Raw genomic sequence first — 115,343 nt, 5'->3', positions numbered from 1 at the left:
GCGGTGGAGGCTCGGCTCTCTTAATCCTTCTATTCAAACAAGCACGAATAGGAAGGTGGTTCACATGACATTACAAGTTCCAACAATTTTAATTGGCTTAGGTGGAATCGGTAGTACTGTCACACACCAAATATATGAAAAGTTACCTGAGGAGCGTCGTAAAAAGGTAGCGATGCATGTATTTGATACAGATGTGAATACATTGAGTAAATTTGATCATATTCGGAAGTTTAAGACGCAAACGAGTTCGAGTAAAACACCGAGAGAGTATATTGCGGGAGATCCAACGATTCCGGAATGGTTCCCGATGGACCCGACTATACTTGATAAACCGTTAACAGAAGGAGCAGGACAGTTACGGGTTATCTCTCGGTTAGCGCTACGTGCAGCGATGAAAGAAGATAAGCTGACATCTTTTTGGCAAGAAATTGAGAAGATTTTTCCGGTTACAAGCGATCAGACGGAATATGGTGTGCGAGTTATTATTGTAACGTCACTAGCTGGTGGAACAGGTTCAGGGATGTTTTTACAAATCGCATTATATTTACGTGAAATGCTTCGGAAAAAATTGCAGCATCATAACATTTTAATACGTGGTGCATTTTTAATGCCAGATGTTTTAGTTAAGACGAGAACGGTTAGTGCGAAAGAATTTGAAACTGTGCAAGCGAACGGCTATGCATCTTTAAAAGAGCTGCACGCTATTACGCTCGGGTCTACTGGGGAATTATCAAAACGCGGCGGTGTAACGATTGAATTAGAATATCGTCCTGATCAAGTGGATGAAGATGGGAGAACGAATCATACGATTAAGCAGCATCATTTACCGTATAATTATTGTTTCTTATATGATTATGAAAATTTACATGGGCACCATTTGCACAATTTATCGGATTATATGGAGCAAATGGCAAACACGATTTATTTACAGTTATTTAGTCCGATGTCCACAAATCATTTTGCACAAGAAGATAATCAAATCCAGCAATTAGCAGAATCAAGTGGGAAAGGTAGATATTGCGGAGCAGGAACGGCAAAACTTATTTATCCGTATGAGCATGTTTTGAAATATTGTGCATTAAAATGGGCGGTGCAAGGTTTAGATGAATCGTGGCTTCATTTAGATCAACTGTTTCAAGAGAAGAAGCAAAGATACGATCAAGATGTAAAACGTGGTATGCAGCGCGAAAAGCCGGAGCGTGGTAAAAGTTATTTAGAAGATTTAGAACATCTTGCTACTCGTCCAGAACAAGCTCATATTTTTTATAGACAAATGTACAATGAAACGCGTGAAGGGGCAGAGGGCGGAAAGCTCGGTGTTGCAAAATCAAAATTGTTTTTAGATGCTGTAGAGAGTTATGTACACCGTACAGTGCAAAAAGATGAGGAATTAAACCGCCTGCAGCATGAGTGCAAAATATCGGCTGCGAAGCTTAAAATGATGGAACAAATGAAGGGTGAAGTAGCGAGAGTTGATCATGCGGTTCGTTTATATGCTTATGCGATTCCGAGCCGTGTACATGAGCATGTTACTACCCTTTTATATGACATGATCGAATCAGACCGCTTTACACCAAGTGGCTCAGAGGGACAGTCTTACCAATTAAATACATGGTTTTTAAAGAAAACGGATCCTGTTCATCCAGTAGCAGCACGTTTCATGCTGTATGAAATTCGTAAGCAGTTAGTAGAGAAGATGAATCGACTACATGAAAATAATGAACAAAAGCGTAATTTAATTCAAAACTACGATAAGAAATTTAATGTGAGTAATATTGATGGAACTGTAACGGCTGTTCGCCGCGTTGAAATTGCCCAGCAACAAGGTTGGTTTGGGAAAACGTTTTATAATCAGCAGCGTTTGTTCAAAAAAGAATTTGAAGATATCGTAACGCAATATGTACACAAATTAAGTGAGTATCGCAAAGAAATGTTGTTAGAACTCGTGTACCAATCGCTATATCAGGCGGTTGATAAAATGATTCAATATTGGGAAAGATTCTTTGATAATTTACAAGAAACACGTGAAAATTTATTGTTTGAAATTCAAAAGCGAAGTAAAGAATTTGAAGGGAAAACGAATCCGACGAATGTATATGTGTTAGCTGAAGAGAAATTGCAAGAAAAGATTTGGCAAGATATGCAGCAACATTTAAATTTAGGTGTATTACCGAAAGATATATCAGCAGAAATTTATATGAGTTTGTACGGGGAATATTGTCGTGATGCAAAAACTGAAGAAATTCAGTCGAAAAAGGTTGAAGACTTCTATCGTGAACATATATTGAGTTATTGTTATGACGAACTTCAAGTGCGCTATCGTGACAAATTAGAGCTTAATATCGTTGAAGCATTGCGAAAAGAAGCAGATTTCAAGAAACGTGATCGTGATGAATACGTTCGTGAAAAAATTGAAGATCTTTTCCATTTAGCAAGTCCGTTCGTTCCGAAAGTTTCTCATCATAGAGAGTTACAATATTGGGGCGTACACCCTTCTTTAAAACAAGAATTGCAAGAAGAGTTATTGCAAGAAATGTTTAAAGAAAAAGATACGGTAAACGAGGCATTTTCACCATTTGAAGTGATTTGTTATCGTGCCCATTACGGATTATCGTTACAAGATTTTCCTAAGCTTTCATCTGGGCATATTGCAAATGGTTTTATGAATGATAAAGGTGACTACTTTCAATCGTATTATCGCCGTGTGAACAAATTAAATAGTAAAAAGTCTAGTTTGACGCCGCATTTAGATAAGTATTGGCACTTACCAGCATTTATGCCAGACTTGAATGCAACACAAACGAAGTTAGACTACGATAAGTGTAATCGTGCTCTTCTATACGCGTATATGTATCGTTGGATTAGTTTAGTTGCTGTTGATGGACAGTTCGTGTATCAATATAACGGTGTCGGGCGTAGCTTTTTAATCCAGTCGATGGGGAAAAATATATCAAGCGAAAGTTATAAATTGCACAGAGCATTGCTCCATAATCCGTTTATTTATGAAAACATCTTGTCACGATTTGAAGAAGAACAAGAAAAAGCTATGATACAAGGTGGACATTTATATACACATGCATTTGTATTAGGCGCCCAAGATATAAGATGGCTTCGTAAAGAGCACGTCCATAATATTTTAGATATGATTTTAATGTATGACCGTGAGGCAAAATATGACCCGACGCTAGAAGAAACATCCGACGAGTTGTTAAGGCTATTCCTTGATGAACTTGAGCTGTATTTCCAAAATTATTACGGAACGGGTGCAGATATGGTTGCGAAGAAAGAGAAAGAGATGTTTATTAAACAATTGTGGGATCGTTCGTATGCGAAAGGGTATGTGGATCCAAATAGTGCACCTTATAAAAAATGGCAAAATTTATTACACCTTCACGATGAAGAAGTGCCAAAAACGAATGTATAATGAATGAAAAGGGAATCCTTAAGAATGGCAATACAACTTTAGAAAAGAGGGATTCCGATGCCGTTTTTAGGAAGTGTATATCAAATATTTGGATTATATCCAGAAATTTATTATGGAATGATTTCAGCAGAGATGCAAGAAGAAGCTCAAAAGGAACACATCGAAAATAATAATGCAGAAAATAAAGTGGAAGAATGAAAAGTGCAGATGAAAATCTGCGCTTTTTTATTTTTTTTAGTGAAAATACTGTGTGTAATGCGTGGGAAAGTTGATCAGTCTATAAATCCAGGTGATTATTTCAATATAACGAATTATCTGGTTTAATTGTAGTTGTATGCAATATCTACATTAAATTTGATGTATAAAAATCAATTCTCAAATAATATAAAGTGTGTAAAAATGGAAAATAACAATGTTTATAAATTGTATTTTATATTTCGAGATATCATTACATTTATAATTATTCAATTTAAGTGAATTAATTATATTGTTGACAATATAATTAATCGTGTGATAAATTCAATCAATCTTCTAAAAACATGCCTGTTAACAAGCGCGTTTTTAGAAGATTGATTTTTCTGATTTTAAAGCGTGTAATTTGTGGAGTTTATATAGGGAGTGATAGTAAAGCATGAATATTATTAATGTGTAATAGCAACAGTAATAAAGAGTGTAATGAGTAAGGGATAATTTTGAAAAAGAGGTTTCTACGAATGAGTTTATTAATAAAGAAAGCAATGGATGAAGAAAAGAAAAAAGTATTGAATCAAACTTTAGGAGCAATTGACCTAACTCTTTTAGGAATTGGAGCAATTATCGGTACAGGAATTTTCGTTTTAACAGGTATTGTAGCAGCGAAACATGCTGGTCCAGCAATTGTATTATCTTTTATGTTAGCTGCAATTGTATGTGTATGTGTAGCCTTTTGTTATGCTGAATTTGCATCTACAGTCCCGGTCTCAGGAAGTGTGTATTCGTATACGTATATGACATTAGGTGAGATTTTTGCTTTTATAGTTGGCTGGTGTGTAATGCTAGAGTACTTATTAGCTACTTCTGCAGTGGCGGCGGGATGGTCAGCCTATTTCCAATCATTGCTACTAGGGTTTAATATTCATATTCCGGCAATCGTTGCTTCAGCACCAGGGATGGGGAATGGCGGAATTATTGACTTACCAGCGGTTATTATTATTTTAGTTGTTACATTTTTGTTAAGTCGTGGTGTGAAAGAAAGTGCACGTATAAATAATATAATGGTTATTATTAAACTGGCTGTTATTTTAGTATTTATTATTGTAGGAGCGAAATATGTAAAGCCAGAGAATTGGCAGCCGTTTCTTCCTTTTGGATATCATGGTGTTATTGGAGGGGCCGCTACTGTATTTTTTGCCTTTTTAGGTTTCGATGCAGTTGCAACAGCAGCAGAGGAAGTGAAACGCCCACAACGTAACGTTCCAATTGGATTACTTGTCTCTTTATGTATTTGTACGATTCTTTATGTTGGTGTTTCATTCGTGTTAACTGGAATGGTTCCGTTTACGGATCTGAATGTAGCTGATCCAGTTGCATATGCTTTGCGTATTGTGGGAGAGGATAGAATTGCTGGTCTATTATCAGTTGGAGCGATAGCTGGTTTAACGACAGTACTGTTAGTTGCTATGTTTGCATTTGTTCGAGTATCTTACTCGATGAGCCGAGATGGCTTGCTACCAAAAAGATTTTCAAGCGTTCATAAACGTTTTCAAACACCATTTTTTAATACATGGATTACGGGTATTCTTGCGGCTTTATTAGCAGGTTTATTGGACTTGAATTTGTTGGCAAATTTAGTGAATGTGGGAACGATAACAGCGTTTATATTTGTATCTATAGCTGTAATTGTATTAAGGAAGACACATCCTAATCTGAAAAGACCGTTCCGTGCTCCTTTCGTTCCATTCTTACCTATACTTGCGATAGTAAGTTGTTTATATTTAGCATTAAATCTCTCTAAAACCACTTTAATCAGTTTTGCAATTTGGGTTATTGTAGGTATTTTTATCTATTTTATATACGCAAAAAAACATAGTCATATTAGAAATAAAGTGTAAGCATTAAAATTATGGTTGTAGGTTAAAAAAGGTTTATTTTTAACCTATAGCCATTTTTTAATTGTGTGCACCTTATTTTCGTGTTAACATAAAGCGAATTTTTTTAGGGAGAGAAAGAAATGAAATGGATTTATTTTATTATTATCAACGTTATAGCATTTAGTATGATGGGGCTTGATAAGCGAAAAGCAAAGAAGAAACAGTGGAGAACGCCAGAAAGTACGTTGTTTTTATCAGCTGCAGCTGGAGGAGCGGTTGGAGCTTGGATTGGTATGTATATGTTTCATCATAAGACACATAAAAGTAAATTTGTCTTCGGTATTCCAGTGCTCGTTATTGTAACAGTTGGCATGTTTTTATACATATAAGGGATTGGCAAGAGGAATGTCGAAAGAAATGCAGATTGGATATTGGTAAAGTAAGCATGTAAGACCTTATAATGAAGAAAAAAAGAGAAGAGGAGAACAAGGAAGATGGGGAGTCAAACAGCACAACAAAAGCAGGGGATTATATATGCGGCGGGTGCGTATACGATGTGGGGAGTCCTTCCGATTTATTGGAAATGGGTGGAGGAAGTTCCGGCAGACGAAATTTTAGCGCACCGCATTGTTTGGGCATTTGTTTTTATGTTGTTAGTTTTAGGAGTAACGAAGAGGTTTCGTCAGTTTGGTGGGGAGTTAGTGACCCTTTTTAAACGACCTAAATTATTAATGTCATTAATAATTGCTTCGGTACTCATTAGTGGAAACTGGTTTGTATACATATGGGCCGTAAATCATAACCATGTAATAGAAGCAAGTCTTGGTTATTATATTAATCCACTTATAAGTATTTTACTTGGTACAGTTGTTTTAAAAGAGAAGCTTAATTTTTGGCAATATGTTGCGGTTGGTTTAGCCGGAGTAGGCGTTGTTATTTTAACAGTACGTTTCGGAGCTATTCCATGGGTTTCTCTTTCACTTGCTTTTTCATTTGGATTATATGGATTAACAAAAAAATTATTAAATTACGACGCGACAATTGGGCTTACGATGGAAACGATGATAGTGACGCCATTTGCGCTTATCTATTTGTTTATGACAGGAGTGCATGGCTTTGGTTCGTTCGGTTCCATTTCGGCTACATCAACGTTTCTTTTAATAGGAGCAGGTATTGTCACAGCATTACCACTCTTTTATTTCGCTAAAGGGGCACAGCTTATTCCGCTCTATATGATAGGGTTTTTACAATATATTGCACCGACTATTAGTTTAATTTTAGGTGTATTCGTTTTTGGTGAACATTTCACATCTACTCATATGATTGCATTTTTCTGTATATGGGTTGCTTTATTTGTCTTTTCGATAGCGAAAACAAAGTTTTTACTACAGAAACAACCGAAATTTGTTAAAAATAAATCAGCAAAAGTATCATAATGCGTAGTATTTTCTACGCATTTTTCTTTATACTTATAATTATATAGAAGTTCCATTATAGTCAGTGAGGAGCTGAAAAACATGGAAACAATTTTACATAATGATCCGCTTATGGCAGCTATAATTTCTTGGTTTTTAGCGCAGTTAACGAAAGTTGTTTTTAAATTAGTAAAAACTGGTGAGTTTGATTTTGCAAAGTTTTTCGCTTCAGGTGGAATGCCGAGTTCACATGCCTCGACTGTTACGGCACTTGCTACAGGTGTCGGAGTTGTAGAAGGAGTGGAAAGTTCGGTGTTTGCGGTTGCCGCTATTTTTGCCATTATTGTTATGTATGATGCTTCAGGAGTAAGACTTGCGGTAAGTAAGCAAGCGAAAATATTGAATGATTTCTTTCACGGTAGGCAAACAGATTATAAAAAGTTAAATGAGCTCGTTGGACATACACCGTATCAAGTTGTTGTCGGGGCGCTATTAGGAATTGTTGTCGGGGTTGGATATTGTTTGTAAGCAGAATGTGTACTACACACATTCTGCTTTTCTTTATTTTCATACATATTTAGCTGGCTTTTCGAATATCGTATACGGACTTAGAAAGGGTGGGTGAATAGAGTGCTACTATATGACAAAGTGCGTGACGAAATTGAGCGGAGAACGACTGCACTTCAAACGATGCAAAGGCAAGATGGAACGTGGAGATTTTGTTTTGAAGGGGCTCCGTTAACGGATTGTCATATGATTTTTTTACTTAAATTGTTAGGGCGAGATGATGAAATAGAACCATTCGTGAAAAGGTTAGCATCTCTCCAAACAAATGAAGGAACATGGAAATTATATGAAGATGAGCCTGGAGGGAATTTATCCGCAACGATTCAAGCATATGTTGCTTTACTTGCTTCAAGAAAGTATTCAAAAGAAGATGTGAATATGAGGCGAGCTGAAATGTTTATAAAGGAACGCGGTGGAGTTTCTCGTGCTCATTTTATGACGAAATTTTTATTAGCGATTCACGGGGAATATGATTATCCTGCTCTTTTTCACTTCCCAACGCCGATCTTATTTTTACAAGATGACTCCCCCCTCAGTATATTTGAGCTAAGCGGCTCAGCACGGATACATTTAATTCCGATGATGATTTGTATGAATAAGAGATTTCGTATAGAGAAAAAGTTATTGCCAAATTTAAATCATATTGCTGGCGGGGGTGGACAATGGTTTCGCGAGGAGCGGTCTCCGCTGTTTCAATCGTTTTTAGGTGATGTGAAAAAGGTAATATCATATCCGCTTTCTTTACACCATAAAGGATATGAAGAAGTAGAGCGCTTTATGAAAGAACGTATTGATGAAAATGGAACTTTGTATAGTTACGCGAGTGCTACGTTTTATATGATTTATGCTTTGCTTGCATTAGGACACTCTATTCAGTCTCCTGTTATTGAGAAGGCTGTAACAGGATTGAAGTCTTATGCATGTAAGATGGAAAGGGGGAGTCACTTGCAAAATTCTCCTTCTACCGTATGGGATACCGCTTTACTCAGCTATTCATTACAAGAGGCCAATGTTACAAATGAAAATAAGATGATTCAAAGGGCGACAGGGTATTTATTGCAAAGACAGCATAGTAAAAAAGTAGATTGGAGCGTACATGCACCTTCACTCGTAGCTGGCGGTTGGGGATTTTCAGATGTTAATACGACGATTCCTGATGTAGACGATACAACAGCTGCTCTTAGAGCATTAGCACGAAGTAGAGGGAATGGTAAAGTAGATAGTGCGTGGGGAAGAGGTGTAGAATGGGTAAAAGGATTACAAAACAGTGATGGAGGCTGGGGAGCTTTTGAACGAGGGGTAACGAGCCGTATATTAGCAAATTTGCCGATTGAAAACGCGAGTGATATGATAACAGATCCGTCTACACCAGATATTACAGGTAGGGTGTTAGAATTTTTCGGCACATACGCGCCGAATGAATTGCCAGAGGAGCAAAAAAAGAAAGCTGTAAAATGGCTAATGGATGTACAGGAACAGAATGGATCCTGGTATGGGAAATGGGGAATATGCTATATATATGGTACATGGGCAGCGATGACAGGCTTACGTGCATTAGGAATTTCTTCGACTCATGCGTCATTAAAAAAAGCAGCATCATGGCTCGAGCATGTACAGCATGCAGACGGAGGTTGGGGAGAATCATGTCAAAGTAGTGTAGATAAAAGATTTATTTCTTTGCCCTTTAGTACGTCGTCACAAACGGCCTGGGCACTTGATGCGCTCATTTCTTACAATGATAAAGAAACACTGATTATTCGAAAAGGAATTTCATATTTGCTCACGAAGCCTACTATGAATGAAAAATATCCTACTGGTACAGGGTTACCGGGGGGATTTTATATTCGTTATCATAGTTACGGACACATATACCCGTTGCTTGCTTTGGCACATTATATAAAAAAATATAAAAAATAAACCGAGAGTAGCCCTCGGTTTATTTTTTGGGTAGTAGGTCCCTGTTGAAAAGAATAAGGAACATTGTAATGCCTTATTTTTCAGTTGACTGGCGTTTTTGACGTGCATCAGCGGCATCTGCACGTGCGTTTGCTTCTAAGTCATTGTGGTCAGCGAGTTCTCGTGAGAACTCAACATCAATGCCGTCAGCAGCTTTGTTTTGATCTACATTCTTTTTTTTCATTTGACACAATCTCCTTGTGTTTTATGCGGCGTTGCAAAGTTAGTTTGACACAAATAGACTTTTTTATACAAAGAGGATTTGGAAAGCAAAGAGCCGAAATATACAGTATAACGAATAGAAATGGGGGATAGGGATGGACTTTTTAAATGGGAAAACAGCCGTTGTAACAGGTGCTGCGCAGGGGATTGGAAAAGAAATCGCAAGAGTTTATGCGAAGCTAGGAGCTAAAGTATTAATTAGTGATGTAAATGAAGAGAAGCTACAAGAAACGACACGTGAGTTATCGGATGAAGGATATGAAGTGAGCTTATATCGATGTGATGTGAGTAATCAAAGTGAAGCGAAATCATTAATTGAGTATGCGGTTCAAAAATTTGGTGCATTACATATTTTAGTGAATAACGCCGGAATTACAAAAGATGCAATGTTACATAAGATGGAGAAGTCTGCTTGGGAACAAGTATTACAAGTTAATTTAACTGGCGTTTTTTATTGTATGCAGCCAGCGCTTCTTTATATGAGACAACAACAGTATGGACGGGTTATTAATATTTCTTCTATTAGTAGGGAAGGAAATATTGGACAAGCAAATTATGCGGCTACAAAAGCAGGGGTCGTAGGTTTAACAAAAACAGCAGCGAAAGAGGTTGGAAGTTTTGGTATTACGTGTAATGCGATTTGTCCAGGATTTATGGATACAAATATGACCAAAACAATACCGGATAAAGTAAAAGAGAAAATGGTTGGAGCGATTCCGGTTGGAAGAATCGGAACACCGGAGGATATTGCAAACGCAGCTGCCTTTTTAGCATCGGAGTATGCGTCGTACATTACAGGAGAGGTATTACATGTTAGCGGAGGATTGCAAGTTTAAATGAAATACATAACGAGAAAGAACCTGACTTATCCAGTCAGGTTCTTTCTCGTTAGTTTAAGTTGATCCAAACGCTCTTCACTTCTGTATAGTTGTTTAGCGCATAAGATCCCATTTCACGGCCAAGTCCAGATTGTTTAAAGCCACCAAACGGAGATGCTGCATCAAAGACGTTATAACAGTTTACCCATACTGTACCTGCACGAACTTTACTTGCGATATAATGTGCAGTTTTTACGTTTTCTGTCCATACGCCAGCCGCTAAACCGAATTGTGATTTGTTCGCACGTTCAATTACTTCGTCAATATCATTGAATGGTAATGCAGAAATAACTGGACCGAAAATTTCTTCTTTAGCGATTGTCATCTCATCATTTACGTCAGCAAATACTGTTGGAGAAACGAAATATCCTTGATCGAATGGCTTGTTTCCTCCGCAAAGTACTTCGGCACCTTCTTCAATTCCTTTTTCAATATAGCCCATTACGCGTTTTTGCTGTTCTTCAGAAACGAGAGGACCGATTGTAGTTTCTGGATTTAATCCAGCGCCTTGATTTAATTTTTTAGAATATAGAACGAGATCAGCCATAACATTATCGTACATTTTCTTCGGAATAAATAAGCGTGATCCAGCACAACACACTTGTCCTTGGTTAAACATAACACCAGAAAGTGCAGCTGGAATTGCTCGAGATAAGTCAGCGTCTGGTAAAATAATGTTTGGTGATTTACCACCAAGCTCTAATGTAACGCGTTTCAATGATTCAGATGCTTGTCTCATAATTTGTTTTCCGACTGGAGTGGAGCCTGTAAATGCGATTTTATCAACAAGTGGATGATTAACGAGAGCTTGTCCAGCTGTTTCCCCGAATCCAGGAACGATATTGACAACGCCTTTCGGGAATCCAGCTTCTTCAAATAATTCAGCTAAGTATAGAGCGGATAGTGGAGTTTGTTCAGCAGGTTTTAGGACGATTGTACATCCTGTTGCAAGAGCGGCTCCCATTTTCCACATTGCCATAAGAAGTGGGAAGTTCCATGGGATAATTTGGCCGACAACACCAACTGCTTCATGGCGTGTATAGTTAAAGTACTCACCGGAAACAGGGATTGTTTGCCCAACGATTTTTGTAGCCCAGCCAGCGTAATAACGCATATGTTCAATTGCAAGCGGGACGTCTGCTGTCATTGTTTCACGGATTGGTTTTCCGTTATCTAACGTTTCGAGCTGTGCAAGCTCTTCTTTATGTTCTTCCATTAAATCAGCAAGCTTGTACATAAGGCGACTTCGTTCAGAGGTGCTCATACGTGACCAAGGACCTTCATCGAAAGCCATTCGAGCTGCTACGACAGCTTTATGAATATCTTCGCGACCAGCTTCAGAAACGACAGCTAGAGTTTCACCGGTTGCTGGGTTAGGAGTTTTAAATGTTTTTCTGGAAGCGCTTTCGATAAACGCTCCGTTCACATATAGTTTCTTTGTACCTTGAAGAAATTTCTCTACCTTTTCATGAAGATTTACAGCTAGTTGACTCATTGTATAACCCCCTTGAAAATATAATGTAAACGCAGTACGAGACGGCGTTTATTCCGAAATCAAGGATGTGGGAACTAGATGAAAAGCCTCTACTTAAAATCATAAATAACAAATACAGAAAATTCAAATTTCATTTGTGTTACAAATGTAAAAAATATGTAATGAAACATTGTATTCTATATAATTACAAAAAATCCTGCGCGTTTTTGTTTTCTAGTAGGAAAAACTAGAAGAACAGTGGTACAATTATACATCGTGAGAGGAGGGAGAAAATGAAGGATTATCATGATGATCCACGCTTTCGAATTGCCCATAGAGAAGCGTTAATTGGTCTTGGACTAGCTATTATTAATTTTATAATATGGTATGGATTTGCTTATGGGCTTGGCAGTAAGGATCCGAGTGAATATACATATGTATTAGGCTTTCCGGCATGGTTTTTTTATAGTTGTATCGTTGGATTTATCGTAATAGTTATTTTGCTTATTTTAGTTGTTCGTTTTTTATTTCAAGATATTTCACTCGATGAGGAAGAAAAAAGTGAGGAATGATAGATGAATTGGTATGTAATAATTCCAATGATAATTTCTTTTATCGTTGTGTTTTTAATTGGTGTATTTGCATCAAGACGTGTACAAGCAACTGCTAATAATAAATTTTTGCAAGAATATTTTCTTGGTGGGCGTGAGCTTGGCGGCTTATTATTAGCTATGACGATGATAGCTACGTACGGTAGTGCAAGTAGCTTTATTGGTGGGCCTGGTATTGCTTACAATATGGGGCTTGGATGGGTGTTGTTATCGGCGATTCAAGTTGTAACAGGATATATCGTTTTAACGGTTATTGGTAAAAAGTTTGCTATTATCGCTAGGAAGATGGAGGCAATTACGCTTATTGATTATTTAAAGGGAAGATACAATAATAAGGCGGTAGTTGTTCTTTCAGCATTATGTATTATAATCTTTTTGTTTTCAGCAACAGTAGCTCAGTGGGTTGGTGGCGGACGATTAATTGAGTCACTAACAGGACTTTCCTATACAACGGCACTATTTTTATTTACATTTTCTGTACTTGTGTACGTGTTAATTGGTGGATTTCGTGCAGTCGCTTTATCAGATACATTATTAGGAATCATCATGTTAGTCGGAACAACAATCATTTTAATTGCTACTGTCATTGCTGGTGGCGGGGTTGAAAAGATAATGCATGAACTCGTTCAAATTAATCCAAAGCTAATAACACCATTCGGTGCGGACGGTAGTTTAACAAAAGCATATGTCACATCATTTTGGATTTTAATTGGAATTGGTGTCGTTGGATTACCACAAATTAGTGTGCGTGCTATGTCTTATAAAAATTCAAAAGCTATGCACCAGGCGCTAATCATTGGAACGGTTGTGGTTGGTACAATTATGATTGGTATGCATTTAACGGGTGTATTTGCACGAGTAGTACTTCCAGGTATAACGGTACCAGATAAAGTAATGCCGCTATTAGCGATGGAAGTGTTGCCACCTTGGTTAGCTGGAGTTTTCTTAGCTGCACCAATGGCAGCAATAATGTCTACTGTAAACTCATTATTATTACTTGTAAGTTCGTCAATTATTAAGGATATATATGTGAATTACATAAATAAAGAGGCAGCGGATAGTACGATAAAGAAAGGTAGTCTATGGATTACTGGTATCGTAGGATTACTCGTATACGCTGCAGCTATTAAGCCACCAGATTTTTTAATTTGGTTAAATTTATTTTCCTTCGGTGGTTTAGAAGCGGCGTTCATTTGGCCGATTGTGTTAGGTTTATATTGGAGAAAGGGAAATGCAACTGGAGCTCTCGCTTCTATTTTAGTTGGAGTAGGTTCCTATATGTTTATTCATCTTTGTTTCCCTAATCCATTTGGTATACATACAGTTGTTTTCCCGATTTGCTTTGCTTTTATTGCTTATATAATTGGTAGTATGGTTACGATGAAAAAAGTAGCGGGATAAAATTGAAAAAACGTAGGGACTTCTACTATGAAGCTTCTACGTTTTTTGTATATAACAAAATTTTTCTTTTTCATTCTGTATGCTGTCATGTATTCATAAAGTAATAACAATTGATGGGATGGAGTTGAGGTCTGTGAAAAAAATATTATTTTTAGGAGACCCGGGAATTGATGACTCTTTAGCAATTATGTATGGATTGTTGCATCCTAATATTGATATTGTTGGAGTAGTAACGGGATATGGGAATGTAACGCAGGAAAAGGCGACGAGTAATGCGGCGTATTTATTGCAAATAGCGGGCCGGGAAGATATACCTGTTATTAGTGGGGCTAAAATACCTTTGTCTGGGGAGTTTGTAACGTATTACCCAGAAATTCATGGAGCAGACGGCTTAGGTCCGATTCGTCCCCCTAAAGCCTTTTCTCCAAATATAAAACCTTTTTGTGAGTTTTTTGATATCATTGAAAAATATAAGGGTGAACTAATTATTGTTGATGCCGGCCGGTCAACAACGTTGGCGACGGCATTTATTTTGGAGAAACCGATGATGAAGTATGTGAAGGAATATTATATAATGGGCGGTGCTTTTTTAATGCCCGGAAATGTTACACCAGTCGCGGAGGCGAATTTTCATGGGGACCCAATTGCATCACAATTAGTTATGCAAAATGCAAAAAATGTGACATTAATACCGCTTAACGTTACATCAGAAGCGATTATTACACCGGAAATGGTGAAATACATTACGAAACATTCTAAAACGAATTTTAAGAAATTAATAGAACCGATTTTCACGTATTATTATAAAGCTTATAAAAACCTCAATCCTAAAATAACAGGGAGCCCAGTGCACGATGTAGTAACGATGATGGCAGCAACAAATCCATCTCTTTTAGATTACGTTTATCGCCGTGTTGATGTAGATACGATTGGAGTTGCAAAAGGAGAAAGTATCGCTGATTTTCGTCCTCAGCCTGATTCAAAAGCATTGAAAAATTGGGTGAAAATTGGTTGGTCTTTACATTATAAAAAGTTTCTTGAGGATTTTGTGAAAATTATGACGTAGACATAATAGTAAAATACAAGTTAAAATAATGGAGATGATTATTTAAATAATTATCTTCATTATTTTGTTATTAAGAGATAAATAGAGAAGAGCTACACAATAGGAGAGGAATTTTACTTGAAAAAAACTATAGTATGCGCAGTGATTGTGGGTATTTTTGTTTTGCTAATATCAGGTAACTTTTTGGTGAAAAAAGTTTGGAGTTCAAATAATGATGATGCGCAATATATAGCATCCTTTATTGAAGAACATAAAGATGAAAAAAATAGTGCACTTCTAATAAAAAGAAATGATAAAGTTGTTTATTCTGTAAATCCAAATGTTGTATTGCCAGTTGCTAGTACGATGAAGTTAATTGTGGCGCTTGAATATACGAAACAAGTTACAGAGGGGAAAATTGATCCGTCTAGTTTCGTCTCAATTAATGATGTGAATCGTTATTATGTACCAAATACAGATGGTGGTGCACAAGACAGGTGGCAAAATTATTTGCAGAAAACGGGGAAGATAACTGAAGGAGCGGTTTCTTTAGAAGAAGTTGCAAAAGGAATGGTTAAGTTCAGTTCAAATGCAAATACTGAATATTTAATGGAAGTGTTAGGGTTAGATAATATTAATCGAAATTTACAAAGCTTATCGCTCCCTGCACACCAACCACTGTTTCCGATTGTTTCATCTTTATATATTCCAGGATATTTGCATAAAGAATTACATGTTCCGAAATATAAAATAGAGAAGAAGTTAAAAGAAATGTCTCAAGAGCAATATCGAGAGTATGCCATGATTATTCATGAACGCTTAAAAAAGAAGGGGCCATTATTATTACAGCAGGAAATTCCTCTGTATTTAGAGGAACGATATGATAAAATTTGGTCGGATAGATTACCTGCCGCATCGGCAAATGATTATATGGTATTGCTTCAAAAGGCAAATCATAAAGGTGGCTTTACAGAAGCTGAAGAAAAAGTGTGGGCGAATATCGTTGAAACAGATATGAGTGCAAAGAAATATCGTAAAACATTCAGGCATGCTGGACAAAAGAATGGCTATACACCATGGACGGTAACTAAAGCAGTTTATGCAATGGATAAACGCGGAAACTGTACAGAAATTGTTTTCTTAGCAAATAATTTAAATGAAGATGACAGCGCTGAAATACGTAAACACTTGGCAAATTTACATTTCCAAGTGTTGCAAAGTGATAAGTATGATGCGACTGTTATTAAATAAACTCGGTGCTATAAGCGCCGAGTTTATTTTTGTGTACAAGCACTTTTTCGCTATCGCTGGGTATGATGGGTAGTAATACTTAGGCGAAAGGGGAAAAGGTGATGAAACAGAGTAAAGAAGAGTTTATAAAGAGTGAAGGCGCTGATTTCCCTGGGAAATCATATGTGGATTGTGTATTACAGCATGTATTTGATTTTCAACGCAATTATTTATTGAAAGATATGTTTCAAGTGCATAGGGCACATATTACTATGTTAACTGAAGAAAAGTTAATGAAAAGAGAAGAAGCTAAAGTTATACTAACAGCACTAAAAAAGGTAGAGGCAATTCCGAAGGATCAATTGCGATATATGGAGCAGCATGAAGATCTTTTTTTCTTAGTTGAACATTTAATTGTTCAAGAAGCGAAGTGTGAATTTGTAAGTAATATGCATATCGGTAGAAGCAGAAATGATATGGGTGTAACGATGTATCGTATGAGTTTGCGGCAATATGTATTGCGGTTAATAGAGCACCATTTATTACTGCAAGAAAGCATGCTCCAACTTGCAGAGGAACATATGGAAACAATTATGCCTGCGTATACACATACACAACCAGCGCAACCGACCGCATTTGGTCATTATTCTTTAGCAATTTACGATACGATGCAAAGAGACCTAGAACGAATGAAAAGAACGTACCATCTTTTAAATCAGTCTCCAATGGGAGCTGCGGCCCTTTCTACAACAAGTTTTCCGATTAAGAGAGAACGAGTGGCGCAGTTGCTTGGATTTACAAATGTAATTGAAAACTCATATGACGCCGTTGCTGGAGCGGATTATTTATTAGAAGTTAGTTCGTTACTTATGGTAATTATGACGAATACGAGTAGGTGGATTCATGACTTCTTATTATTGGCAACGAAAGAGTATGACGGTATTACTGTTGCAAAGTCATATGTGCAAATTAGTAGTATTATGCCGCAAAAACGAAATCCAGTTTCAATTGAACATGCCCGTGCTATTACGAGTAGCGCTTTAGGTGAAGCATTTACTGTATTTCAAATGATTCATAATACACCATTTGGTGATATTGTTGATACGGAGGATGACTTGCAGCCGTATTTATATAAAGGAATCGAAAATGCGATTCGTGTTTTTTGTATTATGAATGCAGTTATTCGAACGATGAAAGTAGAAGAGGAAACGTTAAAAAGTCGTTCCTATAAACATGCAATAACGATAACAGATTTCGCAGATACTTTAACAAAAAACTATGAAATTCCATTTCGGCATGCTCATCATGCAGCAAGTACTATAGCGAATATGTCATTAGAGCAAAAAAAGGAGTTGCATGAATTAAATTTCAAGGACGTAAATGTATACTTACAAGAAAATTTGAAAGTGAATTTATTAGAGGAAGAGTGGAAAGAAATTATATCGCCAGAAGCTTTTATTCAAAAAAGAAATGTATACGGTGGACCGAGTAAAAAAGAAATGGAGCGTATGATTAAAAGTCGTAAAGAGTCATTTCGGAGTGAAGAAGAGATATTTGAAAAGGAAAAATGGAGAATTTTACGAGCTGAAAATGATTTAAACACATTAGTTTCCAATATTATCGAATCGTAAAAGAAGGATTTAATGAATTAATCGCCAATATTTAATTAAAATAAAAATTGAGGGAAGAGATTGTCGATGATTCAATTGCACGTATATGAAGAGGTTATTCGTTTTAAAGAAGATGTTATACCATTTTTAGAAAAGAATGAGCAGGAAAATAATTTAATATTAGGTGTATTACAAGTTGTTCAAGAACCGATATTTATGGCGGCAGCGAAACAAGGAGAAGAAGTGGCGATTGTATTTCTTCAAACAGTGGAGAAACAAATGATCGTTGCTACGTCTGAAATTTCGGAAGAGGATATAGTGGAACTTGCAAAGGAGTTAACGAAAGTATATCCAAATATTCCTGGATTGATCGGTAATAAAAAAATCGTACAGAAATTAGCTGAAGAGATTGCGATATTAGAACAGAAAAAAACTACTGTTGTGATGGAGCAAGGTGTGTATGAACTAAAACGAGTAAAGAAGAAGTGGAACGGGAATGCGATTTTTCGAGAAATAAATAGCGATGAACTTCCATTAATAGAAAAATGGGTATATCAATTTTGTGAAGACGTGAAGCTCCCTACTACGAAAGAAGAAGCAAAACAAACTGCACATACGTTAATAACCACCAATCGTCTATTCGGTCTGGAAGTGGGAGGTAAACTAATCTCTATAGCTGCAAAAACGAGACCAACTACAAATAATATAACAGTCAATTTCGTTTATACGCCGAAAGAAGAACGGAAAAAAGGGTACGCGTCTAATTGTGTAGCCGCACTTAGTCAACGTATGTTAGATGAAGGTTACAAAACGACTACATTATATACCGATCTAGCGAATCCAACATCTAATAAAATTTATCAAGAAATTGGTTATGAGCAAATTATGGAGTCTGTACTTATATTTATTGAAAAATAAAAAGGCGCGCTATGAGCGTGCCTTTTTACTATTCATCAATTCGAATAACCTCGCCTTGCGGGAAGTCTTCAGTTTCTAGTAAATTACGAATAGCTTTCGCAACATATTCAGGTGGCAGTAGCTTTCCTTCTGCTTTTAATGCGGTGAATCGATCTAAGTTTGTGAAATCCTCTTTGTTAGCCCCGCGAATTTGTTTTTGCATATTTGTATCAACAACACCTGGTGCAAAAGCGACGATTTTTACAGGGAATTCTCTTTCCGCTTCTTCAGTAGCTACGCACTGTGTAAACATATTGACACCGGCTTTCGTTGTGCAATAAGCTCCCCATCCGAAATAAGGATTTTTTCCTGCGCCAGATGAAATATTTATAACACGTTTTTCTACTTTCCAATTTTTCGTATGTTTCATGAAAGTGGAAGTAAGGATCATCGGTGCAAGTAAATTAATGTGTACGTTCGTAATTAAAAGTTCACTTTCTGATTTTTCGATGGGTTTCATTGGTGCAACTGTGCCTGCATTATTAATTAAATGAATAGATGAGACAGTGTCTTTTTTAATAGATGAAAAGATTTCGTTAAAGTAAGTTTCTAAATTATGTACATCTTGAAGATCTACGGAATGGAAAATACAATGGCTGTTTTTTTGCTTTGCGAGTTTTGTAAGCTCTTTATTCTCTCTTCTAGAAATAGAGATGATTGTTGTGTTTTCTTCTAACAATTGCGCGGCGATTGCCTCCCCTAAACCTTGTGAAGTTCCTGTTATGATAACGTAGCGCATAGTTTTATAAACTCCTCTCGTATGTGCGGAATTTTGTTGGACAACGTACAATGTATAGTTTGTCTACATTTTATAGTATAGAGCACTTTTTACTATAAATGAAATGAGATGATTGTGTGCCTTTTATGAACCGATTTACAACGACAGTAACGGATATGGAACAGTATATGCAAGTGGGAAGGAAGGTGGATATTCTTGCATGAGAAAAAATATACAAGTTCTCGTACAATACAGGCTGTATGTTAAACTAAATTATAAGGAGGAAAAAATATGAGACATCAAATGGGACTATATAATGAGCCTTTTCAATCTATTTGTTCTGGGAAAAAAGTATTTGAAGTTAGATTGTATGATAAAAAGCGTCAACAAATAAAACAAGGTGATGAAATTGTATTTACTAACCTTGTGACGGCGGAAATAATTGCTGTAAAGGTAACGGAGATAAAGCGATACGAGAGCTTTAAAGAAATGTATAAACAAATTGATGGAAAATTATTTGATCGTGAAAACGTTAGTATAGAGGAAAGGTTGGAAAGTACATACAAAATATATACGAAAGAACAAGAGAAAGAGTGGGGAACAGTTGCAATTGGTATTAAGGTAATAATATGAGAAGAAATCGTGGTGCGGCTATTATTGTACAGGACGATAAAATTGCTCTTATAAAACGTGTTCGAGAAAGTGAGGTGTATTTTGTTTTTCCAGGCGGGGGAATTGAAGAAGGAGAAACACCTGAAGAAGCAACGAAGCGAGAAGTTTACGAAGAATTAGGGATACATATACAAGTGAAAAACCTTATCGCAAAGGTGGAGTATAAATGTACCGAGTATTATTATGATGCTTATGTTACTGGTGGAGTGTTCGGAAGTGGTAACGGCGAGGAGTTCGAGTTGAAAGATAGAGGGAGCTATATTCCTGTATGGCTGCCGATAAAAGAGTTGTTAAATATAAATATAAAACCTTATGATGTGGCCAAAAGTGTATTCGATTATTATGGAATATAAGGTCTGACAACATACAAAAAAAACCATTGACATAGCCTTCTGATTTAAGTATTGTATTCGAGTATGTTTATAATCAGGAGGTTTATATGAGCAATCAAACTACACATCATGTGAAAATGACAACAGCAGATCCATCTGGAATTGGTCTATTTGGATTAGCGATGGTAACACTTGTAGCATCATCTCAAAAGTTAGGCTTAACAGATGGCGTTTCACTTGTATTACCATGGGCAATCTTTTTAGGAGGATTTGCACAACTCTTTGCATGCATTCACGATGCAAAGCATAACAATACGTTCGGTACAACAGCATTTGGTGCTTACGGCCTATTTTGGTTAGGTGTTGGAACGTCTTGGTTAATTCAACTTGGAGTATTTGGTGAAAAATTAGCGCAAACTGCAGATTCAAAACAGCTTGGTGTAGCCTTTATCGGATACTTGATTTTTACGATCTTTATGACAATTGGTGCAATGGAAACACATAAAGTATTATTTATGATTTTCGTCCTTATTGATTTCTTATTTATTGGTCTTTCATTAAGTACATTAGGTGTTATGCCGCATGCAATGCATAATTTAGCAGCGTATTCTGAACTATGTATTTCATTATTATCTTTCTATGGTTCAGCAGCAGCAGTGTTAAATACACACTTCGGAAAAGTTGTATTACCAGTTGGAAAGCCATTTGGTATTTTTAAAAAGTAATAAAAAAGAACGGATGATTGTATAGTCATCCGTTCTTTTTTATTTATTGATAGCTACAGCAGTAGATCCTGTCATTTCGGAAATCTTTTGAGAGCTTGCTGGGTTGCCGTCTATTGTTACATGAACTTGTTGCTTAGGGTTCGCGGTAACAACCCAGGCGTCTGGTAAATAGCGTGATTTATGAGATAAGGTTGAAGGGATGTTTAAAATATCTCCCATTGCGTACAATGTCGCTGACGAGCCTCCGTCCATTGCCATTGCATTTACGGCCCCTTTTTCATAAAGAATATCTTGGCAGTCTCTTAAAGAAGCTCCGATACTATGAGGTTGTCTTCCGTCAATAATGAAAAACATAATTGATCCATCTTTTTTCTGAGCCATAATACTTCGGGGACCATAGCCCCATCCGCCATCATTTGTAATCATTTTTTCGCCATTTACAATTAGTTGAGGCATAAAGCCAGCAGCGGAAACGACATTTTTATTTAACAGTTGATTAGCAGAAAACTCTCCTGAAACCATTTGTCCGTATTTTGTAAGTCCACTTACGAGAGTAGGGGTATTAATGTCTTTCGGTGTGTTTATAACTTTCCCGTTTTCAATAACAATACCGATGCCTGTTTTACCACCACCATGTCCCGTTTCATCCCAAAAACCACTAGCATTTACAGCAGCAAGTGCATGATTTCGCTTTGCCATGACATATATCTTTTCTCCAACGTCTTTTCCTTGTGAACCTTGTTGTGTAACGAGTTTTACATTTAATGGATTACTAATAGTCATTAATTTACCTTCGAAAAAATGGTCGCTATATTTTTTCTTAACTGTTTCAATCGAAACGGTTAGTGGTAAATTTTTCTTTCGCTCTAATTCTTGTTTTGAAAGTTTAATATTAGCAAAATCGCTATTTTTCCATTTTGGATTTGTAATGGATTGAGAAATATCATTTAACTCATTATCAGACAGTAGTGTGATTTTTGCGTATTGCGGATGTTGAGACGTTAAAATACTTTCCGCTGCGATGACACGTAAATTATGGCCGTATGAAGTGCCGAATAGAATAATGGCACCTACTGTTAATAATAGTGCTGTCAAAAGGGATGATATTTTTAAAAGTCTAATAAAAAATTTTTTCATTATAAAGACTCCTCTTTTTGTAAGATCGAAATTGTTTGTTACCTGAAAATAATGAAATGTGTAAAGGGCCTTTCACATTATATATGCAACATATTAAATGTGAAAGGATGTATATACAATAAGTTGAGAAACCAGATTTGGCAATAGATGAATATGAATGTTAATACTCAAAATGAAAAGGTGATAGTCAGATATACTATTTCTTTTAACATAAACGAAAAGGATATAAATCGGATGAAAAATAATAATTGAAATTGATTCTCATTATTAATATAATGAGAATGAGAATCATTTATTGTAAGAGGGGGATGCCAAAGTGGCGAAAATTTTAATAGCGTATGCAAGTATGTCAGGAAATACAGAGAGTATAGCTGATTTAATTAAAGTAAGTTTAGATGCCTTTGATCACGAAGTAGTATTGCAAGAGATGGAAGGTATGGATGCTGAAGAATTGTTAGCTTATGATGGAATTATTTTAGGATCTTATACGTGGGGCGATGGTGAATTACCATTTGAAGCGGAAGACTTCCATGATGAGTTAGAAAATATAGATTTATCGGGTAAAAAAGTAGCTGTATTTGGATCAGGTGATACGGCGTACGAACTATTTTGTGAAGCTGTAACGATTTTTGAAGAACGTCTTGTAGGATGCGGGGCAGAACTTGTACAAGAAGGATTGAAAATTGAATTGGCTCCGGAAGACGAAGAGGACGTTGAAAAATGTAGTAATTTTGCAATTGCTTTTGCAGAGAAGTTCTAAGAATGGGAGTGTCAACGTGGAAACAATGTTAAGTGCAACGGCTATTACAAAGTTAAGGGATGGAAAACTTTTGTTAGCTACTACATATAATGGCTTATTCATTGAACAAGATGGAGAATGGAAACAGATTTTAAATGAGTTTCAAAAACGAATTCGAGATTTACATAGCGAAGGTAATGTAGTTTACGGAGTAGGAGACGAAGGAGTTTTTATTCGTAGTACGAATGGTGGAGAAACGTGGACGGTCCAGCGCTTCCCGACGAAAGCAACAAGCTGGAATGTATGTAGTAATGAGAATGGAACGGTAATTGCTCATGGAGATAAAACACTGTACCATTCTAGAAATTTTGGTTCCACCTGGGAAACTATTCATCCATTTCTTGATTACGGTAGTAATGCACCATCTATTCGTTCATTATTTTTATATAAACATTACTTATTTATCGGTACAAAAATACATGCTAAATATGGTGGTGTTTGGCTTTTTAATTTAGAGACACGTAAATTAAAAAGGATTAAAATAGCGACGAATCAGATGATTTCTGCGTTGATTATACACAATTCCTATTTAGTAGCAGCAAGTGGATCTTGTAAGGGGATTAGCGGGAATATTTCTTTTTGTAAAATAGATGAGAGTGCTGAGAGTGATAAAATATGTTGGCATACATGTCAAAATGAGCAAAAAGCTAGTAGCTATTTAGACTTAAGTGTAGATCAACATGTGTTATATACAACGTCAACGCAAAATAAGGCGGGAATTAGCACAGTTTGCCGTGTGCTTCTTGATGAAGGAATTGTTACAGTATGTGATTCGGTCAAAGGGCATGGTTGGCGCATTGTTAATGAAAAAGAAGGCTATGTTGTAGCTGGGTCAGGTGAATCAAAAGCGATGCAGTGGAAGAAAAAAGTTGTATAGATTAAAAAAAAACTTTACTTTTATTATATTGATATGATATAGTTACTTTAAACCATTTTACTTTTAATAATATAGAGATTTAAATGAGCTGTAACTTCCGAGGAGGATAGCAATGTTAAATCTCCTTCGGGGGTTGCAGTTTTTTAATGTCTGACGTATTATTGTAAAGTGGTTGAAAATGAATATGTACATATAGGTACATTGTAGGAGGATTTTTTTCATGCAAAACGGTAAAGTAAAATGGTTTAACTCAGAAAAAGGTTTCGGTTTCATCGAAGTTGAAGGCGGAGAAGACGTATTCGTTCATTTCTCAGCTATCCAAGGCGACGGATTCAAAACTTTAGAAGAAGGTCAAGAAGTTACTTTCGAAGTAGAACAAGGTAACCGTGGACCTCAAGCTACAAACGTAAACAAGAAGTAATTATGAAAAAAGAAGGGCTTGCCCTTCTTTTTTTTTGTGTTTTTTTGGTGAATGAAAGTCCTCCTATGTACATCCGAAGATAAGACTGAATTTTCAATTTGTATTCAAGCGTATTAAATGTATAAACTGTATGTATAAATAGATACTGAAAATAAAGTGAAACTGCTAATTAAGAATTGGCATCAAAAGGAATTAGAAAGAGGTAAACAAATTGATAAACTCTACACATTTCATTGTGTTCGATATTGAAAGGAATTTCAGGCCATATAAATCAGAGGATCCGTCAGAAATAGTTGATATTGGAGCTTTAAAAATAGATGTGAGTACAATGAAGGTTATTGGAGAATTTTCAGAGTTAGTAAAACCAAGTGCTCCATTAACTCGTCATACAACAAAATTAACTGGCATTACAAAGAGAGATTTAATCGGTGTAGAGAAATTCCCTCAAATTATAGAGAAATTTATTCAGTTCATCGGAGAAGATTCTATATTTATTTCATGGGGAAAAGAAGATTATCGTTTTCTATCTCAAGATTGTACATTACACGGTGTAGAATGCCCATGTATGGAAAAAGAGAGCAGATTTGATTTGCAGAAATTTGTTTTCCAGGCGTATGAAGAATTGTTTGAACATACACCAAGTTTACAATTTGCAGTGGAGCAGCTCGGTTTAACTTGGCAAGGTAGGCAACATCGTGCTTTAGCAGATGCTGAGAATACAGCAAATATATTTCTTAAAGTATATAACGAGAGAGATATTAATAAGCGATACAAGAGACATGGTGAGCTTGAACTTGTAAAGAACGGAAAACTAACAGAAAAAGCGAAAAAAAAGATGCGAAAATGGGTATTTAAAGAAATGAGAAAAAATACAGAGCACCCTTTTGTATGGAGTACATTTGAAAGTAGTGACACGTGGGAAAGTATAACGGAAAGGTATTATATAAGTGACTCTGCAGTAGAACTTCTGAAAAAACATTTTCGTACGGCGGTGAGAAAAGCGGAAAGGCAGTTGAAGTATTTGGCTGAGATGGAGAAGGCGCAGGAAGAGGGAAAGGTAACGTAAATGTATTAAGGTTGCTAAGTCTGGTCCTCTTTTTATGAGAAGAATTTATTAGTAAGCAATGTAAAAACTCCTATTCCATGTATAGATATAGGAGTTTTTTAGTATTTATTTTTTAAGTGAGTTAATCATTCGCGGTTCTATTCAATCCCGCTCGGATCATACCCAAACTGTTGCTTCTTCTCAATCCGCTCAATCACGTCTTGCAATTCATCCGGCTTCAAAAACTCAATCGGAGAGAATCCTTTCTCAAACGTAAGTGTGTCTGCTTCAATCATTAATACATATCGGTCGTTTACCTTTGCAATATGTATTAGGTCTCCGAAATCAGCAAGCAACGCCTTCACAGAGATATGATCTGCTTTTAACTTTAATTCCACTTCAGGGGCGTGCTCGACGATCTGAGCAGTAGCTTCCATTACTTCTTCTGTTGAAAATTGTTCCATAATTTCACGTTTTGGACTGGCAGCCCATACTTCCATCGCTTGGTCGAATTGTTCGCGTTCTTCTGTACCTTCTTCAAATACATCTTCAATTTGGTCGTATACCATGTCCATTACTTGTGTTTTCATAATTTCAGGCATAGAGCGTTCGTACTCGACGAATTTTAAGAAGTCTTCAAAGTAGCGGGCGTGTGATGCTTGGTGTATTTTTAGTTCACCTACTTCGACAATACCTTCTTCAGGCATGTATGGGTATTGGATAGATTTCATATTCTTTGTTGTAATAGCCATTTCAACGTTACGAATAAGTGTAGATTCATCAGAAATTGAAGCGACTTTTGGTTCGAAGTCACATTTCATAACGAATACGAATGGATCATCAAAATATTTGCGTAGTTTTGCTTGAGCGATTAAAAATACACCACCACGTACAGCGCTTGTGTCTAGATATGTATAAACGAGAGGTTCGCTCATATCTTTGAAGTTTTCTTTCGTTTCTGCAAAACGAATACGATTAAAAAGGTTGTAGTGAGGGTTTGAATCTAATTCATGTCCTTCTTCTACAATAAAGCGACCGATCTTTGTTGGAGCCTGTTCTGTTTTTGCATGACGTTCTACTTTTCGTTTCGATATTTTTAATAATTCACCATTCAAAAATTCTTTCAAAGAGCTATCTTCATACTCTTCCGCATCTAATGTTTGAAAATGCTTATAGCGTTTATCAACTGCTTCTCCTTTTCCTTCCACTTGTACAACATAAAAGGAAAGGAAATTTATTTCAAAATCCATATTTATCACCTTGTTTCATTTCGTTAACTCTTATCAGTATAGAGATGGAAAAAACTTTCGTCAATTTATATAAGGAAGGGAGAGTCCCTTCCTTATATATTTTTTATTTTCGAAATTAAAAACCGTCTTCTAATGCTGAAAATGGAATGTTAAGTCTATTTTCTACTGTACGTAAACGCTGATTTAAGCGGTTTAGTCTACGAGTATGTCGCTCAACTGTGTTTTCTAGTTGACGTACTCTTTGTTCAAGCTCATTTACTCGTCGTCCTAGTTGACGGTTTCCAGTGCCAGGAAAAGAGATTGGAAGTTGAAATTGTCTATTTGGATCATATGGATTAACTTGCTCTGTTTGATCTATATATTGTTGATATTGTGCTTGTAAATCGTATTGAGGTTGATATTCATATTGGTTATATGGATCATATGGGTTGTAGGGATACATATAAACTCCTCCGTTTCTTTAAAGTGGGGTAAATTCATCATAATGTATGTGCGAAAGCGGAGTAATGGCACGGCAAATACCTATAAATGTTTCAGTGGTTCATTATTTATGGAAAATTAAGAACATGGAGGTTTTATAATTGTATTTAATTTGGTTAATGGTATATACTGGATATAAGGGTTACATAAAGGTTACAATTCTATCGAACTTAAATTTTTTATGTGGATATGTATAGACATTTTGGAAAGAAAAGAGTAATTTATATAGAGTAAAAATAACTTGTAACATTTTCTAAATATATTGTAAAATGATTGTAACAAAACATACATAAAAATGAAATAATACATAAGAAATGATGTTGGGAAAAAGGGGAGAGTATATTGTTACGTAAAGTAAAGGGTATATTAGTAGGGGTGCTATGCATAGCTGTAGTAAGCGGTTGTGGTGCAAAAGTGAGTGATGTGGCATTAGTAAGTGATATCGGCGGAAACGTTGTAGAAGCTAAGGCAGAAGTACAGGATAGCATTAGCTTAGTGGATGGTCGTACTGGCACTGAAGTGAAAAAAATAGATTTATCAAGCTTAGGCTATTTTGAAGATGAAGCGAAATTCAAAAAATCGGTAACGAAGGTTGCTAGTGAGGTAGGGAAGAGCGTCGATACAAAGATGGTTCCTTCACGTATAGCGCCTGATGGAACTTGGCAAGAAGGAAAGCCTTCGTATGAATTAATGGAAAAAGAATTAGTAGATAAATTATTAAATGTAGGTATGTGGGATTCTTCTTATCAGTTACCAATTGTGGAGAAAAAACCTACTGCAACACTAAATGATGCGCAAGGTAGTGGTACTGTAGTTGGTAGATATGAAACGAATTTAGGTGGCTCAACAGGTGGCCGAATTGAAAATATTCGTTTATCTGCGGCGAGCGTAAATGGGGTTGTTTTAGCGAAGGGAGACCGTTTCTCTTTTAATGCATTAATCGGTGATACAACGCCAGATAAAGGATATCAATTAGGAAAAGAAATTGTAGATGGTAAATTAGTAGATGGTTATGGTGGTGGCGTTTGTCAAACATCATCTACTTTATTCAATGCAGCAGATCAAGCTGGTTTGACAATGGTAGAGAGAACTACACATTCTAAAACAGTAGGTTATGTTCCACAAGGAAGAGATGCTACAATTGCATATCCATATTTAGACTTAGTATTTGAAAACACGAATGATGCTCCTGTTAAGCTTTATATGGGTATACAAGGTGGAAAGTTAGTTGCTGAAGTACATAAGATGAAATAAATATCATAAGCTATAAAAATATAAGATTTGAAGCCGGTATTTCTAAGTTTGTTAGAAGTGCCGGCTTTTTGTGTACAGTTTATTAAGAATAGTAATTTTGATGGCGTACAGCGGAATTGAATGAAGTAGGACTTGGACGCGTCGATGCTTATTATAATGATAAAGTTCAAGTGGAAACAACAATAACAAAGGCGAAACTAGATAATGTGAAAGTTGGATTTGGTCCACTTGAATGGGGAGAGATTGCATTTCCATTTGCAAAAAAGAGTGAAAAGTTAGAAGATATAAATAAAGCGTTAAAAGAATTAGAGCAAGATGGAACATTAAGTGACATATCGAAAAAATGGCTAAAAGTTGATGCTACAAAAAAACAAAATTAAGGTGTATTTGTTGAATGCGGCTATTGCCTATCAACTTATATAAAAAACTAAAGGGGAACTGGAGAGGAAGTTATTCATGGTACAAATTCATCCGAAAACACGTATTGGTCATGTCGAATTTAAAGTAAAAGATTTAGATCGTCAAATTACTTTTTATGAGAATGTAGTAGGGTTAGAAGTAATTAAGCAAGAGGGGAATAAAGCATATTTAGCAGGAAAAGGTGGTAAGAATACGTTACTTGTTCTTGAGCAGTTGGAAGATGCAGCGCTGCAAGAACCGCGTACGACGGGTATATATCACGTTGCCTTTTTAGTTCCGACTCGTGAAGCTTTTGCTTCAGCGCTTTTTGGTGTGATTCGTAATAAGAACGTAATTGATAGTCCAGTTGAGCAAGAAGGGCGTTATACATATTCAAATGAAATTTTACCAATTTCAAGATTTAATAGCGCAAGTGATCATACGTATAGTGAGGCGTTTTATTTACAAGATTTAGAGGGGAATGGTATCGAGATTTATGCAGACCGTCCGCGAGATCAATGGGGAGAGGGACCAGGAGGAAGTACGCCGCTTGACTTAAAAGAACTGGCAACGCTCGTTGATTATGAGTTTGGTGGATTACCTGCTGATACTGTCGTTGGACACGTACATTTACGAATAACTGATGTAGAGAAATCACATGAGTTTTATGTAGAAACAGTAGGTTTTGAAGTACAGCAGCGTGAAGATGATTGCTTATTTATTTCGGCAGGTGGTTATCATCATCATATTGGTGCAAATACGTGGAATGGGGTAAATAACCCGCACCCACCAGCACATGCAACTGGATTAAAGGTGTATACGATTGTATTACCGCATAAAGAAGCTTTAGATGAAGTGAAAGAAAGATTAATAGACAAACAACATGAAATAAGTGAAACTACAAATGGATTTACGCTATTAGATCCGAGTGGTATTACAGTACAGTTTGAAATAGAAGTAGTATAAAAGAAACCAGAAAGTGGTATTTTAATCACTTTCTGGTTTCTTTTTTGATGAACTATTCATAGCTCAATCCAATATCTTCTTACAACATTTCCATCTTCTTCAGTAAAATCTTCATCACGGAGACCGTCGTTATGTAAAATCGTTTTCTCTGAAGCAGTATTCACTTCGTCGCAAACGACAAGTACTTTCGTAATGTCTAATTCTTTCGTTTTTTCTAGTGACAACTCTAGTAACTTCGTAGCATAACCTTTTTTTCTTTCAGAAGGGCGAATGCCATAACCGATATGACCACCAGCGTTAAATAGATGATCAGTTAAACTATGACGTATATTAACAACTCCTACAACTCTATTTTCATCTGTCACGAGCCAATAAGTAGAATCTGGTACCCAAGTTTCAGGAATATTTATTCCGTTATGTGCATCGAGTAATTCTTGAATCATAGCTGGAAAGTTAGAAGGGTCTTTTGAAATAACCCATGGAATCATCGTTTCACCGCTATCTTTCCATTCGTTATAAAACTCTAAGTATTCTTCTTGTAAATCAGTAGTAGGTGTAATTAAAGAGACGTTCATTGTTAGTAAGCTCCTTTTATTTATGCTTTATTTCACAAAAATTACGGCATGAAATGAAAACGTTTTCTGACTTTCTCAACCTCATTTCATGCAATCCACATTCCGTTTTTAAATGAAAATTAGTTTGGCTTTAAAAATTAAAGTTTTTCGTATAAAAAGTAGGTTGTTTTTTATTTTATGTTAATATTTAAAATATTAACATAAATCCACTGGAATATTAAATATATTTTAATAAAATGCTTTTATATCGATGGATAGATACATGTGATAATTTTTGTTTTATCTCTCTAAAATGAATAAAAGGGGGAAGTGCTCGTGAGTTTAGATATTGATTTTATTATACGAATCGGTGTTGCTGGTTTGTTAGGAGCAATGATTGGTATTGAAAGAGAAATTCGTTCAAAAGAGGCAGGGTTAAAAACGCATTTCTTAGTAGCGGTAGGAAGTGCTTTAATAATGGTTGTTTCGAAATATGCTTTTTCAGATATTATGTTTGAAGATCATATGTCTCTTGATCCGAGTCGTATTGCAGCACAAGTTGTTAGTGGAGTGGGGTTTCTAGGTGCAGGTACAATTATTATTCAAAAGCAGGCAGTGAAAGGATTAACGACAGCGGCTGGTTTATGGGCAACTGCAGGAATTGGATTAGCAATTGGAGCAGGTATGTATGTAGTAGGGATTGGAGCGACGATTCTCGTTTTAATTGGTTTAGAGATTGTAAGTCGTATTTTTAAGGTGCAATTTTTATTTCCGCAAAACATAGCGGTGCAAATGTGTATGAATAAACACGAAGCAGTTCAACAAATATTAGAAATGTTACAAGTGAAAGGTATTCCAATCCTTTCATATGAAGTTGATGTTTTACAGCAAGAGGAGGGCGTAATCTATAAAGTAGGAATGCAACTAAAAAATATATCAGCAGAAGAAAAGAATACATTCATTCAACATATGCAATCGTTACCGGAAGTTACGTTTATAAAGCTAAAATCATAATAGTGAAAAAGAGGGATAAGTAATAGTAGAAATTTTAATGTAACGAAGGAAAATAATATCGGAGTAAACTGGGTTCTTTATTCAGAAGCAGATTTAAATAATTATATTACGTATGCTCAGCCGCAAGGGAATAAATTAGTAGGTAGTTATTATGCGTATCCAGGGAAGTATTATTTACATGTATATCAATATGGTGGGGGATCAGGGAATTATACGGTAGAAGTGAAATAGTAAAAAGGTCGCCATGAATGGCGACCTTTTTATTACGCGTTATACCCAAATAATTTTAAATCTTCTCCAGATCCTGAAATAATTTTCTCAAATCGCAATCCTACTTTTTCTAAAAGCTTTCCTGAATCAGCGTTATCTATAGAAGTAATTGCTACAATTCGTTTAAGACCCAGCTTATTTTTCCCGTATTCCATTACCGCAGAAGCTGACTCATAGCCATATCCTTTCGAACGGAATTTTTCTAAAAAGGCAAACCCGATATCAACATCTTCTAGTGAATCTCTTTTAATAAGGCCACACATACCAAGTGGAGTGAGATCTTCTTTTCGTTCTACTAAGTAAAGGCCAAAGCCAATTTTGTTATACATATCGACTGGACCGTTTAAAATATAATTTTTAGCATCTTCTAAGTTTCTAACCCCTTTATCACCGATAAACTGAATCCATGCAGGATCGTTTACTAACTCGAGAATAAATGGAGCATCTTTAACATCGAACCAGCGAAGAATGAGGCGTTCAGTTTCACGAACTATCAATCTATTGCACCACCTTTAAAAGTTATAACAATTAGTATGGATTGTGCAAAACAAAAGTGCAAGTTATTTTAATTGAGTTCTACTTGTTCACATAAAATTCGATTGTTTTGTATAAAAGGATATTTTATAATTAAAATTAACTGGAAAGAGTGAGATGCTTATACAATGACTCCTAGGAAACTAGGAGTTTTTACTATATAACTATCATTATTACTAAATATGACACACTACACATTCTACTTAAGGAGGTATATAATGAAGAAATTATATAATGCATCGTTTACTTATTTAATTATAGGTTTACTATCGGGAATATTCGCTAGAGAGTATGGAAAATATAAAGGGATTTTAGGATCTACACTATTAAATCTTTTGCACACACACACGCTTGTGCTTGGCTTTTTCTTCTTTTTAATTGCTTTAGGATTAGCAAAAGTATTCGCGTTTCATGAAGTGAAAGGATTTAATAAATGGTTTGTTTTACATAACATCGCATTAACTTTAATGCTAGGTTCGCTGGCAGCGAGAGGACTTCTTCAGCTAAATGGAGCGGACTTTAAAGGATTAACTTATATTGTAGGATTCTCTCATTCGATGATGGCATTCACATTAATTTGGTTTATGCTTTTAATAAAGAAGTCATTTAAAATGTAGTTAAAAAAGAACTTGTAGCGTATGCTGCAAGTTCTTTTTTATGTACAAGTAACGTAAACTTACTATTCTGATTATTTTGTATAAAAATGGTATAATTATTGTGAAGTAAATAATATAAAAGGGGAGCTCGTTATGGAAATAACAATTGAACATTTAGTAAATGAATTAAAGGATGTACTTCCAGAAGATCGAGTAGTTGTTAATACGACAGTAAGAGAGTTACATAGTAAAGATGAATCTTACCATACTAGTAGTTTACCTGATGTAGTTGTGTTTCCAAAAACGACCGAAGAGGTTAGAGAGATAATGAAAGTAGCGAGTCAGCATGGAAAGGCTGTCGTTCCATTTGGAGTAGGCTCCAGTTTAGAGGGGCATATAATTCCTTATGAAAAGGGGATTACGGTTGATTTTTCATTAATGAACAAAATACTTGAAATAAGAGAGAAAGATTTTCTTGTGAAAGTACAACCAGGAGTGACTCGTTCTCAGCTTAATAAAGAATTGAAAAAGTATGGTCTGTTTTTTAGTGTGGATCCTGGAGCAGATGCAACATTAGGAGGAATGGCTGCTACGAATGCGAGCGGAACGACAGCAGTGAAATATGGTGTTATGCGTGATCAAGTTCGTGATTTAGAAGTAGTTCTTGCTGATGGGCAAGTGATACATACTGGAAATTTAGCGGCGAAGTCATCATCAGGTTATCATTTAAATGGTATTTTTGTAGGATCGGAAGGCACGCTTGGATGCTTTACAGAGCTAACATTAAAAGTATACGGCATACCAGAACATGTTATGGCTGCGAGAGCGTCGTTTCCATCTGTAAATGATGCAGTAGAAGCTGTTATAAATATATTGCAAGCTGGCATTCCAATTGCGAGAATCGAGCTTGTTGATGAATTATCTATGAAACAAGTAAACCATTACAGCGAAACAAATTATAGAGAAGAACCAACGCTATTTATAGAGTTTCATGGCAATGAAGCAGGGCTAAAACAAGATATTGAATTTACGAAAGAAATTGTTTTTGATCATAAGTGTAGAGAAGTTGCTTTTGAAACTGAAACAGCGGCGAGAAATAAATTATGGGATGCAAGACATAACTTAGCATACTCTTACGTTCATAGTTATCCTGGTAAAAAGCTAATGAGTACGGATGTTTGTTTACCAATTTCTGAATTAGCTGGCGCAATACAACATGCGAAAGAGACATTAGATAAAGTTAGTCTTGTTGGTGGTATTCTTGGCCATGTAGGAGACGGGAATTTTCACGTGCTCTTAATGGTTAATCCAAACGATAAAGATGAAGTGAAAAAGGCGGACGAAATAAACGAAAGTATCGTACTGTATGCTCTTAAACGTGGTGGAACGTGTACGGGAGAGCATGGCGTTGGAATAGGAAAACTAAAGTATCAAGAAGAAGAACATGGTGCGGCATTATTGGTAATGGAGAAAATAAAGAAGGCTCTTGATCCGCAAAATATTTTGAATCCAAATAAAGTTTTTAAGCTAAAAGATAAGGGATGATGAAATTTGGAGAAACGAATTATACATCTTGAAGGATTGGTCGTTTTATTAGCTGCTATTTATATATATGCATTATGTGGATTTAGTTGGTTATTATTTATCGTATTACTTTTGGCGCCTGATTTAGCAATGATAGCGTACGCTATAAACAATCGTGTCGGTGCACAAATTTATAATCTATTTCACACATATATCATATCCATATTACTTGTTTTAATAGGGGTCTATTTTAAGATGGATTCAATTTTAATGGTCGGTTTAATATGGACAGCACATATTGGGATGGATCGAATGCTTGGGTATGGATTGAAGTATGAGATGGATTTTAAGGACACTCATATTCAGAGGTTATAAAAGTGATTTGAGAAGGATGGGGCAATTGAAACGATTTATTACTGTTGAGAAATATAATACACAATGGGAAAGTGAATTTTGTAAATTACAGACGTTTCTTAATAACGTAATGGGAGAACTCATTTTTTCTATAGAGCACGTTGGGAGTACATCTGTTAAAGGTCTTGCTTCTAAACCGATATTAGATATCGATGTTGTAATAGAAAATTATGATGTTTTTCCTAAAATAATAAAGAAACTTGAAAAGATAGGGTATTTTCATCAAAAAGAGTGGAGTTTTAAGGGGAGAGAAGCTTTTGGGAGAAAGGATCAATATGTCCCGAGGGATGGAAAGAATGCCATTTGGATGGAACATCATTTATATGTATGCGATAAGAATAGTGAAGAGTTAAGAAGACATGTAGCGTTTCGGGATTATCTTCGTGAAAATTTCAATGCTATTATCGAATATGGACAGTTAAAGAGAGAATTAGCAGCAACTATGAAAGATCGAGCGAGTTATAGTTTAGGTAAGACGGAATTTATTAAAGGTGTATTAGAAAAAGCTAAGAAGGATAGTTAAATAAAGGAATTTGTATCAATGAAAAAATTGACTAAGGTGGCAGAAATCATATTATGCCACCTATTATTTTTGAAACAGAGGTTTTGCTCTATAAGCACTGACCTTATAAAACAATTACAATCTGCCCCTGTTGAATAATAAATCTCATAAATATAATGGGAAATAAGAAGATAAGAAAAGAGGGAGTTTATGTACATACCTAAGCATTTCGCTATACAAGATGAAGAGACGAAGTACGAAATTATTGAACAAAATAGCTTTGCAACTTTATTTTCTCAACATAACGGAGCACCATACGCAACGCATTTGCCGTTATTGTTAAATAGGGAAACACTTACTTTATACGGGCATTTTGCACGTCAAAATGAGCAGTGGAAAGTAAGTGGGAATCAACAAGTGCTAGCCGTATTTCAAGGGCCGCATAGCTACATTTCTCCGTCATGGTATGAAACAAATAAAGCAGTACCAACATGGAACTATGTTGCGGTGCATGTATATGGTGAATTAGAAACTGTTGAAGATGAACAAGAATTAATAGATTCTCTTCAAGATTTAGTACATAAATATGAAAATCCAAAGAGCACCTACTCGCTGAATGAGGTAGATCCGAATTATGTGGAAGGATTAAGTAGGGGGATAGTTGGTTTTAAGATAAATATTAATAAAATAGAAGGAAAAGCGAAGTTAAGTCAAAATCATTCTCTAGAGAGACGAGGACTAGTTATAGAAGAACTTGAGAAGGTTGGTGATGAGGGGAGTAGGGGGATTTCTGATTTGATGAAAGAAATAGAGTAAGAAAGTGGATTTTATATGAAATAAAGGGATGATTTTATTTTGTAGAAATATATTTTATTTGAAATAAAAAATGCCTAAGAGCGCCGGTTCGAACCCTGTCGGAGGTATATGGAAAACCTTATATTATAAAATATCTATCTGTTTTATTATTCATATAAATGGTAAAATTATGTTTAGAATATTCTATAAGGGGGTACAAACTGGAAGTCTTTTTAGTCGCCGCTTTTTCAGCTATTATCATAATGATGACTGTTTTTGTTATAATAAAAGCTTGTTTTACCGGGTACAAGAGGAATGATATATCTTTTCGGAAATTTAATCTTTTATCCGGTGCTTCAATTGTGATAGGCTGTTTAGTTTCATTTGTACTACCATTTGGCTATGAAAAAATATTCGATTACATTAACTAAATGAACGTATTTAAAAAGACCTTCTTAATTGAAGGTCTTTCGTTTTTTAAAGTGATTTTTCAGTTGTTGTTGAGTTGTAGTCTTTACTTACGTCAACGGATTTGAAAAAATCAGGCCGTTGTGGTGCGGGGGTGTCCCCAATATTCAATGCAACATATCCTTGCTGTGTTATTGGTATTTCGGAAGTATAACCTAACCCAAGAGTTGAGATGCCCATAACAGCTAAGCCTATGATGCTCAATTTGATTTTTTTCATTATAGCAAAGCTCCTTTTTCTTCATGTTTTTTTCTTGCTTGATTGGCCATGTGAAAATATTTACTAGCTTTTATATGGTCTTCATTTTCATAAAATATATTTGCTAGAACATCGGTGTATTCTTGTATACACTCCCAAAGGTTTTCTATTTTAAAGTAAGAAATTCCTTCCAAAATTATCATTTCTAAATCATTAATAGGAGTTTTATTATTTAATGCTTGTAAAATCATGAAACGATGTTGAAATTCTTTGTTTTCTAATTTATTAGAGATACTTAATCCTTTTTCTATAAATCCTTTAGCTTGGGCATATTCTCCTAGTTTGTAGTATTCACGCGCTTCAATAAAAAGTGCTTTAAAATGATTTGGTTTTTTTGTTGTAACCTCTGAAATATGTCGCATTGCTAACTCTGAAAGATTTTGACTTGCATATAACCAAGCTAAATTGTGTCTCACTCTCAATGATAAAGTCTCTTCTGAATATTTCTGTAGAATATTTAATGCTGAATCGAGTCTAATTTCTGCTTGTTCAAATTGTTTTAAATCTATACAAGATAAACCAAAAATGTTATCACATAAAGCTACATTAATTTCATGGTTTATATGTTTTGAAAAAATCTCTTTAGCTTCATTTACAGTTTGAATTGCTACTAGTGGTTGATATGTTTGATAATAATAGGAAGCTAAACGGTAGTTAAATTCAGCCTTCTCTAATTCGTCAGATATGTGGATTAACAGCTTCTTAGCTTTCTCGAAGAGGTGTTTTGCTGTATTATAGTCTCCAATAATCGTATTGTGAATGGCTTTGAAAAAATGATAATAATAAGAAAGTAGGCCCTTCTCTGGAAGTGGGAAAGAATCAATTTTATTAAAAGAATCTTTATTGATATTTAATCCATCTGTTAAAACAGTATATCTAAAGTTAAAAAGTGAATAATATAATTGCAGGTTTGTATCTTCTTCTGAACTAGAAATTCTATCCTCAATCTCTTTTTTTAGTTTTTTTGCATGGATAGTTTGATGTTGTAATATAGCTAAATACCAGTCATTAAATAGTTTTGTAACTTGTTCATTACCTTGTAGTTGAACGTTCATGAAATCCCCTCGCTTTTTGAATATTCTTATAAATAATACTATCAAAAATAATAATATATAGAAATGGAATTTTTATTTCTCAATATTTGTTTTAAATTGTATATACTAAATTGATTTAAATAGGGGGATTTCGTTGGTCTAAAGAGGGTGACATATATGTAACACACTTTTACGGGGAATAGCTACTAGTGGAATGGCATTTCATTGTTTTCGTTAGAGAGGGAAATGTATAAAAAAGGTGTGTTCACACAACTTGTATGAACACACCTTTTTACATATTAAACAATCACGTCCCACAAAAAGTCCTATAAGGACGATTTGTCGGCGCTGGAGGCGTGCAGTAATCCGCTTGTTCTGGAGAATATTCATAAGGATTTGATAAAGCTTGAAGGAGTTTTTCCATTACGCTATAGTCTCCATCTTTAACGGCTGCTTCTAGTGCTTCTTCTACTCGGTGGTTTCGAGGGATGATTACTGGGTTGGTATTTTTCATCAGCTTGTAGGCATCATCTTTTGATTCTTTTTGTCTTTCTAATCGAGATTGCCATAGCTTGTGCCACTCTTTAAATTCAGGACTTTCAAATAAAGGTGCATTTTCTAATGTGTTGTTAGTTAATGCACGGAATGTATTTGTATAATCTGCTTTATGTTTTTCCATCGCTTTTAAAAGTTTCTCAATAAGTGGTTGATCTTGTTCCTCGTTGCTAAATAGTCCTAATTTCTTCTTCATGCCGAGGAACCAATTGTTTTCGTACTGCACGCTAAATTTTGAAATTTCATCTTGTGCAATTTTTAGTGCTTCTTCTTCATCTTCGTGTAATATCGGTATTAAAGATTCAGCTAAACGAGCGAGATCCCAGGCAGCCATATATGGTTGATTTCCATATGCATAGCGGCCTTGTGTGTCAATAGAGCTAAAGACTGTTCCTTGGTCATAACTGTCCATAAATGCACAAGGACCATAATCAATCGTTTCACCGCTAATCGTTATATTGTCAGTGTTCATTACGCCGTGAATGAAGCCGACGAGCTGCCATTTTGCGATAAGGCTTGCTTGTTTTTCAATAACTTCTTGTAATAATGAAACGTATGGATTTTCATGAGATTCAACTTCTGGATAATGTCTTTTTATCGTATAATCAGCTAAAGCTTTGAGATCTTCGATTGAGCCGCGAGCTGCTGCGTATTGGAATGTTCCAACGCGTATATGACTGCTTGCAACCCTAGTTAAAATCGCCCCAGGTAACTTTGTTTCACGATAGATTGGTTCGCCAGTTGAGACTACTGCTAAACTGCGAGTAGTTGGAATATCAAGTGCGTACATCGCTTCACTAATAATATACTCACGTAGCATAGGACCGAACGCAGCACGGCCATCACCACGGCGTGAATATGGAGTAGGGCCAGAACCTTTCAACTGAATATCAAAACGTTCGCCTGAAGGAGTAATTTGTTCGCCGATTAAAAGAGCACGACCATCTCCTAACATGTTGAAATGGCCAAATTGGTGTCCAGCATATGCTTGAGCTAGTGGATGAGCTCCTTCTGGAAGTGCATTACCAGCGAGAATGGCAATTTCAGCGTCCTTTTTTAGTTCCTCAGGATTAAAACCAAGAGATATTGCTAATGAATGATTTAATTTAATTAACTCCGGTGAGCGTACAGGAGTTGGGGGGATTTCTGTATAAAATGATTGTGGTAATGTAGCATAACTAGTTTCTAAATTCCAACCAGCTTCATTATTTTTAGTCATCTTATCTCCTCCTTTTTTTATTTTTTAATTATGTATTTGTACTTATGTATTCTTTGTAAAGTTAACGAAAAGTATAATATGATATTTCCCCTTGAAATCTATTGTAAGGACTTCAGTGCATTGTGTCTATTTAACAGCAAATACAAAAACTCCATTTTTCAAAAAGATTGATTAAAATGGAGCTTTTGTTATTATTTGATTTTTATAATTATTTTTCCTTTTGCTCTTCCAGACTCCGAATATTCCATTGCTTTTTGAGCATCTTCAAAAGGAAAAACTCGATCGATTACAGGTTTGATTTTTCCAGATTCAATATAGTTTGCAATTATACGTAATTGATCCCCACTTGGCTTCATAAATAAAAATGAATACTGAGCATTATGCTTTTTTTTGAGTGAAGTAAGTTTATTGCTTGCTAATGAAAATAAGAGTGTTTTAAAAAATCCTGAACCAAATTCTTTACCGAATCGGGCATTCGGCATTCCTGAAACGGAAACAATTTTACCTCCGCTCTTTATAATATCGAATGATTTTTCAAGTGTTGTTCCTCCGATTGTATCAAATACCGCATCATAATTTTTTAGTATATCTTCAAATTGCTCTGTTTTGTAATTAATAATTTTATCTGCGCCAAGAGACTTTACTAAATTCGCACCAGCTTCACTAGCAGTCGTTGCAACAGTGGCACCCATTATTTTTGCTAACTGAATTGCGAAAGTACCAACACCACCGGATCCAGCATGAATCAAAATCTTTTGCCCTTTTTGTAAGTGCATGATGTCATGTAATGCTTGATATGATGTTAAGCCAACGAGTGGAATCGACGCCGCTTCTTCAAAACTTAAATTTTTAGGTTTTAAGGCTATATCATCCTCATGGATGGCTATATATTCCGCAAAAGTACCGATCTTATCTTTTCTTGGACGTGCATATATTTCATCACCAACTTTAAAGCGAATCACTTTTGCTCCAACCTTCACGATGACACCGGAAAAGTCATTACCGAGGGTTAGAGGCATTTTATATTTAAGTAACATCTTCACTTTTCCATCGCGTATTTTAAAATCAATTGGGTTAATACTAGCTGCATGAATTTCCGCGAGCACCTCATACTCATTTATTTCAGGAGTAGGTAGCTCTGTCATACGCATTGGGACTTTCTCATATTTATCAATTATCATTGCTTTCATTTCTTATACCTCCGAATACCGTATCTTTTTTCAATAAAAGTTTTGCAATAGCTTCTCAATATCTAATACAAGATTTTTTAATAAACCTAATTTTGTACGTATATCAATATAATAAAAGTTTTTTGTACCTTCTTTTCGCATTAAAATAATACCGGCTTCTCGTAAAATCTTAAGGTGATGTGATACTGCTGGTCGAGAAAGGTGTGTTTGTTTAGTGATTTCTCCTACACGTAATCCTGTTTGACATTCCGTTTCCATTAGAACTAACAAAATAGCTTGACGTGTTTCATCACCAATTGCCACTAATACTTTTTGACAATCAATAAAATCTTCTTTAATAACATTTAATTGTTCTTGTTTATTCATTTAAATCACTTTACCTCCAATAATGAGTCGAAAGGTTTAAGATGATGAACCATTACATCGATACGGTAATGCTACATGATTGATGTATTCGATGCAATATTGAGAAAGAAAATCGAGACGAATCAAATTTTATGTGTTGAAAATTATAGGGGATAGAAAAGGGAATAGAAGGTTTACATACCACAATGGATGAAGTTTTAAAGAATAGAAAATGATCTAGTAATACGTCTTCTATAGACGGTGAAAATTATAAAGGAGAAGGTATTGCTGAAACAATTAAACGGTCGTAACCCTATATGACCTATAGGGTTACGACCGTTTATAATGTTTTTATTATTTCCGATGTCTACGTCAGAAAATAGTTCGACGTAAAGTAGGTTCTTCTGTTTTATCCTTTAATACATATACAATTTCTATAATTGTATATGTATTAAAGGATAAAATTAATTTGGGGCGTAATCTATCTATATGATAATTCAAAATGAAATTTAAGTCTATATTTTTGTTGTTTTTTTGATTATATTTATGTCACTGAGCTCAGAAGAATATATGTGGAGGGAAAATATATGAAATCGAAACATGTACCAGTTTTAATTGTTGGAGGGGGATTATCAGGATTAGCGTCTGCGTTATTTCTCGCAAAACATAACGTTGATTACTTACTTATTGAGCGCCATCAGACTACTGCGATTCATCCAAAAGCAGGTGGAATCACATTTCGCACAATGGAATTATTTCGAGAATTAGGTTTAGAAAAAAGCATTAGATTAGCCGGTAAATCATTAGAGAATTGTCATGGGAGAATCGCGGTTCAAACAATAGCTGAAGTAAATAATGAAGAGTTGGAACAAATAAGGGCGGCACAGTATGAAAATAATGAAAAGTTAGTTCGTAAAGTGGAAGAGATTAGCCCATCAAAACAAACTGCTTGTTATCAAGTTACTTTAGAAGAGATGATGTTACAGTACGCGAAAAAATTAGGCGGAGAACTATCTTTTTATCATGAACTAGTTTCTTTTGAACAAAATGAAAACGGAGTAATAGCAACTATTCGAGATCGAAAAACAGAAAAAGAGAGTGTCATACATTGTGATTATGTAATCGCAGCAGATGGAGCGAAAAGTAAAATACGTGAACAGTTAGGGATTGCAACTGAAGGTCGCGGTACAATCGGTGGCTATTATATGAATATTTACTTTGAGGCTGATTTAAGTGAATTTATACAAGGAGACGCCTTTGGTTTTTCAATGGTACTTCATCCGGAGGTGCTTGGTGCGCTCATTCCAGTTGATAATGTAAAAAAATGGATTTATCATGTAGCTTACGACCCATTAAAAGGAGAACGACCAGAGGATTTCACTATAGAACGTTGTAAACAAATTATTCAAACAGCAATTGGGAGCACAAATGTTGAGCCAGAAATATTAAGTGTTTTACCGTGGGAAGCGAGTGAAACTACAGCGGTAAGATTTCAGGACAATCGCATCTTTTTAGTTGGCGACTCAGCACATATTATGCCGCCAACAGGAGGATTCGGTTCAAATACAGGAATACAAGATGCGCATAATGTAGCTTGGAAATTAGCGGCTGTTTTAAAAGGGAAAGCAAACCCAAAATTGTTAGAAACGTATCATGAAGAGAGATATCCTGTTGCGAAATTAACGACGGACCATGCGAGTAGTATATTATTTCGTGCTGCGGGCAGAGATGAAAGTAATTTGAGTAATATGGATAGTTTAGCTGTTACTGCTGGGTATCAGTATTGTTCAAAGGCGATTATAGATGACTCAGCCACTCCACATAGAATGGATATAGTAGAGTTGAACGGAAGACCTGGCACGCGAGCACCACATTTTTGGGGAACATATGAAGGAAAGAAAGTTTCTATACTAGACTTATTCGGTAACAACTTTGTGTTACTAACTGGAGCAGAAAATAGTCTTTGGACTCAAGCGGTACAGGACGTTTCATCTAAATTAGGAGTAAATATAAAAATGTATCGAGTTGGTTTAAATGGGGACTTTATTACTCAAGAAAATATCTTTAGCAAATTATATGGGATAGGGAATGAAGGAGCTGTATTAATCAGACCAGATGGCTTTATAGGATGGCGTTCGGAAAAAGCGGTAGTAAATCCAGATGTAGTGCTCGGAGAGGTAATGGATAATTTATTATGTGATTTTTAAATAATTATGGGAGTATTGTTTTATATAAGACAATGCTTCTATTTTTTTAGCTTACAAAGTAAAAATATTGTAAGTTGAAACAGGGTTACAATTTCATGATGTCAAATTTAAAGGCGAAGTGCTTATTGAGGAAAGGACGATATAGGATTATTTTTATGCACTAGACACGTCTATTTCCATTCCGAATCGAATGCAACTTACCGCGGAATGGATTCATAAGAAGTTAGATGAGTTTGAAAAGAAAGAAGCGAAAAAGACTGGATAGAGATAGAAATTCGGTACCTTAAATAAAGAAAATTATAATCGCTTGTATGAAAAATTAGAGAAGTATAATCAATTTGATTATTATGAACGGGAATGTGAGTCATTAACGAAATATGAAGTGAAGAGACATTATTATTATAAAAATATATTTAAGTTAATTCCCTTTCTTTTTGTTGTTAGAATTTTTTTAGTTTTTAGTTTTAAGTGTTGGCTATTACTAGATTGAGTCATTTTTTTAGTGTATTATATTTCTTAGAGATTACATATTACGCTAGGGAGTGGGACTATTTGACTATTGAACCTCTTATTTTATCAAATAAAGAAGTATATGTATTAACTGGTATGTTTGACCGTGAAACTATGATTGGAATTGAGAACCCCTTTGAAAATTGGTCAGATGAAGAAATAGACAAAGAATTAGATGTAATGCACGAGAAGTGGACAAACGAAGAGCTACTCATAATAAAAGAAGATGAAACATTATGTAACAAACAACTTTTAGAATATTTTCGCATTTGTTTAACTACAGGATTTGTTATTGAAGTACAGATAGATAAAAACAGCGCTTTAGAAAAAAACATTTTCTATTTTAGTGAAAAAAAAGTTATACAAAATGTAATAACAGATGCTAACGGTGATAAACAATGTACATTTAAAGAGTGCGGGACACCAGAGGTAGCTTGGCAATTTATATATCAAGCATTACAGCCTAAAAATACTTTCTCTCGTCCAAATTATACATTTAAAATTCCTTCTTCTGCATATAAAGAAGACATTTTAACTCAATCACACAAGCAATTAGTAGACTACTTGACACTTTACTTAGATGATGAAGCCTCCTCAGAATTAGCAAACATTATACATAATCGTGAAGAGTTAAATACGGTTCAAGTTCATTATTATATAAAGGATTCATGGTCTACAGACTGTATTCAGTTTTTATATAGTCAAAACCAATATTGGCTAATCCAAAAAGTATTAGATAATGAACAAACACAAACAAATTTTATTTGTCTTGATACCTTTACAATTACTGAAGAGATAAAAAAAATGGTGCTTTATCTTAAATCATTAGGCGGTGAAACAAGGTGAGCGGTGAAATTAAGGTTACTCCTGCCCATTTAAGGAAACTGGCTTCTAATATAGAACAAACAGCTCATGAGCTATCTGAAACATATCAACATATCAATAAGCAGTTATTTGATCTGCCTTTCCAGATATCTGGAAGAGATGCTGTGTTAAATCAATCCCAATACGCAGGATCAATGTTAGCTACTATAACGACTGTTTTAAAAGAACATAGTGATTCATTAAGAAAAGCTGCTGATCGTTTTGAGAAGGCTGATCAACAAGAAGTTTCATTTGGAGAAGAAGCAATTGATATAAATTGGTTCGCACCGTTTGGTGGCGATATTGGTGATTGGAAAGATAACCCTGCAGGGTCTGCATTTACTTTACTGGGTACCGTAACGGAAGGTGCAGCTGCCTATAAATTGGCATCTTTACATAATAAAGGCTTGCGTGTAACACCCTACACAGATAGAAAAGGAAAAGAAATGGTAAGATTTCAAAATCGCACCGTACTAAAGGATAAAAATGGACTTAATGTGATAAGGCGTACAAAATTACCTTTAGCCGAAGTAAAGCAAATAGACGATGTAAAAAGATATGTTTTATCACCAAAAGAAATTCTTAAAGATTCATTGAAATTAAAAACAAATGCTTTAGGCTATGCAGCTGTAGGATGGGATGTAATTAATGATACAAAGGAAAATATTGAAAATAAAGCGTCAAAAACTAAGATAGCTGGTGATATTATAGGTGATGCAGCAATTGGGATTGGTACAACTGCTGCAAGTGCCTTTGCGGGAGCCAAAGCAGGTGCCTTTGTTGGAAGTTTTTTGGGAGGTCCAATCGGAACTGTTGCTGGAGCTTGTATTGGCTTTGGTGTTTCTATAGGAGCTAGTATAATAACAGATGGAATTAAGTTTAACAAAGGTGATTGGAATCATGATGGTAAACAGGATTCGATAAAAGATAGAGTTAAATCTGGAATCGGAGCAACTTTAGATAAAATTTTTTAGTTTTTGGGAGATTAATATGGAAAAATACCACGGAAAAAGCACAGAACAAATTATTCGGAAATTGATGCCTGGCAGTGTAAGATCGAGTGTCGTTATGGTGTGGGTAGTTATTAATTTTATGATTTTAACCCCATTTTTATTTCCTCCAACCTTTACCATATACTTATATATAATTTTACCTTTTCTTTTGACTGCTAATATATGGGGGGTATGGGTATTTTTTTGTAAACCAAATGAGCCAAGGTTGGTACACATTTTATATAATGGATTTATGGGAATAACTTTTTCTTTTGGAAGCTTTATAGTGATTCAAAAGCTTGCATATACTTTTATTAAAATTGAAACACCTCTGTTTTTTATTGTTACTTTTGTACTTTACATTTTTACAATTTATAAATTGATTTCTATTGGAATGAAAAGTTTTTTAAAGCGATTAAACAATGAAGAAAATGGAAATATCAAAATTTCTCCAATTGTTTATTTTTCAGGATTGGGATATATTATTGGACAGATATGTATAGGTTCATTATCACAAAATGCTTTAGCGACGGTCTTAATTTTAGTCTTTTCTTTATTTGCTGTTGTGTTTAGTATATCTGGAGCGTATATATGCGTATATATCGATTTAAAGAAGCGGAAAACCAAGCTAGGTTCCTTAAATTCTTAGCAAAAAACAATTAATAAGGAGGGGCCATACAATGAATTCGCAACTTTTTCCTATAGGCTCTATTGTAATTTTAAAAGAAGGTACAAAGAAACTCATGATTTTCGGGCGGAAACAACAAGTAGAAACGGATGAGGTAAGAAAATTCGATTATATGGGATGTCCATATCCAGAAGGCTATCTGAATCCAGATTTCACTTATTTATTTAACCATGATGATATTCAAGAAGTTGTTTCAACAGGATATGAAGATCAAGAAGAACGTACTTTCCAAGAAAATGTATTGTCTAAAATATAATAAGAAATAATGTAAAAAAACTGTTTAAACAAGCAGTTTTTTTTACATTATTTCTTATTAGTGATGCAGCAAATGGAACCTTTATTGGAGTGGAATAAGCTTGGATGTTTTTATGGAAATTAGTATGTTCACTGATGGAATCGAATTTAACAAAGGTGATTGGAATCATGATGGCAAACAGGATTCGGTAAAAGATAGAGTTAAATCTGGAATCGGAGCAACTTTAGATAAAATTTTTTAGTTTTTGGGAGATTAATATGGAAAAATACCACGGAAAAAGTACAGAACAAATTATTCGGAAATTGATGCCTGACAGTGTAAGATCGAGTGTCATTATGGTATGGGTAGTTATTAATTTTATGATTTTAACCCCATTTGTATTTCCTCCAACCTTTACCATATACTTATATATAATTTTACCTTTTCTTTTGACTGCTAATATATGGGGGGTATGGGTATTTTTTTGTAAACCAAATGAGCCAAGATTGGTACACATTTTATATAATGGATTCATGGGGATAACTTTTTCTTTTGGAAGCTTTATAGTGATTCAAAAGCTTGCATATACTTTTATTAAAATTGAAACACCTCTGTTTTTTATTGTTACTTTTGTACTTTACATTTTTACAATTTATAAATTGATTTCTATTGGAATGAAAAGTTTTTTAAAGCGATTAAACAATGAAGAAAAAGGAAATATAAAAATTTCTCCAATTGTTTATTTATCAGGATTGGGATATATTATTGGACAGATATGTGTAGGTTCATTATCACAAAATGCTTTAGCGACGCTATTAATTTTAGTCTTTTCTTTATTTGCTGTTGTGTCTAGTATATATGGTGTATATATATACATATATATTGATTTGAAGAAGCGACAAACCAAATTAGGTTCCTTAAATTCTTAACAGAAAACAATTAATAAGGAGGTGCGTAATGGACAAATATAATGGCAACAGCATAGATGATTGTATGCGGATATTAATACCATTTGATATAAGAAATATTGTAGGGGCCTTTGTGTGGGTTATCATGAATTTTCTTCTACTCATCATTTTATTCATATTTCCACCGTACAATATATACTCTTACGCAGCTTTTCCATCTTATGTGATATGTAATCTATGGGGAATTTGGGTTTCTATTCATAAGCCTCGGCAGCCTCAATTGCAACATTTACTATATTCTGGATTTGTTGGTTTAAGTATTTCATTTTGTAGCTTCATAGCTGTGCAAAAGTTAGCTTACGAATTCGTAGAAATAGAGTCACCTTTATTTTTTACTCTATCGCTTATTGCATATAGTTTAATTGTTTATAAATCTGAATTATTCTGGATTAAATATTTTACAGCCCGCTTAAGGGGGACAACTGATCAAGATGTGAAAATTCCTAAAATTGTATATTTTTCGGGTTTAGGTTATATGATTGGTCAAGTTATTATTGGGATTTTGAGCCAAAAAGCTATGGCGATTGTGCTAATCGTTATTTTGTCATTTATTTCAGTTGTTTTCCTAGCGCTAAGTACACATTTGTATTTTTACTTTGATTTCAAAAAACAAGGTATTACTTCGCGACATTTAAAAAAATTACATTCTCAAAAGAAGCCTAGACTGTCAAGGAAGGAAAGGAGACAATCCACGGCTGCTTCGGGACATGTAAATATACCTCATTCTCAAAAGAAACCTAAACTTACAAGAAAGGAGAAAAGACAATGAATTCGCAACTTTTTCCTATAGGTGCTATTGTAATTTTAAAAGAAGGTACAAAGAAACTCATGATTTTTGGACGTAAACAACAAGTAGAAACGGATGAGGTAAGAAAATTCGATTATATCGGGTGCCTGTATCCAGAAGGCTATATTAACCCAGATTTCACGTATTTATTTAATCATGATGATATTCAAGAAGTTGTTTCAACAGGTTATGAAGATCAAGAAGAACGTACTTTTCAAGAAAATGTATTGTCTAAAATATAATGCATGTTTTCAAAGTTAAGTATAGTTTCAAATATACTTTAAAATAAGTTCCAGGTAAGGATATACGAAACTAAGAATTTGTAATTAAGTAAAATGTAGATATACGTAAATATCAAGTGAAAGTTACTATAAAGAATTTGAACAGAATGTATCCTGCATTAATGAGCAGTAAAAACTTCCACTAATAATCAGTAGGAGATGGATAATCCATCCGGATTAAAGCTTCACTTTATTGAAAAAATAATATTCACAAATTTTAATAGGTTTGGTATGATTAAATTCAACAAGTTGATAGAGGCCGGAGATATTTGAGAAAAGCCATAAATTTATTTAGGGATACAGGAGTGTCCTCTAAATGATTTATGGCTTTTTTTATTGAATGGGTCATACACAATAGGGAGTACTATCGTGATATGTTACATGTGAAGGGGAGGGAATATAGGAATTAAATAGTATAAAAGGAGTTTTCTATTTTATAAACAATAATAGAGTGAATATATGTAAGATTGGAATTTTAATATAGGCTTATAAAAATAATGAAAGTATGTCTTCTATTTCGTGTAAATCGCATTAGCTTGTTGAAATTTGCAACGTAGGAAGGGTTAGAAGGATGAGAAAGATTATTAGCGTATTAGTTATTTTCTTTACGATGGGAAGTATCTTTGCTGGGGGAGCTGTTCATGCGAAATCAGAAGGAAAGCATGAAGGGGATACGAATAAGTTTTTAAATATTGCACATCGCGGAGCAAGTGGACATGCACCTGAGCATACTTTTGCTTCGTATGATCTTGTGAAAAAAATGAAAGCGGATTATTTGGAATTAGATATTCAATTAACAAAAGATGGTCAATTGATTGCAATGCATGATACATCAGTTGATCGAACTACAAATGGAACAGGCGAAGTACGAGATAAAACGTTAAGTGAAATAAAAAAATTAGATGCGGGTTCATGGTTTAATAAAGCTTACCCAGAAAAGGCTAAGCAAGAGTATATTGGTCAAAAAGTTCCGACCCTTGAAGAAATTTTTCAAAAGTACGGAAGAAGCATGAAGTATTATATTGAAACAAAATCACCAGATGTGTATCCAGGAATGGAAGAAAAATTATTAGCTTTGTTAAAAAAATATAATTTAATAGGTCAAAACATGTCTTCTAGCCGTGTTATGATTCAATCATTTAGCAAAGATAGTTTAACAAAGATTCATAGTATGAATGAGAATATTCCATTGGTTCAATTGCTATGGTATTATCCAAATGATAACAATGAGATTGTTGAATGGTCTGGTATTACACATGAACCGAAAAGTGTAACGAATGATGATTTTCAAGAAATTAAAAAGTATGCAGTTGGTATTGGACCAAACTTACGTAATGATAACGGAGAATTAATTATTGATGAGTCATACATGAAAATGGCTAGGGAAAATGGATTGCTAATTCACCCTTATACAATTAATGAGAAAGAAGATATGAGATTGTTAATTAAATGGGGTGCTACAGGGATGTTTACAAATTACCCGGATCGATTACATAGTGTTTTAAAAGAAAAATAAGTGGGATAGGATAAAAGGTATACCAGTGTTTTGGGTATACCTTTTTCTATGTTTCGGTTCTTCGTTTCATTCCACGTATTTTCTTTTCACGCATTGTGAATCAGCTCCATAAACTTTTGTAATGCAGCTGAGTGAAATATATCTTTTCTAGTAATAAAGGTAGTAGGAACTTTTTTGAAGTTATTTGGTAAAGGGTTGAATGATACGTCATGTGCATGAACATTTAAAATAGATTTCGTCATAATTGCTACGCCCATACCGGATTTTACACAAGCGAGTATTGCCTCAATTGTTCCAAATTCTAATACTCGTTTAGGGGAAATCCCTTCCTCTTGAAGCCAGTTTTCTAATAAACTTCTATAATAGCAACCGTGACTAAAAGCGAGTAAATTCATGTCTCCTACTTCTTTAAGGGAGGATAAAGGATGTTTACTAATGAGAATTAATTCTTCTTCACAAAATACATTTGTATGAAGTTCAGCATGCTGAGTAGTTCCAGCGATAAACGCTCCGTCTAGCTTTCGGTCTAATACGAGTTGAATTAATTCTTCCGTCGTATTTGTTTCTAAAATAAATTCGACTTTTGGGTAATTCTCATAGTAGTTCGTTAATATAGATGGAAGCCTTACAGCAGTTGTAGATTCTGTACATCCAATTTTTAAAATGCCTTTTGGCTCGGTTCCGTTACTTTGGATAGCTTTTACAGATTGGTCCATTAAGTGGATAATTTGTTTTGCGTATGATAATAAAATTTCACCGTTTGAAGTTAAAGTAACACCTTTCCCATTTCGATAAAATAAAGGCACACCTAATTCGTTTTCTAGTTGTTTTATACGCATTGTTACGCCAGATTGAACATAGTTTAAATTTTTAGCTGCGTGAGATATATTTCTTTCTTTTGCAACTTCGTAAAAAACAGTTAAATCCTTTATGTCCACGTATCATTCCTCCGAACAAGGTATCAATTTTTTTGATGGATTATATGATTAATCTTTATTTTATATGATATCAGAAATTTCATACAATGGAAGGGGATGGAGGGATTTTCATGTTAATGGAAGAGCGTGTGAATAGTACTTATAAGTGGATTATGTTAATTTTTGCGACTATTACTCAAGCAACAGCAACACTTATAACGTATGGTGTCGGAGCTTTCGCTTTATTTTGGAAAGAAGAATATTCGCTTACGAATATGCAGAGTGGATTGTTAGTAAGTGTTGTAAGTGTTGGATCGCTATTTTGTATGCTTTTTGTCGGGCGGTTACTTGATCGATATAATGAAAAATTATTAATTTCTATAAGTTCTTTTTTACTAGGAGGTTCGCTTTTACTCACTAATACCGTAAATGAATTTACTGGATTACTCTTTGTACTTTTATTAGCAGGAGCGTTTTATAGTGTTTCGCAGCCAGGAGGAAGTAAAGTGATTATAAAATGGTTCTCAAAAGAAAATCGTGGGTTAGCGATGGGGATCAGGCAAGCTGGTATACCGATTGGTGGTATGTTAGCGGGAGTATTGATTCCGTTTCTTACAATAAAATATAATGTGGCTTATGCGATAAATATTATTGCATGCATTTGTATAATTGGAGGGTTTTTATTTTTCATATTTTATAAGGAACCATATGTTCAGGAGAAAGTAAAAGAAGACCGTATTAAACTCTCTTTTGGGATGCAGTTAAAAGCAGTGATGTGTAAAAAAGAGTTGTATCCAATTTATATAACTGGTATTTGTATGATTTCATTACAAATGGTGTTAGTTGGGCATTTTATAAAATTTTTAGTAATGGAACAATCAATTACACCTATTTTAGCTGGAAAAGTATTTTCGATTTTGTTCTTTTCCGGAATGATTGGCCGGGTTGTATTAGCAGCTGTTAGTGATTTGCTTTATAAGGGGAATCGAAGCACACCTTTATTTATAGTTGTCTGCATTTCTATCGGTTTCATTCTAATATTCGTTATAAGCATACATACAATAACGATTGGAGTATTGTATGGTGTAAGTGCATTATTAGGTTTTTTTTCAATTGGATGGTTCAGTCTTTTTATGGTTGAAGTTGCTGAATCGGCAAGTGAAGAATCTGTAGGGATGACAGTGAGCTTTGCACTTACACTAAATCAAATTGCTATAATTGTTGCACCTGTTTTATTTGGTTATATTGTAGATGAGAAAGGGTATACGTATGCGTGGTTGTGTATAGTTGTATTACTAAGTATATCGGCCGTTAGCTTATATAGTAAAAATAAATAATAAAGGAATGTTAGCAATGTAAATTTCTTTAGATTTGCTGTATAATCGGAATATACATGAGATTCGATTTCAATTATGTTCATTTCCTCTTTTGAAATTGCCGGTAATTTTAGCCATAATAAGTTGTTTTTCGTTTTCGTTATTTGCCCGATTTATTTTGTTCAAAAATTTTTCAGCGTGATTTCCTTTTAAAGTCATAATTTGTTTTCCGCAATATTCAATTAAAACCATGTTATTTTTAGTTACTCGATAATGAAACATCATATCGCCTAAACGATTGCGTTTATCAGTATTTTTCAAATCTGCACCTCCATTTTTGCTAATGTGTAACGAATGTTACATAAGAAATTGAAATTGAAGTTAGATGTATCCGATTGTAAGGTGGAAATTTTGCAAAAAAGAAATACAATAGAGAGTAGTCAAAATTTGAATGTGAGAAAAAGGAATCTAGTTTAATATGATCAATATTAGATAGATGGTATAATTATAAAATGTTTAGAGATTAATAGATATAGAATAAGAATAGAATGGAAAAGTATAACGTGAAATTGGATAAAAGAGGGTCCCTATATGTGTAAGAAATGGCTAATTGCTTTCTTTATTTTTGCTATTTTTTGTGGGAGTGTCGCTGCACTCATACATGCAAATAAAGATAAGAAATATAATTTGAAGGCATTTTCAAATTTTGAGAATAAGACTGAAAATGATAAACCGAAAGTCGATGCAAATCAGCAAAAGCGTTATGAGATTGCAGCAACAAAACTAGATCAATATTTAAAAGATAAAGGATTTAATGGAACGGTCCTTGTAGCTGATAAAAATAATGTAGTTTTACGAAAAGGATACGGGTATGCGAATGTAAAAGATCAAATTTTAACAACGCCAAGAACAAAATATCGCATCGGTTCCATTACAAAAACGGTAGTTGCAATATCTATATTGCAGCTAAGAGAAAAAGGGAAATTAAATATAGAAGATAATGTGAATAAATATATTCCGTCCTTTCCAGCAGATAAAAATATTACATTGAGAAATTTGCTAACGCATACTTCGGGATTACCTGAGCAGGGACAAGGTAGAGTTGAGGCAGCATCACGTTTAAAGTTAGTAACATGGATTGGATCTCAAAAGCTTGAATTTCCTGCAGGTACAGGATGGCGATATACAGATTATAATTATATGGTACTTGCGTATATTGTAGAAAAGATATCGAATAAACCGCTCGCTGAATATGTGAATGAAAATATTTTTACTCCTGTTGGGATGCATGAATCTGGGATGGGTGCAACGTTGCCTGGGGATATGTTTTTAGCAGAAGGTTATACGAAAAAAAATAATGAGTTAGTAACAACACCTCGTTTAAAAATGAGTTGGTTATATGGTTGTGGTGAAATGTATACAACTGTTGATGATATGAAAAGGTTAGATGAGGCAATTATGGATGGTAAATTACTTTCTAAACAAAGCTTATCAGATATGTTTACTGTATCACCAGCTAGAAAATATGGATTTAGTTTTTACATTTACCCAGATTATAATCATAATCACGGGGTGCTAGCTGGTTGGAACACTTTTAATAATTTTACTGGGGATAAACGAACTTTTGTAATTCTTTTCTCAAACGTACAAAATGGAATGAATGATGCATTTAATCAAGAATTTAGAAAGATGGCAAAAGATTTGTTAGCAGCAAACTAAGTGTTTAATATGTAATAGAAATGAAAAAAGGTAGTAGCTATATAATGAAAAATCGGTATGGACAATTGTCCATACCGATTTTTTATTTAGGTCGTTATTAAGAAGTTACATCATATAAAGGCTAGATGTGTGGAATATTATGTCGGATGTAAAAAAAATGTTGTTTTATATTGAAAAAAAGCTTGAGCTTCACACTATGTGAAGCTTTACATTGTTGTAGAGAAAATTAGGAGGTTTAGAAATGAAAAAAATAGTAACGCTTTGTTTGGTGGCGGCTCTATCCGCATCAATTATTGGTGGGTGTGCTCAGGAAAAAGATAATGAGAATACTGAGAAGGTAGAGGCGCAAGAAAAAGTAGGGAAATATACAATGCCGGACGAAAAAAGCAAGCATGAAGGCACATGGCTGCAATGGCCACATGATTACACATATGGACAGGAGTATAAAAAAGAAGTAGAACCTATTTGGATTGAAATGGTAAGTGCATTAACTGAAGGTGAAAAAGTTCACATTGTTGCATATGATCAAGAAGAAAAAGAAAGAATCAATCAACTTTTAACAGATGAAGGGCTGAATATGGAGAAAATTGATTTTTTTATCGCTCCTACTGATGATGTATGGGCAAGGGATAGTGGACCGATGTTTGTTTATGATAATAATAAAAATCTAAAAATATTAGATCCGGGATTTAATGGTTGGGGGAAGAAAACGCCTTATAAAAATGATGCCCGTATTCGTGAAAACCTTAGTAAACAATTAGGGGTGGAAAGAATTGATTGGCATAAATTTGTACTTGAAGGCGGGGCAATTGAATTAGACGGTAACGGTACGGCTTTATTAACTAGAAGCGCTGTAACGAATAAAAACAGAAACTCGAAATTATCAGAAGCGGAAATTGAGAAATATATTAGTGAACTTGGAGTAACGAATTTTATTTGGTTAGACGGGGTACCAAACATAGATATTACTGATTTTCATATTGATGGATTTGCAAAATTTCACGATAAATCTACCATTATAACGCTGGCTGAAGACGATTTGGTGGAATGGGGATTGTCAAATAAAGATATTGATACACTGATGCGTGCAAAAAATGCTGCAGGTGGGAAATATAAATATGTATACCTGCCGCTAAGTAAAAATAAGGTTACGTTAGAAAGTGGGAAAACTCTCGATTATAAGGGGTCATATGTGAATTATTATATTGGGAATAAAGTTGTGTTGGTGCCTAATTATAATGATCCAAATGACAAAATAGCAAATGAAACCATTCAAAAACTATATCCTGATCGTAAAGTAGTAGGTATTGATGTGAGAGAACTTTATAAAAATGGCGGTATGATACATTGTATTACACAACAACAACCCGTTAGTTTGAAGTAGTAAATTGAAGTTTAATCATAGGCAAAATAGATAACGTGGTATCTATTTTGCCTTGTTTTATTTTCTGTAATAAAGTTTCTATGAATTTATAATTACATCTTTGTTTTTTAGTTTTTATTAAATAAAAATTTATTATGAAAAAGTCTGTCAAGAGTCAATTTATCGCTCAACCACGGCTTTATATTTTTTATATAAATATATAATATTACCCCATGCTATAATCCATTCATGAAATGTGCACGTTTCAAAAAAACAAGTAAGCATAGGAGATTTGAATAGAGGGATAGCAGTTTTTATCGTGATAAAGACGTTTTTCTAATTAATCATAAAAAGTGAGGGGATCAATATGGAACACATACAGGGCGGGATTATTTTTACTGCGATACCAGATAAATCGAATGAATATTATCGACCATTTTATGAAGATCTTATTTATTTTAATGAGAACTTAAATGAAAATAAAGCATATACAGATCAACTTATATCTTTATCTATTGAAGAACAAGAATTTCATACAAGCCATTTTGAGTATGACGATATTTGGCTGAGAGATGTTGCACCAGTTGTAACAAATCACCTTGTTAAATTTAAATATCAACCAAATTACTTACCAAAAAATCAAGGACAATATTTAAATCAACAATTTAATAAGTGGTTAGGAGAAAATGACTTTAAATATGTGACATCCCCATTGATATTAGACGGCGGAAATCTTATTTGGAATAAAAAAGATACTGTTATACTAACGGAACGCATATTTGATGATAATTATGATTGGACGGAAGAAGAGATTATAGAGCAATTGGAATGGGATTTAGATGTCAGTCGTGTTATTATCATTCCTGCTGAACCGGGAGATGTACTTGCTCATGCGGATGGTATGGTGAAATTTATTGATAATCATACAATGTTTATTAGTGATTTTCTAGGGGATCATGAATTTAGGCATAGCGTTCAAGAAATCATTCAAGAACAAATGCCAGAAGCTGAATTTATAGTTGTTCCTTCCTCATATACAGAGAAAGGGCAATATGATCAAGAGATAGCATCAGCAAAAGGTTTATATATAAATATGTTAGAGACAAATGATACTATCTACGTTCCTAAGTTTGGATTAGCTAGGGATAAAGAAGTATTTCAATATATTCAAAAACATACTGATAAACATGTGATTCAAGTTCATGTAGGAGAGATATCAACAATGGGAGGAGCCATTAATTGTTTAACGTGGTATTGTCCTAATCATTTGTTACCTTCAAAAATAAAAAGATTGAAGAATCAAAATGAGGAATTTTCAATTAGGAAATTTTTTGATTGGTTTTAATACATGTTTACAGGTGTACTTGCTTAAAAGGGTAGAAGGTGTTTATAGGCTTATAAAAGATAAAGCATTAAAGGAGCATGTATATGTACACAATCACTGAATTTTCTCGGATTTGTAAAATGAGTACGCGGATGTTAAGACATTATGACCAAGAGGAGATATTAAAACCGGCATATGTTAATCCGGTAAATGGATATAGATATTATGAGCAGGAGCAATTAGAAGTAGCGTTAAGAATTAAAAAATTAAGAGAGTATAAGTTTCCTCTCTCGAAAATTAAAATAATTCTTCAGTCATCAGATCAAGATTCATTTATTAAACATATGCGATCGCAAATTATAGAGTTGTCTCATGAAGTGAAACAACACTTACAGGTTATTTCTGAAATGAATGAAATGATAAATATGAATAGAGATTTACATGCAATTCAGCATAAAACATACGATATATTCATTGGAATGAGAGGAGAAATAACTGTAATTACTCAAAGGTTACAAATCGATATAAATGATATGGACGACTATTTTCATTCTTTATATGAAAAAGTACAAATGAATTGTTTTACAGTAATCGGTTCACCTTCTGCTGTATTCTACGATGAAGAGTATATTCCAAATCGCAGTGATATTGAATTAAGAATTCCGATTATGTATGAGAACAATGAAGAATCTTCCCGAGAATGTGAGATAAAAAAGCTAGTAGAGCATCAAACTGTTACTACGATGCATTATGGAAGTTATGATTATATAGGCTACGGTTATATGGCATTAGAAGAGTGGATTGAAAAGAATGGTTATATAACTGATGCGCCGCCATATGAAGTGTATGTAAAAGGGCCTGAATGTGAATGTTCAGTAGAGGAGTATGTGACGCAAATTTGCATTCCAGTTACTAAAATGTAATACGAATAATAGTTGACCTAAACACTATGTCAAAGTATAGACTGGACGTACATTCATAGAAGGGGTGAACAAGTATGGGAAATATAGAAAGTAGTTTGTTTTATATGCCTGCGGAATGGGAAAAACATGAGGGGACATGGATCCAATGGCCTCATGATAGAACTCATAGAGGTGAAGGTTACAGAGCTAAGTTAGATGATATTTGGGTAACGATGGCAAAGGAGCTTCATTATGGAGAGAATGTGCATATTGTTATATATAATTTGGAAACGAAGTTGTATTGGTCCCTATATACGGTGATGAACATGACAGGTTAGGACTTCGAATTATTGAAGGGCAATTTCCAGGTAGAAGAATTGTTGGTATTAATGTAAATGAATTATATGCGTATGGTGGCATGATTCACTGTGTGACGCAACAGCACTTGGATTAAATGAAAAAAGAATGCAGAGTATATCTGCATTCTTTTTGTCTATAATGTTGAAAATTCTTCAACTAGTGCATTGAAGCGAATTAATGCACTTTCAATTGGCTCTGGTGTTGTTAAATCTACACCAGTTTTCTTTAGTAGATTTAGTGGGTAGTCTGAACTACCACCTTTAAGGAATTCGATATAGTTTTTCTGAACATCTGGTTCACCGCTTAAAAGTTTATCAGCAATTTGGATTGCAGAAGCGAATCCAGTTGCGTATTTGTACACGTAAAATGGTCGATAGAAATGTGGTATTCTAGCCCATCCGTATTTTACTTCTTCGTCAAATACGAGGGAGTCGCCATTATATTCTCTAAATAAGTTTTCATAAATTTCGCTAAAGACTTGTGCGTTTAATGGTTTACCTTGCTGAGCCATTTCATGTGTGATTTTTTCAAACTCTGCGAACATGATTTGTGTAAAGAAGGTACCTTTAAATTTCTCGATGAAATGATTTACTAAATGATTACGTACATCCGTATTTTTTGCTTCTTTTAATAAATGATGAATTAATAGCACTTCATTTACTGTAGAAGCGACTTCTGCGACAAAAATGGAATAGTGTGCAGAAATTCTTGGTTGGTAACCGTGTGAGTAGTGCGTATGCATACCGTGACCACATTCATGAGTAAGGGTGAAAAGGCTATTTAAATCATCGTGATGATTTAAAAGAATGAAAGGGTGGACACCGTATACACCAAAGTTATAAGCACCAGAACGTTTTCCTGGTGTTTCTCTCACGTCTATATATCGCTTATCTTTAAAGCTTTTTAATGTTTCGATATATTCTTCACCTAAAGGAGCTAGTGACGCGATCATTATGTCAAACGCTTCGTCATATGAAATGTCTTGTTTTACACCTTTTACTAAATCGACGCTTAAGTCGTATTGTCTTAGTTCATCTACGTTTAATTTTTCTTTGCGCAAATGATTATAAGTATGTAGTGATTGAATATTTTTTTTTGTTGTATCGATCAAGTTTTCATAAACTTCTTTCGGAACCATATCACCAAATAATGATTTTTCTAAAGCGGATGGATATTTTCTTAGCTTTGAAACAGTAACATTATTTTTAATAGCTGCGGATAAAGTAGAAGCAATGGAGTTCTTTAATTGAACATATGGTTTGTAATACGCTTTATAAGCTTCTTTACGTTTCTCACGATTCTCATCTTCTATTAGCTTTGAATACATTCCACGCGTTAAATTTACTTTCTCTCCATTATCAGTCGTCACTTCACCAAATATTATATCTGCATTATTTAGCATACCAAATGTATGCTGCGGAGAGGAAAGTGCTTCACCCATTTGTGATAAAATTTCTTCTTGGTCCTTATTTAAAACGTGTTTTTTATAACGGTATAATTCGAATAAATCTTCTTTATAATATTGTAAGCCTTCTGTTTCTTCTATGTAAGAATGTAATGTGTTTTCATCTACACTAAGTAAGAATGGAGAAAAGAAAGATTTAGCCGCACTTACTTTTACGTGTAACTGTGATACTTTATCGACAAGAGCTTGGGAGGCAGTATCACGTGTATCAAGGTCAGATTGTAGTCTTGCATAAGCAAACATTATTGATAAAATGCTAGATATTTCTTCACTTTTTGTTAAGTAAGCAAGTAGGATACTGCCATCATGAATATTTCCATTAAACTCGTTCAATTCATTTGTTAATACTTCAATTTTGTTATAATCACTTTCCCAATCTTCAATTGTATGGTAAATATCCGTTAAATCCCATTTTTCTGTATCAGCTATTTGTAATCGATCTTTAAGTTCTGTCATAATCATTTCCTTTCTAGATATGTAGTTATATTCCTATATAACTATGAAATACAACAAATTGCAAAAAATCCCTGCTGAAAAATGAAAAGCCTTGCCGGAAATGACAAGGCTTTAAAGGTTATAAGGAAATACCGAACGTTGAATGTAAAAGATTTGTATATTGATCTTCTGTAAGTGATTTTTTAAGTTTCTTGCCTTGTTTTGTTATAGTGAGGCTATCTTTCGTTAATGAAGCATGCCCATCATGAGTTAGCTTTACTATTAAAGGGACTTTATTGAAAGGTGATTTCTCGTGCTCTACAATAATTTTTTGCGCTGCATTTACCTTTGTTTCATTCACTTCTTCTAAGTAAAATGCATAGCCTACGGTCCAATTATCAGTAGAAGATTGATCTAAAAACGCATTGTTTTTACGCATTTCTAAAATATAATCTCCTTTTTCAGTCGTTTCTTTACGAATACGATAATCGCCGGTTACAGAATGAACAACTTTACCTGAGAATGGAACAGGGGCAAGAGGTAAATATGATCCGAAACCTACTTCAATTAAGTAAAGTTCATTTTGATGTTGTAAAACAGTTGCGATATGTCCTGAATCAACAGCCCATATCGAATTTGCAGCGTTATAAACTGTTCCTGAAACGAGATGAGCATCGAATCCAGAGTCTTTAAGGAAGTAATACATAGTCGGATTCAATTCATAACAAAGGCCACCACGGTTGTTTAATAAAATTTTCTGGTGAAGGCTGTCTTTTGAGATTTCAGTAAAAGTGTTTTGAAGAATATTTAAGTTTTCAAAAGGGACGGCTTGTGCCATCGCGTACATAATATCATTTACATCATCGAATGACACAGATTCTTTCTCTTGTATATATAATCTAGTGAAAAATTGTTTTTGAAAGTCTGTCATATAAATCCCTCCGTAATATGTTCTACAAACTAATTGTATGTAATTTTGTACGAGAAAACATCTGCAATAAGTCGGGGGACTAGTCTGTAAATGTGCGTACGACTAAAGTATGGCACCTTTACTTCTCGCAAAACATATAGTATGATGATTTCAATAAATTAGATTTCAATGACTATAATATAAATTAATGAGAGGTGCTTTTTGTGAGTGCGGTAGGTACTAAATAGGAAAAATTTAATGAAATAAATCGGATAAGACCAGGGGATTTTTATGTACATCATACCCCTAATTTTGTCATGGATTTATTTCGATACCTATGAAGATACCTACAATACTTTATAAAGCGTGTGATAAAGGGGTTGCCATATATTTTTAAAATGGCTTATTTCCTTATACGTTATTACACTTGCCTTGTAAATGTAAAAGCTGCGGTATCCCCGCAGCTTTTTTGTATATAATTTTAATGTATGAAAATGGAAACTGAATAATGTAGAGCTCATTGGAATCTAATGAGTAGGTATCTTCATTTATGATAAGAATCAATCATAGTGAGGAGAAACAAAATGAATACGATGACTTTTGAAAAGTTACAATATAACGAATTAAAGGAAATAGTGAAATCATATTGTGTAAGTGGATTAGGCAAAGAATTATTAAATAAATTAGAGCCGAGTACGAGTATAAAAGTAGTTAGAAATCGCTTAAATGAAACGACAGAAGCACGAGCTATAGTAGATGCAGAAGGGCATGTGCCTTTTTTCGGAATTTCTAATATCGCGAGTACAATTCAAAAATTAGAAAAAGGCATGATTTTAGATCCAGAAGAATTAGTAAGTGTTTCAGACTTTTTACGTGGATGTAGAAAGATTAAAAGATTTATGTTGAATAAAGAATTCTTTGCGCCAGTATTAGCTTCTTATGCAAATTCAATGACTGAATTTAAAAGTATTGAAGAGGAAATTAACTTTTCAATAAAAGGAAATAGCATTGATGCAGCTGCTAGTAAAGAGTTAAAAAGAATTCGAAATAATATCGATTCTGTAGATGGAAAAATAAAAGAACGTTTAACGAAGTTTTTAAATAATAGTGCAAATAAGAAATATATTCAGGAGTTCTTTATTAGTAAAAAGGATGATAGATATACGATTCCGATCAAATCTACCTATAAAAATCAGGTTGCGGGAAGTATTGTTGAAGCATCTGCAAAAGGTTCTACTGTATTTATAGAACCACATACGGTTACAAAGTTAAATGTAGAATTGGCTAGTTTAAAAGCAGAAGAAGCGATGGAAGAGTATCAAATTTTAGCGACATTATCAGGAATGGTACTAGAAAACATTTATCAAATAAAAATTAATATGGAACTTATTAGCCAATATGATATGGTATTTGCGAAAGCGAAGTTTAGTAAATCTATCGATGGAATAGAACCGAAGTTAAACGATCATGGCCACATTCATTTAGTGAATTGTAAGCATCCACTTTTAACAGGGGAAGTTGTACCGTTACATTTTGAAATCGGTCAAGAATATCGCAGTTTAATTATTACTGGGCCGAATGCAGGCGGGAAAACAATTGTGCTAAAAACAATCGGATTGTTAACATTAGCGACAATGTCAGGCCTTCATATTGCCGGAGATAAAGAAACGGAACTCGCTATTTTCGAAAACGTGTTTGTAGACATTGGTGATAATCAAAGTATCGAAAATGCACTGAGTACATTTTCATCTCATATGAAAAATCTTTCTGAGATCATGAGGTTATCAAATAATAATACGCTACTATTATTTGATGAAATAGGAAGCGGTACGGAACCGAATGAAGGTGCGGCGCTTGCGATATCTATTTTAGAAGAATTTTATCTTGCAGGATGTATTACAATTGCGAGTACGCATTACGGTGAAATTAAACGATTTTCAGAAATGCATAGTGATTTTATGAACGCAGCAATGCAGTTTAATAGTGAGACGTTAGAGCCGCTTTATAAATTAGTTATCGGTAAATCTGGTGAAAGTAATGCACTTTGGATTGCAAATAAAATGAACGTAAAAGAACATGTATTGCAAAGAGCGAAAGAGTATATGGGAAATAAAGAGTATCGTTTAGAGCGAGTGAATGAAAGTAAAATTAGAAAACCGAAATTCGTGCAAGAAAAAAGAGAAGAGCACTATGAATACAAAAAAGGGGACCGTGTGAAATTATTGGATCATAACGACTTCGGAATCGTCTATAAGGAAAAAGATAATTTCTATAATGTCGTTGTATATTATAACGGTGAATTTATGGAAGTGAATGTGAAACGTATTACTTTAGAGGTAGCAGCGAAGGAATTATACCCGGAAGGATACGATTTAAATACGTTATTTGTCGATTATAAAGAAAGAAAAATGCAGCATGATCTAGAGCGCGGATCGAAAAAAGCACTTCGTAAAATTGAAAAAGAAATTAGAAAGAATAGAGGATAATATAGAATGGTAACGATTAGACAAGAACAACAAAACGATTATAGCAAAACAGAAGAAGTTGTAAAACAAGCATTTTTAAATGAAGAATTTAGCGATAAAACAGAACATGAACTTGTTAGTCGTATTAGAAAGTGTGATGCGTTTATTCCTGAATTATCAATCGTTGCGGTAGATAAAGAAATAGTTGGTCACATTATGTTATCAAAAATTACGATAGAACAGGATGGAACTTCTGTAGAATCATTAGCACTTGCACCAGTTTCAGTTGCTCCAAGCCATCAGAAGAAAGGAATTGGTGGAAAGCTTATCGCAGCTGCTTTAGAAAAAGCGAAAGAACTTGGGTATGGATCAGTTGTTGTGTTAGGACATCAAGAGTACTATCCGAAATTCGGTTTTAAGAAAGCAAGTGATTGGAATATAAAAGCACCATTTGAAGTGCCTGATGAAGTGTTTATGGCAATGGAACTAAGAGAGAATGCTCTTCAAGGTGTAGAAGGGGTTGTTCAGTATTCGGAGGCTTTTTCTGGATAAGAATAGCCATTAAGGTAAAGGAAATATAATCATAAAAGACGCTATCTTTTTGTAGGAATATACAGAAAGGATGGCGTCTTTTTTATTAAGCGGATCTATTTACGTATATTTTGCTCAATGAATAATTAAGATGGTAAAATTGATATAGAAATGTAAAGGGAGAGAATATGATGAAGAAGCGAGAAACAGATAGTAATGGAAATTTAGTTACGTTATATGTTACAAGACACGGTAAAACTATATTAAATGCTAATCATCGCGTGCAAGGTTGGGCAGATTCTCCATTAGTAGAAAAAGGCGTTGAAGTTGCCGAAAACTTAGGAACTGGATTAAAAGATATTCATTTTACTAGAGTATATAGTAGTGATAGCGGTCGAGCGATTGAAACTGCTAATTTAGTATTAAAATATAATGAGCAATCAAAGTTAAAGCTTGAGAAAAGAAAAGATTTACGTGAATTGAACTTTGGTACTTTTGAAGGTGAAAAAGTTGAAATTATGTGGGATGCTATCGGAAAAGCTGCGGGTGTTACATCAGCAGACGAACTCATGAAGTATTCTGTTGAAGAAGTTATTAATCTGATTAGGGCAGCAGATCCTACAAAACAGGCGGAAGATTGGGAAGTATTTTCTACTCGCATAAAAACAGAGATTGATAAAATTAGTGAAGAAGCTGCTACAAATGGAGGAGGCAACGTTTTAGTTGTAGTCCATGGACTTATGATAACTGCATTAATAGAAATGCTAGATCGTAGCAAAACAAAACTTGGAGTAGAAAATGCTAGTGTGACGAAGATTTCATATCAAGATGGGTCCTATACAGTCGAATCGGTTGGGGATATGAGTTATGTTGAAAAAGGAAAAGAAAGTGTGGAAATCTAATAATATCTCAAATAGAAATAAGAAAAGGAAGCTAGAAAAATCTAGCTTCCTTTTCTTATTTCGTATATCATTTGTGTATTTGAATCGTAATATTCTGTTAAAAATATACCGTGAGAATTATTGTGATGATATAGTAAGAGGGTAGGAACAACAAATCGTCTTGCAGCTTATTGGATGGATAGTAGTATAGTCTTACATCTCGAAATCATAAGTAAGTTTACGAGAAATAAAACAAAGTAGGGGAACGTGTGAATATGGATCGAATATACTTTGTGGACAATCCGTGGCCTAATGGTCATCGAGTTACTAATTTTAAGTGGAGTGCACATTTTAAATATGCAGAGGAAGAAGGGGTAAATGGTATAGCTGGTTTGTATTTTGATTTACATTTAGAGACTGCGGATTATGATGAGGAAGATTTGGATGAAGAAGATGAAGATGATGAGGAAGAAGATGATTGGCACGCGAAGATTGTATGGAACAACTTCCATAGATGCACTTTGTCATCAGAAGAATGGGATTTTAAAGGGTTTCGTGTAGGAAGTGATGAGGCGCCTTTTGATTTGGATATGCTAAATGGGAAGAGATTTACAATTGATTTTTTATCCGAAGATGAGCAGAAGAACTTAGATTTAGAGTTAACTTCATTTGACATTTATTTACTTGGACATGATGCGTCGGCCTTTCATAATATTAAGTTTACTAGATTAGAAGGGCAGACGTATCAAATTGAATGGAAAGGGAAATTGGCACTTGCGTATATTGGTGATTATGAATTTAAATATGATTTTCATACACTAATTTCCTCAACATCATTTAGTGGAATTAATATTCCTAATGAAATAACTGATCATGAGGCATACGTTTTGTTAAAAAGATTTGTTAGTAATCCAGTATTGTTTGAATTGCAACATGATAATGGGGATAGACGATTTGTATGTAAATAAAAATATATTGTTGTCGTTGCCTTTACAAAACTATAATGTTTTCAATTTATTTGATTGATTTTTAAGAGGAAGAGTAAGTGATATAAAAACCATACTTTTTAGGTGAGGGACGATATAGTCTGGCGATAAATAGGAGGGGGCTTTTCCACCGTATATGAGGTTTTGAACATGAGTAAAGGTCATACGGTGTTCGGCATAGTTAATAATTTCGGTGTCGAAAAATTTAAATGAAATGATAAATATTATGTTATTTATATTCAATTCTAAGTAGAAAAGAATTTTAACAATTATATGGAGAAGTGATTATATTGATTAAAACAGTTCATTTTTTATTTGGAAAACCATGTAAAAAAGGTGATTCGTTCCAAACTAAGTTTCCACGTTTTATTTATTGGAGTGCAGTTGTATTTTATTTTTTTGGAATGATATTCTTTGGGATTTTTTCTTTTATTGATACTGTATTTATTGGATCGTTGATATCCGGAGGTTTGTTTTTTCCTTTAATATTTAGATTCGTTTATTTTATAAACTTAAAAATGAGGGGCCTAGAAAGAGAAGTATAGACAGAAAAAATATAAATAACAGGGTTATTGAAAAGTAGCGAAATTGAGCATAAATAACATTTAAAAAGGAAGCAAAGAAATACATTCTAGCTTCCTTTTTTTTATTGGAACGATTATGGAATTAATAAAATCTTTCCAGTGCTTTTACGGCTTTCTAATAATTCATGAGCACGGGCACCGTCTTGTAAAGAGAACGTAGTAGGACTCGCAATGTTTAGTTTCCCGTTCGTAATCCATTCGAATAATTGAGAGGAACGTTCTTTTCGCTCCTCGTAAGATGTAAGTACATTCCAAAGGTCTCCGCCAGTTAAAGTTTTTGAAGTATCCATAAGCATACGTGGATCAACTAGCGCAGGATTACCTCCAGCCATTCCGTAAAATACGACAGTACCACCAGTTTTAGTAGCCTTAAAGCTGTCTTCTAATGTAGAACCTACTGATTCATACACAACATTTACGCCGGCACCATTAGTTACTTCAAGTACATTCGTATGCCATGCCTCTGTATATAAAAATACGTGATCGGCACCAGCTAACGTTGCTATCTTTGCTTTTTCTTTTGATGACGTTAGACCGATTACTTTTCCGCCTTGTAGTTTAATCATTTGAACGAGAAGTTGACCAACACCACCAGCTGCAGCGTGTACTAAAGCTGTATCACCTTGTTTTATTTGATAGCTATCTTTCGTTAAATAATGTGCAGTTAATCCTTGTAATAGTACAGAAGCGGCTGTTTCAAAAGAAATAGAATCTGGAAGTGGAATTGCTTTTTCTGAAGGAACGGCAACTAATTCTGCATTTGCAAATGGGACATCAGCAAATGCAATGCGGTCTCCAGGATTGATTGTAGTAACGCCGGCTCCTACTTTTTCAACAATACCAGCCCCTTCATAACCTAATATATAAGGCGGGTTGCCAGCGAGATGATAATCGCCACGGCGTCTATAAATATCAGCGAAATTTAAGCCAATTGCTTTCGTACGAACAAGGATTTCATTTGGATTTATGATTGGATCAGGTATTTCTTTATATTGTAGTACATTAGCGTCTCCGAATGTTTCGAAACAAAGTGCTTTCATATGGAATACCTCCATTTATATTGTTTGTATATATTTTTTATCATACAATACAAATATCAATAGACAAAGAGGATTATTTCGATGGAATCAATCGGGAATTTCGATTGAAAAGAGGGATGATAAATGGAGATAAAACAATTAATTACATTTAAAGTAGCTGCAGAAAGCTTGAATTTTACCCAAACTGCGAAGAAATTAAACTTTGCCCAATCGAGCGTAACAGCACAAATTAAAACGTTAGAGACTGAGCTCGGTACGCCATTGTTTGAGAGATTAGGAAAACGTCTTTTCTTAACTGAAGCGGGGAGGAAGTTTCAATTATATGCGGATAAGATGATTGCGCTCAGTAACGAAGCGAAAATGGCTGTGAAAGATGATGAGGAAATAGCAGGTACGTTAATAATTGGTGCGCAAGAAAGTCAATGTACATACAGGCTTCCTTCCATATTAAAAAGGTTTAAAGCACAATTTCCTCAAATAAAGCTTATATTTAAACCTGCTCATTCCAATAAAGATGCGAAGGAACAACTGATGGAGGGGAAAGTAGATCTTGTATTTATTTTGGACGAATGTAAAACAGAAGATGTTTTACATGTGGAGCCACTTATGAAAGAAGAATTAAAAGTAGTAGCTGCTCCGGGGCATCGTTTACTTGAACAACCTTCCGTTTCTACAAAAGATTTAGAGAGTGAAACACTTTTATTAACAGAACTAGGTTGCTCGTATCGAACTTTATTTGAAGATCTATTTCGTGCTGAAGATGTATACCCAGCAAATAAGATTGAGTTTGTTAGTGTCGAGGCAATTAAACAATGTGTCATTGCAGATTTAGGTATAGCCGTTTTACCGGCAATAGTAGTAGAAAAGGATATACGAGAGGGGACGATAAAGGAGTTAGTTTTAAAGGATTCAATCTCTCCAATCTATACACAAATCGCTTGGCATAAAGATAAATGGATGACAGCTCCTTTACAACAATTTATTGATGTAACGAGGGAGTTTTTTACAACGAATTAAGTGGAGAAATATATGTATTATATGAAAGAAGAGCCATGAATGATGAGTACCTTTGCATAAGAAAAGCCGATACTTGGATGAAACAAGTATCGGTTTCTCTTTTTGTACTAATGGTCAGTTAAGTTCAAGAAGGAAATAAGCTTGAATGTGGAGAGTAAGTAAGCGTTAAATAATTCTTGATTCTTCAGAGATGTATTTATTGAGTATGAATGTTTTTATGGGGTGTGGAACAATTTTACATAAATGGTTTTCTTCCTTTAAAATTTATGCTCTAATTAAAACAAAGGAGGCAAGTAGATGAGTAATGATATTAAACGATATTTAATATGTACTTTTATATTTACCTGGATACTATGGGGGCTATTAATTAGCTTGATAAAATTAAACATTACGACATTTGGTACACCGTTAGCGATGATATTGTTTGTTTTCGGTGGAATCATGCCAGCAATTATTGAAATTAGTCTAAAGAAAAAATATGGATCAAAAGAAGAGTTTAGAGCTTTTATTAAAAACATTGTTAATCCTAAGAATCACTTTGTATGGTATATTCTGATCTTTGTTCTAGCTTTTATTAGCTGTTATCTTCCAACAATATTTGGTGGAGCAACGATGCAAAAACCATTATACGTAGCTTTAATTAGTTTTCCGATAATGATCATTGGTGGAGGACTTGAAGAAATTGGATGGAGAGGATTCTTACAACCAGCCCTTCAGAAAAGGCTTTCGGCATTTTTTAGTACGGTGATTGTTAGCATAATATGGGCTATTTGGCACCTGCCGTTATGGTTCATTCCAGGCACGAACCAATCTCAAAGGGATTTTATAGCCTTTACAATTACGACAATTGCCGTATCTTTCTTACTAACTACAATTTTTAACGCAACTAAAAGTATTTTTATGTGTCTAATTTTTCATGCGCTTCTTAATTCTTTTTGGAGTGTATACGTGCCAAATGATAAGATTTTACCAGTATTTCCAACTCTTATTTTCGGAATTTTCGTTTTTATTGTGTATAAAGTGGTGATAAAAAGAAAAAGGCTCTTATTGATTAGGCAACTGAAATAATAAAAGGAAACATATTAATACATTTTTTTAATAGATATTAAACTAATCAATAAGAACACGACACAAACATAATTAAATATAATAAAAGTCTTCAAATTTGTGTCGCAAGAAAATTTACAAAACTATAAAATAATATTAAAAGTAATGAAGGGGCTTGCCGTTTACATAAATAATGTTAGCGACAGTTATAGTGGTTCATTTTTTAGAACCATTGAATTAACTAAGGTCTGTATCGGGAGGCGTGTATCCAAAGTGACGAGCCATCGATACAATCTGTCCTTTATGATGAAATTCATGAGTCTCTGTATGAGTTAAAAGCCATAGCGGAGTTGTGTTCCAAGGTTCTTCTTGCCATTTCACTTCATTTGCTATATTTTCGAGCCACCGGCCATTGTATTCATCTAAAAAACATTGGACAACTTCATCTACTAACTTAAATCTAGCGCGAATTTTTTCGACATCTGCATGCTCAATTTTATAATCGCTAGCAAATGAAAAATCTGCTCGTTTTTGATTGAATGCGAATGATCCAAGCCAGTACCGATAGCAATCGGCTACATGAATATGGGTCTTTATAATGCTGCCGTTTCCGAAGTTCGGAACTGTGCTGTGCAATTTTTGCATTGGGATTTCTTCCAAAAATGTAAATAGAACTTCTCTGGTAGAGCTAATAAAGCTGTATTGTTGTTTTAAAACATTTAACATTCGACATCACTCCTCTTTTGTTTACTAAAATCTTCACGCAGTAAGCACAATGAGTAATTCTATATGTATGAGGGTTGGACCTTTTTTAATCGTATTGTTGTCATTAAGCATATTAGATGTATTTCGGAATTGTTTCTGGTAGATTTAAATAAACTGTATATAAGAAAGGAAACGATAAAATGAATAGAATAGTTGGTTTAAAACAATTTGAAATAACTCGCGGGGCATTACTTAAATTTATGGAAAATTTAGATGATAAAACTGCGGATACGCAGCCGGAGGGTTTTAATAATACAATTCGTTGGCATATCGGTCACGTGTTATCTGCAGCAGAGTTGTTTATGTTTGGAAGAGAGTTTAAACATTTGCCAAGTGAATATCCAGGTTTGTTTGGATATGGAACAAGACCATCTAAATGGGAAACAGAAGGCCCTTCATTAGAAGTGTTAAAGCCTCAGTTACAAGAGCAAGCAAAGCGCATTAGTGCAATTCCAGCAGAAGCGTTTGAAAATAAACTTCCAGAGCGATTTTTAGGATTGGAAACAGTAGGGGAGCTTTACGGTATGATGCTTTATCATGAAGCGGATCATATTGGGCAAATGAAAGCGATGGAACGAATTATTAAAGCTCTATAGATTTGAAGAAGTTAAAAAAACGAAATCCTAGATGGATTTCGTTTTTTTATTGAGTAAGTAGAGAAGCTTAGAAGTTTCTAATATGTATTTACATTATCCTCTTGATTCCTTCAAATGCTTGAGCTGCGTAACAATCATAATACTAATGACGACGAGTAAAAACCATGAGCTAATTTTACTAAGGTGAACGAGATTCCATGCCTCCCGTTGATTTGGATATTGCCACGCCCCGAAAAATGTCGCGATGTTTTCTGCAATCCAAATAAAGAATCCAATAAGGAAAAATGAGAGTACGAGCGGCATTTTATATGTAACTCCTTGTAACGAAAATTCTACAAATGTGCGAAAGAATACAATGAATAAAAGTAAGGTTAATACCCATCTAAAGTCATATAGAAAATGATGTGTGAAAAAATTGAAGTAAATCATAGCTCCTAACGGTATTGCAAAAATAGCCCTCGGCCAATTATACATTTGTAAATGCAATCTTCTCCACGCTTGGCATATGTAACTTGCGACACTCGCATACATAAAACCACTGTAAAGCGGAACACCTAAAACTTTTGAATACGCCTCTTCAGGATAACTCCATGATCCAAAGTGCACTTTATATATTTCTAGTAAAAGTCCAATCAAATGAAAAACAGTAATTACTTTCAGCTCATCTTTCGTTTCAAGTCCGGTTTTATACATTATATATTGCATAAGAAGACATACAATGAGTATGAAATCATAGCGATATAACCCTGGAATGGAAACGAGTTTTGATACAGCGAGTGTTAAAAAAATAACGACAGGGAACAAACAGGATAATGCTTGTTCGTAAGTAAAGTGTAGTAGTTGTTTTACATAAAACATTTTTTCACCTTCGATATATGTATTTGGAAAATTAAAATAATAACTTAGTATACTATAAATTTGAAAATATAACACCGTGATATTTTGCATGTATTTGTAAGTTTTAGAAGGGAATTGTAATAAGTATTTTAATATTTTAACAAAGTAAAAAAATAGTTTGCTATTTAAAAAAAGTGGGGATATAATATCTAAATGAAAATGATAATTATTATCAATAATGATTATAAATAAAAAGTAATTATAAAAAACAACTGTATATAAAGGATGAAATGAAACATGTTACATAAGTCTACTGTACATGCTGGCAATAATCGCTGGATACATATTAAATTCGTATGTTTTATGAGCTTAACAATTTTATGTTTAATTGGATCTATATTTTTAGCTATTGCATTCGGTACAAAGGATATTCATTTACAAACGGTGTGGGCAGCGGTTTTTGATTACAATCCAAAATTAACGCAGCATCAAATTATTTATGAATTAAGGCTCCCGAGGGTAATTGGCGCGGCAGTTGTAGGAGCTGCTTTTGCAGTCGCTGGGGCTGTTATGCAAGGGGTAACACGAAACCCTTTAGCTGATGCAGGTGTACTCGGAATAAATGCTGGTGCGATGTTTGTAGTAGCACTTAGTTTTGCTTTTTTCCCGCATATGCCGTATTCCTATTTAATGATTGTCTCCTTTATGGGAGCTGTTTTAAGTACAGTACTCATTTTTATTATCGGATCGGCAACATCAGGTGGGTTAACACCGATGAGGCTAACGATTGCAGGAGCAGTTATGGCAGCGCTTTTACATTCGTTAAGTTCAGGTATCGCGATTTATTATGATCTAAGCCAAGATTTAGCGTTTTGGTACGCTGGTGGTGTTGCAGGAGTAAAGTGGGATCACTTGAAATTTTTAGTGCCTATTATTCTCATAACGATTGTTTTTGCGACAGTGCTAGGGCGGTCTATTTCACTTATATCAATGGGGGATGATGTTGCTACGAATTTAGGAGTAAAAACGAACCGAACGAGAATACTTGGGATGATTATAGTAGTCATTCTTGCAGGTGTATCTGTTTCAGCTGTTGGTTCCATTGGGTTTGTAGGACTTGTCATTCCGCACATCGCTAGAAAATTAGTAGGTGTTAATTATCGGCTTATTATTCCTATGTCAGCATTATTAGGTGCTATGTTAGTAGTTTTAGCTGATTTAGGGGCAAGAACAGTAAATCCTCCTAAAGAACTTGCGATAGGAATTATGGTAGCTCTTGTTGGGGTTCCGTTCTTCCTCTATATAGCACGTAAAGTTGGGAGGGAGCTATAAGTGAAAGATCTTTTTAACACGGATAAAAAGAGGGCTATTACTGTAACTACAATTTTCGGATGTATAAGTATCGCTGTAATTTTGATTAGCTTAAATACGGGGACGCTGAGTATTGCACCACTCAAAGTGATTCAAACGCTTTTTGGTTATGGTGATTTTGAGAGTGCAACCGTGCTATACGATTATCGTATGCCAAGAATTATAATCACAATGTTAGCAGGTATCGGCCTTGGAGTTTCCGGCGCGATTTTGCAAGGATTATCTCGTAATGTACTCGCAGATCCAGGTATTCTTGGACTGCATTCAGGTGCATCTTTCGGGCTTATTGTATTCGTTACTCTCTTTCATTCTATTAATGAGAGCGCATCAATTTTAATACCGTTATTTACATTTGGCGGAGGAGTGCTTGCTGCATTTCTTATTATTTTACTTGCGAGTGACCGGTCAAAAGGTTTACTTCCCATTAGACTTATTCTCGTTGGTATTGCAGTTTCAGCTGGCTTTAGTGCGATTTCGTTATTTTTCTCTCTCAAGTTAAATGATGAGACATATACATTCGCTTCTAGATGGTTAGTTGGTAACGTTTGGGGAAGAGATTGGATTCATGTCCTTGCATTATTGCCGTGGATTTTTATATTAACCCCGTATGCATGGCTAAAATCTAAAACGTTAAATGCACTGTCACTAGGTGATAGTGTAGCAGCAGGACTTGGTGTTTCTGTTCAAAAAGAACGTTTACTACTTTTAGCTACAGCAGTTGGATTATCTTGCGCGAGTGTATCGATGGCAGGAGGGATTGGTTTTATCGGCTTAGTTGCTCCGCATATTGCAAGAAAGTTAGTAGGTACTACATATCAACACTTTCTTCCGCTAGCGGGTATTATCGGAATGATTATTTTAGTACTCGCAGATACGATAGGGCGCTCCTTATTTGAGCCAAATTCTATTCCAGCTGGTGTAGTAGTAGCGGCTTTAGGAGCACCGTATTTTCTTTATTTACTTACAAAAACAAAATAAACACTTCAAAGAGGAGAACATATGAAAAAGAAACTTACTATTTTATTTAGCATTATGTGTATTGTAGTATTATCAGCATGTGGTCAAACGAAATCTAGTGAAGAGGCAACTAAAAAAACTGAAAAAAGTAATGATCCAAAAATTGCTTCTATGTCTATTCATTTAACGAATGATTTACTTGCATTAGGAATTACACCAGTAGGTTCTGTTATTGGTGGAGATTTAAAAGATTTCTTACCACACGCAAAAGAGCAGTTGAAAGATACGAAGAAACTCGGTGTTGTAACAGATCCAAATATGGAAGCATTGCTTCAATTAAAGCCATCTGAAATTTATGTTGATGAAAAATATGCTGGCAAAGATTTAGCAAAATACGAAAAGATTGCAAAAACACATGCTTTCAATTTAGATGAAGGTACGTGGAGAGATCATTTAAAAGAAGTTGGTAAGCTTGTAAACCGTGAGAAAGAAGCAGATAAATATATTCAAGACTATGAAGAGCAATCAAAACGAGTAAAAAGTTTAATAGATAAAGAGTTAGGTAATAACGAAAAAGTAATGGCAATTCGCGTTACTGCAAAAGAATTGCGTGTATTTAGTACGAAAAGACCGATGGGACCAATTTTATTCCAAGACTTAGGATTACAACCCGCAAATGGTGTAGAGAAAATTGATGGAAACCGTCCTTTCGAAGTCATTTCACAAGAAGTATTAGCTGACTTTGACGCAGATGCGATTTTCGTTGTCGTAAATAGAGACGATAAAGCAAAAGCAGCATTTAAACAACTACAAGAAACACCAATTTGGAAAGATTTAAAAGCTGTTAAAGGTAAGCACGTATACATTATTAATGACCAACCATGGCTTGACTATTCTGCTTTAGGTAACAAAATGGCAATGGATGAAGCAGAGAAAATGTTTACAAAATAATATCGTTTCGTTGCTAGGAAAGGCCCTCTAAATTTGAGGGTCTTTTTATTGTTATTATTGTTAGAATAAATAAAAAACTATACAATAAAGTTAATTCAATGTAGAGGAGATGTGCCAATGTCAGCGCTTATTGTAAGTATCCTGTTCATACAACAGTTCAAAGGACAAGGGGATAAATAGGCTAGAATAATTATCCCCGCTATTTAAAAAAAGGGGAGTTTCAAATGACAATTAATCTTTTTCAAGATAAAACAATTAAATTATCAGCTATTAGAGCAACTGATGCTGAAGTAATGGCTGTGTGGCAAGAGGATAGTGAGTATTTAAGAAATGTAGATACAGACTTAGCGTTCCCGCAATCTTTACATGAAATATCAAATGATGAGCTATTAAAGGGGCGGAGATCGAATAGTATTTCTTTCATGTTAAGAACGGTTCAAGATGATCGTCTAATTGGTTTTGTTGCAATTCATGGTATAGAGTGGAATAACAGAACAGGTTTATTAGCAATTGGAATAGGAGATGCAAATGATAGGGGAAAAGGATATGGAAGAGAAGCAATACATCTTATTTTAAGGTATGCTTTCTATGAAATGAATTTACACCGGATCGGCCTCGACGTTATTTCTTATAATAAAGCAGCCATTGCACTTTATAAACAGATGGGTTTTCAGATGGAAGGGTGTATGAGAGAAGCAGTTCAGCGAGATGGAAAGTTTTTTGATCGTATAATTATGGGGATATTGCGGGATGAATGGATAGAGCTGCAGAACAAGCAAGAACATACAGAATAAGTGTATAGTGTAGCGGAAAGGGAATAATATTCAGATAATTATAGGGAAGGAGTGTACTAATGGAAGGTTTATCTTCATTAAGAGAGTGCTTATATCAACTAGAGGAACGATTACTTAAACCAGAGGTTCGCAAATCTCAAAAAGAGCTTAAAAAGATACTTGCCGCTGATTTTTTTGAGTTTGGAAGTTCTGGTAAAGTTTTATATAAAAATGAGGATATCGATAAAAATGGAATTGGTGTGGTGAAAATGACTTTGAGTGATTTTGAAGTACATCCATTATCCAAAGATGTTGCATTAACTACTTATCGAATATTCAATGAAATAAATAATCAACACTCGTTACGTAGTTCAATATGGAAATTTAGAGAAGGAAGATGGCAAATGTATTTTCATCAAGGTACACCTGCTAAATTTTAATGGCGCTATGTTTTTTAGGCATGAGAAGAAACTATAAAAAATAGAATTGTTAAATATACTAGTCCAATATACACTAAAAAGGACAGATGATAGTTGTCTTTCTGAAATAGCTAAATTTATTTTTAATAGAGCCTTGTTAATTGAGATGTATTCAATATTATATATGATATGCAGGAGATATAACAATAATTGGCGAATTTTTACAGTGTACTGATTGAACTTATAAGGAGTTATGCAAAATGAACTTAGAAAAAGCAAAACCAGTAAATGAAGAGGTCGCTGAATTAAAAGAACTAATTAAAGAATTGCACGGAAGTGTACACCAACTTCAAAGTGAAGTGCAGCAACTAAGGCACGAAAGACCAGTTGTTGAAGTGAGAAAAGGTGTTCAATTATCGCCAGCAATTATCGGACAAATTGGTGGGATTATTTTAGGTGGATTAGCAATTATAGGTATATTTTGGTGATGGAAAAAGGTATGCGGCGTAGTGCTGCATACCTTTTTTCATTGTTTGAAAGTTTTCGTCATTTGTTGGTAAGTAAATAGTATTTTCTTTACATTAAGTAACGTAAATATATGTAAGCGTGTGATAATAATAATGCAATGATCGTTAATGGGAAGCCGATTTTTAAGAAGTCCATATAAGAAAATCCATGTCCTTCACGTTTTGCAATACCAGCAACGACTACGTTTGCTGATGCTCCAATTAACGTTCCGTTTCCTCCTAAGCAAGCTCCAAGAGATAACGCCCACCATAGTACTTCGATTTGCGGAGAATCGACAGATAGTCCGAGTCCTGTAGCTAAATCTTGAATAAGAGGGATCATCGTTGCGACAAATGGGATATTGTCAATTGTCGCGGATGCGATGCCAGATACCCATAAGATAAGTATAGCAGCGAAACCGATATCACCATTTGTTACGTTAAGTACTTCTTTTGCAAGTGAAGAAATAAGTCCGATATCAATTAACCCGCCAACGAGAACGAATAGTCCAGCGAAGAAGAAAATTGTCACCCATTCAACGTGAGCAAATATATCTTCTATTTCATGTTCTTTCGCGCCGATTAACATAAGAAGTGTAGCACCTGTCATCGCAATAACTGCAGCGTCTACATGAATAATAGAATGAAGTACGAAGCCTAAAATGGTTAGTCCTAAAATCGTAATGGATTTTAAAAGGAGGCTTTGATCCTTAATGTAATCCTTTTCATTTAATGCCATTAGTTTTTCGATTTGCTCAGATGTCGTTTTTAGTTTGTTACGATACATGAAGTAAATAATTCCTAATGTAACGATAGAAATAATAAGTACGATTGGAGCTAAGTTTAATAAAAAGGCATTAAAGTCTAAATGCTTATTAGCCGATCCAATCATAATGTTCGGTGGATCACCGATTAGTGTTGCTGTGCCGCCTATATTTGAAAATAGTACTTCTGAAATCAAATAAGGCACAGGATTTACTTTTAAAATACGTGTAATGGATAGTGTAACAGGCACGATTAATAATACGGTCGTTACGTTGTCCAAAAATGCAGAACCGACTGCGGTTAATAGGGATAGTAATAATAAAATGCGGATCGGTTTTCCGCCAGCTGCTTTTGCTGCTTTAATGGCTACAAATTCAAATACGCCTGATTGACTCGTAATATGTACGAGAATCATCATCCCGATTAAAAGAGTGATTGTTTCCCATTGAATATGTGATGTGAAAGCAGTATGTAAATCTACGATTCCAAAAATAATCATAATAGCAGCACCGAATAGTGCGATTACAGCACGATTCAATTTCTCAGAAATAATAAAACCGTATGTGACTAAAAATACGGCAATTGCAAAATAATATTGCCAATTTGCTACTTCATGTACTGAATGTTCCAAGCATGTCACCTTCTTTAAATTATGTATTCAATTGTCGAAATGTATCCCTCTACATAAAATATATTGTAGCAAATTCAAAAAAGAAAGAAAACTGTTTAACAAAGTGAAAGAAAAAATGATGATTTTACATATCATATAAAAAATAAAAAAAACACAGTGCAAATTATTAGGAAAAGTGAGCGTTGTCCTCTAATATAGAGATAGCAATTTACATTATTTTTGCGTAAAATGGTTTAAAGAGGTGAATTCCGATGGAAATAGTAAAAGATAGTTCTCTTATTCAAAATGAAATTGAACGTTTTGTAAATAAAGATGTATATATTCATTTAGAAACGACGAACGGAGCGTATGCATCACACATAAATGAAAAGATGATGACAGTTGGTGCTTTCATTCGAAATGCAATTATCCGCTTTGAACGCGGGAAGATAACTGGAACAAACCCATACCGAGTTGGTCTGAAAATGGATCACGGATGGGTATATGCTGAAGGTATTACGCATTGGGAAGTAGATGACCAAGAGCGTTTATTACTAGCTGGACATGATAATTTAGGTCGCCTAGCAGTTGCGCTTGAATTAAGCTTAACACCATTTAAGTAAGAAGGAGGGAAACTTATGGAGAGACATGTACTTGTTGTATTTCCGCATCCAGATGATGAAGCATTTGCTGCGGGAGGAACAATTCGCTTATTAACAGATCAAGGAGTACCTGTAACGTATGCATGTGGTACTCTTGGACAAATGGGACGTAACATGGGTAAGAATGTATTCGCTAACCGTGAAACGATTCCAAATATCCGTGAAAAAGAATTAAAAGATGCATGTGAAGCGATGGGGATTCAAGATTTAAGAATGCTCGGTTTCCATGATAAAACGTTAGAGTTTGAAGATGTTGATTTCGTTGCAGACAAAATTGAAGCAATCATTCAAGAAGTAAATCCATCTCGAATTATTACATTTTATCCTGAGCATGGCGTACACCCAGATCATGATGCATTTGGCCGTGCTGTAGTTCGCGCTGTATCACGTATGCCAAAAGAAGAGCGTCCAGTCATTCATGCAGTTGCAATTACAAAAAATCGTGAAGCTGTACTAGGTGAACCGGATGTTGTAAATAATATTAGTGAAGTATTTGAACATAAGTTAGCTGCACTAGGCGCGCACCGTTCACAAACAGAAGCAATGCTTGAAGACACGCATGCAAAAATAAAAAATAAAGATGCAGCAACATTAAAATGGCTGCAACTTGAACAATTTTGGACTTATAAATGGGAGTAGGCTAGAAGGATACCTTTTAGTAGCTCTTACATAGAAAAAGCGCCGTCACTTGTGATGGCGCTTTTTCTTGTTGAAGTGTGGTGTGTTATGTTTGTTGATTAGTCAATCCATAATCTTTAAGGTACGAATGTATGTATATCCCTGTATCTGGTGAATTATCATGATTGGCTCAAGAAGTTCAAAGCTGCTTATGCCTGTGCTATCATTTTTCAGATTAACCATGATTTTAGCTACAAGGGTGCTGTCTCATCCGTGAACTAGCCTACTTTCCGGACAACCTCTTTTTGTGTGCTATTTTTTCGTACTAGCCAAATACATTAGCATGTGGAATTTTTCGTCTATTACATGATAATCAAAATAAGGTCCTGGATCTGTACAGTAACCGATATTTTCACTTTGCATGATTTGGAATTCGTGGCCTGATAAATTTTCTTCTAAGTATTTTGGATATAAAATATGCTCGTGGGAATTTGGATATAAGGCTGAAATATTTTTCAAGGATTTGGCCGAGCTATCATAATACGAGTATCCGCCGACAATTGTTGAACTGCTATGTAAATAGTTTTTTAGAACGTGAATTGGGAACTTCGGATTGAGCAGTGAAAAATCAGTTACTGAAAAACTATCCACAAAAACATCGATGCTAAGCGGTTTTAATGGCAGATTTAAATCAGAATTCAAAATATAAAGGACACGTGGTTTCGGATCCATACGCTCAATTCTGTTTCTAACCTTCTTGAGCATCGCAAGAGAATAGCCACTGAATACATAGGACGCGCTCGTTTCAAGAACATCGATATATTTGGGTAGTGACACAAAAGCATCAACGTTTGTTTCCACGATTAATTTGTTTTTCAAATCTATATTTTGTAGAATTTTTTGAAACTGAAAATTAATTTTTTCAAATAAGTTAATCATTTTGGGATTGATCTCTTTAATTGTTTCTTTATCGTAAAAATAAGATGGATAAGGGGACGTTTCGTACAAGTTCGCGGTAATGATAATACCATCCTCGATAGCTGCCTCATATCCACAGGAACAAGTTAAACTCCCCGTGTGAATGTAAACTTTTTTAATCGTTACATCTTTCATTTCAAGTGGAATGTGGCACTTCGGACAATAGAGCAGATCTACAAAGGAAAGTGGGATCCCTGTAAGATTCTCTTCTTCAGATGAAGGCGAGCTAGTTTGAACCGCTTTTTCAATTAATTGGATGGCTTTTGATATGTCTTCTTTTTTCTTGGCCAGCTCGTTCTTTTTATCAATGAGCAAGTTGTTGTAGTAGTCGATATCCTCATGATCCGAGAAGTTTGTGACACGCCGATACGATAAAATTCGTTGGATTTCTAGCAATGAAAAATGAAATTTTTTTAGCTCAGTAATAAAAGTCATGTCGTCGGAGCACAATTGGTTCATTTGATACTGAGTGTTTTTTTTGTCTGGTATTAATAATCCAAGTTCAATGTAATAACGAACGGTATCAGTCGTAACATGAAAAAGCTTTGCAAATGTACCAATCTTCATAGATGTCCCCCCGATGAAAAAAAGTGGAGTTACTCCATTTTTTTCGCAAAATGAATTCAAAAAACTCTAAAATGGCTATTGACTTGGAGGAAGCTCCAAGTCATATTATTAATTCGATAAGTGTGAATATTTCGAATATTTTTGAGTGTATTGTAACATACATGTCACGAAAGGAGAAGGATTAGCTATGGATAAGATGGATCGAATGGATACTCTCTCATTGTGGACGGCGACTGCAAACAGCTATGACAAAGGAAAACTTCTTGAAGGAAATGAAGAGGCGGATGTTGTCATTATTGGTGCAGGTTTCACAGGTCTTTCTTCTGCATATCATTTGCAAAAATTAGGGAAGAGTGTCATTGTCCTTGAGCAAGAAACAATCGGATATGGCGCAAGCGGTCGCAACGGCGGGATGGTATTGCCAGGCTATAAGCCGACGATGCAGGAGCTTGCCAAGAAGTATGGTGCCGAAGAGGCGAGACAACTTAACGATCTTTCGCTGCTTAGTGTTGAACTAGTTAAAAACATCATCGATGAGCATCAAATCAATTGTAACTTTCGAAAGACAGGCCACATTGTGGCGGCTTACAAAGCTAAGCATTTTGAAGGATTGAAACTTGAAAGCGAATATTTAAACAAAAATTTTGGATATGAATGTAGCGTGCTTAATCGAAGTCAGTTGCATCAAGAAATCGATTCCCCGCAATATTATGGTTGCCTAGTCGACGACTCGAGTTACTCGTTCCAACCACTGAATTATGCAATTGGTTTGGGAGAAGCAGCTAAATCGATCGGTGCAAAAATCTTTGAGCATTCGAAAGCACTATCTATTGAGTACGGCCGAAATAGTGTGAAAGTTGTTACAGAAAAAGGTGCTGTTACAGCGAAAGACATTATTGTTGCTACAGATGGTTACTCCGGAAAAATCATGACTGAATTGAATAAAGGCGTACTGCCAATTTCGGCACGTATTATTGCTACTGAACAGCTTCCAGAATCATTGGTGAATAGCGTCATTCCTAAAGATCGCATGGTTTTTGATACAAGCAGTTTCCTTTACTATTTCAGACGTACACCAGATAATCGGATCGTATTTGGCGGTGGTGACATTCGTCCAAACTTAGGTGATGCTGTTTATCAAAGTGTTTACGATGCCATGGTTAAAATAATGCCAAAACTAGAAGGAAGCAAGATTGATTACAGGTGGGGTGGATTTATCGGCGTGACAATTGATACGTTCCCGGTTATTGGCAGATCTAAAGAAGGCGCATATTTCGCAACGGGTTATACGGGCCATGGTGCGTCTCTCTCAACATTGTTTGGTAAGTTATTGGCACAATGGATCACAACGGGGAGTGCAGGTGGATATCGATTTGAAAAGGAACGCCTCAAATCATTCCCGTTCTATAATCAGAAAACGATGCTGGTCAATATAGCACATATTGGTTTCAAACTAGTAGATATTATTGCATAAAGGAGAGGTGTTTATGGAAATTAACATGTTCATTGACGGGAAATGGGTAGAAGCGTTATCCGGTGATAGACGAAACATTATTAACCCTGCAACCGGAGAGGTTATTGCAACGTCTGCCCATGGATCAGCGGATGATGCGAAGATAGCAATTAAGGCAGCTCGTAAAGCATTTGACAGCGGAATATGGTCGGGTTTATCGGCGGATGAAAGAGCTGACTATTTATATAAAATTGCAGACCGTCTTGAAGAGAAGACAGTTGAAATTGCCCGTTTGGAAACGGCAAATAATGGTAAGGTTATTCGTGCCACAACCTATGTGGATATTCCTGTATCAATTCAATGCTTCCGCTATTATGCTGACTTAATTAAAGGCATGAAAAAAGAATCTTACACTCGCGAGGATGCTTCGGAAACGATTATTATTCATGAACCGATTGGTGTTTGCGGACTTATTGTACCTTGGAATTTCCCGCTTATGTTAGCTGTTTGGCAAATTGCTCCAGCACTTGCCGCAGGGAATACAATTGTAATTAAACCTGCTGATGTCACTCCTGTAAGCGTATACAAATTGTTTGAAATTATCGAAGAAGTTGGGCTTCCTGACGGAGTGGCAAACTTAGTATTGGGACCTGGCTCAAAAGTTGGGAATGAGCTTGCAGAGAGCCATGATGTTGATAAAGTTGCCTTTACCGGTGGAACAACAACAGGCCAAAGTATTATGCGCGCAGCTGCTGGCAATATGAAAAAAATCACACTTGAACTAGGTGGTAAATCTCCACTTATTGTGTTCGACGATGTGGATTTTGAAACCGCAGTTGATAATGCGATGTTTGGTATTTTCCACAATGCTGGGCAAGTTTGTTCAGCGGCATCTCGTTTGCTTGTGCAAGAGACCATTTACGATAAGTTTGTTGAAAGATTGGCCGAGCGTGCGAACAAAATTGTAGTTGGCAACGGAGAAAATGAGAACATTGAAATGGGAGCTCTCACAAACGAATCTCATATGAATGAAGTGTTACATTATATCCAGAGAGGAATCGAAGAAGGTGCAAAATTAGTTTGCGGTGGTCAGCGCTTAACAGAAAATGGGCTTGATCGAGGATTTTTCATCGCACCAACAATATTTGCTGATGTAAATGAGAATATGTGTATTGTTAAGGAAGAGATTTTTGGTCCAGTCCTTGTTGTACAGAAATTTAAAGATGAGGAAGATGCTATCCAAAAAGCGAATGATTCCATTTATGGATTAGCTGGTGCTGTATTTACGGAAGATATGGACCGAGCGAAACGTGTTATTAGTAAATTGCGTGCGGGAATTACTTGGATTAATAGTTATCATCTTGCTTATGTGGAAGGTCCTTGGGGCGGGTATAAGCAAAGTGGAATCGGCAGGGCGTTAGGTACTGTTGGGCTGGAGCATTTTATGGAAACGAAGCAAATCAATATCCACCAGCATGCTAAGCCTGTAGGTTGGTATGCAAATTAATTGAGCTTAACTTGCTATATAAATTATTTGTAAGGGGATATGCTCATGAAAATAGTGGACAACCGTCCGTCATCGAAAATAGAGAAACGAGAAGTAAAGAATAAACCGGTGGATGATTCAGTGCTTGGAACCAAAAGTATTCCGTTACTATATTTACGGTTTGCATTGGCAGGGATTATGGCTAACGTAATTCTAGGAGTTGTATCGGTTATCGATGGCTTTTTCGTCAGTGGCTTTCAGGAGCTAGAAATCGAAGGGATCGGAATTGGATTTACGGTCATGGTTATTACCCGTATGATTGGTGTTCTTTTGGGGGTAGGAGCCGGAGCGGTCATTTCACTTCGACTGGGGAAAGGGAAGATAGAAGAAGCTAGAGGTATTATGGGGCAAACTTTATGGTTTACTCTTTTCCTTTCTTCTTTGTTAGCTATACTTGGGTTGGTCTTTGAAAAGGATATTATGATTTTATTCGGAGCAAGTGATGAAGCGCTTCCGTATGCGGTGCAATATAGCCGACTGCTATGGATTTCGTTGCCATTAACGATATTAGCTGTTGTATTAAGTATTTTAACTAATATCGATGAAAAACCTATATTATCAATGAACAGTTGGTTAGTCGCAGCAGTTGTTGCTGGGATTGCAGAATGGATTATGGTAACGAAGTATGACATGGGGATGATGGGTTCTTCATGGGCTAATACGATTTCGCAATCAATTCCTGTTCTCTTAATCTTTTATTTCTGGTTTGGTAAAACAAAACTTAAGCCAAAAATGAAAGATATGATGATTAATCTCAAAAAGATTGGTGAAGTAGTTTGGACTGGATTTGCATCTTTTTCGAGTCAGTTCATGATGTTTATTGCAATTATTTTCACCAACAACTTACTGCAAAGTTACGGTGGTGGTCTACATGTTGCAGCTTTCACGATTCAAAACGGTTACATTACCAATCTACTTGCCTTAGCAGCGCTCGGCGGGATGACAGGACTCCAACCGATTATTAGTTATAATTACGGTGCAGGAAACCTTGATCGTGTGAAACAAGCAATTAAGATGGGACTCATTTTTACAGTTTCCTTCTTTGTAGTTGTGACAGCTATACTAATCATTTTTGCAGATCCAATTGTGTCATTTTTTTCTGGTGGTAATGCTGAATTGCAGAAACTGGGTATTTGGACGACAGTTGTATTTAATTGTCTGTTTACACTTAGTGCAGTCAGCTTACTTATCTCTGGTTATTTCGAATCACAAGAGAGAAACTGGTCGGCAACGTTTATTAGTGTAAGCAAAATATTGTTGTTCATGTTACCATTTCTATTTATTTTCCCGAAATACTGGGGTGTAGAAGGTGTATGGTACGCTGCTCCTGCTGCAGAAATTCCAGGCGTTCTCATTGCCATATACTTTATGAGAAAAGAGTTCAAACGTTTAAAAGATACAAATGTTAAGACGGTAGATTTATAGAATTAATTTCTTCAAAATTACCAATAAGAAAGAGAGATGATCATCATGTTTTTTGCGAAAAAACTTACGGCAGAAGAAGCTGGGCAACTAGGTGTTGACACATGGGAACCATGGGTAGGCGAACCGAATAAAGGAACGTGGCATGTAGAAGAACAGGAGGTTTTCTATGTGACAGACGGTGAAGTATTTATTACTGTTGATGGGAAAAAGTATCATGTTACAAAGGACTGGGTCGTTTCCTTGGCTAAGGACCTTGTTTGTGAATGGGATTGCCCAGTATTTTTGAAAAAGAATTATAAAGTGAACCATGAGATCAATGTGAAATGGGAAGTGGGCAAATGCTAAGTAGATAACTACTCCTGCGCGTTAAAAAGATTGAAAATTCAGAATAGAGATGTTGAAGAAATGTAGTGGGATTTATGAAGATAAGTTTACATACCGCCTTATGAATGCGCTTTCTTTATACGTAGGGCGGTTATCTTAAAATAGGAGGTTTCACCATGGTAGTAACGAAAAATGTACAAACGTTGAAAAATTATATTGGAGGACAATGGATAGAATCTACAAGTAAACAGGTTGAAGATGTACCAAATCCAGCAACAGGAGAAGTCATTGCTCGTGTGCCGCTGTCGACTAAAGAAGATTTAAATAGAGCTGTAGCAACTGCGAAAGAAGCATTCCGAACATGGAGTAAGGTCGCTGTTCCTAGGCGCTCTCGAATTCTATTTCGCTATCAACAGCTATTGATTGAAAACTGGGAAGAGTTAGCTAAACTCGTTACCTTGGAAAACGGAAAAAGTTATAAAGAAGCATACGGTGAAGTACAGCGTGGGATTGAATGTGTTGAATTTGCCGCAGGTGCACCGACTTTAATGATGGGAGAGCAACTTCCCGATATTGCTACTGGTGTTGAATCAGGGATGTATCGTTACCCGATCGGAGTAATCGCAGGGATAACGCCATTTAACTTTCCGATGATGGTTCCATGCTGGATGTTTCCACTCGCGATTGCATGCGGAAATACGTTTGTATTAAAACCTTCTGAAAGAACACCATTACTGGCTAATCGCATAGCTGAACTGTTTAAAGAATCAGGTCTTCCAGATGGAGTACTAAATATTGTGCATGGTGCACATGACGTCGTTAATGGCATTCTTGACAATGAGGATGTGAAGGCTGTATCTTTCGTTGGTTCTCAACCTGTCGCTGAGTATATTTATAAAACAGCAGCAGCTAATGGCAAACGTGTACAAGCTCTTGCAGGGGCAAAAAATCATTCAATCGTATTAAAAGATGCGGACCTTAGTTCTGCAGCGAAAGAAATTACAAATGCTGCTTTCGGCTCAGCCGGTGAGCGATGCATGGCGGCGGCCGTTGTTGTAGTGGAAGAAGATGTTGCAGATGAGCTCGTTAATAGACTGCTTCAAGAGGCTAATGCTATTACGATTGGTAATGGGTTGGAAGAAGATGTTTTCCTTGGTCCCGTTATTCGTGAAGGACATAAAGAGCGAACACTCGGATACATTCAATCTGGTGTAGAGCAGGGGGCGACACTTATTCGTGACGGACGTGAAGACGATGCAGCGGACGGACAAGGTTATTTTGTTGGCCCAACGATTTTTGACAATGTGACACAAGAAATGAAAATCTGGCAGGATGAAATCTTCGCACCGGTTCTTTCTATTGTACGCGTAAAAGACTTGATGGAAGCAATTCATGTTGCTAATGCATCGTCATTCGCAAATGGTGCATGCTTGTACACCGATAGCGCTAAAGCTATTCGTGAATTCCGTGAAGAAATTGATGCAGGTATGCTAGGAATCAATCTTGGTGTTCCCGCTCCAATGGCATTCTTCCCATTCTCAGGTTATAAGAAATCATTCTATGGTGATCTCCATGCAAATGGAAAAGATGGCGTAGAATTCTATACTCGTAAGAAAATGCTTACGGCTCGTTATTGAAAGAGTGATGTGAAATCATAAAAGAAAAGAATGGAGTTGGTGATTGTGCAAGCGACAGAACAAACACAAAGTTTGAAAAAAGCAGATGAAAAGTACCTTTGGCATGCAATGAGAGGGGCAGCCCCTAGTCCAACGAATTTAATTATCACGAAAGCAGAAGGAGCATGGGTGACGGATATTGATGGAAACCGTTATTTAGACGGTATGTCTGGTCTTTGGTGCGTGAATGTTGGATATGGCCGAAGAGAGCTTGCAAGAGCGGCTTTTGAACAGCTTGAAGAAATGCCGTACTTCCCTCTGACACAAAGTCATGTTCCTGCCATTAAATTAGCAGAGAAATTGAATGAATGGCTTGGTGATGAATACGTTATTTTCTTTTCTAACAGTGGATCGGAAGCAAATGAAACAGCGTTTAAAATTGCTCGTCAATATCATCAACAAAAAGGTGATCATGGACGCTATAAATTTATTTCACGCTATCGTGCTTATCACGGTAACTCAATGGGAGCTCTTGCAGCAACAGGGCAAGCACAACGAAAGTATAAATATGAACCATTGGGGCAAGGATTCCTGCATGTAGCACCGCCTGATACGTATCGCAATCCAGAAGATGTTCATACACTGGCAAGTGCTGAAGAAATCGACCGTGTCATGACATGGGAGTTAAGCCAAACGGTAGCCGGTGTGATTATGGAGCCGATTATTACCGGAGGCGGCATATTAATGCCTCCTGATGGATATATGAAAAAAGTAAAAGAAATTTGCGAGAAGCACGGTGCGTTGCTCATTTGTGATGAAGTTATATGTGGATTTGGCCGAACAGGGAAGCCGTTTGGATTTATGAATTATGGCGTCAAACCAGATATCATTACAATGGCAAAAGGTATTACAAGTGCGTATCTTCCTTTGTCAGCAACAGCAGTTAGACGAGAAGTGTATGAGGCATACGTAGGTAGTGAAGATTATGATCGCTTCCGCCATGTAAATACTTTCGGAGGAAATCCTGCTGCTTGCGCCTTAGCTTTGAAGAATTTAGAAATTATGGAGAATGAGAAACTCATTGACCGTTCCAAAGAATTGGGTGAACGACTGTTATATGAATTAGAGGATGTAAAAGAGCATCCAAACGTAGGAGATGTTCGCGGAAAAGGACTTCTTTTAGGGATTGAACTAGTGGAAGATAAGCAAACGAAAGAACCAGCTGCCATTGAAAAGGTGAACAAGGTCATTAATGCTTGTAAAGAAAAAGGCTTAATTATTGGTAAAAATGGTGACACTGTTGCAGGTTACAATAATATTTTACAACTTGCACCTCCATTAAGCATTACAGAGGAAGATTTTACTTTTATCGTTAAAACCATAAAAGAGTGTTTAGCTCAACTTTAATTTGTTAAAAAGCGGAAGGTCCTATTGAGAGATGTAATTATAAATACTGAATGAATTACTCGAAAAGGGTAATTCCGAAAGGGTTGAGTTTATGAAAGCTGATGTTGTCTTGATAAATGGGGAAGTTATTACAGTCGACCAAAAGAATGCAGTAGTCGAAGCTGTAGCAATAAAAGATAATCGCATCGCAGTTGTTGGTTCGAATCAGGAGGTTAAGAGTTTTATAGGAGAAAAAACGGATGTAATTGACCTGCAAGGAAAAACGCTTCTTCCTGGATTCATTGATTCCCATCTTCATCTCATTTCTTATGGACTAAATCAGTTGGCTGTCAGTTGTAAAGCTGAACATATTGATTCTATCGAGGCTTTGTTAGATGATCTGAAAAAGAAGGCATCAGAGACGCCAAAAGGTGAATGGATACGTGCTTGGGGCTTTAATGAAACAGCTGTGAAGGAAAAGCGTTATCCAACAATTACTGAGCTGGATGAAATTTCAGTTGAACACCCTATTATTATAACTCGTACTTGCCACCACATAAGCGTGGTGAACAGCAAAGCATTAGAAATTGCGCAAATTAACGAGAACACACCGGATCCGAGTGGGGGAGTTATTGAAAAAAATCAGGCAGGAAGGCTTACAGGAAAGTTAATTGAAGCAGCAAATATGAGAATGAGCGAGGTTGCAAGTTATACAGAAAGTGAAATGATGAAGGCTGTGAAAATCGCATCAGATCATTTCGTTGCAGCTGGCATAACAAGTATACATGACGCAGGTGGAGATGGACCTGAGAGTTTTCGTTTACTACAACGAGCTGTGAAGAGTAGGGATATTCGTGTCCGAATATATGCAATGATATGTCAAATAAATAACTCTCATGAATTTGTTAATAAAATGATCGAAGCTGGTGTGATAACTGGTACCGGAGATGAGAGATTCAAAGTTGGACCGGCTAAATTATTTACAGATGGGAGTAGTACTGGCCCTACAATTGCAACCCGTAAGTCATATTCAAGTGACCCTCACAATTACGGTATTCTTTATTATAGTGAGGAAGAAATCTATAAGGTTTTAGGTGAAGCGCATAAAAAAGGTTATCAAATCACTGTACATGCACAAGGTGATAAAGCTATTGAAATGTATTTAAATTGTGTAGAAAGGGCGCTAGAGGAATCACCAAGAAAAAATCATCGTCATCGAATCGAGCACGCGGGAATTTCTTCACCGGATTTACAAGAGAGAATGAAAAAACTAGAGATGGTTCCAATTCCAAACCCTCCATTTCCATATGAATTTGGAGAGATATATGTCCGGCATTATGGTGATCGTGTTAATCACATGTACGCTGCTCGTGATTTTATTGATCGTGGCATCATTGCAGCAGGTAGTTCGGATGCACCAGTTACTGACTATAATCCTTTATTAGGAATTCATGTTGCTGTCAATAGAAAAACCAAGTCTGGAATAGAGGTTGGTGCTAATCAATCTATAAGCGTAATGGAAGCTATTAAACTATACACATGGAATGGCGCTTATGCTAGTTTTGAAGAAGAGATAAAAGGAAGCATAGAGGTCGGAAAGTTGGCGGATTTAGTTATATTAAGTGACAGCATTTTAAATGTAAATCCAAACCAAATTAAAGATTTAAAAGTAGAAACAACTATTATTGATGGTGAAATTATCTATCAAGAAGAACAATCAGTGAAAATTTAATATATCATAGTTTGCATACCACGTAACTCTTGTAATGTTACGTGGTGTTTTATTTAGCTATTATGCGGAAGCGTCGTTTATCTTTATTGAATACTTTCAGTTATCGCCTAGTATGTATGGATTTCTAGGAATTGTAGTTGCGTCTGCTTCTATTATTGGAGCGAAAGTTTCAAAACGGATACTGCCTATTTATAAACCGGAGAAAATCATATATAGGTTATATTGTAATGACAGGGGGAGCAGTCATTTTATCTGTTATTACTTCTGTTGGATCAAATCCAAACATACTATATATGATTGGATTTTTAGTAGCGATGTTTATATTGCTACTAGGAATTGGGGTAGCGTTACCTAACTGTCTAAGCTTAGCGTTAGTAGATTTTCAAGATGTCATTGGTACAGCCGGTGCATTGTTTAGCCTAGGCTATTATATAATAGTGACGATGACGATTTGGGGAATGAGCCAGCTTCATACAGGTTCATTAGTAGTCATGCCCCTATATTTTTTAGTTATTGTAGGAATTATGGTAGTTTTCACTCGAGTATTTATTTGGAATGATAGAGCTGAAAATTCTATTTAAATATATATAAAGTAAAGAGAGTCTCATTGAAAAATGAGACTCTCTTTTTTATAAAAGTTATCATTCGTGTTAATGATTTTTAGTACTACAGTTTTATAAAATTTATTTATTAAACAAGAGATTTCTTTAGCAACTGTTTTTTTTCATCTCCAATAAATTGTGAATATAGTCGTCATGTGGGAGTGTAATTAAATGTTTGCTGTATAAAAATAGGTCGAGTAGATTGTAAATAAAATACTAAATTCATATTTTTAAACAGATTTGTAGATGGAGGAGGTTTGAAATAAGGTTTTATCCAAAAAAACTGATAGTTGGTTTATATTTGGTTTGTATTTGGTTTATGTTTGGTTTATGTATACTTTGCGTTTGTCTTATGTTTGGTTTCATTAATTACAAAATCAGTTACAAAAGTTACAAAAACTATTTTTGTTGTCTAAATAGTCTTATATTACGGAGGAGAGCATGAAAAAAATGTCTTTAGGAGGGGACAAAAAAATTCGGTGAATAAAAATTGTGAATCATTAAAAATGTGTTATTAAACTTGGACATACTCATGTTATGAATCTAATAATGAAGGGGAAAAGTATGAGTAAACCGCTAGCTTTTTAATGAGAACATTATTAACCAGATATTTATGCTCATTTTAAGATGGCAGGTATGATGCAACATAAGATTTTGAGATTTGATAGGGATGATGAAACGGTATAACGTTTTAGATTACAACGCTATCAGTAATTGCTTAGTTTGTAAATGTTGATACCATCAGCTAAGTATTATGTTGTAAACGGTAAGCGACTTAGTAAGGATAATAGGGAAATATCGATTGTTTTTTGTTTGTACGATGATTATAAACTAGGTTTATCAGTACGATTTAGAATTAAATAGTTTATATAAAAGTAAGAGGATAATAAGTTTACTTATAGCGTGCCGTTGATTTAGAAAGAAATACAATTGATTTTTATTTAGGTGAAACAAGAAAGTATAAGGCCACGGAGCGTTTTTTAAGAAAGCTTTGCGGTCTTTTTATATTTTAAACTCTTGTTTTATTACTCTATACAAGTACGCGGTTGATCCTATGGTATTTCAGAACAAGAGCATCATTGTAATAGGTAATTGTTTATTGCTTCTAGTTGGAAAATTTATATGGGGAGTCTTAAAGATATAGTAAATATAAAGGAGATGGGTTAAATAGTGAAATACACACTTAAAGATCTTATAAATATAAATGAGTTTAAGAATATAACAGAGCAATTTTATAATTTAACTAAAGTTCCATTCTGTCTCCTTGATAATAATCAAAATGTTATATTTTCCAAAGGTGACCCTTTTTTTCATAATCAGAAAATCCAATTGCCCCAAGAAATGCATATTCCCATCATTATTGAGCAGGAGCATATAGCAACCTTTGTTATAGGAACAAGTATTAATAAAGAGGTTATTGCGGATTCTCATATAACACATTTTAAATGCATTGCAAATCTAATTGAAGAGATGGCAACACAGCAATTACACCTTAAAAAATTTCATGAAAAAGATTCACAAATAAATACGAGAACAAATCATGAAGAAAATTGTTTAGGCAGTGTATTACAAAATATGCCGATTATGATTAATGCTATTGATGAAAAAGGAAATATCATTATGTGGAATCGGGAATGTGAATTAGTAACTGGATATAATGCAGATGAAATAATTAACAATCCCAAAATGATGGAATTGCTACACCCTCATAAACCTTATAGAAATCAGTTATGTAACGAGTTGTTGCATAATGGTGACGAATTTAGAGATTGGGAGGTGAATATAACATGTAAAAGTGGAGAGATAAAAACTATTATGTGGTCAAACATTTTACATAGTATTCCAAATTTAGGGTGGAGTATTGGAGCAATTGGAATTGATATAACTAAGCGTAAGAGAATGGAAGAAAAACTTAAACAAACCTCGACTGAACTAGAATTAATTTTTAAAGCAATTCCTGATTTGTATTTTTTGTCAGAACTTGATGGGACCATTAAGGATTGTAAAGTTAATGCTATATCCAAATTTTATGTTCCAATTGAAGAATTTATAGGGAAGAAATTCCAAGAGATATTACCAGTTCCTATCATAAAGCAATTTGAGAAGGCTATTAATCAAATAAAAACTTCATCCGCTCCTGTATTAATAGATTATTCTCTACAACTAGATGATGAAATTTATTATTTTGAAGCAAGACTTTTACCGCTTTTTGAGGATAAAATTATGATTATTGTACGTGATATTACAGAGCGTACAATAACGACGGAATTATTAAAGAAATCAGATACCCTTAATGCAGTAGGGCAATTGGCAGCTGGGATCGCTCATAAAGTTCGTAACCCATTAACAGTAATTAAAGGGTTCATGCAATTATTGCAACAGGAAGTAGGGAAGGATAAAGAATATTTAAGCCTAATACTTTCTGAAATCAGTAGTATAGAAAAAGTTATTCAAGAATTTTTATCTATTGCAAAACCGAATGCTGCAGTATTTGAACCCAAAAACCTTTGTACTATATTAGATAATGTAGTCGATTTAATAAGTACACAAGCAATTATGAAGAATATTCGTATTGCATTAAATATGGATGTTGAAAACTTATTGGTTGAGTGTTGCGAAATTCAACTAAAACAAGTTTTCTATAGTATTTTACAAAATTCTATTGAGGCTATACAAAATGGTCAAGAAATCATCATTAGCGTGAAAAAACATAATAGTACCGAGGTTAAGATTTGTATTTTAGATAAAGGAGTAGGTATTCCTTCAGAAAGAATTAAAAGACTAGGTGAACCTTTTTATAGTACAAAAGAAAAGGGGACGGGTGTTGGGCTCATGATGAGTTACCGAATTATTGAAAGTCATGGTGGAAAAATAAGTATAAAGAGCCAAGTTGGGAAAGGAACTACTGTTACTCTGTTTTTTCCAATTTATAACGGTGACTCAGTTGGTGATGTTAGTGCAAATAGCATGTAATCATAACTAGCAAATAAATCTCTGAAAATGAAAGATCAAGCTATTATCTTGTAGAAACATAGGTGGTCTGAAGTAATTTGATCAGGCAAAGAAAAATGGATTTAATAGGGATAATGTAACTTGAATTTGAAGTACAACTCCTAGTTTCAGTAGACGTTATATTTTATGCATAGAAGTAAGAGGCTCCTTTCAAAATTCACTTAAAAAGTTAGATTGATAATTCATAATGTAACGGAAGATAAAAAATTAATTTAGGGAAAAGAAGGTTGCTCTAAATACCATTTAGGTTAAGTTGCATGTATATCTAAAAAGTGAAAAGTTTCTTTTTCTCAGTTATTGAAAAAGAAACTTTTTTACTTGAGTGATAATTTTTTATGATATTTGTGAAAGGGTTTTGTTATATTTTTGAAAGGAAAATGCAATGTATATAGACTAATATGAACTTACGCATATTGATTTTATATCAATCGCCATTGATGAAGGAACCGAGGAGACTTAATGTATGAAAACAAGAATTGCAATTATAGAAGATGAAGATAGTATACGAGAGATATGTAAACGGTACTTAGAAAGAGAAGGGTATGAAGTATACACTGCTGTGAACGGAACAGAAGGATGGAATGTATTTCAACAATTTCAACCAGATTTAATTATTTTAGATTTGATGATGCCAGGAAAAGATGGATGGGAACTATGTGAGGAAATTCGCCAACATTCCAATGTGCCGATTATTATGTTAACCGCGAGAGGAGAAGAAAGAGAGCGGATTTTAGGATTAACAATGGGAGCGGATGATTATGTAACAAAACCCTTTTCACCTCGTGAATTAGTATTAAGGGTACAAATTATATTAAGAAGAGGAAGTCAAGTAACAATTCAAGGAATAGAGTCTGCATCAGGAATGATAGAGTTTCTAGATTTGAAAATTGATCCAACAAAAAGACGTGTATTTGTTTGTCAATATGAAATAGAGCTAACGGTGAAAGAGTTTGAGGTGCTTTATCTCATGGCAAAGCATCCTAAACAGGTGTTTTCACGGTCTCAACTTCTTGAACAAATTTGGGGATTTGAGTATGAGGGCTGCACAAATGCAGTAACTGTATTAATGAGTCGTTTACGTGAGAAGTTGGAGAAGCATACAACAAAGAACCGTTGGGTTCATACGGTTTGGGGCATCGGTTATTGTTTCGAACCAGATGGAGGAAACGATAAATGAAGTTACGATATCAACTTTTATTGATGAATTTATTAAGCACGGGTATCATGGTAATTTCTATATGGTACAGTGAAAGGCAAATGTTACTTAGACCAGAACAGACACGATTATTAATAGTAATAGTAATTGTAGCCATGATTATTTCTACGATTATTTATTGGTTAATGACACGTCCTATTATGAGATCTATTCAAAATTTAATTGCCTTAACCAAACAATTTAGTGATAGACAATTTGGAACGATGTACATAATAGGGAAAGAACCGGAAGAGTTTAAAGAATTAGCGGAAGCTTTTCAAGAAATGGCCAAAAAGTTAGACGAAAGCTTTGCTAAATTAGAAAAAGGAGAGAAAGCACGTACAGAGCTGATTGCGAATATTTCCCACGACTTACGAACACCCATGGCTAGCATACAATTGATGATAGAAGCGTTACAAGATGGATTAATTGAAGACCCTGATATGAAACAACAATATTTAAAGACAATCCTAAATGATATACAACGATTAAGTGGATTAATTAATGATTTATTTGACCTTTCTAAGTTAGAACTTGGACAAGAAGTTTTTCATCCAAGTTTAATACATGTAGATAGTATTCTATTAAAAGTAATAGATTCACATGATATCTTATTGCAAGATAAAGAGATTGATTTGCAATTGCACGTTTCTGAGACATTACCACGAATTTGGATTATGCCATGTAAAATAGCTCGAGTTATTAATAATTTGTTGCATAACGCGATTCGGCATTCTCCTACATGTGGAGCAATCGAATTAATTGTAGAGGAAAATAAACAGAAGCAGCAAGTTCAATTCACTTTGTGTGATGAAGGAGAAGGGATTTCTCCAGATGATCAATTGCGTATATTTGACCGTTTCTTTAGAACGGATCCATCAAGAAGTTCACAATCTGGAGGCTCTGGGCTTGGTTTAGCTATTGCAAAATCGCTAGTTGAACTGCATAAAGGACAAATTGGTGTTCGGGATCGCCAAGACGGGAAACAGGGATGTGAATTTTGGTTTACTCTTCCTGTTACATCTGAGAAGAAATGAGACGGTTGAAGGTCTTTTGTAACATTTACGAAAGTGAATTGAAAGATATACATAATAAGATGACTGTATTGAAGGTAATTATATTTTAATTTCTTTATTTTAGGAGAAACAGCGGAACTGGGACAATTCTTAAGCAGAATCGCATGTGTAATTATAGGGATTTTATCTTTTATAATTAAATCGTTTATCAATAAAAGGAACACAACTTTAAAAAAAGTAGTGTTCCTTTTATTTTTGTCATCTATCATATTTAAATTTTATTAAATAGCAAAGTAAAACAGGGAGCAAGCATAGAAAATTTCTTCTTCCTTTTTGTTTGGTTAGAATATGATTATAAAATTCGTTTCTGCAATTTTCTCATCTTTCTATGTGTTAAGAAATTCTGCAACGGAACTCGTTATATCAATAAAGTAAAAAAAGATTTGTGAAAGACTTTTGTAACATTTGCGAAAGAGAAATGAAAGACTTGTTAGATATTATGAAATCAATCTTACTAGTAGATGTTCAAACACGTATAGGAAATATGGAGGAAAACTAAGATGAAAAAATTAAAGCCAATACTTGGTGCAGTAAGTAGTTTAACTATGGCATTGACGATAACAGCCCCTGCTTTAGCTGAAACAAAGCCTGAACAAGACGGAAAAGTAGAAACCTTTAAAGAAGATACAAATTTAAAGGAAGGACAGAATATTATCTATGGCGATTCTGGAAAAAAGGGAGTCATGATTATGGAAGAGCCTCAGGAAAATAATGATTGGGACGAAGATGGTATTCCTAATGATGTGGAAGAAAAAGGATTTAAAATTGTATTTAATGAAAAGACAGGGAAAAATGAAGCCCAGTTATATGACCTAGTGCAAGACTTTGGAAAAAAGAGATTTATAACAAATCCTAAGAGTGCAAACTCAGATGGAGACCCTTTTACAGATAGCTATGAAGTGGAGCATTATGATAGTGATTCTGATATAGATTTTAACCCTATGATCGCGAATGTACCAAATCTACAAATTGCTGTAAAACGTATTGATATTACTCCTGTTGCTAGTATTACAGACTCAAATGGTGAGTCACGTACTAAGACTTGGGAAAAAAGCTTATCTGTACAACATTCTTTTAATGTTGGCTTAGCTGGTGAAGGTGGCGCTGAAGGATCAGCAGCGGGTCCTGTACCATCGGGTAAGGGATCGATAAATGTGGGGTATGGTTATTCAAATACAAAAACGGAAACAGAAAGCATCTCTAATAGCTTTGACTGGTCGACAGCAACCACTGTTGATTCATCTAAAGCAGCAAATGTGAGGCTTCATCTAGAATATAAAAATACGGGTACTGCATCTGCTGGAGATGTTTCACCGCACTTTAACATTCGATTAGCAAATAAAATTATTAATACTGTAAAGGCAACACAAGATCGTTATAAAGCCAACTTGTTAACTACAGCAAAAGGTGGAAATAATAAAACTGAAATTCTAATGGATAGTATAGAAGGTCAAGCGGATGTGAAAATTTCCCTAACACTGGATGAATTAAAAGCGGTAGAACAAGGGGCACCACTTTCTATTGAAGTCTTGCCTACTAGTACGATGAATGTGTATACAATGAAAGATGGACAATTTGTAAATTTAGGAGATTGGTCGCATTTTGCATCAAATGTAAATGCTTCTACTACATTGGTAGAAACAAACTACGGTTCTATACCGAAATATAGAATCTATACACCAAGAACGGGCAAGGAAAAGCCTGCTAACATTAATCATAATCTTTCACTAGACGAATTCTTTGCACATACTGGGATAGCTGATAAAGGTTGGGTAGCGAATTATATAGTAAATGGTCGCCCAAACGAAGAACGAGTTCGTTATGGTCCAAGTCGGACACTTTTAGAACGAGGTAAGAACCTTGGTTTCTTTGATAATCGTGCACTACGACCAACTCTATCATATAGCAGTTATGATTATAGCAAGAAAAAGATTTATGCATCGGTTATACCAGGGATATTTAATTTGGGTGAAGAAATGTTTGTTACGGTTCGAAATAAAAAAGGTGAGAGCCAAAAGGTAACATTAGTTCGAAATCAGAATTCAAATGTGTATGAATCTAAAGAAAATGAGCCTGTAGACATAGCAGTAAACCGTGCATCTCTTGGAGAATATCAGGCAAAGTTTGAGCTTCTTGATGCAAAAGACAATAAAACTGAAGTCTTCACGCCTCTTGTTTCAAATAAAAGCTATCTAGAAGCTATCGATAAATTAGTAGTAGATAATTCTGGCGAACCTATAGTAGAAGGTAAAAAGTACTATTTGAAGTCATCTGCTCGCTTTTATGAAGGTGTACAGGAATCTTGGTCTGCCGGTACTTTAAATCAATCAATTAATGGGAGATATGTACACTTTTCGCTTAAGGGGAATAATTGGGACGGATTGAGACTCGGTCCTATCCAACAAGCAATACATGGACCAGACATTCAAGCAACACCAGTATTGATTGAAAGAAAAGGAAAATCTAAACCTGAAGAACCATTCAAAAAAGATGAAGAAGTATTTCTTAAGTTTACGAATAGTAGCCATAGTAATTACCAGTATTTAAACTTTGGAAACGGTTATGATTATAGCTGGTTAGATACTGAACAGAATAAATCTGCTATTAAATTAGACAAAATTCCTAATCAGAAGAGCTTCTATATAAAATCTGATTCTACTTATATAACATCTAGAGAGAATCAGTGGACTAGTTCTGTTGCAGATAATGGTATTGCCCCGCTTGTGGGTGCTGGTGAGCGTGTTTTAAGATCTGAGCATACAACTTCACCGGGTAATTATCACCAATGGGAATTAGAAAGTATTAAGTAAAGAATGATGCTATATATGTACCCCCTATCCATATGGATGGGGGGATATATATGAGGTTATAAAGATATCAAATCTTTCTGTTGGAGATTTCAATCTTCTCGTTTCGGGTTATTTGAATTTATTAGCCTGATGGATATGTAGCGAAACCTAGGACGGTAATACTTAAAATAATATAAGTAGTATTACAATTTAAAATGCATGCATAAAAAAAGACACTCATAAGAGTGTCTTTTTTTAGCAGCTGAATCCACCGCAACAACCACCATATCCCATAATAATTCCTTCTTTACGTAAAAGGGGGAATTATTGTTTCACTCTTTTGTTTTAACGGTTTTACATTACTTTATGTTTTTATAATGAATGAGCAGGCCCTTTGAGAAATAATTAAAGAAAAACAACGTGCAGGGATAAAGTTAGCGAAACGAAAAGGAGTTTACAGAGGAGAGATAATTAAGGTTTTGTTGAATAAAAATGCGTTACAATAGTTTATTATTTAATAGAGAATTTTTGGAAAAAACCTTTATTTTTCAATAATATTGAATTTATGTTTTTAGTTACTAATATAGTAATGGATTGTATTCGATTTGCATATAACAATCTACCAGAAAAAGTAATTGTATTTTTCAGATAAATGAATTATTATAAAATAAGCAATTTTACAATTGTACAAAGGGAGGAAAATGAAGAGGCTTTTACGACTTAATAAAAAGTAAAGAATAACTTTTAAGTGCGCAAAAAATGATACTCGCCTCATCATTTTCAGACCAAAGAGGAATTCGGGTACAGCATCTTGTTTTAAAATGCGGCTATGAATCATCTAAGAGGGGGAAGTGAAGTGGCAAACAAAGAATTGAAACGAGGTTTAGAAGCACGTCATATTCAAATGATTGCGTTAGGCGGAACGATTGGTGTTGGTTTGTTTATGGGGTCAGCCAGCACAATTAAATGGACAGGTCCGTCAGTAATGCTTGCATATGCAATTGCAGGTATTTTTATCTTCTTCATCATGCGTGCCATGGGAGAAATGTTGTATATGGAGCCAAGTACAGGTTCATTTGCGACGTTCGGTCATAAGTATATACACCCGTTAGCAGGTTATATGACAGCGTGGAGTAACTGGTTCCAGTGGGTTATCGTTGGGATGTCAGAGATTATCGCGGTTGGAGCGTATATGCAATATTGGTTCCCGGATTTACCAGCTTGGATACCAGGTGTTATCGCAATGGTTATTCTTGGGGCTGCTAACTTAATTTCGGTTAAGTCATTCGGTGAATTTGAATTTTGGTTTGCAATGATTAAAATCGTTACGATATTATTAATGATTATTGCTGGATTCGGTCTCATTTTCTTCGGAATTGGGAACGGAGGAGAAGCAATCGGTATATCTAATCTATGGAAAAATGGCGGTTTCTTTACAGGTGGTTTTTCAGGATTCTTCTTTGCATTATCACTTGTAGTTGGGGCATATCAAGGTGTGGAATTAATCGGGATCACTGCTGGTGAAGCGAAAGATCCGAAGAAGACACTTACAAGAGCTATTCAAAGTACAATTTGGCGTATTTTAATTTTCTATATTGGTGCTATTTTCGTGATTGTAACGGTGTATCCTTGGGATCAATTAAGTTCAATTGGTAGTCCATTCGTCGCAACTTTTGCGAAGGTTGGTATTACGGCAGCAGCTGGACTTATTAACTTCGTTGTTATTACAGCGGCAATGTCTGGTTGTAATAGTGGTATTTATAGTGCTGGACGTATGCTTTATACGTTAGGTGTAAATGGACAAGCACCGAAATACTTTACGAAGGTTTCTAGTAACGGTGTACCTTTATTCGGTACAGTTGGTGTGATTATCGGTTTAGCGGTTGGTGTTGTTTTAAGTTATATTGCACCAAAAAACTTATTCGTATATGTATATAGTGCAAGTGTCCTTCCTGGTATGGTACCATGGTTTGTTATTTTAATTAGTCAAATTCGTTTTAGAAAAGAAAAGGGAGCAGCGATGAAAGATCATCCATTCAAAATGCCATTTGCTCCTGTTACAAACTATTTAACGATTGCCTTTTTAATTATGGTGTTAATCGGTATGTGGTTTAACGATGATACTCGCATTTCACTAATTGTAGGTATTGTTTTCTTAGCTATCGTAACAATTAGTTTCTATGCTTTCGGAATAGGGAAGCGTGTTCCGTTAGATGTTCAAAATGATCAAGAGGTTTCAAGTAAATAAAGATAGTAAAAAAGTCCGATTTCTTATTTGGAAATCGGACTTTTGTTATTAAAATTCCTCTAATACAATTTTCCCAATTGTACGGCCACTCTCAAGCAATGCATGTGCCTTTTTAAGGTTTTCTGCATTGATCGGTGTTAGCGTAGCGTTTAAAGTTGTTTGAAGAACACCTTCATCTAATAGCTCACTTACTTTATTTAAAAGTTCGTGCTGCGTAATCATATCACCAGTTTCATACATCGCTTTTGTAAACATAAACTCCCAAACGAATGTAGCACTTTTACTTTTTAAAATCCCCATCTCAAGAGGGTGTTCATTTTCTACGATAGAGCAAATTTTTCCTTGTGGTTTAATGATATCACCGATCGCGTGCCAATGTTGATCTGTATTGTTTAAGCAGAAGATATAATCTACATCTTTTAGCCCAAATTCTAATATTTGATCTTTTAAAGGCTGGTGATGGTTAACTATATAATCGGCACCGAATTTTTCAACCCAGTGAATGGTTTCACTGCGAGATGCGGTTGTGATTACATTCAGTCCAGCCCATTTAGCTAATTGAATAGCAATTGAGCCAACACCACCAGCTCCGCCGATAATTAAAATATTTTTAAATGAATTCTCGTCTTTCTTATTATAATCAATCCCTAAACGTTCAAACAAACCCTCCCACGCTGTAATAGCTGTTAAAGGAAGTGCTGCAGATTCAGCGTCAGTTAAAGTTTTTGGTTTTTTACCAACAATTCTTTCATCAACTAAATGGTATTCACTATATGTACCTTGTCTCGTAATACTTCCAGCGTAAAATACTTCATCGCCTTCTTTAAATAATGTACAATCTTCGCCAGTTTGTACGACAATACCACTAGCATCCCAGCCGAGTATTTTCGGTATGTCTTCTTTTTTATCTTTCGGTGAGCGAACTTTTGTATCAACTGGGTTAACGGAAATCGCGTTAACTTTAACGATCATATCTCTTCCTGTAGCAACAGGTCTTTCTATTTCAACATCAATTAAACTGTTTTCTTCTTCAATAGGTAAGTATTCATGTAAACCAATTGCTTTCATTTCTATTCCCTCCATTAAAGTAAGAGTCTATTCTTTTTTATTATAGTGGGTAATGTGTCGTTATGTAAAAAAGTAGACTCCATTTTGTTACAGTGGAAGATTTTTAAGGGTATCATGGTGAGATTGCGTTTTATATAGTTATTTTCATAAAGATGGTTTTAGTGTTAGTTTTATAGGGATTTTCTTATGTTACATCACAGCTGTTTTATTGTTCTCGACTATTCGGAGATTCAAGGATAGAAAGTAACAATGGAAGTTGAGAAGGAGTTTATTTCTTATAGGTGGAATTTTTTACTGTATTGTTTTATCTTAAATTATTTGTAAAGGTGGATACATAATGACAGTAAAGAAGCTTTATTTCGTCCGAGCAGGTCGTTGTATGTTGGACCATTCTTCCGTTAATAGTACACTTACACCGGGAAAATTATTAAATTTGCCTGTATGGTGTTATCTTTTGGAGACAGAAGAGGGGCCGATTTTAGTAGATACAGGTATGCCAGAAAGTGCGGTTAACAATGAAGACCTTTTTAAAGGGACATTTGTTGAAGGACAGATTTTGCCGAAAATGACGGAAGAGGATAGAATCATAAATATCTTAAAACGTGCAGGATATGTGCCAGAAGATCTTCTGTATATTATTAGTTCCCACTTGCATTTTGATCATGCGGGAGGAAATGGCGCTTTTACGAATACACCTATTATTGTACAGCGTGCTGAATATGAGGCGGCGCAGCATAGAGAAGAATATTTGAAAGAATGTATATTACCGAATTTAAACTACAAAATTATTGAAGGGGATTATGAAGTAGTACCAGGTGTTCAATTATTGTATACACCGGGACATTCGCCAGGGCATCAGTCACTATTAATTGAGACGGAAAAATCAGGTCCAGTGTTACTAACGATTGATGCATCTTATACGAAAGAAAATTTTGAAGATGAAGTGCCGTTTGCTGGATTTGATCCGGAATTAGCTTTATCTTCAATAAAACGTTTAAAAGATGTTGTTGTGAAAGAGAACCCAATTATTTTCTTTGGGCATGATATAGAGCAGGAAAAGGACTGTAAAGTGTTCCCAGAGTATTTGTGATAATGCATAAAAAAGTCATGAGCTCGTTAGCTCATGACTTTTTTATATGCACTATTAAATGATTTTCTTGAATAAGCTATATACTTTTTTTGAATTGCCTTCATTTAATTGATAATAAGTAAGGTTTAAATCATCAGGAGTGTTTTGATGAGCAATCATCACTTCACTACTGTTGTTATCTACTATCCAAATTAAATATTGTTTATAAGTTCCATCTTGGAAAGTAATCCACATGTTACAATCTACTAAATCAGAGCCTTCTTCATCTAGCGTTAAATCGCCTTTTTTTGCTGTATCCATACTGTTAATGAAAGTTTTTAATTCATCTGTTTTTGTAAGGAAGATAGATTTTTTCGTCTTAATTGACTCTACATGAATATCTTTTATTTCTTGTTTTCCTAAAAAAACAGGCGGCGCATTTGGGTCTCTTTGCGTTGAAATAATAGTAGCTTTCTTTTTTTGTTTGCTAGATGTATATAGATCTTGAATAGATTTTCCAGAGTTTAAAAACCATACGATTCCAAAAATAATCAATACGCTACTGAGTAGTAAAATTATTTTTTTAATAGGATTGTCTCCTCTCTATGAATTCGAACTAAATAGGCTCTATATTAATATATATGATAAGAGAATGTGTATATTCTACTAATAGTGAAGAAACTATCATGACCTAATAGGGCTATAATTGAACATGGTTATTCTTCACGGTTTTAATTGGACGATCAACAAGTAAATTGTAAGTAAGACCAAGTAATACTAAAATTCCACCAACAATTTTGCCAATTGAGAGTTCGTTTGATAGTAAGAAATCTATAACAGTCCCCATAAATAATTGTCCGATAAAGATGAGTAACGTTAAGTAAAATGCTGATATTTTTGGAGTAATATAGTTTGATAATACAATGACGATAACACCTACTAAGCCACCTAAATATACAGCGAAAGGAATGGATTGCAATGTGTGACTAGATATATACAAAGAGTCTGTACTGAAAATCAAAAATAATGCAGAGAAAAATAACCCGGTAATATAATTGAAGAAAGTGCCTTCCCAAATTCCTATTTTTGTTGCTAAATTCGCATTAATAATTCTGGCAACAACGATAGAAACCCCAACTAAAATAGCGATACAAATATATAACATTTTTTTACCCCCATTAAAAAATAGTCATGACAACAATTCCAGAAGAAATGAACAATAATCCAATCAACTTTTTCTTTTCAAACTTCGCAACCTTCATTCCTAATAGCCCATAATGATCTATAACAATAGAAGCAATGGACTGTCCGAGTAAGCTTAATGCAATCGTAATGGAAGCACCAAGGGCGGAGAAGCTTATATTACTAAAAAGAACAGTGAAAACCCCAATGGCCCCAGCGCTGTATAAATAAAGCGGAATACCTTTCTCAAAAAGAATTTTATTTTTGTTAATGATTAAAACGATAACAACTGCTACTAAGCCAACGAGGTGAATGACAACGCTTGCTGTATAATTCCCTATAATTTCGGATAAGATTCCGTTTAAAGGAATCATAATTGCGATAAGTGCACCTATAAAGACAGAAAGAAAGTTATACAATGTAATATCCCCTTTAAATTTCGTATTTGTAATGACTGTATCACGCTGAAATTGTGTATTACTATGACATATGTCATAGTGAAAGAAGAAAATTTTAATTACAATGGGGATGAGTGGTAAAGGCGGGGGATTATGAAAAAGGTATGTAATTCTAGTAAGCTAGCAGATTATATGAAACAAAATAAAATTGATTCATTTTTTAGTAACGATATGAAGCCTTATATGGAGCTATTATTTTTTAGAAAGAATGAATTCATATGTAGGGAAAATGAGGATATAGATTATTTGTATTTTTTTGTTGAGGGAAAAGCGAAAGCGTTTAACACATTAAGTAATGGGAAATCTGTATTGCTATGTTTTTATGATAGTTTGCAGTTGCTAGGGGATGTAGAATTAATTCACTCTCAAAAGATTACTTCAAACGTACAAGTAATGGCAGATTCGTATTGTGTTGGCTTGCCTTTAGGGAAAGTTAGAAACCAATTATTTCATGATGCGAAATTTTTAAGATGTATTTGTGGATCATTAGCTCACAAATTAAATAGACTTTCAAAAAATAGTACAATTAATTTACTATATCCACTTGAAAATCGACTTGCGAGTTACATGTTAGCAGCAGGGGAAAGAGCGGTTCAGCACGGAAACAGAATTGTATTTAGTGGGAATTTAACGGAAACAGCTGAATTGTTAGGAACGAGTTATCGGCATTTATTACGCACATTGAATACGTTTTGTGATAAAGAGATTATAAAGAAAAATAATGGTTGCTTTGAAGTGATGAATGTAGAGGTTTTGAGGGAATTGGCTGCGGATGTTTATAAATAATATATTAAAGTGGGGATTTAGATGAAAATAGCTATCATTTCAGATGTTCATGGAAATAGTCACGCTTTAAAATCGGTATTAAAAGATATTGCACGTCAAAAGGTCGAAATGATAATAAATTTAGGTGATAGTGTGTATGGGCCATTAGATCCGTTAGGGACAATTGAAATTTTAATGAGTAGCGAGATGATACATATTAAGGGCAATTGTGATCGTATGCTTTGGGAACCTATACAAGAGCAATCTACTACACTAACTTTTGTTCAAAATCAATTAACAAATAATCATATAAATTGGTTAAAACAAAATCCTTCACAATTTATTGTAGACGATATTTTATTTTGTCATGGTACACCGACTTCAGATGAGGTGTATTTGCTAGAAGAGATGGACGAAAATGGCGCAGTATTAAAGAATGAAAAAGTTATAATGGATCAACTTCAAAATATTGAGCAAAAAATAATAGTATGTGGACATACGCATATTCCTAGAGTAGTTTATTTATCAGACGGAAAGATAATTATAAATCCAGGGAGTGTAGGACTTCCGGCATACAAAGATGAGCTACCTGTTTTGCATAAAATGGAATCGGGAACACCGCATGCAAAGTATGTAATAATGGAAAAAAATGCGCAAGATTGGTTAATTGAACAAATATCTGTTTCGTATAATTGGGAAGAAGCGGCTCAACTAGCTGAAAATAGTGATCGACATGATTGGGCCATTGCGTTAAGGACCGGGAGAATAGAATGAAGGGTAGTTTACTTATTAGTAAACTGCCCTTTTTTTTGTTTTGGAAAAATATTGAATTAAACAAAAATAAAATGATATGATTAAGTATAATATGAACATGTGAACAATTATTCATATATTATGAAGGAGGAAAAATGATGCTAGATGCAATTATTGTAGGAGCCGGTCAAGCTGGATTAGCAATGGGATACTATTTAAAGCAGGAACGTTATAACTTTTTGTTACTCGAGGCAGGGAACAGAATTGGTGATTCGTGGAGAAAACGCTATGAATCACTACAACTTTTTACACCAATGGCATATAGTAGCTTGCCAGGTATGGCATTAATAGGAGAGAAAAATGGATTTCCATATAAAGATGAGGTTGCCAGTTATTTAGAAGGATATGCACAACATTTTCAATTACCAGTACAATTACAAACTGAGGTTTTAAAAATAAAGAAACAAAAAGACATCTTCGAATTACACACTCCTACAGAAATTTTACAATCGAAAAACGTCATTATTGCATCAGGTGGTTTTCAGCAACCATTCATCCCCTCATTTTCACAAAATCTTTCATCACAAATTTTTCAAATACATTCATCACAATACAAGTCACCATCGCAAGTCCCAATGGGAAAGGCGCTTGTAGTAGGTGGTGGGAATTCAGGAATGCAAATAGCAGTAGAACTTGCAAAAACTCATGAAGTTACAATGGCTATAAGTCACCCTTTAACGTTTTTACCGTTACATCTATTAGGAAAAAGTATTTTTTATTGGCTAGAAAAAACTTGTTTATTGTATGCCGAAATAAATACAAAGAGAGGAAGGTGGTTTCAGAGGAAAAAGGATCCCATTTTTGGTTTTGAAGGTAAGGAACTCATTCGTAATGGTGCAATAAAACTACAGAAAAAAGTCGTAAGTGCATCAGGAAATAATATTATGTTTCAAAATGGTGGCACGTATAGTGCGCAAAGTATTATATGGTCAACTGGTTTTGTCCAAGATTATAAATGGATTGAAATAGAAAAGGCAGTGAATATGAATGGATTTCCTAATCATACAAAAGGAAGGAGTCCAGTAAGAGGATTATATTATATCGGGTTGCCGTGGCAATCTCAAAGGGGTTCTGCGCTTATTTGTGGTGTAGGAAAGGATGCAGTACATTTGCTTTCTGAAATCAAAAAAATAGATCAGTAGCAAATACTACTGATCATCCATATGTACATGAATTAGGAGAGGTCAATCATTTATTAGCCTTATTATAATAGATTTTCAGAGACGAACAAACTAAAAAATCGTGTTTCTATGTTGAGAAAGTTTTTTGTATCGAAATATATAAAAAAATAGGGATTTTTATTGAAAGAAAATATGATATTTATATTTTAGTAAATTATGATATAGTCTATACAAGGTTAGTTTCCTAAAAATTGATTTTTTACATAGTAATTACATTTGTAGATGGAAAGGGGAAGTGATTGTGAAGTTTGATGATCAACGTCTACTAGGAGTACGATTGGGTTCTGTACTCGTAACAGAAGAAAATCAATATTTAGTAATTAAGAAAAAAGACCATTATGCACTATTAAACATACATAATTTAGAATGCACACATGTTGAAGTGCATTTAGAACATATTGAAGAACTGTTGCATGAAGATTTTCAAGAAAGTATAACGGAAATCATCGCACCGGAACATGTTAAAATTGTGGCGAAAAATGTGATATAAAGAAAGAGGCTGGGAGAATCAGCTTCTTTCTTTGTTTTTGCTTAGTTCATTATAAGGATAACATTTTTAAAACCTCACCAATAATCCCTTCCATTTGATGAACACCTAAATCCGAGTTTGTCATAATAATAGCGCTATTCCCTCGGAGTGGATAACAAACCATCATACATTGGAATCCAACGCCCCAGCCAAGTGAATAAATTTGTAAGTCTTCATTAGAATCATCTAGAAAAACACCCAAGCCAGTCCATTTTGAGCAGCCGTGGGGAGAAATCATATCTTGTACTGTTTGTTGAGAAAGTGCTAATTTGCTATTCCCTTGTAAGGAATGAATAAGTTCAATTACTAAAGTTGATAAGTCAGATGGTGTTGTCCAAATGCCTGAAGCAGCTGGGAATGGATAAAACGGATACTTTTCATTTGTTACAGTCCCATCTTTATTATGCCCGCAAGCAAAGGTATTGGTTTTCTCTATGTCTTCAGGAGAGAATAGTGTACTATTTTTCATTTGTAGTGGCTGAAAGATAAATTCTTTTAGTAACTGACTAAATGATTGTCCAGTAATATCTTCTAGTAGTTGTTCGATTATACAAAAGTTTGCATCAGAGTAGTGAAATTCGCTTTCTGGTTCATAAGTTACTTCAATAGGTACTGGGCAATATAATGTTTTACCGGAAAGGAGTTCATGTATTTTAGGTAGTCCTTTTTCAAGTGTATAATGTTCAAAACTATTTGGAGGGTCAATTATTCCAGATTGGTGACTTAATAAGTTGCGCAACGTGATTTTTTTCTGTGAAGTAAATAGATTGGTAGGGATGTTCCAAGATGTGAGTCTATCATTTACGTCTTCGTCTAAATTGAGAGTTCCTTTATCGGCTAACGTTAAAACGAGTATTGCGGTGATGAATTTGCTAATAGAACAAGAATTAAAGATGGAATTTGTAGTAATATTGCTAGTTGTTCCAGATTCCAGTGTTCCGTAGGTTTTCGCTTCGTCTAGTTTGCCATCATGTATAACAGCGAGACTTAAACCGGCAACGGAATGTCGTTTCATTTGCTCGTATATATTTCTACTTAATAAGTTCATAGTATCTCCCTTCTAATAAAACGGAATATTAACTTTATTATACATTAGTAAATAAAGAGAAGTGTTGTGAATGGAATAAAAAGATGAGTTTTAATAGAAGGAGAGAATAAAATGGAAAATAGTTGCTTTAAAAAGACCTTGGTTTTGTAAGCCAAGTTCTTTTTAGAATAGTATGAGTTTAGTGTATACAAAGGAGAGATACAAATGAAAAAGAAGCTTATAATAGGAGGATTTCTTACCCTAATTGGTGTAATGGGGATAGTTGTTTACTTGATTTTTCAAGGGATATTCATTCCAAATCAATTAAAAGCGGATAAGTTTTTAATAAAAGGTGTAGATGTCGCATCTTATCAAGGAGAGATAGATTGGAGGGAGTTAGAAAAGCAGAATATGAAGTTTGCGTTTATAAAGGCTACTGAAGGGAGCTCGTTTGTGGATGAGTACTTTTCGGAAAATTGGACTAATGCTGATAAGACAAATATGCGTATAGGAGCGTATCATTTTTTTAGTTTTGATAGTAAGGGTGAAACGCAAGCAGAGCAATACATAAGAACTGTTCCAAAACATGAACAAGCATTGCCACCAGTTATAGATGTTGAGTTTTACGGTGATAAAAAAGACAATCCCCCTAAGCGTGAAGATGTTACGAAAGAGTTGACGGTAATGATAAAAATGTTAGAAAAATATTATGATAAGAACGTGATATTGTATGCAACTCAAGAGGCGTATGACTTGTACATAAAAGATGCATATCCTGAATGTGATATATGGATCCGTAGTGTTCTTACAAAGCCGAGTTTATCCGATGAGAGAAAATGGACGTTTTGGCAATACACGAACCGTGGAAGATTAAGCGGTTATAATGGAAAAGAAAAATACATTGACTTGAATGTGTTTTATGGGAATGAGGAAGAGTTTGAGAATTATGGAATGAAAGATTAAGTTATAAAGCGTACAAAATTTTGTGCACTTTTTATTAATTGCATGAAAAATATGTAAGAAAAGATGGAACAAACATTTGAGATAAATTGTCTATTATAGGTAATAACTATTTAGTTTGAAAGAAAGGGTGGATGAAAATGAAAAAGAATACGTTATTAAAAATAGGATTATGTGTTAGTTTACTAGGAGCAAGTCAATTTGCTACTGCAATATCTCCTGTACAAGCAGAACAAGAGGTAGAACAGAAAGTAATAAAAAATGAGACAGGAACAATTTCAATTTCTCAGCTAAACAAGAATGTATGGGTACATACTGAGTTAGGTTATTTTAACGGAGTTGCAGTTCCTTCAAATGGTTTAGTCTTAAATACTTCTAAAGGTTTAGTACTTGTAGACTCTTCTTGGGATGATAAGTTAACGAAAGAATTAATAGAGATGGTAGAAAAGAAGTTTCAGAAGCGAGTAACTGATGTCATTATTACACATGCACATGAGGATCGAATTGGCGGAATGAAAACGTTGAAAGAAAGAGGTATTAAAGCGCATAGTACAGCATTAACTGCGGAAATAGCAAAGAAAAATGGATATGAGGAGCCGCTTGGAGACTTACAAACGATTACGAATATGAAGTATGGAAATATGAAAGTAGAAACGTTCTATCCAGGTAAAGGACATACAGAAGATAATATTGTCGTATGGCTGCCACAATATAATATTTTAGCTGGAGGCTGTTTAGTGAAATCTACGGAAGCTAAAGATTTAGGGAATGTTGCTGATGCGTACGTAAATGAATGGTCCGGATCAATTGAAAATGTGTTGAACCGATATGGAAATATGATTTCAGTAGTACCTGGTCATGGTCATGTAGGTGACAAAGGATTGCTTTTACATACACTAGATTTGTTGAAATAAGAAACGAGAAATAAAATAATGATGAAGCTTATTGTAGATTTAAGAAACTTTTGGAATACAAAAGAGAGAAGAAAACAATTTCCTTCTCTGTTTATTCTAGCTATATTTAAATGCTGAAGCTATCGATTACGCCTGAATACGTCACTGAGATTTTAATTCTAAGTATACAAATACTAGTACCGTCATAATTGCTATAACAACGTAGGTAGCATCAAGCATTATAAGTGTTTTTAAAGTTTCAGTCATCAAAGTTCACCCCTGTTATAAAAATATAACATGATTTCTTTATCAATTAGATAAGAGATCATAAAGATAAAAATGTACATGAAATTCCTTAAGTAGTTATTATATCAATATATCATAAAGTAATGTAAATAATGTTAAGACAGTGTAAAAGTATTGTAAATAAAGAGATTTCTCATAAAGTCTTTAAAACGTTTTTAACAAAAAAATGATTGTTCCTCAAAATGAAAAAAACGCCATTCTTCTGTTGAATGATAGAAAAGGATGGCGTTTTTCTAAGTTTATTTCTGTAACTGATGAATTACAACTATTTGCTTAAGAGATTCAAAACTCTTTATTGCCAAATATATTACGAAATCTTGGTTTTGTACAATGAACTAGTAAGTAAAAGATTTAGTTGCTTTACATATATTGATGAATCAAAATGTCGCTAGCATTTCTTTAAAATAATTATCTAGATGTTTGGAACCATCAATAGAAGTGTCCATGCTTATGTATGAATTTTAAAGTGTCAATAAAAATATTATGTCAACAATATGAACTGTCACAAACTTTTACATATTATTGTGATTGATATCACATCCCTTTTTCTCAATGGGTATTATGCTTAGTTTGTAAGGAATGATTGGGAGAGGGTGGGATGATATGTTTTGTTATCAATGTGAACAAACGCCAACAGGTGGATGTAAAGTAATAGGTGTTTGCGGAAAGAATGAAACCATTGCAAGTTTACAAGATACGATTGTGTTTGGGTTAAAAGGAATTGCAGCTTATCGTACCCATGCTGCTCAGCTAGGGTATACAGATGCATTTGTAGATGCTACAACGCAAGAAGCGTTATATATGACATTAACAAATTCTAACTTTAATGAACAAGAACATATTGATATGGCTATGAAAGTAGGGAAATCAGCTTTACGAGTGATGGAGTTATTAGATGAGGCACATACGAATCACTTTGGTGTTCCAGAGCCTGTTCAAATTACACAAAATCATGTAGAAGGTAAGGCAATTGTTGTTACTGGTCATAATTTATTTGCATTAGAGGAATTATTAAAGCAAACAGAAGGAAAAGAAATTAATATTTATACGCATTCTGAAATGCTGCCAGCACACGGATATCCACAATTGAAAAAATATAAACATTTAAAAGGAAACATTGGTAAGGCCTGGTACGATCAAAGACGCCTTTTCGAAAAATTTACCGGTGCAATATTAGCTACAACGAACTGTGTTATGCCAATTAAAGGATCATACTCTGATCGATTCTTTTCATATGATATTGCAGGCTTAGAGGGTGTACAAAAAATTGAAAATGATGATTTTACACCATTGATTCAAAAAGCGCTAGAGCTTCCAGAAGTACATATGGAGTCGGATGAACAGTTAGTAACAGGTTTTCATCATAATACAGTATTATCATTAGCTCCAGAAATCATTGAGGCAGTAAAAGAAGGGAAAATTAAGCGTTTCTTTGTTATCGCAGGTTGTGATGCCCCAGGAAAAGGTGGAGAATATTATCGTGAATTAGCAACGTCACTTCCACCAGAAACGGTTATTTTAACAACTTCTTGCGGGAAATTCCGTTTTAATGATGTGAATTACGGTGTTGTACCTGGTACGGAGATCCCGCGTTACATTGACTTAGGACAATGTAATAATTCAATTTCTACAGTGAAAATAGCGGCCGCTTTAGCAGATGCTTTTCAATGTGAAGTAAATGAATTACCAGTGAGTATTGTCCTATCATGGTTTGAACAAAAAGCGGTTGCCATCTTACTAGGGCTATTTAGTCTTGGGATTCAAGATATTCGTATCGGTCCAAAGGCTCCTGAATTTATTTCGTCTGGTGTGCTTGATGTATTACAAGAAACATTTGGTTTAAAACTAATTACAACTGCAGCAGAAGATATGGATATGATGTTATCGTAACAAAAAGGATGTCCTATATTTAGAGGTGACTGTATAAAGAGTTTGTATGTATTCGAAAACTTATGTATTACATTCGCAGGGCATTAGTAGAGGAACGCAAAAATAATCTATCTTTTTAATAAAGGGAATCTGCTTTATCCATCAGCTTCAGAATTTTATAACACTCCCCAAACGAGAAAGTGCACATTTTCTCGTTTGGGGATATTTACTTTTCTTAGCTTGATAAGTATGTGGCGAGACATCTTCATAAAGAAAATCAGCTGTATCCAATGGGGATATAGCTGATTTTTTAAATTTTTTGAAAATCCAGTTGACATTCTCTCTACTCAGTCATACAATGTACTTGTAATAAGTAATACTGAATAGTGTTGTTTCTCAAAATATATTCAGTAAACAATAGGTAATAGCGGATTTTAGAAAAAATTTGAAAATCAGTTGACATCTATCACTACTTAGCCATACAATGTACTTGTAATAAGTAATACTGAATAGTATGGTTTTTCAAAAGCTATTCGGTAAAAAATTCGCCTTAGTACTCTGTGATACTGAATATAAGTCAGACAGAATAGGGGGTAGAGGAGGATCATAACATGGAAAATTTAACTGAAATGCTGAAAGGTTCACTGGAAGGGTGTGTACTGGAAATCATCAGTCGCCGTGAAACGTATGGCTATGAGATTACCCGCCACCTGAATGATCTTGGGTTTACCGAAGTCGTGGAAGGAACTGTGTATACCATCCTCGTACGATTAGAGAAGAAAAAGCTTGTGAATATTGAAAAGAAACCGTCAGATATGGGGCCGCCCCGTAAGTTTTATTCACTTAATGATGCTGGCCGCCAGGAGCTTGAATTGTTTTGGGAAAAATGGGATTTTGTATCATCAAAAATTAACGTCTTGAAGTCAAACTAGCTTCATAAGATAAGTTATTGCGTCTAATGTTTTTGGAATTTCTTGTTCTGCTTTATAAAAAAGGAGGAAAAACAATATGATGGAAATGTTCAAAAAATTAATTGGTGATAAAAAAGAGTACAAAATGATGATGGCACGAGTTGGGGCTCTCCCAGAGGACTACCAGTTTGTGTTTAAGAAAATTCAAAACTACATGTGGAATTTCTCAGCAGGCAACGGGATGGATATGCTACACATACAGTATGAATTAATCGATTTGTTCGAAGCCGGTGCGGCGGAAGGGAGACAAGTGCTTGAAATCACTGGGGAAGACGTGGCGTCCTTTGCAGACGAACTAGTAGCAAATGCTAAAACCTATGTCTCCAAGTATCGTGAAGATTTGAATCAGAGTATCATGAATCGATTGAGAAAAAAATAAATGCAATAGGTAATACCGACTGATTAGCTGGTTACAAATGTGAATTGCCGCCATCGCTATTCAGTTATATTTTTAACCCGGTACTAAGTAATACAGATTATCAGTAACACTAAATAGAGGAGTGTAGGCAGTCTAGCTTTGCAAAACATTTTTTATAAGGAGGAAAAAAGTATGAGCAATGCAGCGATTTCTGTAAAAGGGTTAAAAAAATCTTTTAAAGACAAGGAGGTATTAAAGGGGGTGGATTTTGAGGTACAGCGTGGCGAAATTTTCGCACTGCTGGGCTCAAATGGAGCGGGCAAGACGACGACGGTCAACATCCTCTCGACGCTGATGAAGCCCGATGGCGGCGAAGTAGGTATTTGCGGCTTTGACGTCCAGCGTCAACCGGATTATGTTCGTCAAAGCATCAGTCTGACAGGGCAGTTCGCAGCTTTAGACGGCATGCTCACCGGGAGGGAAAACCTGATAATGATCGCCAAGTTGCGTGGAGTTTCCAATCCCGCTCAAGTCGCCGACAATCTGCTTGCAAGATTTAGCCTGACCGATGCGGCCAACCGCCGGGCAGAGCAGTATTC

Annotated in this window: 111 protein-coding genes and 6 pseudogenes; 90 read left to right on the top strand and 27 right to left on the bottom strand. The window is 34.9% G+C overall.

What is annotated here, in order from left to right; genetic code table 11:
- Window positions 1-64 precede the first annotated feature (64 nt).
- From BAU28_RS06215 to BAU28_RS06185, 7 genes are all read left to right on the top strand, one after another.
- A complete protein-coding gene (locus BAU28_RS06215; protein ID WP_071718061.1) occupies window positions 65-3,424 on the top strand; it encodes a tubulin-like doman-containing protein in 3,360 nt (1,119 codons plus the stop codon).
- Window positions 3,425-3,481: 57 nt separating this feature from the next.
- Entirely contained in the window at window positions 3,482-3,622 is a 141-nt protein-coding gene (locus BAU28_RS06210; protein WP_002172860.1) for a hypothetical protein, read from the top strand.
- A 515-nt stretch (window positions 3,623-4,137) separates the two neighbouring features.
- The gene (locus BAU28_RS06205; protein ID WP_071718059.1) at window positions 4,138-5,514 is read left to right on the top strand and encodes a branched-chain amino acid transporter BcaP; all 1,377 of its coding nucleotides are present in this window, start codon (window positions 4,138-4,140) and stop codon (window positions 5,512-5,514) included.
- A gap of 119 nt (window positions 5,515-5,633) precedes the next feature.
- Window positions 5,634-5,882, top strand: coding sequence for a DUF1294 domain-containing protein (locus BAU28_RS06200; protein ID WP_002172858.1), 249 nt, complete (start codon window positions 5,634-5,636; stop codon window positions 5,880-5,882).
- 105 nt (window positions 5,883-5,987) lie between these two features.
- Entirely contained in the window at window positions 5,988-6,929 is a 942-nt protein-coding gene (gene rarD / locus BAU28_RS06195) for an EamA family transporter RarD (protein WP_071718058.1), read from the top strand.
- Between the two features lie 81 nt (window positions 6,930-7,010).
- Window positions 7,011-7,436, top strand: coding sequence for a divergent PAP2 family protein (locus BAU28_RS06190; protein ID WP_071718055.1), 426 nt, complete (start codon window positions 7,011-7,013; stop codon window positions 7,434-7,436).
- 102 nt (window positions 7,437-7,538) lie between these two features.
- Entirely contained in the window at window positions 7,539-9,392 is a 1,854-nt protein-coding gene (locus tag BAU28_RS06185) for a terpene cyclase/mutase family protein (protein WP_071718054.1), read from the top strand.
- 73 nt (window positions 9,393-9,465) lie between these two features.
- On the opposite strand, the gene BAU28_RS06180 is transcribed toward BAU28_RS06185, so the two are convergent.
- Window positions 9,466-9,615, bottom strand: coding sequence for a YfhD family protein (locus BAU28_RS06180; RefSeq protein ID WP_071718053.1), 150 nt, complete (start codon window positions 9,613-9,615; stop codon window positions 9,466-9,468).
- Between the two features lie 133 nt (window positions 9,616-9,748).
- On the opposite strand from BAU28_RS06180, the gene fabG reads away from it, so the two are divergent.
- Window positions 9,749-10,489 (top strand): 3-oxoacyl-ACP reductase FabG, encoded by a 741-nt coding sequence (gene fabG, locus BAU28_RS06175; protein ID WP_071718052.1) that lies wholly within the window; start codon window positions 9,749-9,751, stop codon window positions 10,487-10,489.
- 52 nt (window positions 10,490-10,541) lie between these two features.
- On the opposite strand, the gene dhaS is transcribed toward fabG, so the two are convergent.
- On the bottom strand, window positions 10,542-12,026 hold the full coding sequence (dhaS, locus tag BAU28_RS06170) for an aldehyde dehydrogenase DhaS (protein ID WP_071718051.1): 1,485 nt from the start codon (window positions 12,024-12,026) through the stop codon (window positions 10,542-10,544).
- Between the two features lie 272 nt (window positions 12,027-12,298).
- Here dhaS and BAU28_RS06165 point away from each other — a divergent pair, with 272 nt between their 5' ends.
- The 6 genes from BAU28_RS06165 to BAU28_RS06140 all read left to right on the top strand — a co-directional run bounded on the left by BAU28_RS06165 (window position 12,299) and on the right by BAU28_RS06140 (window position 18,820).
- The gene (locus tag BAU28_RS06165; RefSeq protein ID WP_002172851.1) at window positions 12,299-12,577 is read left to right on the top strand and encodes a YhdT family protein; all 279 of its coding nucleotides are present in this window, start codon (window positions 12,299-12,301) and stop codon (window positions 12,575-12,577) included.
- 3 nt (window positions 12,578-12,580) lie between these two features.
- Window positions 12,581-14,017, top strand: a complete 1,437-nt coding sequence (gene panF, locus BAU28_RS06160) for a sodium/pantothenate symporter (protein ID WP_025148106.1) — start codon at window positions 12,581-12,583, stop codon at window positions 14,015-14,017.
- 133 nt (window positions 14,018-14,150) lie between these two features.
- Window positions 14,151-15,083: a nucleoside hydrolase gene (locus BAU28_RS06155; RefSeq protein WP_071718050.1), complete on the top strand. Its 933-nt coding sequence runs from the start codon at window positions 14,151-14,153 to the stop codon at window positions 15,081-15,083.
- Between the two features lie 117 nt (window positions 15,084-15,200).
- Window positions 15,201-16,313: a serine hydrolase gene (locus BAU28_RS06150; RefSeq protein WP_071718049.1), complete on the top strand. Its 1,113-nt coding sequence runs from the start codon at window positions 15,201-15,203 to the stop codon at window positions 16,311-16,313.
- Window positions 16,314-16,414: 101 nt separating this feature from the next.
- A complete protein-coding gene (argH, locus tag BAU28_RS06145) occupies window positions 16,415-17,923 on the top strand; it encodes an argininosuccinate lyase (RefSeq protein ID WP_071718048.1) in 1,509 nt (502 codons plus the stop codon).
- A gap of 60 nt (window positions 17,924-17,983) precedes the next feature.
- Entirely contained in the window at window positions 17,984-18,820 is an 837-nt protein-coding gene (locus BAU28_RS06140; RefSeq protein ID WP_116500316.1) for a GNAT family N-acetyltransferase, read from the top strand.
- A gap of 28 nt (window positions 18,821-18,848) precedes the next feature.
- On the opposite strand, the gene BAU28_RS06135 is transcribed toward BAU28_RS06140, so the two are convergent.
- Window positions 18,849-19,598 (bottom strand): (S)-benzoin forming benzil reductase, encoded by a 750-nt coding sequence (locus BAU28_RS06135; protein WP_071718046.1) that lies wholly within the window; start codon window positions 19,596-19,598, stop codon window positions 18,849-18,851.
- Window positions 19,599-19,868: 270 nt separating this feature from the next.
- Between BAU28_RS06135 and BAU28_RS06130 the strand changes: the two genes are divergently transcribed.
- From BAU28_RS06130 to BAU28_RS06120, 3 genes are all read left to right on the top strand, one after another.
- Window positions 19,869-20,210 (top strand): ASCH domain-containing protein, encoded by a 342-nt coding sequence (locus BAU28_RS06130; protein ID WP_071718045.1) that lies wholly within the window; start codon window positions 19,869-19,871, stop codon window positions 20,208-20,210.
- Window positions 20,207-20,602 (top strand): NUDIX hydrolase, encoded by a 396-nt coding sequence (locus tag BAU28_RS06125; protein WP_071718044.1) that lies wholly within the window; start codon window positions 20,207-20,209, stop codon window positions 20,600-20,602. Before BAU28_RS06130 ends, BAU28_RS06125 begins: the two co-directional genes overlap by 4 nt.
- Window positions 20,603-20,688: 86 nt before the next feature.
- Complete coding sequence (locus tag BAU28_RS06120; protein ID WP_071718043.1) at window positions 20,689-21,306, top strand: acetate uptake transporter; 618 nt, start codon at window positions 20,689-20,691, stop codon at window positions 21,304-21,306.
- 39 nt (window positions 21,307-21,345) lie between these two features.
- Here BAU28_RS06120 and BAU28_RS06115 read toward each other — a convergent pair whose 3' ends face one another.
- The gene (locus BAU28_RS06115) at window positions 21,346-22,443 is read right to left on the bottom strand and encodes a phosphodiester glycosidase family protein (protein WP_071718042.1); all 1,098 of its coding nucleotides are present in this window, start codon (window positions 22,441-22,443) and stop codon (window positions 21,346-21,348) included.
- 316 nt (window positions 22,444-22,759) lie between these two features.
- Between BAU28_RS06115 and BAU28_RS06110 the strand changes: the two genes are divergently transcribed.
- The 4 genes from BAU28_RS06110 (at window position 22,760) to BAU28_RS06095 (ending at window position 25,606) form a co-directional block, all read left to right on the top strand.
- Window positions 22,760-23,203, top strand: a complete 444-nt coding sequence (locus BAU28_RS06110; protein ID WP_048371306.1) for a flavodoxin — start codon at window positions 22,760-22,762, stop codon at window positions 23,201-23,203.
- Between the two features lie 16 nt (window positions 23,204-23,219).
- Window positions 23,220-24,119: a WD40/YVTN/BNR-like repeat-containing protein gene (locus BAU28_RS06105; protein ID WP_071718041.1), complete on the top strand. Its 900-nt coding sequence runs from the start codon at window positions 23,220-23,222 to the stop codon at window positions 24,117-24,119.
- Window positions 24,120-24,339: 220 nt separating this feature from the next.
- Window positions 24,340-24,540, top strand: a complete 201-nt coding sequence (gene cspB / locus BAU28_RS06100; protein ID WP_001179148.1) for a cold shock-like protein CspB — start codon at window positions 24,340-24,342, stop codon at window positions 24,538-24,540.
- A gap of 211 nt (window positions 24,541-24,751) precedes the next feature.
- A complete protein-coding gene (locus tag BAU28_RS06095) occupies window positions 24,752-25,606 on the top strand; it encodes an exonuclease (RefSeq protein ID WP_071718040.1) in 855 nt (284 codons plus the stop codon).
- A 137-nt stretch (window positions 25,607-25,743) separates the two neighbouring features.
- On the opposite strand, the gene BAU28_RS06090 is transcribed toward BAU28_RS06095, so the two are convergent.
- Together BAU28_RS06090 and BAU28_RS06085 are read right to left on the bottom strand one after the other, a co-directional pair.
- A complete protein-coding gene (locus BAU28_RS06090) occupies window positions 25,744-26,835 on the bottom strand; it encodes a DUF3900 domain-containing protein (protein ID WP_071718039.1) in 1,092 nt (363 codons plus the stop codon).
- 115 nt (window positions 26,836-26,950) lie between these two features.
- Entirely contained in the window at window positions 26,951-27,277 is a 327-nt protein-coding gene (locus BAU28_RS06085) for a hypothetical protein (RefSeq protein ID WP_002172828.1), read from the bottom strand.
- Between the two features lie 380 nt (window positions 27,278-27,657).
- Between BAU28_RS06085 and BAU28_RS06080 the strand changes: the two genes are divergently transcribed.
- The 3 genes and pseudogenes from BAU28_RS06080 to BAU28_RS06070 all read left to right on the top strand — a co-directional run bounded on the left by BAU28_RS06080 (window position 27,658) and on the right by BAU28_RS06070 (window position 29,934).
- Window positions 27,658-28,569, top strand: a complete 912-nt coding sequence (locus tag BAU28_RS06080) for a VanW family protein (RefSeq protein ID WP_071718038.1) — start codon at window positions 27,658-27,660, stop codon at window positions 28,567-28,569.
- A gap of 107 nt (window positions 28,570-28,676) precedes the next feature.
- Window positions 28,677-28,949: pseudogene (locus tag BAU28_RS06075) on the top strand (type 2 periplasmic-binding domain-containing protein); the annotation flags it as partial.
- Window positions 28,950-29,025: 76 nt separating this feature from the next.
- Window positions 29,026-29,934: a VOC family protein gene (locus tag BAU28_RS06070; protein ID WP_071718037.1), complete on the top strand. Its 909-nt coding sequence runs from the start codon at window positions 29,026-29,028 to the stop codon at window positions 29,932-29,934.
- 56 nt (window positions 29,935-29,990) lie between these two features.
- Here BAU28_RS06070 and BAU28_RS06065 read toward each other — a convergent pair whose 3' ends face one another.
- On the bottom strand, window positions 29,991-30,509 hold the full coding sequence (locus BAU28_RS06065) for a GNAT family N-acetyltransferase (protein WP_071718036.1): 519 nt from the start codon (window positions 30,507-30,509) through the stop codon (window positions 29,991-29,993).
- Window positions 30,510-30,824: 315 nt separating this feature from the next.
- On the opposite strand from BAU28_RS06065, the gene BAU28_RS06060 reads away from it, so the two are divergent.
- Window positions 30,825-31,502 carry an MgtC/SapB family protein gene (locus tag BAU28_RS06060; RefSeq protein WP_071718035.1) on the top strand — a complete coding sequence of 226 codons (678 nt, stop codon included), beginning with the start codon at window positions 30,825-30,827 and terminating at the stop codon, window positions 31,500-31,502.
- A gap of 36 nt (window positions 31,503-31,538) precedes the next feature.
- Window positions 31,539-31,733, top strand: a pseudogene (locus BAU28_RS06055) (pre-peptidase C-terminal domain-containing protein); the annotation flags it as partial.
- Between the two features lie 32 nt (window positions 31,734-31,765).
- Here BAU28_RS06055 and BAU28_RS06050 read toward each other — a convergent pair.
- On the bottom strand, window positions 31,766-32,269 hold the full coding sequence (locus BAU28_RS06050) for a GNAT family N-acetyltransferase (RefSeq protein ID WP_071718034.1): 504 nt from the start codon (window positions 32,267-32,269) through the stop codon (window positions 31,766-31,768).
- Between the two features lie 255 nt (window positions 32,270-32,524).
- Here BAU28_RS06050 and BAU28_RS06045 point away from each other — a divergent pair, with 255 nt between their 5' ends.
- From BAU28_RS06045 to BAU28_RS30855, 6 genes are all read left to right on the top strand, one after another.
- Window positions 32,525-32,923, top strand: a complete 399-nt coding sequence (locus tag BAU28_RS06045) for a DUF2871 family protein (RefSeq protein ID WP_025148126.1) — start codon at window positions 32,525-32,527, stop codon at window positions 32,921-32,923.
- 132 nt (window positions 32,924-33,055) lie between these two features.
- Window positions 33,056-34,447: an FAD-binding oxidoreductase gene (locus tag BAU28_RS06040; protein WP_071718033.1), complete on the top strand. Its 1,392-nt coding sequence runs from the start codon at window positions 33,056-33,058 to the stop codon at window positions 34,445-34,447.
- A 6-nt stretch (window positions 34,448-34,453) separates the two neighbouring features.
- Complete coding sequence (locus BAU28_RS06035; RefSeq protein WP_071718032.1) at window positions 34,454-34,801, top strand: DUF4260 domain-containing protein; 348 nt, start codon at window positions 34,454-34,456, stop codon at window positions 34,799-34,801.
- A gap of 25 nt (window positions 34,802-34,826) precedes the next feature.
- Window positions 34,827-35,363, top strand: coding sequence for a GrpB family protein (locus tag BAU28_RS06030; protein ID WP_071718067.1), 537 nt, complete (start codon window positions 34,827-34,829; stop codon window positions 35,361-35,363).
- Window positions 35,364-35,552: 189 nt separating this feature from the next.
- Entirely contained in the window at window positions 35,553-36,158 is a 606-nt protein-coding gene (locus tag BAU28_RS06025) for an FMN-binding negative transcriptional regulator (protein WP_071718031.1), read from the top strand.
- A 200-nt stretch (window positions 36,159-36,358) separates the two neighbouring features.
- Window positions 36,359-36,568 carry a hypothetical protein gene (locus tag BAU28_RS30855; RefSeq protein WP_071718066.1) on the top strand — a complete coding sequence of 70 codons (210 nt, stop codon included), beginning with the start codon at window positions 36,359-36,361 and terminating at the stop codon, window positions 36,566-36,568.
- 46 nt (window positions 36,569-36,614) lie between these two features.
- Here BAU28_RS30855 and BAU28_RS06015 read toward each other — a convergent pair whose 3' ends face one another.
- The 5 genes from BAU28_RS06015 to BAU28_RS05995 all read right to left on the bottom strand — a co-directional run bounded on the left by BAU28_RS06015 (window position 36,615) and on the right by BAU28_RS05995 (window position 41,227).
- Complete coding sequence (locus BAU28_RS06015; RefSeq protein ID WP_025148130.1) at window positions 36,615-36,824, bottom strand: hypothetical protein; 210 nt, start codon at window positions 36,822-36,824, stop codon at window positions 36,615-36,617.
- The gene (locus BAU28_RS06010; RefSeq protein ID WP_002172806.1) at window positions 36,824-37,918 is read right to left on the bottom strand and encodes a response regulator aspartate phosphatase; all 1,095 of its coding nucleotides are present in this window, start codon (window positions 37,916-37,918) and stop codon (window positions 36,824-36,826) included. Before BAU28_RS06010 ends, BAU28_RS06015 begins: the two co-directional genes overlap by 1 nt.
- Before the next feature lie 286 nt (window positions 37,919-38,204).
- A complete protein-coding gene (locus BAU28_RS06005) occupies window positions 38,205-39,671 on the bottom strand; it encodes a protein adenylyltransferase SelO (RefSeq protein ID WP_071718030.1) in 1,467 nt (488 codons plus the stop codon).
- 191 nt (window positions 39,672-39,862) lie between these two features.
- Window positions 39,863-40,861, bottom strand: coding sequence for an NADP-dependent oxidoreductase (locus BAU28_RS06000; RefSeq protein WP_071718029.1), 999 nt, complete (start codon window positions 40,859-40,861; stop codon window positions 39,863-39,865).
- 30 nt (window positions 40,862-40,891) lie between these two features.
- On the bottom strand, window positions 40,892-41,227 hold the full coding sequence (locus BAU28_RS05995) for an ArsR/SmtB family transcription factor (protein WP_025148134.1): 336 nt from the start codon (window positions 41,225-41,227) through the stop codon (window positions 40,892-40,894).
- Between the two features lie 566 nt (window positions 41,228-41,793).
- Between BAU28_RS05995 and BAU28_RS05990 the strand changes: the two genes are divergently transcribed.
- The 10 genes and pseudogenes from BAU28_RS05990 to BAU28_RS05950 all read left to right on the top strand — a co-directional run bounded on the left by BAU28_RS05990 (window position 41,794) and on the right by BAU28_RS05950 (window position 50,254).
- Window positions 41,794-43,413, top strand: a complete 1,620-nt coding sequence (locus BAU28_RS05990; RefSeq protein WP_071718028.1) for an FAD-dependent oxidoreductase — start codon at window positions 41,794-41,796, stop codon at window positions 43,411-43,413.
- Between the two features lie 552 nt (window positions 43,414-43,965).
- Window positions 43,966-44,769: a hypothetical protein gene (locus tag BAU28_RS05985; protein WP_071718027.1), complete on the top strand. Its 804-nt coding sequence runs from the start codon at window positions 43,966-43,968 to the stop codon at window positions 44,767-44,769.
- On the top strand, window positions 44,766-45,761 hold the full coding sequence (locus BAU28_RS05980) for a WXG100 family type VII secretion target (protein WP_071718026.1): 996 nt from the start codon (window positions 44,766-44,768) through the stop codon (window positions 45,759-45,761). The genes BAU28_RS05985 and BAU28_RS05980 overlap by 4 nt, the downstream gene beginning before the upstream one ends.
- 16 nt (window positions 45,762-45,777) lie before the next feature.
- The gene (locus BAU28_RS05975; protein WP_071718025.1) at window positions 45,778-46,428 is read left to right on the top strand and encodes a hypothetical protein; all 651 of its coding nucleotides are present in this window, start codon (window positions 45,778-45,780) and stop codon (window positions 46,426-46,428) included.
- A 31-nt stretch (window positions 46,429-46,459) separates the two neighbouring features.
- Window positions 46,460-46,723, top strand: a complete 264-nt coding sequence (locus BAU28_RS05970; protein WP_012261358.1) for a DUF4176 domain-containing protein — start codon at window positions 46,460-46,462, stop codon at window positions 46,721-46,723.
- Between the two features lie 121 nt (window positions 46,724-46,844).
- Window positions 46,845-46,964 (top strand): annotated as a pseudogene (locus tag BAU28_RS30330) (WXG100 family type VII secretion target); the annotation flags it as partial.
- 16 nt (window positions 46,965-46,980) lie between these two features.
- A complete protein-coding gene (locus tag BAU28_RS05965) occupies window positions 46,981-47,631 on the top strand; it encodes a hypothetical protein (RefSeq protein WP_071718024.1) in 651 nt (216 codons plus the stop codon).
- Between the two features lie 28 nt (window positions 47,632-47,659).
- The gene (locus tag BAU28_RS05960; RefSeq protein WP_071718023.1) at window positions 47,660-48,439 is read left to right on the top strand and encodes a hypothetical protein; all 780 of its coding nucleotides are present in this window, start codon (window positions 47,660-47,662) and stop codon (window positions 48,437-48,439) included.
- Window positions 48,436-48,699, top strand: coding sequence for a DUF4176 domain-containing protein (locus BAU28_RS05955; RefSeq protein WP_071718022.1), 264 nt, complete (start codon window positions 48,436-48,438; stop codon window positions 48,697-48,699). Before BAU28_RS05960 ends, BAU28_RS05955 begins: the two co-directional genes overlap by 4 nt.
- Before the next feature lie 610 nt (window positions 48,700-49,309).
- A complete protein-coding gene (locus BAU28_RS05950; protein WP_071718021.1) occupies window positions 49,310-50,254 on the top strand; it encodes a glycerophosphodiester phosphodiesterase in 945 nt (314 codons plus the stop codon).
- An 86-nt stretch (window positions 50,255-50,340) separates the two neighbouring features.
- Here the strand turns inward: BAU28_RS05950 and BAU28_RS05945 are convergent, their stop codons facing one another.
- A complete protein-coding gene (locus tag BAU28_RS05945; protein ID WP_048376204.1) occupies window positions 50,341-51,192 on the bottom strand; it encodes a LysR family transcriptional regulator in 852 nt (283 codons plus the stop codon).
- Window positions 51,193-51,302: 110 nt separating this feature from the next.
- Here BAU28_RS05945 and BAU28_RS05940 point away from each other — a divergent pair, with 110 nt between their 5' ends.
- Window positions 51,303-52,508: an MFS transporter gene (locus BAU28_RS05940; protein WP_071718020.1), complete on the top strand. Its 1,206-nt coding sequence runs from the start codon at window positions 51,303-51,305 to the stop codon at window positions 52,506-52,508.
- A gap of 69 nt (window positions 52,509-52,577) precedes the next feature.
- Here the strand turns inward: BAU28_RS05940 and BAU28_RS05935 are convergent, their stop codons facing one another.
- Entirely contained in the window at window positions 52,578-52,808 is a 231-nt protein-coding gene (locus tag BAU28_RS05935) for a hypothetical protein (protein ID WP_071718019.1), read from the bottom strand.
- 270 nt (window positions 52,809-53,078) lie between these two features.
- Between BAU28_RS05935 and BAU28_RS05930 the strand changes: the two genes are divergently transcribed.
- From BAU28_RS05930 to BAU28_RS31535, 6 genes and pseudogenes are all read left to right on the top strand, one after another.
- The gene (locus BAU28_RS05930; protein ID WP_071718018.1) at window positions 53,079-54,206 is read left to right on the top strand and encodes a serine hydrolase domain-containing protein; all 1,128 of its coding nucleotides are present in this window, start codon (window positions 53,079-53,081) and stop codon (window positions 54,204-54,206) included.
- Window positions 54,207-54,447: 241 nt separating this feature from the next.
- Window positions 54,448-55,590 (top strand): agmatine deiminase family protein, encoded by a 1,143-nt coding sequence (locus BAU28_RS05925; RefSeq protein WP_071718017.1) that lies wholly within the window; start codon window positions 54,448-54,450, stop codon window positions 55,588-55,590.
- A gap of 346 nt (window positions 55,591-55,936) precedes the next feature.
- Window positions 55,937-56,914 (top strand): agmatine deiminase family protein, encoded by a 978-nt coding sequence (locus tag BAU28_RS05920; protein WP_048376193.1) that lies wholly within the window; start codon window positions 55,937-55,939, stop codon window positions 56,912-56,914.
- A gap of 83 nt (window positions 56,915-56,997) precedes the next feature.
- A complete protein-coding gene (locus tag BAU28_RS05915) occupies window positions 56,998-57,816 on the top strand; it encodes a MerR family transcriptional regulator (protein ID WP_071718016.1) in 819 nt (272 codons plus the stop codon).
- Between the two features lie 74 nt (window positions 57,817-57,890).
- A pseudogene (locus BAU28_RS31540) lies at window positions 57,891-58,097 on the top strand (agmatine deiminase family protein); the annotation flags it as partial.
- A complete protein-coding gene (locus BAU28_RS31535) occupies window positions 58,097-58,249 on the top strand; it encodes an agmatine deiminase family protein (RefSeq protein ID WP_083594557.1) in 153 nt (50 codons plus the stop codon). The pseudogene BAU28_RS31540 and the gene BAU28_RS31535, both read left to right, overlap by 1 nt.
- A 39-nt stretch (window positions 58,250-58,288) precedes the next feature.
- Here the strand turns inward: BAU28_RS31535 and pepF are convergent, their stop codons facing one another.
- Window positions 58,289-60,076 (bottom strand): oligoendopeptidase F, encoded by a 1,788-nt coding sequence (pepF, locus tag BAU28_RS05900; RefSeq protein ID WP_071718014.1) that lies wholly within the window; start codon window positions 60,074-60,076, stop codon window positions 58,289-58,291.
- A 118-nt stretch (window positions 60,077-60,194) separates the two neighbouring features.
- Complete coding sequence (locus BAU28_RS05895) at window positions 60,195-60,986, bottom strand: arylamine N-acetyltransferase family protein (protein ID WP_071718013.1); 792 nt, start codon at window positions 60,984-60,986, stop codon at window positions 60,195-60,197.
- A gap of 563 nt (window positions 60,987-61,549) precedes the next feature.
- Here BAU28_RS05895 and BAU28_RS05890 point away from each other — a divergent pair.
- From BAU28_RS05890 to BAU28_RS30845, 5 genes are all read left to right on the top strand, one after another.
- Window positions 61,550-63,451, top strand: coding sequence for an endonuclease MutS2 (locus BAU28_RS05890; protein WP_071718012.1), 1,902 nt, complete (start codon window positions 61,550-61,552; stop codon window positions 63,449-63,451).
- Window positions 63,452-63,457: 6 nt separating this feature from the next.
- Window positions 63,458-63,982 carry a GNAT family N-acetyltransferase gene (locus BAU28_RS05885; protein ID WP_071718011.1) on the top strand — a complete coding sequence of 175 codons (525 nt, stop codon included), beginning with the start codon at window positions 63,458-63,460 and terminating at the stop codon, window positions 63,980-63,982.
- Window positions 63,983-64,152: 170 nt separating this feature from the next.
- A complete protein-coding gene (locus BAU28_RS05880) occupies window positions 64,153-64,863 on the top strand; it encodes a histidine phosphatase family protein (protein WP_071718010.1) in 711 nt (236 codons plus the stop codon).
- Between the two features lie 254 nt (window positions 64,864-65,117).
- The gene (locus BAU28_RS05875; RefSeq protein WP_071718009.1) at window positions 65,118-65,810 is read left to right on the top strand and encodes a hypothetical protein; all 693 of its coding nucleotides are present in this window, start codon (window positions 65,118-65,120) and stop codon (window positions 65,808-65,810) included.
- A gap of 305 nt (window positions 65,811-66,115) precedes the next feature.
- Window positions 66,116-66,373 carry a hypothetical protein gene (locus BAU28_RS30845; RefSeq protein WP_025150449.1) on the top strand — a complete coding sequence of 86 codons (258 nt, stop codon included), beginning with the start codon at window positions 66,116-66,118 and terminating at the stop codon, window positions 66,371-66,373.
- A gap of 113 nt (window positions 66,374-66,486) precedes the next feature.
- Here the strand turns inward: BAU28_RS30845 and BAU28_RS05865 are convergent, their stop codons facing one another.
- Window positions 66,487-67,452, bottom strand: coding sequence for a quinone oxidoreductase family protein (locus BAU28_RS05865; RefSeq protein ID WP_002172789.1), 966 nt, complete (start codon window positions 67,450-67,452; stop codon window positions 66,487-66,489).
- A gap of 123 nt (window positions 67,453-67,575) precedes the next feature.
- Between BAU28_RS05865 and BAU28_RS05860 the strand changes: the two genes are divergently transcribed.
- On the top strand, window positions 67,576-68,469 hold the full coding sequence (locus BAU28_RS05860) for a LysR family transcriptional regulator (RefSeq protein ID WP_071718007.1): 894 nt from the start codon (window positions 67,576-67,578) through the stop codon (window positions 68,467-68,469).
- Between the two features lie 297 nt (window positions 68,470-68,766).
- Complete coding sequence (locus BAU28_RS05855) at window positions 68,767-69,537, top strand: CPBP family intramembrane glutamic endopeptidase (protein ID WP_071718006.1); 771 nt, start codon at window positions 68,767-68,769, stop codon at window positions 69,535-69,537.
- A 216-nt stretch (window positions 69,538-69,753) separates the two neighbouring features.
- Here the strand turns inward: BAU28_RS05855 and BAU28_RS05850 are convergent, their stop codons facing one another.
- Window positions 69,754-70,242: a DinB family protein gene (locus tag BAU28_RS05850; protein ID WP_071718005.1), complete on the bottom strand. Its 489-nt coding sequence runs from the start codon at window positions 70,240-70,242 to the stop codon at window positions 69,754-69,756.
- 179 nt (window positions 70,243-70,421) lie between these two features.
- Between BAU28_RS05850 and BAU28_RS05845 the strand changes: the two genes are divergently transcribed.
- Window positions 70,422-70,877 (top strand): DinB family protein, encoded by a 456-nt coding sequence (locus tag BAU28_RS05845; RefSeq protein ID WP_071718004.1) that lies wholly within the window; start codon window positions 70,422-70,424, stop codon window positions 70,875-70,877.
- A gap of 93 nt (window positions 70,878-70,970) precedes the next feature.
- On the opposite strand, the gene BAU28_RS05840 is transcribed toward BAU28_RS05845, so the two are convergent.
- Window positions 70,971-71,735 (bottom strand): DUF817 domain-containing protein, encoded by a 765-nt coding sequence (locus BAU28_RS05840; RefSeq protein ID WP_071718003.1) that lies wholly within the window; start codon window positions 71,733-71,735, stop codon window positions 70,971-70,973.
- 276 nt (window positions 71,736-72,011) lie between these two features.
- On the opposite strand from BAU28_RS05840, the gene BAU28_RS05835 reads away from it, so the two are divergent.
- From BAU28_RS05835 to BAU28_RS05810, 6 genes are all read left to right on the top strand, one after another.
- Window positions 72,012-73,046 (top strand): FecCD family ABC transporter permease, encoded by a 1,035-nt coding sequence (locus BAU28_RS05835; protein WP_071718002.1) that lies wholly within the window; start codon window positions 72,012-72,014, stop codon window positions 73,044-73,046.
- A complete protein-coding gene (locus BAU28_RS05830; protein WP_071718001.1) occupies window positions 73,047-74,063 on the top strand; it encodes a FecCD family ABC transporter permease in 1,017 nt (338 codons plus the stop codon).
- A gap of 21 nt (window positions 74,064-74,084) precedes the next feature.
- On the top strand, window positions 74,085-74,993 hold the full coding sequence (locus BAU28_RS05825) for an iron-hydroxamate ABC transporter substrate-binding protein (protein WP_071718000.1): 909 nt from the start codon (window positions 74,085-74,087) through the stop codon (window positions 74,991-74,993).
- A gap of 224 nt (window positions 74,994-75,217) precedes the next feature.
- The gene (locus tag BAU28_RS05820; RefSeq protein ID WP_071717999.1) at window positions 75,218-75,787 is read left to right on the top strand and encodes a GNAT family N-acetyltransferase; all 570 of its coding nucleotides are present in this window, start codon (window positions 75,218-75,220) and stop codon (window positions 75,785-75,787) included.
- A 59-nt stretch (window positions 75,788-75,846) separates the two neighbouring features.
- Complete coding sequence (locus BAU28_RS05815) at window positions 75,847-76,206, top strand: nuclear transport factor 2 family protein (protein WP_071717998.1); 360 nt, start codon at window positions 75,847-75,849, stop codon at window positions 76,204-76,206.
- 239 nt (window positions 76,207-76,445) lie between these two features.
- Window positions 76,446-76,673 (top strand): hypothetical protein, encoded by a 228-nt coding sequence (locus BAU28_RS05810; protein WP_002172778.1) that lies wholly within the window; start codon window positions 76,446-76,448, stop codon window positions 76,671-76,673.
- A gap of 88 nt (window positions 76,674-76,761) precedes the next feature.
- Here the strand turns inward: BAU28_RS05810 and BAU28_RS05805 are convergent, their stop codons facing one another.
- Window positions 76,762-78,087: an ArsB/NhaD family transporter gene (locus tag BAU28_RS05805; RefSeq protein WP_071717997.1), complete on the bottom strand. Its 1,326-nt coding sequence runs from the start codon at window positions 78,085-78,087 to the stop codon at window positions 76,762-76,764.
- A gap of 251 nt (window positions 78,088-78,338) precedes the next feature.
- On the opposite strand from BAU28_RS05805, the gene BAU28_RS05800 reads away from it, so the two are divergent.
- Entirely contained in the window at window positions 78,339-78,689 is a 351-nt protein-coding gene (locus BAU28_RS05800; RefSeq protein ID WP_000407045.1) for a YojF family protein, read from the top strand.
- A gap of 15 nt (window positions 78,690-78,704) precedes the next feature.
- Window positions 78,705-79,367, top strand: a complete 663-nt coding sequence (gene bshB2 / locus BAU28_RS05795; protein WP_025150465.1) for a bacillithiol biosynthesis deacetylase BshB2 — start codon at window positions 78,705-78,707, stop codon at window positions 79,365-79,367.
- Window positions 79,368-79,658: 291 nt separating this feature from the next.
- Here bshB2 and BAU28_RS05790 read toward each other — a convergent pair whose 3' ends face one another.
- A complete protein-coding gene (locus BAU28_RS05790) occupies window positions 79,659-80,891 on the bottom strand; it encodes a MerR family transcriptional regulator (protein WP_071717996.1) in 1,233 nt (410 codons plus the stop codon).
- 187 nt (window positions 80,892-81,078) lie between these two features.
- On the opposite strand from BAU28_RS05790, the gene BAU28_RS05785 reads away from it, so the two are divergent.
- The 14 genes and pseudogenes from BAU28_RS05785 to BAU28_RS05725 all read left to right on the top strand — a co-directional run bounded on the left by BAU28_RS05785 (window position 81,079) and on the right by BAU28_RS05725 (window position 101,295).
- Window positions 81,079-82,365: an NAD(P)/FAD-dependent oxidoreductase gene (locus BAU28_RS05785; protein ID WP_025150467.1), complete on the top strand. Its 1,287-nt coding sequence runs from the start codon at window positions 81,079-81,081 to the stop codon at window positions 82,363-82,365.
- A 13-nt stretch (window positions 82,366-82,378) separates the two neighbouring features.
- A complete protein-coding gene (locus BAU28_RS05780; protein WP_071717995.1) occupies window positions 82,379-83,851 on the top strand; it encodes an aldehyde dehydrogenase family protein in 1,473 nt (490 codons plus the stop codon).
- Between the two features lie 45 nt (window positions 83,852-83,896).
- Window positions 83,897-85,315, top strand: coding sequence for an MATE family efflux transporter (locus BAU28_RS05775; RefSeq protein ID WP_071717994.1), 1,419 nt, complete (start codon window positions 83,897-83,899; stop codon window positions 85,313-85,315).
- 45 nt (window positions 85,316-85,360) lie between these two features.
- A complete protein-coding gene (locus BAU28_RS05770; RefSeq protein ID WP_071717993.1) occupies window positions 85,361-85,660 on the top strand; it encodes a cupin domain-containing protein in 300 nt (99 codons plus the stop codon).
- A gap of 155 nt (window positions 85,661-85,815) precedes the next feature.
- Window positions 85,816-87,276, top strand: coding sequence for a CoA-acylating methylmalonate-semialdehyde dehydrogenase (locus BAU28_RS05765; protein WP_071717992.1), 1,461 nt, complete (start codon window positions 85,816-85,818; stop codon window positions 87,274-87,276).
- Between the two features lie 30 nt (window positions 87,277-87,306).
- Window positions 87,307-88,662 carry an aspartate aminotransferase family protein gene (locus BAU28_RS05760; RefSeq protein WP_165615149.1) on the top strand — a complete coding sequence of 452 codons (1,356 nt, stop codon included), beginning with the start codon at window positions 87,307-87,309 and terminating at the stop codon, window positions 88,660-88,662.
- A gap of 91 nt (window positions 88,663-88,753) precedes the next feature.
- Entirely contained in the window at window positions 88,754-90,373 is a 1,620-nt protein-coding gene (locus BAU28_RS05755; protein WP_071717990.1) for an amidohydrolase, read from the top strand.
- A gap of 43 nt (window positions 90,374-90,416) precedes the next feature.
- Window positions 90,417-90,954: pseudogene (locus tag BAU28_RS05750) on the top strand (MFS transporter); the annotation flags it as partial.
- A 1,191-nt stretch (window positions 90,955-92,145) separates the two neighbouring features.
- Entirely contained in the window at window positions 92,146-93,948 is a 1,803-nt protein-coding gene (locus BAU28_RS05745) for an ATP-binding protein (protein WP_071717989.1), read from the top strand.
- 502 nt (window positions 93,949-94,450) lie between these two features.
- Entirely contained in the window at window positions 94,451-95,164 is a 714-nt protein-coding gene (locus BAU28_RS05740) for a response regulator transcription factor (protein ID WP_002172765.1), read from the top strand.
- Window positions 95,161-96,219 carry a sensor histidine kinase gene (locus tag BAU28_RS05735; protein WP_025150476.1) on the top strand — a complete coding sequence of 353 codons (1,059 nt, stop codon included), beginning with the start codon at window positions 95,161-95,163 and terminating at the stop codon, window positions 96,217-96,219. The genes BAU28_RS05740 and BAU28_RS05735 overlap by 4 nt, the downstream gene beginning before the upstream one ends.
- A gap of 539 nt (window positions 96,220-96,758) precedes the next feature.
- Complete coding sequence (locus BAU28_RS05730) at window positions 96,759-99,068, top strand: binary toxin-like calcium binding domain-containing protein (RefSeq protein ID WP_071717988.1); 2,310 nt, start codon at window positions 96,759-96,761, stop codon at window positions 99,066-99,068.
- 377 nt (window positions 99,069-99,445) lie between these two features.
- Window positions 99,446-99,523 (top strand): annotated as a pseudogene (locus BAU28_RS31530) (recombinase family protein); the annotation flags it as partial.
- A gap of 380 nt (window positions 99,524-99,903) precedes the next feature.
- Entirely contained in the window at window positions 99,904-101,295 is a 1,392-nt protein-coding gene (locus BAU28_RS05725) for an amino acid permease (RefSeq protein ID WP_025150478.1), read from the top strand.
- Between the two features lie 48 nt (window positions 101,296-101,343).
- On the opposite strand, the gene BAU28_RS05720 is transcribed toward BAU28_RS05725, so the two are convergent.
- The gene (locus tag BAU28_RS05720) at window positions 101,344-102,363 is read right to left on the bottom strand and encodes a zinc-binding alcohol dehydrogenase family protein (RefSeq protein ID WP_071717987.1); all 1,020 of its coding nucleotides are present in this window, start codon (window positions 102,361-102,363) and stop codon (window positions 101,344-101,346) included.
- 337 nt (window positions 102,364-102,700) lie between these two features.
- Between BAU28_RS05720 and aiiA the strand changes: the two genes are divergently transcribed.
- Window positions 102,701-103,453, top strand: a complete 753-nt coding sequence (aiiA, locus tag BAU28_RS05715; protein ID WP_071717986.1) for a quorum-quenching N-acyl homoserine lactonase AiiA — start codon at window positions 102,701-102,703, stop codon at window positions 103,451-103,453.
- 54 nt (window positions 103,454-103,507) lie between these two features.
- On the opposite strand, the gene BAU28_RS05710 is transcribed toward aiiA, so the two are convergent.
- The 3 genes from BAU28_RS05710 to BAU28_RS05700 form a co-directional block, all read right to left on the bottom strand.
- The gene (locus BAU28_RS05710; RefSeq protein ID WP_071717985.1) at window positions 103,508-103,987 is read right to left on the bottom strand and encodes a hypothetical protein; all 480 of its coding nucleotides are present in this window, start codon (window positions 103,985-103,987) and stop codon (window positions 103,508-103,510) included.
- 145 nt (window positions 103,988-104,132) lie between these two features.
- Complete coding sequence (locus BAU28_RS05705) at window positions 104,133-104,597, bottom strand: DMT family transporter (protein ID WP_025150482.1); 465 nt, start codon at window positions 104,595-104,597, stop codon at window positions 104,133-104,135.
- Between the two features lie 13 nt (window positions 104,598-104,610).
- Window positions 104,611-105,033: a DMT family transporter gene (locus tag BAU28_RS05700; protein WP_002172756.1), complete on the bottom strand. Its 423-nt coding sequence runs from the start codon at window positions 105,031-105,033 to the stop codon at window positions 104,611-104,613.
- A gap of 132 nt (window positions 105,034-105,165) precedes the next feature.
- Here BAU28_RS05700 and yeiL point away from each other — a divergent pair, with 132 nt between their 5' ends.
- The 4 genes from yeiL to BAU28_RS05680 all read left to right on the top strand — a co-directional run bounded on the left by yeiL (window position 105,166) and on the right by BAU28_RS05680 (window position 108,321).
- The gene (gene yeiL, locus BAU28_RS05695; RefSeq protein ID WP_071717984.1) at window positions 105,166-105,858 is read left to right on the top strand and encodes a transcriptional regulator YeiL; all 693 of its coding nucleotides are present in this window, start codon (window positions 105,166-105,168) and stop codon (window positions 105,856-105,858) included.
- A 21-nt stretch (window positions 105,859-105,879) separates the two neighbouring features.
- Window positions 105,880-106,611, top strand: a complete 732-nt coding sequence (locus tag BAU28_RS05690) for a metallophosphoesterase family protein (RefSeq protein ID WP_071717983.1) — start codon at window positions 105,880-105,882, stop codon at window positions 106,609-106,611.
- A 137-nt stretch (window positions 106,612-106,748) separates the two neighbouring features.
- On the top strand, window positions 106,749-107,792 hold the full coding sequence (locus tag BAU28_RS05685; RefSeq protein WP_071717982.1) for a flavin-containing monooxygenase: 1,044 nt from the start codon (window positions 106,749-106,751) through the stop codon (window positions 107,790-107,792).
- A gap of 280 nt (window positions 107,793-108,072) precedes the next feature.
- On the top strand, window positions 108,073-108,321 hold the full coding sequence (locus tag BAU28_RS05680) for a hypothetical protein (protein WP_071717981.1): 249 nt from the start codon (window positions 108,073-108,075) through the stop codon (window positions 108,319-108,321).
- A gap of 49 nt (window positions 108,322-108,370) precedes the next feature.
- Here BAU28_RS05680 and BAU28_RS05675 read toward each other — a convergent pair whose 3' ends face one another.
- A complete protein-coding gene (locus BAU28_RS05675) occupies window positions 108,371-109,408 on the bottom strand; it encodes a serine hydrolase domain-containing protein (protein ID WP_071717980.1) in 1,038 nt (345 codons plus the stop codon).
- Between the two features lie 204 nt (window positions 109,409-109,612).
- Between BAU28_RS05675 and BAU28_RS05670 the strand changes: the two genes are divergently transcribed.
- The 6 genes from BAU28_RS05670 to BAU28_RS05645 all read left to right on the top strand — a co-directional run.
- Window positions 109,613-110,350, top strand: coding sequence for a glycoside hydrolase family 25 protein (locus tag BAU28_RS05670; protein WP_071717979.1), 738 nt, complete (start codon window positions 109,613-109,615; stop codon window positions 110,348-110,350).
- Between the two features lie 137 nt (window positions 110,351-110,487).
- Entirely contained in the window at window positions 110,488-111,261 is a 774-nt protein-coding gene (gene bla2, locus BAU28_RS05665) for a BcII family subclass B1 metallo-beta-lactamase (RefSeq protein ID WP_071717978.1), read from the top strand.
- A gap of 888 nt (window positions 111,262-112,149) precedes the next feature.
- On the top strand, window positions 112,150-113,436 hold the full coding sequence (gene hcp, locus BAU28_RS05660) for a hydroxylamine reductase (RefSeq protein ID WP_048376125.1): 1,287 nt from the start codon (window positions 112,150-112,152) through the stop codon (window positions 113,434-113,436).
- 590 nt (window positions 113,437-114,026) lie between these two features.
- The gene (locus tag BAU28_RS05655; RefSeq protein ID WP_000429482.1) at window positions 114,027-114,347 is read left to right on the top strand and encodes a PadR family transcriptional regulator; all 321 of its coding nucleotides are present in this window, start codon (window positions 114,027-114,029) and stop codon (window positions 114,345-114,347) included.
- Between the two features lie 76 nt (window positions 114,348-114,423).
- On the top strand, window positions 114,424-114,765 hold the full coding sequence (locus tag BAU28_RS05650; protein WP_002172747.1) for a DUF1048 domain-containing protein: 342 nt from the start codon (window positions 114,424-114,426) through the stop codon (window positions 114,763-114,765).
- 171 nt (window positions 114,766-114,936) lie between these two features.
- Window positions 114,937-115,343 (top strand): ATP-binding cassette domain-containing protein (locus BAU28_RS05645; protein WP_116500313.1); only part of this gene is annotated, 407 nt, incomplete at its 3' end.

The sequence above is a fragment of the Bacillus paramycoides genome (assembly GCF_001884235.1).
In the GTDB taxonomy this organism is placed as follows: domain Bacteria; phylum Bacillota; class Bacilli; order Bacillales; family Bacillaceae_G; genus Bacillus_A; species Bacillus_A paramycoides.
Note: the sequence above shows the minus strand (reverse complement) of the source record. Positions and strands in the feature narration are given on the sequence as shown.

Excerpts from the sequence above, each read along its gene's own strand:
- BAU28_RS05875 (WP_071718009.1), top strand. The coding sequence starts at position 65,118 with ATGGATCGAATATACTTTGTGGACAATCCGTGGCCTAATGGTCATCGA.
- BAU28_RS05880 (WP_071718010.1), top strand. The coding sequence starts at position 64,153 with ATGAAGAAGCGAGAAACAGATAGTAATGGAAATTTAGTTACGTTATAT.
- BAU28_RS05930 (WP_071718018.1), top strand. The coding sequence starts at position 53,079 with ATGTGTAAGAAATGGCTAATTGCTTTCTTTATTTTTGCTATTTTTTGT.
- fabG (WP_071718052.1), top strand. The coding sequence starts at position 9,749 with ATGGACTTTTTAAATGGGAAAACAGCCGTTGTAACAGGTGCTGCGCAG.
- BAU28_RS05755 (WP_071717990.1), top strand. The coding sequence starts at position 88,754 with ATGAAAGCTGATGTTGTCTTGATAAATGGGGAAGTTATTACAGTCGAC.
- BAU28_RS05955 (WP_071718022.1), top strand. The coding sequence starts at position 48,436 with ATGAATTCGCAACTTTTTCCTATAGGTGCTATTGTAATTTTAAAAGAA.
- BAU28_RS05960 (WP_071718023.1), top strand. The coding sequence starts at position 47,660 with ATGGACAAATATAATGGCAACAGCATAGATGATTGTATGCGGATATTA.
- BAU28_RS06210 (WP_002172860.1), top strand. The coding sequence starts at position 3,482 with ATGCCGTTTTTAGGAAGTGTATATCAAATATTTGGATTATATCCAGAA.
- bla2 (WP_071717978.1), top strand. The coding sequence starts at position 110,488 with ATGAAAAAGAATACGTTATTAAAAATAGGATTATGTGTTAGTTTACTA.
- BAU28_RS06190 (WP_071718055.1), top strand. The coding sequence starts at position 7,011 with ATGGAAACAATTTTACATAATGATCCGCTTATGGCAGCTATAATTTCT.
- BAU28_RS06120 (WP_071718043.1), top strand. The coding sequence starts at position 20,689 with ATGAGCAATCAAACTACACATCATGTGAAAATGACAACAGCAGATCCA.
- BAU28_RS05705 (WP_025150482.1), bottom strand. The coding sequence starts at position 104,597 with ATGTTATATATTTGTATCGCTATTTTAGTTGGGGTTTCTATCGTTGTT.
- BAU28_RS06085 (WP_002172828.1), bottom strand. The coding sequence starts at position 27,277 with ATGTATCCCTACAACCCATATGATCCATATAACCAATATGAATATCAA.
- BAU28_RS05825 (WP_071718000.1), top strand. The coding sequence starts at position 74,085 with ATGAAAAAGAAACTTACTATTTTATTTAGCATTATGTGTATTGTAGTA.
- BAU28_RS05765 (WP_071717992.1), top strand. The coding sequence starts at position 85,816 with ATGGTAGTAACGAAAAATGTACAAACGTTGAAAAATTATATTGGAGGA.
- BAU28_RS05675 (WP_071717980.1), bottom strand. The coding sequence starts at position 109,408 with ATGAACTTATTAAGTAGAAATATATACGAGCAAATGAAACGACATTCC.
- BAU28_RS05800 (WP_000407045.1), top strand. The coding sequence starts at position 78,339 with ATGGAAATAGTAAAAGATAGTTCTCTTATTCAAAATGAAATTGAACGT.
- BAU28_RS05815 (WP_071717998.1), top strand. The coding sequence starts at position 75,847 with ATGGAAGGTTTATCTTCATTAAGAGAGTGCTTATATCAACTAGAGGAA.
- BAU28_RS05970 (WP_012261358.1), top strand. The coding sequence starts at position 46,460 with ATGAATTCGCAACTTTTTCCTATAGGCTCTATTGTAATTTTAAAAGAA.
- BAU28_RS05965 (WP_071718024.1), top strand. The coding sequence starts at position 46,981 with ATGGAAAAATACCACGGAAAAAGTACAGAACAAATTATTCGGAAATTG.
- panF (WP_025148106.1), top strand. The coding sequence starts at position 12,581 with ATGAATTGGTATGTAATAATTCCAATGATAATTTCTTTTATCGTTGTG.
- yeiL (WP_071717984.1), top strand. The coding sequence starts at position 105,166 with ATGAAAAAGGTATGTAATTCTAGTAAGCTAGCAGATTATATGAAACAA.
- BAU28_RS05655 (WP_000429482.1), top strand. The coding sequence starts at position 114,027 with ATGGAAAATTTAACTGAAATGCTGAAAGGTTCACTGGAAGGGTGTGTA.
- BAU28_RS05760 (WP_165615149.1), top strand. The coding sequence starts at position 87,307 with ATGGAGTTGGTGATTGTGCAAGCGACAGAACAAACACAAAGTTTGAAA.
- aiiA (WP_071717986.1), top strand. The coding sequence starts at position 102,701 with ATGACAGTAAAGAAGCTTTATTTCGTCCGAGCAGGTCGTTGTATGTTG.
- dhaS (WP_071718051.1), bottom strand. The coding sequence starts at position 12,026 with ATGAGTCAACTAGCTGTAAATCTTCATGAAAAGGTAGAGAAATTTCTT.
- argH (WP_071718048.1), top strand. The coding sequence starts at position 16,415 with ATGAAACAGAGTAAAGAAGAGTTTATAAAGAGTGAAGGCGCTGATTTC.
- BAU28_RS05840 (WP_071718003.1), bottom strand. The coding sequence starts at position 71,735 with ATGTTTTATGTAAAACAACTACTACACTTTACTTACGAACAAGCATTA.
- BAU28_RS05975 (WP_071718025.1), top strand. The coding sequence starts at position 45,778 with ATGGAAAAATACCACGGAAAAAGCACAGAACAAATTATTCGGAAATTG.
- BAU28_RS05650 (WP_002172747.1), top strand. The coding sequence starts at position 114,424 with ATGATGGAAATGTTCAAAAAATTAATTGGTGATAAAAAAGAGTACAAA.
- BAU28_RS06015 (WP_025148130.1), bottom strand. The coding sequence starts at position 36,824 with ATGAAAAAAATCAAATTGAGCATCATAGGCTTAGCTGTTATGGGCATC.
- BAU28_RS05690 (WP_071717983.1), top strand. The coding sequence starts at position 105,880 with ATGAAAATAGCTATCATTTCAGATGTTCATGGAAATAGTCACGCTTTA.
- BAU28_RS05895 (WP_071718013.1), bottom strand. The coding sequence starts at position 60,986 with ATGACAGACTTTCAAAAACAATTTTTCACTAGATTATATATACAAGAG.
- BAU28_RS06005 (WP_071718030.1), bottom strand. The coding sequence starts at position 39,671 with ATGACTAAAAATAATGAAGCTGGTTGGAATTTAGAAACTAGTTATGCT.
- BAU28_RS05855 (WP_071718006.1), top strand. The coding sequence starts at position 68,767 with ATGAGTAATGATATTAAACGATATTTAATATGTACTTTTATATTTACC.
- BAU28_RS05720 (WP_071717987.1), bottom strand. The coding sequence starts at position 102,363 with ATGAAAGCAATTGGTTTACATGAATACTTACCTATTGAAGAAGAAAAC.
- BAU28_RS06205 (WP_071718059.1), top strand. The coding sequence starts at position 4,138 with ATGAGTTTATTAATAAAGAAAGCAATGGATGAAGAAAAGAAAAAAGTA.
- BAU28_RS05775 (WP_071717994.1), top strand. The coding sequence starts at position 83,897 with ATGAAAATAGTGGACAACCGTCCGTCATCGAAAATAGAGAAACGAGAA.
- cspB (WP_001179148.1), top strand. The coding sequence starts at position 24,340 with ATGCAAAACGGTAAAGTAAAATGGTTTAACTCAGAAAAAGGTTTCGGT.
- BAU28_RS05850 (WP_071718005.1), bottom strand. The coding sequence starts at position 70,242 with ATGTTAAATGTTTTAAAACAACAATACAGCTTTATTAGCTCTACCAGA.
- BAU28_RS06045 (WP_025148126.1), top strand. The coding sequence starts at position 32,525 with ATGAAGAAATTATATAATGCATCGTTTACTTATTTAATTATAGGTTTA.
- BAU28_RS06000 (WP_071718029.1), bottom strand. The coding sequence starts at position 40,861 with ATGAAAGCAATGATAATTGATAAATATGAGAAAGTCCCAATGCGTATG.
- BAU28_RS05790 (WP_071717996.1), bottom strand. The coding sequence starts at position 80,891 with ATGAAGATTGGTACATTTGCAAAGCTTTTTCATGTTACGACTGATACC.
- BAU28_RS06040 (WP_071718033.1), top strand. The coding sequence starts at position 33,056 with ATGGAAATAACAATTGAACATTTAGTAAATGAATTAAAGGATGTACTT.
- BAU28_RS05920 (WP_048376193.1), top strand. The coding sequence starts at position 55,937 with ATGGAACACATACAGGGCGGGATTATTTTTACTGCGATACCAGATAAA.
- BAU28_RS05820 (WP_071717999.1), top strand. The coding sequence starts at position 75,218 with ATGACAATTAATCTTTTTCAAGATAAAACAATTAAATTATCAGCTATT.
- BAU28_RS05670 (WP_071717979.1), top strand. The coding sequence starts at position 109,613 with ATGAAAAAGAAGCTTATAATAGGAGGATTTCTTACCCTAATTGGTGTA.
- BAU28_RS05730 (WP_071717988.1), top strand. The coding sequence starts at position 96,759 with ATGAAAAAATTAAAGCCAATACTTGGTGCAGTAAGTAGTTTAACTATG.
- BAU28_RS05995 (WP_025148134.1), bottom strand. The coding sequence starts at position 41,227 with ATGAATAAACAAGAACAATTAAATGTTATTAAAGAAGATTTTATTGAT.
- BAU28_RS06135 (WP_071718046.1), bottom strand. The coding sequence starts at position 19,598 with ATGCGCTACGTTATCATAACAGGAACTTCACAAGGTTTAGGGGAGGCA.
- BAU28_RS06070 (WP_071718037.1), top strand. The coding sequence starts at position 29,026 with ATGGTACAAATTCATCCGAAAACACGTATTGGTCATGTCGAATTTAAA.
- BAU28_RS05915 (WP_071718016.1), top strand. The coding sequence starts at position 56,998 with ATGTACACAATCACTGAATTTTCTCGGATTTGTAAAATGAGTACGCGG.
- BAU28_RS05835 (WP_071718002.1), top strand. The coding sequence starts at position 72,012 with ATGTTACATAAGTCTACTGTACATGCTGGCAATAATCGCTGGATACAT.
- BAU28_RS05890 (WP_071718012.1), top strand. The coding sequence starts at position 61,550 with ATGAATACGATGACTTTTGAAAAGTTACAATATAACGAATTAAAGGAA.
- BAU28_RS06065 (WP_071718036.1), bottom strand. The coding sequence starts at position 30,509 with ATGAACGTCTCTTTAATTACACCTACTACTGATTTACAAGAAGAATAC.
- BAU28_RS05845 (WP_071718004.1), top strand. The coding sequence starts at position 70,422 with ATGAATAGAATAGTTGGTTTAAAACAATTTGAAATAACTCGCGGGGCA.
- BAU28_RS05950 (WP_071718021.1), top strand. The coding sequence starts at position 49,310 with ATGAGAAAGATTATTAGCGTATTAGTTATTTTCTTTACGATGGGAAGT.
- BAU28_RS05990 (WP_071718028.1), top strand. The coding sequence starts at position 41,794 with ATGAAATCGAAACATGTACCAGTTTTAATTGTTGGAGGGGGATTATCA.
- BAU28_RS06090 (WP_071718039.1), bottom strand. The coding sequence starts at position 26,835 with ATGGATTTTGAAATAAATTTCCTTTCCTTTTATGTTGTACAAGTGGAA.
- BAU28_RS05740 (WP_002172765.1), top strand. The coding sequence starts at position 94,451 with ATGAAAACAAGAATTGCAATTATAGAAGATGAAGATAGTATACGAGAG.
- BAU28_RS05735 (WP_025150476.1), top strand. The coding sequence starts at position 95,161 with ATGAAGTTACGATATCAACTTTTATTGATGAATTTATTAAGCACGGGT.
- hcp (WP_048376125.1), top strand. The coding sequence starts at position 112,150 with ATGTTTTGTTATCAATGTGAACAAACGCCAACAGGTGGATGTAAAGTA.
- BAU28_RS05810 (WP_002172778.1), top strand. The coding sequence starts at position 76,446 with ATGAACTTAGAAAAAGCAAAACCAGTAAATGAAGAGGTCGCTGAATTA.
- BAU28_RS05770 (WP_071717993.1), top strand. The coding sequence starts at position 85,361 with ATGTTTTTTGCGAAAAAACTTACGGCAGAAGAAGCTGGGCAACTAGGT.
- BAU28_RS05780 (WP_071717995.1), top strand. The coding sequence starts at position 82,379 with ATGGAAATTAACATGTTCATTGACGGGAAATGGGTAGAAGCGTTATCC.
- BAU28_RS06180 (WP_071718053.1), bottom strand. The coding sequence starts at position 9,615 with ATGAAAAAAAAGAATGTAGATCAAAACAAAGCTGCTGACGGCATTGAT.
- bshB2 (WP_025150465.1), top strand. The coding sequence starts at position 78,705 with ATGGAGAGACATGTACTTGTTGTATTTCCGCATCCAGATGATGAAGCA.
- BAU28_RS06010 (WP_002172806.1), bottom strand. The coding sequence starts at position 37,918 with ATGAACGTTCAACTACAAGGTAATGAACAAGTTACAAAACTATTTAAT.
- BAU28_RS06215 (WP_071718061.1), top strand. The coding sequence starts at position 65 with ATGACATTACAAGTTCCAACAATTTTAATTGGCTTAGGTGGAATCGGT.
- BAU28_RS06125 (WP_071718044.1), top strand. The coding sequence starts at position 20,207 with ATGAGAAGAAATCGTGGTGCGGCTATTATTGTACAGGACGATAAAATT.
- BAU28_RS06115 (WP_071718042.1), bottom strand. The coding sequence starts at position 22,443 with ATGAAAAAATTTTTTATTAGACTTTTAAAAATATCATCCCTTTTGACA.
- pepF (WP_071718014.1), bottom strand. The coding sequence starts at position 60,076 with ATGACAGAACTTAAAGATCGATTACAAATAGCTGATACAGAAAAATGG.
- BAU28_RS06200 (WP_002172858.1), top strand. The coding sequence starts at position 5,634 with ATGAAATGGATTTATTTTATTATTATCAACGTTATAGCATTTAGTATG.
- BAU28_RS05925 (WP_071718017.1), top strand. The coding sequence starts at position 54,448 with ATGAAAAAAATAGTAACGCTTTGTTTGGTGGCGGCTCTATCCGCATCA.
- BAU28_RS06130 (WP_071718045.1), top strand. The coding sequence starts at position 19,869 with ATGAGACATCAAATGGGACTATATAATGAGCCTTTTCAATCTATTTGT.
- BAU28_RS05785 (WP_025150467.1), top strand. The coding sequence starts at position 81,079 with ATGGATAAGATGGATCGAATGGATACTCTCTCATTGTGGACGGCGACT.
- BAU28_RS05940 (WP_071718020.1), top strand. The coding sequence starts at position 51,303 with ATGTTAATGGAAGAGCGTGTGAATAGTACTTATAAGTGGATTATGTTA.
- BAU28_RS05685 (WP_071717982.1), top strand. The coding sequence starts at position 106,749 with ATGCTAGATGCAATTATTGTAGGAGCCGGTCAAGCTGGATTAGCAATG.
- rarD (WP_071718058.1), top strand. The coding sequence starts at position 5,988 with ATGGGGAGTCAAACAGCACAACAAAAGCAGGGGATTATATATGCGGCG.
- BAU28_RS06165 (WP_002172851.1), top strand. The coding sequence starts at position 12,299 with ATGAAGGATTATCATGATGATCCACGCTTTCGAATTGCCCATAGAGAA.
- BAU28_RS05885 (WP_071718011.1), top strand. The coding sequence starts at position 63,458 with ATGGTAACGATTAGACAAGAACAACAAAACGATTATAGCAAAACAGAA.
- BAU28_RS05860 (WP_071718007.1), top strand. The coding sequence starts at position 67,576 with ATGGAGATAAAACAATTAATTACATTTAAAGTAGCTGCAGAAAGCTTG.
- BAU28_RS06025 (WP_071718031.1), top strand. The coding sequence starts at position 35,553 with ATGTACATACCTAAGCATTTCGCTATACAAGATGAAGAGACGAAGTAC.
- BAU28_RS05865 (WP_002172789.1), bottom strand. The coding sequence starts at position 67,452 with ATGAAAGCACTTTGTTTCGAAACATTCGGAGACGCTAATGTACTACAA.